103 protein-coding genes, 2 pseudogenes and 1 riboswitch (2 of these 106 cut by a window edge) are annotated in these 114,645 nt (G+C 70.5%); of the genes and pseudogenes, 44 read left to right on the top strand and 61 right to left on the bottom strand.

Annotated features, from left to right (window positions below):
- Positions 1-653, bottom strand: partial view of an ISL3 family transposase gene (locus E0E30_RS08610; protein WP_130865916.1) — the 5' portion only. It extends 655 nt beyond the left edge of the window; the window shows 653 of its 1,308 coding nt (coding positions 1-653); the start codon lies at positions 651-653; the stop codon falls past the left edge of the window.
- A gap of 209 nt (positions 654-862) precedes the next feature.
- Between E0E30_RS08610 and E0E30_RS08615 the strand changes: the two genes are divergently transcribed.
- The 5 genes from E0E30_RS08615 to E0E30_RS08640 all read left to right on the top strand — a co-directional run bounded on the left by E0E30_RS08615 (position 863) and on the right by E0E30_RS08640 (position 3,623).
- Complete coding sequence (locus E0E30_RS08615) at positions 863-1,072, top strand: hypothetical protein (RefSeq protein ID WP_130865917.1); 210 nt, start codon at positions 863-865, stop codon at positions 1,070-1,072.
- A gap of 406 nt (positions 1,073-1,478) precedes the next feature.
- Positions 1,479-1,967: a TIR domain-containing protein gene (locus E0E30_RS08625; protein WP_210115806.1), complete on the top strand. Its 489-nt coding sequence runs from the start codon at positions 1,479-1,481 to the stop codon at positions 1,965-1,967.
- Entirely contained in the window at positions 1,958-2,404 is a 447-nt protein-coding gene (locus E0E30_RS08630; RefSeq protein ID WP_210115807.1) for an HIT family protein, read from the top strand. Before E0E30_RS08625 ends, E0E30_RS08630 begins: the two co-directional genes overlap by 10 nt.
- A complete protein-coding gene (locus E0E30_RS08635; RefSeq protein ID WP_130865918.1) occupies positions 2,401-2,841 on the top strand; it encodes a hypothetical protein in 441 nt (146 codons plus the stop codon). Before E0E30_RS08630 ends, E0E30_RS08635 begins: the two co-directional genes overlap by 4 nt.
- Before the next feature lie 407 nt (positions 2,842-3,248).
- On the top strand, positions 3,249-3,623 hold the full coding sequence (locus tag E0E30_RS08640; protein ID WP_130865919.1) for a hypothetical protein: 375 nt from the start codon (positions 3,249-3,251) through the stop codon (positions 3,621-3,623).
- A gap of 3 nt (positions 3,624-3,626) precedes the next feature.
- Here the strand turns inward: E0E30_RS08640 and E0E30_RS08645 are convergent, their stop codons facing one another.
- The 6 genes from E0E30_RS08645 to murI all read right to left on the bottom strand — a co-directional run bounded on the left by E0E30_RS08645 (position 3,627) and on the right by murI (position 8,758).
- Complete coding sequence (locus E0E30_RS08645) at positions 3,627-5,024, bottom strand: DNA polymerase IV (protein WP_130865920.1); 1,398 nt, start codon at positions 5,022-5,024, stop codon at positions 3,627-3,629.
- Position 5,025: 1 nt separating this feature from the next.
- The gene (locus tag E0E30_RS08650) at positions 5,026-5,499 is read right to left on the bottom strand and encodes a dihydrofolate reductase (protein WP_130865921.1); all 474 of its coding nucleotides are present in this window, start codon (positions 5,497-5,499) and stop codon (positions 5,026-5,028) included.
- Positions 5,500-5,523: 24 nt separating this feature from the next.
- The gene (locus tag E0E30_RS08655) at positions 5,524-6,336 is read right to left on the bottom strand and encodes a thymidylate synthase (RefSeq protein WP_130865922.1); all 813 of its coding nucleotides are present in this window, start codon (positions 6,334-6,336) and stop codon (positions 5,524-5,526) included.
- 4 nt (positions 6,337-6,340) lie between these two features.
- A complete protein-coding gene (gene rdgB, locus E0E30_RS08660; RefSeq protein WP_130865923.1) occupies positions 6,341-6,952 on the bottom strand; it encodes an RdgB/HAM1 family non-canonical purine NTP pyrophosphatase in 612 nt (203 codons plus the stop codon).
- The gene (rph, locus tag E0E30_RS08665; protein ID WP_130866820.1) at positions 6,949-7,641 is read right to left on the bottom strand and encodes a ribonuclease PH; all 693 of its coding nucleotides are present in this window, start codon (positions 7,639-7,641) and stop codon (positions 6,949-6,951) included. The genes rdgB and rph overlap by 4 nt, the downstream gene beginning before the upstream one ends.
- 262 nt (positions 7,642-7,903) lie before the next feature.
- Positions 7,904-8,758, bottom strand: a complete 855-nt coding sequence (murI, locus tag E0E30_RS08670; protein ID WP_245306669.1) for a glutamate racemase — start codon at positions 8,756-8,758, stop codon at positions 7,904-7,906.
- Between the two features lie 254 nt (positions 8,759-9,012).
- Here murI and E0E30_RS08675 point away from each other — a divergent pair, with 254 nt between their 5' ends.
- From E0E30_RS08675 to E0E30_RS08685, 3 genes are all read left to right on the top strand, one after another.
- On the top strand, positions 9,013-9,306 hold the full coding sequence (locus tag E0E30_RS08675; RefSeq protein ID WP_130866822.1) for a FeoA domain-containing protein: 294 nt from the start codon (positions 9,013-9,015) through the stop codon (positions 9,304-9,306).
- 209 nt (positions 9,307-9,515) lie between these two features.
- Positions 9,516-11,402 carry a ferrous iron transporter B gene (gene feoB, locus E0E30_RS08680; RefSeq protein WP_210115880.1) on the top strand — a complete coding sequence of 629 codons (1,887 nt, stop codon included), beginning with the start codon at positions 9,516-9,518 and terminating at the stop codon, positions 11,400-11,402.
- Positions 11,403-11,412: 10 nt separating this feature from the next.
- Positions 11,413-11,985 (top strand): NifU family protein, encoded by a 573-nt coding sequence (locus E0E30_RS08685; protein WP_245306554.1) that lies wholly within the window; start codon positions 11,413-11,415, stop codon positions 11,983-11,985.
- 24 nt (positions 11,986-12,009) lie between these two features.
- On the opposite strand, the gene E0E30_RS08690 is transcribed toward E0E30_RS08685, so the two are convergent.
- Complete coding sequence (locus tag E0E30_RS08690) at positions 12,010-12,594, bottom strand: DUF2017 family protein (protein ID WP_130865925.1); 585 nt, start codon at positions 12,592-12,594, stop codon at positions 12,010-12,012.
- Positions 12,591-12,884 carry an ATP-dependent Clp protease adapter ClpS gene (gene clpS, locus E0E30_RS08695; RefSeq protein WP_210115808.1) on the bottom strand — a complete coding sequence of 98 codons (294 nt, stop codon included), beginning with the start codon at positions 12,882-12,884 and terminating at the stop codon, positions 12,591-12,593. Before clpS ends, E0E30_RS08690 begins: the two co-directional genes overlap by 4 nt.
- Positions 12,885-13,142: 258 nt before the next feature.
- Between clpS and E0E30_RS08700 the strand changes: the two genes are divergently transcribed.
- Together E0E30_RS08700 and E0E30_RS08705 are read left to right on the top strand one after the other, a co-directional pair.
- Positions 13,143-14,477 (top strand): nicotinate phosphoribosyltransferase, encoded by a 1,335-nt coding sequence (locus tag E0E30_RS08700; RefSeq protein WP_130865926.1) that lies wholly within the window; start codon positions 13,143-13,145, stop codon positions 14,475-14,477.
- A 192-nt stretch (positions 14,478-14,669) separates the two neighbouring features.
- The gene (locus tag E0E30_RS08705) at positions 14,670-14,945 is read left to right on the top strand and encodes an HU family DNA-binding protein (protein ID WP_130865927.1); all 276 of its coding nucleotides are present in this window, start codon (positions 14,670-14,672) and stop codon (positions 14,943-14,945) included.
- 72 nt (positions 14,946-15,017) lie between these two features.
- Here E0E30_RS08705 and malQ read toward each other — a convergent pair whose 3' ends face one another.
- Positions 15,018-17,132: a 4-alpha-glucanotransferase gene (malQ, locus tag E0E30_RS08710; protein WP_130865928.1), complete on the bottom strand. Its 2,115-nt coding sequence runs from the start codon at positions 17,130-17,132 to the stop codon at positions 15,018-15,020.
- Between the two features lie 85 nt (positions 17,133-17,217).
- Entirely contained in the window at positions 17,218-18,204 is a 987-nt protein-coding gene (locus E0E30_RS08715) for an RDD family protein (RefSeq protein ID WP_411913998.1), read from the bottom strand.
- Between E0E30_RS08715 and E0E30_RS08720 the strand changes: the two are divergent.
- Positions 18,203-18,439, top strand: a pseudogene (locus tag E0E30_RS08720) (DUF3039 domain-containing protein); the annotation flags it as partial. The gene E0E30_RS08715 and the pseudogene E0E30_RS08720 sit on opposite strands and share 2 nt — an antisense overlap.
- 175 nt (positions 18,440-18,614) lie before the next feature.
- On the opposite strand, the gene E0E30_RS08725 reads toward E0E30_RS08720, so the two are convergent.
- The 5 genes from E0E30_RS08725 to E0E30_RS08745 form a co-directional block, all read right to left on the bottom strand.
- A complete protein-coding gene (locus E0E30_RS08725; RefSeq protein WP_130865929.1) occupies positions 18,615-19,067 on the bottom strand; it encodes a type II 3-dehydroquinate dehydratase in 453 nt (150 codons plus the stop codon).
- Positions 19,060-20,088, bottom strand: coding sequence for a cation diffusion facilitator family transporter (locus tag E0E30_RS08730; RefSeq protein WP_130865930.1), 1,029 nt, complete (start codon positions 20,086-20,088; stop codon positions 19,060-19,062). The genes E0E30_RS08725 and E0E30_RS08730 overlap by 8 nt, the downstream gene beginning before the upstream one ends.
- A complete protein-coding gene (locus E0E30_RS08735) occupies positions 20,085-21,164 on the bottom strand; it encodes a phosphoheptose isomerase family protein (protein WP_130865931.1) in 1,080 nt (359 codons plus the stop codon). Before E0E30_RS08735 ends, E0E30_RS08730 begins: the two co-directional genes overlap by 4 nt.
- Positions 21,161-21,424 (bottom strand): Trm112 family protein, encoded by a 264-nt coding sequence (locus E0E30_RS08740; protein ID WP_130865932.1) that lies wholly within the window; start codon positions 21,422-21,424, stop codon positions 21,161-21,163. Before E0E30_RS08740 ends, E0E30_RS08735 begins: the two co-directional genes overlap by 4 nt.
- A 127-nt stretch (positions 21,425-21,551) precedes the next feature.
- Entirely contained in the window at positions 21,552-21,914 is a 363-nt protein-coding gene (locus E0E30_RS08745) for a DUF3499 domain-containing protein (RefSeq protein WP_245306555.1), read from the bottom strand.
- 111 nt (positions 21,915-22,025) lie between these two features.
- Here E0E30_RS08745 and E0E30_RS08750 point away from each other — a divergent pair, with 111 nt between their 5' ends.
- A complete protein-coding gene (locus E0E30_RS08750; RefSeq protein WP_130865934.1) occupies positions 22,026-22,451 on the top strand; it encodes a metallopeptidase family protein in 426 nt (141 codons plus the stop codon).
- A gap of 3 nt (positions 22,452-22,454) precedes the next feature.
- Here the strand turns inward: E0E30_RS08750 and E0E30_RS08755 are convergent, their stop codons facing one another.
- The 5 genes from E0E30_RS08755 to E0E30_RS08775 form a co-directional block, all read right to left on the bottom strand.
- Positions 22,455-23,789 (bottom strand): DUF5719 family protein, encoded by a 1,335-nt coding sequence (locus E0E30_RS08755; protein WP_130865935.1) that lies wholly within the window; start codon positions 23,787-23,789, stop codon positions 22,455-22,457.
- Positions 23,782-27,090 carry a glycosyltransferase family 2 protein gene (locus tag E0E30_RS08760; RefSeq protein ID WP_130865936.1) on the bottom strand — a complete coding sequence of 1,103 codons (3,309 nt, stop codon included), beginning with the start codon at positions 27,088-27,090 and terminating at the stop codon, positions 23,782-23,784. The genes E0E30_RS08755 and E0E30_RS08760 overlap by 8 nt, the downstream gene beginning before the upstream one ends.
- 182 nt (positions 27,091-27,272) lie before the next feature.
- Positions 27,273-27,530 carry a WhiB family transcriptional regulator gene (locus E0E30_RS08765; protein ID WP_130865937.1) on the bottom strand — a complete coding sequence of 86 codons (258 nt, stop codon included), beginning with the start codon at positions 27,528-27,530 and terminating at the stop codon, positions 27,273-27,275.
- Positions 27,531-27,639: 109 nt separating this feature from the next.
- Entirely contained in the window at positions 27,640-28,461 is an 822-nt protein-coding gene (locus E0E30_RS08770; protein ID WP_130865938.1) for a hypothetical protein, read from the bottom strand.
- Positions 28,458-29,534: a mannose-1-phosphate guanylyltransferase gene (locus E0E30_RS08775; protein ID WP_130865939.1), complete on the bottom strand. Its 1,077-nt coding sequence runs from the start codon at positions 29,532-29,534 to the stop codon at positions 28,458-28,460. Before E0E30_RS08775 ends, E0E30_RS08770 begins: the two co-directional genes overlap by 4 nt.
- Positions 29,535-29,647: 113 nt before the next feature.
- Here E0E30_RS08775 and E0E30_RS13490 point away from each other — a divergent pair, with 113 nt between their 5' ends.
- Positions 29,648-30,367, top strand: a complete 720-nt coding sequence (locus E0E30_RS13490; RefSeq protein ID WP_210115809.1) for a TIGR03089 family protein — start codon at positions 29,648-29,650, stop codon at positions 30,365-30,367.
- 60 nt (positions 30,368-30,427) lie between these two features.
- Here the strand turns inward: E0E30_RS13490 and E0E30_RS08785 are convergent, their stop codons facing one another.
- On the bottom strand, positions 30,428-31,453 hold the full coding sequence (locus E0E30_RS08785; RefSeq protein WP_130865940.1) for a glycosyltransferase family 2 protein: 1,026 nt from the start codon (positions 31,451-31,453) through the stop codon (positions 30,428-30,430).
- Between the two features lie 83 nt (positions 31,454-31,536).
- On the opposite strand from E0E30_RS08785, the gene E0E30_RS08790 reads away from it, so the two are divergent.
- Both E0E30_RS08790 and E0E30_RS08795 read left to right on the top strand, forming a co-directional pair.
- Positions 31,537-32,889: an LCP family protein gene (locus E0E30_RS08790; RefSeq protein WP_130865941.1), complete on the top strand. Its 1,353-nt coding sequence runs from the start codon at positions 31,537-31,539 to the stop codon at positions 32,887-32,889.
- A gap of 169 nt (positions 32,890-33,058) precedes the next feature.
- Entirely contained in the window at positions 33,059-36,157 is a 3,099-nt protein-coding gene (locus E0E30_RS08795) for a glycoside hydrolase family 2 TIM barrel-domain containing protein (RefSeq protein WP_130865942.1), read from the top strand.
- A 324-nt stretch (positions 36,158-36,481) separates the two neighbouring features.
- Here E0E30_RS08795 and purE read toward each other — a convergent pair whose 3' ends face one another.
- Genes purE through E0E30_RS08810 form a run of 3 tightly spaced genes read right to left on the bottom strand, consistent with a single transcriptional unit; the run spans position 36,482 to position 39,496 of the window.
- Positions 36,482-37,099 carry a 5-(carboxyamino)imidazole ribonucleotide mutase gene (purE, locus tag E0E30_RS08800; protein WP_130865943.1) on the bottom strand — a complete coding sequence of 206 codons (618 nt, stop codon included), beginning with the start codon at positions 37,097-37,099 and terminating at the stop codon, positions 36,482-36,484.
- Complete coding sequence (locus E0E30_RS08805) at positions 37,092-38,264, bottom strand: 5-(carboxyamino)imidazole ribonucleotide synthase (protein ID WP_130865944.1); 1,173 nt, start codon at positions 38,262-38,264, stop codon at positions 37,092-37,094. Before E0E30_RS08805 ends, purE begins: the two co-directional genes overlap by 8 nt.
- Entirely contained in the window at positions 38,261-39,496 is a 1,236-nt protein-coding gene (locus tag E0E30_RS08810) for a multidrug effflux MFS transporter (RefSeq protein WP_130865945.1), read from the bottom strand. The genes E0E30_RS08805 and E0E30_RS08810 overlap by 4 nt, the downstream gene beginning before the upstream one ends.
- 96 nt (positions 39,497-39,592) lie before the next feature.
- Between E0E30_RS08810 and E0E30_RS08815 the strand changes: the two genes are divergently transcribed.
- The 4 genes from E0E30_RS08815 to E0E30_RS08830 all read left to right on the top strand — a co-directional run bounded on the left by E0E30_RS08815 (position 39,593) and on the right by E0E30_RS08830 (position 43,401).
- Positions 39,593-40,093, top strand: a complete 501-nt coding sequence (locus E0E30_RS08815; RefSeq protein WP_130865946.1) for a PH domain-containing protein — start codon at positions 39,593-39,595, stop codon at positions 40,091-40,093.
- A 264-nt stretch (positions 40,094-40,357) separates the two neighbouring features.
- Entirely contained in the window at positions 40,358-40,612 is a 255-nt protein-coding gene (locus E0E30_RS13920) for a lactococcin 972 family bacteriocin (protein WP_411914027.1), read from the top strand.
- Positions 40,613-40,762: 150 nt separating this feature from the next.
- Positions 40,763-42,748, top strand: a complete 1,986-nt coding sequence (locus E0E30_RS08825) for a hypothetical protein (protein WP_130865948.1) — start codon at positions 40,763-40,765, stop codon at positions 42,746-42,748.
- Between the two features lie 2 nt (positions 42,749-42,750).
- The gene (locus E0E30_RS08830; protein WP_130865949.1) at positions 42,751-43,401 is read left to right on the top strand and encodes an ABC transporter ATP-binding protein; all 651 of its coding nucleotides are present in this window, start codon (positions 42,751-42,753) and stop codon (positions 43,399-43,401) included.
- Here E0E30_RS08830 and E0E30_RS08835 read toward each other — a convergent pair.
- The 3 genes from E0E30_RS08835 to E0E30_RS08845 form a co-directional block, all read right to left on the bottom strand.
- Positions 43,388-44,104, bottom strand: coding sequence for a Type 1 glutamine amidotransferase-like domain-containing protein (locus E0E30_RS08835; protein WP_130865950.1), 717 nt, complete (start codon positions 44,102-44,104; stop codon positions 43,388-43,390). The genes E0E30_RS08830 and E0E30_RS08835 overlap by 14 nt on opposite strands.
- A 134-nt stretch (positions 44,105-44,238) precedes the next feature.
- Positions 44,239-45,732, bottom strand: a complete 1,494-nt coding sequence (locus tag E0E30_RS08840; protein WP_130865951.1) for a glutamine synthetase family protein — start codon at positions 45,730-45,732, stop codon at positions 44,239-44,241.
- A 118-nt stretch (positions 45,733-45,850) separates the two neighbouring features.
- On the bottom strand, positions 45,851-46,609 hold the full coding sequence (locus tag E0E30_RS08845) for a biotin--[acetyl-CoA-carboxylase] ligase (protein ID WP_280953312.1): 759 nt from the start codon (positions 46,607-46,609) through the stop codon (positions 45,851-45,853).
- A gap of 505 nt (positions 46,610-47,114) precedes the next feature.
- On the opposite strand from E0E30_RS08845, the gene E0E30_RS08850 reads away from it, so the two are divergent.
- The 3 genes from E0E30_RS08850 to E0E30_RS08860 are packed head-to-tail and all read left to right on the top strand — an operon-like array spanning position 47,115 to position 49,557.
- Positions 47,115-48,689: an acyl-CoA carboxylase subunit beta gene (locus E0E30_RS08850; RefSeq protein WP_130865953.1), complete on the top strand. Its 1,575-nt coding sequence runs from the start codon at positions 47,115-47,117 to the stop codon at positions 48,687-48,689.
- Positions 48,690-48,694: 5 nt separating this feature from the next.
- A complete protein-coding gene (locus tag E0E30_RS08855) occupies positions 48,695-48,940 on the top strand; it encodes an acyl-CoA carboxylase subunit epsilon (protein WP_130866826.1) in 246 nt (81 codons plus the stop codon).
- A 5-nt stretch (positions 48,941-48,945) separates the two neighbouring features.
- Positions 48,946-49,557, top strand: a complete 612-nt coding sequence (locus tag E0E30_RS08860; RefSeq protein WP_130865954.1) for a Maf family protein — start codon at positions 48,946-48,948, stop codon at positions 49,555-49,557.
- A gap of 3 nt (positions 49,558-49,560) precedes the next feature.
- Here E0E30_RS08860 and E0E30_RS13650 read toward each other — a convergent pair whose 3' ends face one another.
- Positions 49,561-50,019, bottom strand: a complete 459-nt coding sequence (locus tag E0E30_RS13650; RefSeq protein WP_245306556.1) for a hypothetical protein — start codon at positions 50,017-50,019, stop codon at positions 49,561-49,563.
- A 41-nt stretch (positions 50,020-50,060) separates the two neighbouring features.
- The gene (locus E0E30_RS08870; RefSeq protein WP_130865955.1) at positions 50,061-51,278 is read right to left on the bottom strand and encodes an arginine deiminase; all 1,218 of its coding nucleotides are present in this window, start codon (positions 51,276-51,278) and stop codon (positions 50,061-50,063) included.
- A 180-nt stretch (positions 51,279-51,458) separates the two neighbouring features.
- Here E0E30_RS08870 and E0E30_RS08875 point away from each other — a divergent pair, with 180 nt between their 5' ends.
- Positions 51,459-52,169, top strand: a complete 711-nt coding sequence (locus E0E30_RS08875) for an SDR family oxidoreductase (protein WP_130865956.1) — start codon at positions 51,459-51,461, stop codon at positions 52,167-52,169.
- Positions 52,166-53,275: a winged helix DNA-binding domain-containing protein gene (locus tag E0E30_RS08880; RefSeq protein WP_130865957.1), complete on the top strand. Its 1,110-nt coding sequence runs from the start codon at positions 52,166-52,168 to the stop codon at positions 53,273-53,275. The genes E0E30_RS08875 and E0E30_RS08880 overlap by 4 nt, the downstream gene beginning before the upstream one ends.
- A 105-nt stretch (positions 53,276-53,380) precedes the next feature.
- On the opposite strand, the gene E0E30_RS08885 is transcribed toward E0E30_RS08880, so the two are convergent.
- From E0E30_RS08885 to E0E30_RS08910, 6 genes are all read right to left on the bottom strand, one after another.
- A complete protein-coding gene (locus E0E30_RS08885; RefSeq protein ID WP_130865958.1) occupies positions 53,381-54,184 on the bottom strand; it encodes a hydroxymethylpyrimidine/phosphomethylpyrimidine kinase in 804 nt (267 codons plus the stop codon).
- Between the two features lie 87 nt (positions 54,185-54,271).
- Complete coding sequence (locus E0E30_RS08890) at positions 54,272-55,141, bottom strand: ATP-binding cassette domain-containing protein (RefSeq protein ID WP_130865959.1); 870 nt, start codon at positions 55,139-55,141, stop codon at positions 54,272-54,274.
- Positions 55,138-56,145: an iron chelate uptake ABC transporter family permease subunit gene (locus E0E30_RS08895; RefSeq protein WP_130865960.1), complete on the bottom strand. Its 1,008-nt coding sequence runs from the start codon at positions 56,143-56,145 to the stop codon at positions 55,138-55,140. Before E0E30_RS08895 ends, E0E30_RS08890 begins: the two co-directional genes overlap by 4 nt.
- Positions 56,145-57,221 (bottom strand): ABC transporter permease, encoded by a 1,077-nt coding sequence (locus E0E30_RS08900; protein WP_130865961.1) that lies wholly within the window; start codon positions 57,219-57,221, stop codon positions 56,145-56,147. Before E0E30_RS08900 ends, E0E30_RS08895 begins: the two co-directional genes overlap by 1 nt.
- Positions 57,218-58,141 (bottom strand): siderophore ABC transporter substrate-binding protein, encoded by a 924-nt coding sequence (locus E0E30_RS08905; RefSeq protein ID WP_167853920.1) that lies wholly within the window; start codon positions 58,139-58,141, stop codon positions 57,218-57,220. The genes E0E30_RS08900 and E0E30_RS08905 overlap by 4 nt, the downstream gene beginning before the upstream one ends.
- Before the next feature lie 233 nt (positions 58,142-58,374).
- Positions 58,375-58,884, bottom strand: coding sequence for an NUDIX hydrolase (locus tag E0E30_RS08910; protein ID WP_130865963.1), 510 nt, complete (start codon positions 58,882-58,884; stop codon positions 58,375-58,377).
- A gap of 206 nt (positions 58,885-59,090) precedes the next feature.
- On the opposite strand from E0E30_RS08910, the gene E0E30_RS08915 reads away from it, so the two are divergent.
- Both E0E30_RS08915 and E0E30_RS08920 read left to right on the top strand, forming a co-directional pair.
- Positions 59,091-60,866, top strand: coding sequence for an acetyl/propionyl/methylcrotonyl-CoA carboxylase subunit alpha (locus E0E30_RS08915; protein ID WP_130865964.1), 1,776 nt, complete (start codon positions 59,091-59,093; stop codon positions 60,864-60,866).
- A 157-nt stretch (positions 60,867-61,023) separates the two neighbouring features.
- Positions 61,024-61,758 (top strand): hypothetical protein, encoded by a 735-nt coding sequence (locus E0E30_RS08920; RefSeq protein WP_130866828.1) that lies wholly within the window; start codon positions 61,024-61,026, stop codon positions 61,756-61,758.
- Between the two features lie 7 nt (positions 61,759-61,765).
- On the opposite strand, the gene E0E30_RS08925 is transcribed toward E0E30_RS08920, so the two are convergent.
- Complete coding sequence (locus tag E0E30_RS08925; protein WP_130865965.1) at positions 61,766-63,169, bottom strand: NAD(P)H-quinone dehydrogenase; 1,404 nt, start codon at positions 63,167-63,169, stop codon at positions 61,766-61,768.
- A gap of 103 nt (positions 63,170-63,272) precedes the next feature.
- Between E0E30_RS08925 and E0E30_RS08930 the strand changes: the two genes are divergently transcribed.
- The 5 genes from E0E30_RS08930 to E0E30_RS08950 all read left to right on the top strand — a co-directional run bounded on the left by E0E30_RS08930 (position 63,273) and on the right by E0E30_RS08950 (position 70,162).
- Positions 63,273-64,085: a purine-nucleoside phosphorylase gene (locus E0E30_RS08930; RefSeq protein ID WP_130865966.1), complete on the top strand. Its 813-nt coding sequence runs from the start codon at positions 63,273-63,275 to the stop codon at positions 64,083-64,085.
- Positions 64,086-64,120: 35 nt separating this feature from the next.
- Complete coding sequence (locus E0E30_RS08935) at positions 64,121-65,821, top strand: phospho-sugar mutase (protein WP_130865967.1); 1,701 nt, start codon at positions 64,121-64,123, stop codon at positions 65,819-65,821.
- Between the two features lie 72 nt (positions 65,822-65,893).
- Positions 65,894-67,786, top strand: a complete 1,893-nt coding sequence (locus tag E0E30_RS08940) for a DUF2207 domain-containing protein (RefSeq protein ID WP_130865968.1) — start codon at positions 65,894-65,896, stop codon at positions 67,784-67,786.
- A gap of 72 nt (positions 67,787-67,858) precedes the next feature.
- Positions 67,859-68,458, top strand: coding sequence for a uridine kinase family protein (locus tag E0E30_RS08945; protein ID WP_130865969.1), 600 nt, complete (start codon positions 67,859-67,861; stop codon positions 68,456-68,458).
- A gap of 51 nt (positions 68,459-68,509) precedes the next feature.
- The gene (locus E0E30_RS08950) at positions 68,510-70,162 is read left to right on the top strand and encodes an MFS transporter (RefSeq protein WP_245306557.1); all 1,653 of its coding nucleotides are present in this window, start codon (positions 68,510-68,512) and stop codon (positions 70,160-70,162) included.
- 190 nt (positions 70,163-70,352) lie between these two features.
- Here E0E30_RS08950 and metG read toward each other — a convergent pair whose 3' ends face one another.
- The 10 genes from metG to E0E30_RS09000 all read right to left on the bottom strand — a co-directional run bounded on the left by metG (position 70,353) and on the right by E0E30_RS09000 (position 83,233).
- The gene (gene metG, locus E0E30_RS08955) at positions 70,353-72,134 is read right to left on the bottom strand and encodes a methionine--tRNA ligase (protein WP_130865970.1); all 1,782 of its coding nucleotides are present in this window, start codon (positions 72,132-72,134) and stop codon (positions 70,353-70,355) included.
- Between the two features lie 76 nt (positions 72,135-72,210).
- Positions 72,211-73,434: a polysaccharide deacetylase family protein gene (locus E0E30_RS08960; RefSeq protein WP_130865971.1), complete on the bottom strand. Its 1,224-nt coding sequence runs from the start codon at positions 73,432-73,434 to the stop codon at positions 72,211-72,213.
- A 57-nt stretch (positions 73,435-73,491) separates the two neighbouring features.
- Positions 73,492-74,424: an RNase H family protein gene (locus E0E30_RS08965; protein WP_130865972.1), complete on the bottom strand. Its 933-nt coding sequence runs from the start codon at positions 74,422-74,424 to the stop codon at positions 73,492-73,494.
- Positions 74,421-74,819 carry a cytidine deaminase gene (locus E0E30_RS08970; protein WP_130865973.1) on the bottom strand — a complete coding sequence of 133 codons (399 nt, stop codon included), beginning with the start codon at positions 74,817-74,819 and terminating at the stop codon, positions 74,421-74,423. Before E0E30_RS08970 ends, E0E30_RS08965 begins: the two co-directional genes overlap by 4 nt.
- Position 74,820: 1 nt before the next feature.
- Entirely contained in the window at positions 74,821-76,101 is a 1,281-nt protein-coding gene (locus tag E0E30_RS08975; protein ID WP_411914028.1) for an ABC transporter permease, read from the bottom strand.
- Positions 76,102-76,199: 98 nt separating this feature from the next.
- A complete protein-coding gene (locus tag E0E30_RS08980) occupies positions 76,200-77,558 on the bottom strand; it encodes an ABC transporter permease (RefSeq protein ID WP_130865975.1) in 1,359 nt (452 codons plus the stop codon).
- Entirely contained in the window at positions 77,555-79,195 is a 1,641-nt protein-coding gene (locus tag E0E30_RS08985; RefSeq protein ID WP_411913999.1) for an ABC transporter ATP-binding protein, read from the bottom strand. Before E0E30_RS08985 ends, E0E30_RS08980 begins: the two co-directional genes overlap by 4 nt.
- A 144-nt stretch (positions 79,196-79,339) precedes the next feature.
- Complete coding sequence (locus E0E30_RS08990) at positions 79,340-80,473, bottom strand: BMP family lipoprotein (RefSeq protein ID WP_210115810.1); 1,134 nt, start codon at positions 80,471-80,473, stop codon at positions 79,340-79,342.
- Between the two features lie 133 nt (positions 80,474-80,606).
- Positions 80,607-81,824, bottom strand: a complete 1,218-nt coding sequence (locus tag E0E30_RS08995; protein ID WP_130865976.1) for a phosphotransferase — start codon at positions 81,822-81,824, stop codon at positions 80,607-80,609.
- Positions 81,821-83,233: a hemolysin family protein gene (locus E0E30_RS09000; RefSeq protein ID WP_130865977.1), complete on the bottom strand. Its 1,413-nt coding sequence runs from the start codon at positions 83,231-83,233 to the stop codon at positions 81,821-81,823. Before E0E30_RS09000 ends, E0E30_RS08995 begins: the two co-directional genes overlap by 4 nt.
- 649 nt (positions 83,234-83,882) lie before the next feature.
- Between E0E30_RS09000 and E0E30_RS09005 the strand changes: the two genes are divergently transcribed.
- Positions 83,883-84,845 carry a type IV toxin-antitoxin system AbiEi family antitoxin domain-containing protein gene (locus E0E30_RS09005; RefSeq protein ID WP_130865978.1) on the top strand — a complete coding sequence of 321 codons (963 nt, stop codon included), beginning with the start codon at positions 83,883-83,885 and terminating at the stop codon, positions 84,843-84,845.
- Here E0E30_RS09005 and E0E30_RS09010 read toward each other — a convergent pair.
- Positions 84,727-86,937: an NADP-dependent isocitrate dehydrogenase gene (locus E0E30_RS09010; protein WP_130865979.1), complete on the bottom strand. Its 2,211-nt coding sequence runs from the start codon at positions 86,935-86,937 to the stop codon at positions 84,727-84,729. The two genes, E0E30_RS09005 and E0E30_RS09010, sit on opposite strands and share 119 nt — an antisense overlap.
- 182 nt (positions 86,938-87,119) lie before the next feature.
- On the opposite strand from E0E30_RS09010, the gene purU reads away from it, so the two are divergent.
- Together purU and E0E30_RS09020 are read left to right on the top strand one after the other, a co-directional pair.
- On the top strand, positions 87,120-87,995 hold the full coding sequence (purU, locus tag E0E30_RS09015; protein WP_130865980.1) for a formyltetrahydrofolate deformylase: 876 nt from the start codon (positions 87,120-87,122) through the stop codon (positions 87,993-87,995).
- A gap of 124 nt (positions 87,996-88,119) precedes the next feature.
- Positions 88,120-89,103, top strand: coding sequence for a malate dehydrogenase (locus E0E30_RS09020; protein WP_130865981.1), 984 nt, complete (start codon positions 88,120-88,122; stop codon positions 89,101-89,103).
- A gap of 566 nt (positions 89,104-89,669) precedes the next feature.
- Here E0E30_RS09020 and E0E30_RS09025 read toward each other — a convergent pair.
- The 3 genes from E0E30_RS09025 to E0E30_RS09035 form a co-directional block, all read right to left on the bottom strand.
- Positions 89,670-89,957 (bottom strand): DUF3017 domain-containing protein, encoded by a 288-nt coding sequence (locus E0E30_RS09025; protein ID WP_210115811.1) that lies wholly within the window; start codon positions 89,955-89,957, stop codon positions 89,670-89,672.
- 8 nt (positions 89,958-89,965) lie between these two features.
- On the bottom strand, positions 89,966-90,823 hold the full coding sequence (locus E0E30_RS09030) for a bifunctional methylenetetrahydrofolate dehydrogenase/methenyltetrahydrofolate cyclohydrolase (protein ID WP_130865982.1): 858 nt from the start codon (positions 90,821-90,823) through the stop codon (positions 89,966-89,968).
- Positions 90,824-90,932: 109 nt separating this feature from the next.
- Complete coding sequence (locus E0E30_RS09035; RefSeq protein WP_245306558.1) at positions 90,933-91,856, bottom strand: hypothetical protein; 924 nt, start codon at positions 91,854-91,856, stop codon at positions 90,933-90,935.
- Positions 91,857-92,005: 149 nt separating this feature from the next.
- Here E0E30_RS09035 and E0E30_RS09040 point away from each other — a divergent pair, with 149 nt between their 5' ends.
- Both E0E30_RS09040 and E0E30_RS13925 read left to right on the top strand, forming a co-directional pair.
- On the top strand, positions 92,006-94,372 hold the full coding sequence (locus E0E30_RS09040; protein WP_130865984.1) for an LPXTG cell wall anchor domain-containing protein: 2,367 nt from the start codon (positions 92,006-92,008) through the stop codon (positions 94,370-94,372).
- 312 nt (positions 94,373-94,684) lie between these two features.
- On the top strand, positions 94,685-95,047 hold the full coding sequence (locus tag E0E30_RS13925) for a hypothetical protein (protein ID WP_130866833.1): 363 nt from the start codon (positions 94,685-94,687) through the stop codon (positions 95,045-95,047).
- 351 nt (positions 95,048-95,398) lie between these two features.
- Here the strand turns inward: E0E30_RS13925 and purH are convergent, their stop codons facing one another.
- The 6 genes and pseudogenes from purH to E0E30_RS09075 all read right to left on the bottom strand — a co-directional run.
- A complete protein-coding gene (purH, locus tag E0E30_RS09050; RefSeq protein ID WP_130865985.1) occupies positions 95,399-96,949 on the bottom strand; it encodes a bifunctional phosphoribosylaminoimidazolecarboxamide formyltransferase/IMP cyclohydrolase in 1,551 nt (516 codons plus the stop codon).
- Between the two features lie 60 nt (positions 96,950-97,009).
- Entirely contained in the window at positions 97,010-97,573 is a 564-nt protein-coding gene (gene purN, locus E0E30_RS09055) for a phosphoribosylglycinamide formyltransferase (protein ID WP_130865986.1), read from the bottom strand.
- Between the two features lie 63 nt (positions 97,574-97,636).
- A complete protein-coding gene (ribH, locus tag E0E30_RS09060) occupies positions 97,637-98,152 on the bottom strand; it encodes a 6,7-dimethyl-8-ribityllumazine synthase (protein ID WP_130865987.1) in 516 nt (171 codons plus the stop codon).
- Positions 98,149-99,402, bottom strand: coding sequence for a 3,4-dihydroxy-2-butanone-4-phosphate synthase (gene ribB, locus E0E30_RS09065; RefSeq protein ID WP_130865988.1), 1,254 nt, complete (start codon positions 99,400-99,402; stop codon positions 98,149-98,151). Before ribB ends, ribH begins: the two co-directional genes overlap by 4 nt.
- A complete protein-coding gene (locus E0E30_RS09070) occupies positions 99,399-100,049 on the bottom strand; it encodes a riboflavin synthase (RefSeq protein ID WP_130865989.1) in 651 nt (216 codons plus the stop codon). The genes ribB and E0E30_RS09070 overlap by 4 nt, the downstream gene beginning before the upstream one ends.
- A gap of 120 nt (positions 100,050-100,169) precedes the next feature.
- A pseudogene (locus E0E30_RS09075) lies at positions 100,170-100,592 on the bottom strand (transposase); the annotation flags it as partial.
- 320 nt (positions 100,593-100,912) lie between these two features.
- Here E0E30_RS09075 and E0E30_RS09080 point away from each other — a divergent pair.
- Positions 100,913-101,986, top strand: a complete 1,074-nt coding sequence (locus E0E30_RS09080; protein ID WP_167853922.1) for a M23 family metallopeptidase — start codon at positions 100,913-100,915, stop codon at positions 101,984-101,986.
- Positions 101,987-102,091: 105 nt separating this feature from the next.
- Here the strand turns inward: E0E30_RS09080 and pcrA are convergent, their stop codons facing one another.
- The gene (gene pcrA / locus E0E30_RS09085; RefSeq protein ID WP_130865991.1) at positions 102,092-104,530 is read right to left on the bottom strand and encodes a DNA helicase PcrA; all 2,439 of its coding nucleotides are present in this window, start codon (positions 104,528-104,530) and stop codon (positions 102,092-102,094) included.
- Positions 104,531-104,709: 179 nt separating this feature from the next.
- A riboswitch (SAM riboswitch) is annotated at positions 104,710-104,821 on the top strand.
- A 410-nt stretch (positions 104,822-105,231) separates the two neighbouring features.
- Between pcrA and E0E30_RS09090 the strand changes: the two genes are divergently transcribed.
- The 5 genes from E0E30_RS09090 to E0E30_RS09110 all read left to right on the top strand — a co-directional run bounded on the left by E0E30_RS09090 (position 105,232) and on the right by E0E30_RS09110 (position 109,665).
- A complete protein-coding gene (locus E0E30_RS09090) occupies positions 105,232-106,185 on the top strand; it encodes a MetQ/NlpA family ABC transporter substrate-binding protein (RefSeq protein ID WP_130865992.1) in 954 nt (317 codons plus the stop codon).
- A gap of 73 nt (positions 106,186-106,258) precedes the next feature.
- Positions 106,259-107,311, top strand: a complete 1,053-nt coding sequence (locus E0E30_RS09095) for a methionine ABC transporter ATP-binding protein (protein WP_130865993.1) — start codon at positions 106,259-106,261, stop codon at positions 107,309-107,311.
- A complete protein-coding gene (locus E0E30_RS09100) occupies positions 107,308-107,967 on the top strand; it encodes a methionine ABC transporter permease (RefSeq protein WP_130865994.1) in 660 nt (219 codons plus the stop codon). Before E0E30_RS09095 ends, E0E30_RS09100 begins: the two co-directional genes overlap by 4 nt.
- Positions 107,968-108,027: 60 nt before the next feature.
- Complete coding sequence (locus tag E0E30_RS09105; RefSeq protein ID WP_130865995.1) at positions 108,028-109,272, top strand: phospholipase D-like domain-containing protein; 1,245 nt, start codon at positions 108,028-108,030, stop codon at positions 109,270-109,272.
- A gap of 132 nt (positions 109,273-109,404) precedes the next feature.
- Positions 109,405-109,665, top strand: a complete 261-nt coding sequence (locus E0E30_RS09110; protein ID WP_130865996.1) for a GlsB/YeaQ/YmgE family stress response membrane protein — start codon at positions 109,405-109,407, stop codon at positions 109,663-109,665.
- A 147-nt stretch (positions 109,666-109,812) separates the two neighbouring features.
- Here E0E30_RS09110 and E0E30_RS09115 read toward each other — a convergent pair whose 3' ends face one another.
- Both E0E30_RS09115 and E0E30_RS09120 read right to left on the bottom strand, forming a co-directional pair.
- Complete coding sequence (locus E0E30_RS09115) at positions 109,813-110,508, bottom strand: LuxR C-terminal-related transcriptional regulator (protein ID WP_130865997.1); 696 nt, start codon at positions 110,506-110,508, stop codon at positions 109,813-109,815.
- A complete protein-coding gene (locus E0E30_RS09120; RefSeq protein ID WP_130865998.1) occupies positions 110,478-111,824 on the bottom strand; it encodes an ATP-binding protein in 1,347 nt (448 codons plus the stop codon). The genes E0E30_RS09115 and E0E30_RS09120 overlap by 31 nt, the downstream gene beginning before the upstream one ends.
- Before the next feature lie 115 nt (positions 111,825-111,939).
- Between E0E30_RS09120 and E0E30_RS09125 the strand changes: the two genes are divergently transcribed.
- Together E0E30_RS09125 and E0E30_RS09130 are read left to right on the top strand one after the other, a co-directional pair.
- Positions 111,940-112,800 (top strand): PspC domain-containing protein, encoded by an 861-nt coding sequence (locus E0E30_RS09125; RefSeq protein WP_130865999.1) that lies wholly within the window; start codon positions 111,940-111,942, stop codon positions 112,798-112,800.
- Positions 112,801-112,890: 90 nt separating this feature from the next.
- A complete protein-coding gene (locus E0E30_RS09130; protein ID WP_130866000.1) occupies positions 112,891-113,208 on the top strand; it encodes a PspC domain-containing protein in 318 nt (105 codons plus the stop codon).
- 81 nt (positions 113,209-113,289) lie between these two features.
- On the opposite strand, the gene guaA is transcribed toward E0E30_RS09130, so the two are convergent.
- Positions 113,290-114,645: the 3' portion of a glutamine-hydrolyzing GMP synthase gene (gene guaA / locus E0E30_RS09135; RefSeq protein WP_130866001.1), read on the bottom strand. It continues 198 nt past the right edge of the window; the window shows 1,356 of its 1,554 coding nt (coding positions 199-1,554); the start codon falls outside the window, past its right edge; its stop codon occupies positions 113,290-113,292.

Genomic DNA, 114,645 nt, shown 5'->3' on the forward strand with positions numbered 1-114,645 from the left:
CGGCCGGCCAGCCAGGTCTTGAACACCTTCTTGGAACGTCCCGCCACCATGTCGAGCAGCCGGGAGGCCCCGGTGCCGTCGCGAAGCGGTGTCAGGTCGATGATCACGGTGACGTACTTGTCACCACGGCTGGTGTGGCGCCACACGTGCTCGTCGACCCCGATGACCTCCACGCCCTCGAAGCGGTGCGGGTCGTCGATGAGCCGGCGGGTGCCCTCGGCCAGCACCGCATCGTTGGCGGTGGTCCAGTCCACCCCCAGACCAGCGGCGATACGGGAGACCGGCAGGTGATCGAGCACCAGGCCCTCCAGTGCCCAGGCCAGCCCTCCCCGCGACAGTTTCGCCCTGGCCTGGGCGGCCTGGTCGGTGTTCTGGCGCCACACGTGTCCGCAGCCGGTGCACCGGTACCGGCGTACCCGGATCCGGAGGATCGTGGGCCGGTGGCCCATCGGGGTATGGGCCAGCCGGCGGATCACCGTGTCACGAGGGACCCCCTGGCATCCGCACCAGTGGCACCAGTCGTCGGGGGCGACGACCCGGCAGGCCAGGACCGTCTCCTCGTCACTGATCAGCTGGCCGGTGACCTCCAGACCGAGTTCGTCGAGACGGGCGAATGTGGTCAGGTCGGGGGTGCTGAAGGTAGCGTGGTTCATGGAGGGCCTTGCGATTCACGAGGACGGGACTTAAGACACTCCGATCCTCGCGCAGGGTCCTCCCCCCACGCACCCCGGCCCCACAGGCCAACTACAGCAGACTCTCACACAGTCAAGTCACAACTACACCCTGGATCCTGAAGAGCCACTCTAGTCCTCCCTCAGGCAGTGCTCACAACTGGGCCAAGCCCAGGAAGGAGCGAGCAACCATGGCACGCACTGTGAGTCGGAGTGCCCGTACGGGCCGCTTCGTGAAGGCGGCGACGGCACGCCGGAGCCCAAGGACGACCTCCACCGAGACCGTGGGTCGGGGCACGTCGAACAAGACGACGGTCAACCGCTCCACCATCACGGGGCGGTTCGTCACCGCGTCCACCGCCCAGCGTCACCCCGACACGACCATCAGTCAGCAGGTGTGACGATGAGCAAGGTCACTTTCAAGATGACCCGTGGGTGGGAGAAGAAACTGGAGAAGTTGGTCTAGCCCGCGATGAAGGACATTGCGAACGACTACCAGTAGATGTTCGACTCGCTCGGGCGTCGGTACAAGGGTCGCCCTGTCTCGGAGATCAAGCCGGTCCTCCGGCGCGAGTGGTCTCGGATTGGCGGGTCGATCTCTGATCCTGAGTTGACCAAGTACGCGACGCACATTGGCGAAGGCACACCCATCCAGATGGGCGTCAGATAGGTGAGGTGGGGTGCAGCAGCGAGGGGAAGCGTCCGCTGCACCCCATCCCCATCGGCGGAGCTCTAGGAGTGTCGTACCCACCTGCTAGTCATGTTGGCGGGCCCTGGCAGACCGGGGCCGCGAGAAGGGAGCCCATCGTGGCCAAGTCAGTCTTCTACTCATTCCACTACGACAACGACGTGCACCGCGTCCAGTTGGTTCGTCAGATCGACGCACTCACAGGCGCACCGGAGATCACAGGGCAGAACTGGGAGGAGGTTCGGCACAAGACTGAAACTGCCGTCAAGAACTGGATCGACAAGGAGATGAACTACAAGAAGGCGGTCATCGTCCTCATCGGGCGCAAGACCGCCGAGCGTCACTACGTTCAGTATGAGATCGAACGCGCGTGGTCGATGAAGAAGCCTCTGCTGGGAGTGCGCATCCATGGGTTGGCCTCCATGAGCGACGGTGCGGACTCGCCCGGCAAGGATCCATTCACGGCGCTTGGCATCAATGGAGTGCCCGTCTTCGACCCCACGCAGAAGGACTGGTACACGTCGCGTATCGACACGAGGGCCACCTTCAATGAACTGCGCCGACAACTACCTACTTGGGCTGAGAAGGGCGTCGTCCGATGGTCCTGACCCCAGTTGACTGCCCCTTCTGCGAGATCGTCCAACGGGAGGCCCCGGACGCCCGTGAGGTCTACCGGGACGAGCACGTCATCGCATTCTTTCCGACCGAGCCCGCCGTCCTCGGCCACACCTTGATCGTCCCAAGGGAGCATGTGTCGGACATCTGGTCTGTCTCAGAGGAGACGGCGGCTCATCTCGCCACCGCAACCGTTCGGCTCGCTCTGGCGATCCGCGCGGCGGTGCACTCCGAGGGACTGAACGTCATTCAGTCCAACGGTGAAGCCGCGACTCAGACCGTCTTCCATCTTCACCTGCATCTCGTCCCACGGTGGAGCGACGACGCCATGGGACCGATCTGGCCCGAGGAGACGAACTACACCGAGACAGCCAAGGACGAGATGCAGCAGCGTATTCGAACTGCGATTCGCGAGGGGTGTGCAAGGTGAGCGATCCGACCCCGGCCACCCAACCTCCGCCCCCGAGCCCAGACGACGTACGCAAGCACCTCGAACTGATCCAGGCTGTCATCGCGCGCATGTCAGCCGCCTCTTCACAGGCCAAGGCTTGGCTTCTCCCAGTCGTGTCCGCCGCTTACGGCTACGCCCTGACCAAGCACGCTGAGTCCGTGGCTCTCCTCGGCCTTGGCGCGGTGCTCCTCTTCGGCTACATGGACCTCAACTACCTTCGCCAGGAGAAGCGCTATCGGCTGTTGCACGCCGACGTCGCGGCAGGGCAGCCTGTGCGCCCTCCTTTCTCGATGGAGCCTCCAGCGCTCCCTGCGGGCGTCTACGTATGGACGTCATGGTCCATTGCACCCTTCTACGGAGCCCTGTTGGCTGCGGGTGTGGCCATCATCGTGCGCGTCTGGTGCGTGACTCGCTGACTCCTCGGATGGATCGGGCCGGTCAGGGACGAACCATGGTTTGGGTGTGGTGAACCCTTCCCACCTGCTGTGTTGAAGCCTCAGACGGCACCCTCACCCGGCTTCCTAACTAGGGAGTATGCCGTTTCGCTGAAGAGCCACCGTGGGTTGTGTCGATGGTCATGTCCGGGCATCGGTGCCTCGTGACGCAATGTGGCACGAACTGCCGGCGAAGAGGCGTCCGGGGCTCGTGGACTCCGAGAAGTGCCACATTGCAGTCATCGGGAAGCTCAGCCCTCTGGCGAACGGCAGGGAGGACGGCAGCCCGCAAGCTCACCCCCTCCACGAGGCGTCCCGACGGACAACAATCGCGTATCGATTCGGGAGCAGGCCGTGGGTGCCGCTCACAGCCGAGTCACACTGAACTCATGACGAAGAAGTCGGCCCGCATCACCGGAATCATCATCGCCGTGCTCGTGGTCGTCGCGGCCGCGCTCATCGTCCCCAACGTCGTCCGCATCCCCCGCGAGACCGCGCCGGTCGACACGTACCAGCTCCTCGACCAGGCGACCCACCGATACAAGATCACCTTCTGCCTCGGCTCGGACGAGGCCAAGGACCTCAGGACGACGGTCCAGGAGACCCAGGACAAGGTCGTCATCTCCATCACCTATCGCCCCAGCAGCCGGGCCCGTAATGCCATCTGCCGCATCGCCCACACCGAGGTGACGCTGTCGGCGGCCATCGGATCTCGCACCGTCACCGACGGGCTCGGCAGACAGGTCCTGCCACAAGGCGCTTGATCCTCACTCCTCGACGTCCACCGGCTCCGGCGGCACCCACGCCAACGGCAGCGGCTCCGCGGGCCGCAGGGCGGCGTCGTCGGCGTCGAAACTGCGGACCCGGCCCACCGGGCTCCCGCGGAACTCGAACCGACAGGTGACGACCCCGTGGCCCGAGCCCCACACCCAGCCACGACCGAGGTCCTCGTGGACGACGTCACCCCCGGGGTACCACCGCCTCCCGTCGAAGGAGCGACGCCGTCCGAACGGCCCGGACGCCACCTCCCCGAGCTCCTGGGTGACGACCGGCTCATCGTGCACCTCGCCGTCATCGCCCACGACGAAGAGTTCCTCCTGGGCCGAGGTCGTGAAGTTCGACACACCAACCCCGAGCAGACGCACCCCCTCGCGCAGGTCAAGGCCGTCGAGCAGTCGCACCGCGGCCCGGGTGACCCGCTCGACGGAGTCGGTCGCTCCCTCCAACGTCACCGACCTGGTCCACACCGTGAAGTCGGCCATCTTGGCCTTGAGGGTGATCGTCCGGGCGAACTGGCCCGACCGCCGCAGCCGCGAGCACACCAGCCCTGCGTCCCGCTCGACGATCGCCCGGCACTCGGGGCGGTCGCGCAGGTCGTGCTCGAAGGTGTCCTCCACCGAGATCGACTTGGCGACCCTCGAGGAGACCACCGGCCGGTCGTCCTCGGCCCGCGACAGTGCCGCCAGGCCGGTTCCCCAGGACTGACCCAACTCGCGGACGAGCTCGCCCATCGACGCGGCCCGGACATCGCCGACCGTCCGCAACCCGAGCTTGTCCAACCGGGCGGCGGCCACCGGACCCACCCCGGGGATCGCCCGGGCCGGCAGGGGCGCGATGGTCTCCAGCTCGGCACCGGGCACGACGACCTCGACCTGGTCGTCGATGCCGCGTCGGGGCTTGGCCAACTCGGAGGCCACCTTGGCCATGAACTTGCTCGACCCCACCCCGACCGAGCACCCCAGCCCCTCGGTGCGGTCGCGCACCCGGCTCCGCAGCTCGGTCGCCAGGGCGTGGACCGCCTCGACATCGGCGACGTCGACGTCGGCCTGTTCGAGGTCGACGAAGGCCTCGTCCAGGCTCAACGGCTCGACGAGCGGGGACAGCTCGCGCAGGGTCGCCATGACGACCCGACTTGATTCCCGGTAGGCGCCGAACCGACCGGCCAGGAAGGCGGCGTGGGGAGCAAGGTGACGGGCCTGGGCGCTCGACATCGCCGAGTGCACCCCGAAGACCCGCGCCTCGTAGGACGCCGTCGCGACGACCCCACGCCCGCCCGTCCCGCCGACGATGACCGGTCGGCCCGCCAGGGACGGCTTGTCGCGCTGCTCCACCGAGGCGAAGAAGGCGTCCATGTCGAGGTGGAGGATCGACGCCGTCCGCCTCACCTCAACGGTCGATCCGCTCGTACCGGACGAAGTCGAACCCGGCGCGCGGCTCCCGGGTGGTCTCGCGCCAGCGCTCCGGGTCGATCGCCGGGAACCGGGCCGAGCCGTCGGGGCTCTGGTGCACCTCGGTGATGTCGAGCTCGTCACACAGGTCGAGCGCGGCGGCGTAGATCTGCGCCCCACCCGCGACGAAGCAGATCTCCTCGCCGGCCTCCCGGGCCATCTCGAGGGCACCGGCGACATCGTGGGCGACCCGCACCCCGTCGCGATGCCAGTCGGCGTCGCGGGTGCAGACGATGGCCGGCCGGCCGGGCAGGGCGCCGATCTCCTCGAAGGTCCGCCGGCCCAGGACGAGGGTGTGGCCCATCGTCACCTGCTTGAACCGACGCCAGTCCTCGGGCAGGTGCCACAGCATCCCGGACCCCGATCCGATGACGCCGTTGCTGGCGACGGCGGCGATGGCGACGACCTTCATCCTCAACTCCTGCGACGGCGATCCTCAGACCGCGATGGGGGCCTTGATGGCCGGGTACGGGTCGTACCCGGTGACCGTGATGTCGTCCAGCTCGAAGGCGTCGATCTGCCGGACCTCCGGATTGAGGACGAGTCTGGGCAGGGCGCGCGGGGCGCGCGAGAGCTGCTCGTGCACCTGGTCGAGGTGGTTGACGTAGATGTGGGCGTCACCGATGGTGTGGACGAACTCCAGCGGACGCAGCCCGGTGACTTGGGCGACGAGATGGGTGAGCAGGGCGTACGAGGCGATGTTGAACGGCACCCCGAGGAAGGTGTCGGCGCTGCGCTGGTACAGCTGGCAGCTCAGCCAGGTCGGCGCGCCGTCGGGGCCCGGCGTCACGTAGAACTGGAAGAGGGTGTGGCACGGCGGAAGCGCCATGGCGTCGACCTCGGCGACGTTCCAGGCCGAGACGATGTGCCGGCGCGACCACGGGTTCGTCCGGATCTGGTCGATGACCCTGGCGATCTGGTCGATCGTCCCGCCGTCCGGTGCTGGCCACGACCTCCACTGATGGCCGTACACCGGCCCGAGGTCGCCGTTCTCGTCGGCCCACTCGTCCCAGATGTGGATGTCGTGGTCGTGCAGCCAGCCGATGTTCGTGTCACCGCGCAGGAACCACAGCAGCTCGCCGAGGACCCCGCGGGTGTAGATCTTCTTCGTCGTCATGAGGGGGAACCCCTCGCGCAGGTCGAAGCGCATCTGGTGGCCGAAGACGCTGAGGGTTCCGGTGCCGGTGCGGTCCCCGCGCGAGTTCCCCTCCTCGAGGATCCGACGCAGCAGGTCGTGGTACTGCTTCATGGCCTCATCCCACCAGATGCCGGACGACGACGGGCACGATCGCGCGAACGGCCTGACCCCGATGGCTGATGGCGTCCTTCTCGTCGGCCGTCATCTGCGCGCTGGTGAGCTCGCCGAGTTGGGCGTCCGGGACGAACATGGGGTCGTAGCCGAAGCCGTTGGTCCCGCGGGCCTCGTCGATGATGCGCCCCTCCATGGTGGCGACCTTGGTCACCTCGGTGCCGTCGGGGTCGACGAAGGCCATGGCGCAGACGAACCGGGCCGAGCGGCGGTCGGCGGGCAGGTCGAAGGTCTGGTCGAGCAGGAGCTGGAGGTTGGTGGCGTCGTCGGCCCGCGGCCCGGACCAACGCGCCGAACGGATGCCCGGCATCCGGTTGAGGGCGTCGACCTCGATGCCCGAGTCGTCGGCCAGAGCGGGCAGCCCGGTGCGCTCGGCCGCGGCCCGGGCCTTGATGAGCGCGTTCTCGACGAAGGTACGGCCGGTCTCGGCCGGTTCGGGGTACCGAGCGACCTCGTGCAGCCCGACGACCTCGACGCTCGAGTCGGCGGCGGCGAAGGTGCGCCGCAGCTCCTCGAGCTTCTTGTGGTTGTGGGAGGCCAGGATGACGCGGCTCACAGCGACTCCCCCAGCGCCTGCTCCTGGATGGTCCTGAGCTGGGCGCAACCCTGGGCGCCGAGGTCGAGGAGGGTGTCGAGAAGGTCACGGTTGAACGGCGCCCCCTCGGCGGTGCCCTGGACCTCGATGAACTCCCCCGACCCGCTCATGACGACGTTCATGTCGGTGTCGGCGCGCGAGTCCTCCTCGTAGGCGAGGTCGAGCATGGGGGTGCCGCCGACGACGCCGACGCTGATGGCCTGGACCGACCCGGTGATGGGGTCGCCGGCCAGTGACCCGCGCCGGCGCAACCACTCGACGGCGTCGACGAGGGCGACGTAGGCGCCGGTGATCGAGGCGGTGCGGGTGCCCCCGTCGGCCTGGAGGACGTCGCAGTCGAGGACGATGGTGTTCTCGCCGAGGGCCTTCTCGTTGACGACGGCCCGCAGGCAGCGGCCGATGAGGCGGGAGATCTCGTGGGTCCGTCCACCGACCTTGCCCTTGCGCGACTCCCGCTGGGAGCGCTCGTTGGTGGCACGCGGCAGCATCTCGTACTCGGCGGTGACCCAGCCCAGGCCCGACCCCTTGCGCCAGCGCGGGACCCCTTCGGTGACCGAGGCGTTGCACAGGACGGTGGTGCGCCCGAAGGTGACGAGCACCGATCCCTCGGCCTGCTGCAACCAGCCGCGCTGGATCCTCACCTCGCGCATCTGGTCCAGGGCGCGCCCGTCGACCCGGGCTCCGGCAGTGACTGCAATGTGGCTCTCATTCACGCTCACACCCTACTTGCGGGCACTGACAGGTCTGCGCTGCCACATTGCGTCCGGTCGAGGAGGAGCCGGGAGGAAGCACAAGGACGCCGCGCAGGGATGCGCTGGAGCGTGTGCCCCGGGACTGCCGCACCGTCGCCGGCGACCGCCCGCAGCCCCTGCCCGCGAGCCCCGGACCCTCGCCCCCGAAGCCCCCGAAGCCTCAGCCCCGCACGACCGCGTGGTCCCCCAACGGCGACTCGGCCACCCCGACGCTGTGGACGTCGTGGACGAACCCCTCCATGAGCCGACGGCCGAGCCTCTCGAAGCGCTCGGCGTTGCCGGTGGTGAGGAAGTATCGGCTGGGCTCGCGGGCCTCGGTGTGGAGGATCCCCTCGCGCCGCAGGGTCGAGTAGGACGCCCGGGCACATTCCTCGGAGCTCGAGATGAGGGTCACCCCGTCGCCCAGCACGTAGCTCACCAGCCCGGCCAGCAGCGGGTAGTGGGTGCAGCCGAGGATGAGCGTGTCGCAGCCGGCCTCCTGGATCGGCGCCAAGTACTCTCGCGCCACCTGCTCCAGCTCGGGCCCCGAGGTCACCCCGTTCTCGACGAAGTCGACGAAGCGCGGGCACGCCTGGGTGGTGAGGGTGATCCCCGGCACCGCGGCGAGGGCGTCGTCGTAGGACCGGGAGCGCGCCGTCGCCTCGGTGCAGATGACCCCGATCCGACCGTTGCGGGTGGCCAGCGGTGCGCGCCTGGCGGCCGGTGTGATGACGTCGATGACCGGCACCTCGTACCTCTCCCGGGCATCCCGTAGGACCGCCGAGGAAGCGGTGTTGCACGCGATGAGGAGGGCCTTGACGCCGTGGGCGACGAGTCGGTCGAGGCACTGGAGGGCATACTCGCGCACTTGGGCGATGGTCTTCTCGCCGTAGGGCGCCCGGTCGGTGTCGCCGAGGTAGACGATGTCCTCGTTGGGCATGAGGTCGACCGCGGCCCTGGCCACTGTCAACCCGCCGAATCCCGAATCGAAGATGCCGATGGGCGCGTCGACGGACTCGTCCTCCGCCAGATCCACGGACCCGGCGATCCGTCCCCCGCCCGCACTGCTCGTCACGGCAGTCCACCCTACCGCCGGCGTCACGGGCCCCATCGTGAGCGCGTGGGGCGGCATCGACGACCATCGACACCCTTTCCGTGAGGGATTTGTCACAAAATTGACCCCGGTGGTGGAAAGTTAGGCATGCCTAAGTTATCGTGTGAGTCGTTCCGGGACGGTCCCGGACGACCATGACGAGGAGGCCGACGGTGAGCGTTGACGCTGTCGAGGCCATGCCGATCCCCGAGCGCACGCTGCACCCGGTGCCGCTCAGTCAACTGCGCGCCGGGCAGACGGGCACCATCACGAGCCTGGACGCCGCCTGCGACCCGTCGATCTGCCACCGTCTCCAGCTGCTCGGCTTCTCGGCCGGACGCGAGATCTCCAAGATCCGCCAGGCCCCGCTCGGTGGCCCCATGGTCTTCCGGGTCTGCGACGTCCACATGTGCCTGCGGCGAGCCCAGGCGGAGATGATCATGGTCACCGTCGACGATCCCGGCGAGAGCTGCCCGCTGCCGCGCCGCTGATCCGCTGGCTGCGCGCCGATCCCGACATCACTGCGACGCCCCTCGACAGCCCCGTGGCAACGCGGGCCGGACGAGTGGTCCCGTCACGCCCTCATCCACCCGCGATCCCGTCGCCCGACCTGAAACCGGTGACCATGGCCACGACCGACCTCTCCTGCCACCCGGACCCCGCAGTCGACGCCCCCGAGGGCGCCACCCGGATCGCCCTGGTGGGTTCCCCCAATGGCGGCAAGACGTCCTTGTTCAACCGCCTCACCGGGCTGCACGCCAAGACCGGCAACTACCCCGGCGTCACCGTCTCCCGCACCCAGGGCCTGGCTCGCATCGCCGGCCACGACTACGCCATCGAGGACCTCCCCGGCACCTACTCCCTGGCCCCCATCTCCCCCGACGAACAGGTCGTCATCGACGTCCTCGACGGGAAGATGGCCGGGGTCTGGGCGCCGGACGCCCTCCTCGTCGTCGCCGATGCCACCGCCCTGCGTCGCTCCCTCCTCCTGCTGGCCGAGGTGCTGCCCCGGCATCGCCCGACCGCCGTCGTCCTCACCATGACCGACGAGCTGCGACGCCGCGGCGGATCGATCGACGTCGAGGCCCTGAGCCAGGCCCTCGGCGTGCCCGTGACCTCGGTCGTCGCCAACCGTGGCATCGGCATCGGGGAGCTGCGCCACCTCATCGCCGACTGGCGCAGCTGGTCGACCCCACCACTCGACCCGCCGAGCCACCCGGAGGAACTCGCGGGCTGGGTCGACTCCGTGCTGTCCAGCGCCGGCCACCAGCCACCGACCCCGGACACCCGCACCGAGCGGATCGACCGGCTCCTGCTCCATCCGGTGTGGGGAACGATCGTCTTCTTCGTCGTCATGTTCCTCTTCTTCCAGGCCCTCTTCACCTGGGCGGCACCGGCCCAGGACGCCGTCGAGAACCTCTTCACCTGGCTCGCCGGGCTCGTCGACGAGCACGTCCCGAACCGGCTCCTGGCGGGTCTGCTGGGCGACGGGATCCTCGGCGGTGTCGGATCAGTGCTCACCTTCGTGCCCCAGATCCTCCTCATGTACCTGCTGCTGGCGCTGCTCGACGCCGTCGGCTACATGTCCCGGGCCGCCTTCCTCATGGACAAGGTCATGAGCCGCGCCGGGCTCGAGGGACGCGCCTTCGTCGCCATGCTCTCGAGCTTCGCCTGCGCCATCCCCGGGGTCATGGCCACCCGGACCATCCCCTCGTCGAAGGACCGCATCGCCACCATGCTCGGGGTGCCGTTGGCGACCTGCTCGGCCCGGCTGCCGGTGTACCTCCTGCTCGTCGGGATGCTCGTGCCGCAGTCGGCGTCGGTCGGACCCTTCACGGGTCGTGGCCTGGCGATGTTCCTGCTCTACCTGCTCGGCGCGGTCTCGGCCATGACGGCGGCCTGGGTGGTCAAGAAGATCACCGACCGGTCGGGCACCCTGCTGCCCTTCTACATGGAGATGCCGCCCTACCGCATCCCCACCCTGCGCTCGGTCGGCATCGCCATGTGGGAGCCGACGAAGGCCTTCCTTCGCAAGGCCGGCACCATCATCATGGGCGCGACGATCATCATCTGGGCGCTGACGACCTTCCCCATGCGCTCGGACGCCGCGCTCACGGCAGCCGGGGTCGACCCGACCGATGAGACGGCGGTGACGGCGTACACCATGGAGCACTCGGCCGCCGCGGCCGTCGGCCACGCGGTGGAGCCGGTCTTCCGCCCCCTCGGCTTCGACTGGCGGGTCGACGTCGCCCTCATCGGATCGTTGGCGGCCCGTGAGGTGAGCGTCTCGACCCTGGGCCAGATGGCCTCGGCCAGCGATCCGGAGGACGACGGCCAGGTGGCCCAGAAGCTCGAGAAGTGGATCTACACCGACGGCTCGCAGGTGGGCCGGAAGGTCTTCACCCCGGCGACCGAGGTCGCCTTCCTCCTCTTCTTCGCCTACGCCCTGCAGTGCATGTCGACGGTCGCCATCATGAAACGCGAGACCGGAGGATGGAAGTGGCCGTCGATCGCCTTCGGGTACATGTTCGCCCTGGCGTGGATCATGGCCTTCATCGGCCACACGGTGACCGGGTGGATCCTGTGAGGCGGCTGCCGTGACCCAGCCCATCGCCATCCACCCCGAGACGACGGCGTCGCCGCGGACCCTGCGCTGGGTCGTCTCGCACCTCACGCTGCCCTTCGCCGGGCCGGTGGCCTCGGCACCCGGACTCGACGACCTGGGCCTCACGGACGCGCGCGTGGCCGAACAGGGCGGCGAGCCCGGGACCGCGGTCGTCGAGCGGGTCGAGGCGACGGCCGACGCCGTCCTCGTCACCCTGGCGCCGGGCCGGGACTGGCGCTCCGAGGGGCCCGTGGTGCGCACCGCCCTGACGACCGCCCTGGGTCGGCTCGACGAGTGGGTCCCGGGGGCCCGGGCGCATGAACTCGGGCCCGATGACGCCCTGCGGATGTGCGCCACCGAGCTCATCGAGGGCCCCGTGGGACAGATCGCGACCGCCCACGGTGGGTCGATCGAGCTCGTCGAGGCCCACGACGGGGTGGTGAGCGTGCGGATGCACGGGGCCTGCAAGGGGTGCCCGGCCGCCGTCATCACCATGCACCAGCGCCTGGAGAACCAGCTGCGTCGCCGCGTCCCGGACCTGCGCGAGGTCGTCGAGGTCCGCTGATCCTCGTCCCGGTGCGGGGCGGCGTCAGGGCGCGGACGGATCGGGCCAGGCGACGTCGATGAGGATCTCGGTGAGCGCCCCGAGCCACTCGTGCATGTGGTGCAGGTCGGTCTCCAGGCCCTCCTGCGCGGCCTCAGCGATCTGCCTGGCGCTGATCTCGTCGATGACGCCGAGTTGGTCGGCGATGGCCACCCGCATCGTCGAGCAGGTCCGGGCCCAGCGCAGGGTCGACCTCTCGTCCATCGTCAGGGCGCCGTGGCGGAGGGTCTCGACGTCGGCGCGTAGGGCGACCAGGTCGGCTCGGAACCCCGCGAGGAGCTCGGCGTCGTGGGCGGCATGGAAGTCGGCGTTGGCCGCCGGGTCGTCGGGGAAGGCGTCGGCGAGAAGTCGGGTCGGGGAGTCGAGAGTGCCCTCGAGCTGGGCGTCCCAGGCGGCGAAGGGGTCGTCCGGCGTCCTCGGGCCCGGGTTCGGGGTGCCGGCGGCGGTGGTCGTCGTGTCGACGTCCTCGATGACGAGGGCGTATCCGTCGAGGGCTGCCTCGAGGTGGGCGAGTTCCTCGGCGTCCATGCGCAGGGCCCATCGACCCCGACGGCGTCGCTCGACGATCACCGGTCCGACCCCTCACCCCGGCCGAGGGTGGCGCGCAGCCCGTGCCGATGCATGGCCGCGACGTCGGCCTCCATCCGATCACGGGACCCGCGGGAGACGACCGCCCGACCCTCGGTGTGCACCTGCATCATGAGCTGCTGGGCCCGGGCGCGACCGTAGCCGAAGTAGGTCATGAAGACCATCGTCACGTAGCTCATGAGATTGACGGGATCGTCCCAGACGATCGTCGTCCACTCCTGCTCGGACGAGGTGGTGGGTGCAGGGCGTACCTGCGGCAGGGCCATCGGCATGGGGCCCATTCTTGCTCACGCACAGCCCGGCACCGCGAGGGTCGCCCGGGGCGACCGACACGGATCCCCGCGGAACTCCCCCTCGGCGCACGCGCGGCGGCCATCCGGCGAGTTGCGCGGTGAATCGTGGCGGTCGGGTCGGCAGGACCGCTCGACGGCACCCGCTCACCAGATGCCCCGGCACCGTCGCTGGCCCCGCGCCGGGCTATCCGGGACCGCCGCCGGGCACGCCCGTCCACGGCGGGTTAGGGTGAGGCCATGTCGACCTCACTGCTGACCGACCACTACGAGCTCACCATGGTCGAGGCGGCGATGCGCGCTGGCACCGCCTCGCGCCGCTGCGTCTTCGAGATGTTCCCCCGCCGGCTGCCGGAGGGCCGCCGCTACGGCGTCGTCGCCGGAACCGGGCGGATGCTCGAGGCCCTCGCCGAGTTCCACTTCGACCCGGACGAGGTCGACTTCCTGCGTCGCACCAAGGTCGTCGGCGAGGACATGGCCCGTTGGCTCTCCGACTACCACTTCAGCGGGACCATCAGCGGGTACGCCGAGGGCGACCTCTACTTCCCCGGCTCGCCACTGGTCACCGTTGAGGGCACCTTCGCCGAGGCCTGCGTGCTCGAGACCCTCCTGCTGAGCATCTACAACCACGACTCGGCGGTCGCCTCGGCGGCGTCCCGGATGGTCCTCATGGCCGAGGGCCGGCCGATCATCGAGATGGGGTCCCGGCGCACCCACGAGGAGGCGGCCGTCTCCGCGGCGCGGGCCGCCTGGATCGCCGGGTTCGGGCCGACCTCGAACCTCGCCGCCGGCTACCGCTACGGGGTGCCCACCTCGGGTACCGCCGCCCACGCCTTCACCCTCCTCTTCGACACCGAGGCCGACGCCTTCCGCGCCCAGCTCGAGACCTACGGGTCGGCGACGACGCTGCTGGTCGACACCTTCGACATCGAGCAGGCGGTCCGTGAGGCGGTCCGGCTCACCGACGGCCGGCTCGGGGCGGTGCGCATCGACTCGGGTGACCTCGCCATCGTCGCCCGCCAGGTCCGCGACCTCCTCGACGACCTGGGAGCCACGAGCACCAGGGTCATCGTCACCTCCGACCTCGACGAGTGGCAGATCGCCGCCCTGCGCGGCGCCCCGGTCGACGGCTACGGGGTCGGCACCTCGGTCGTCACCGGCTCGGGCGCACCGACGTGCTCGTTCGTCTACAAGCTCGTCGCACGGGCCACCGAGGACGGCCCGGACGCCCCGCTGCTTCCGGTGGCCAAGAGATCGGCGCACAAGTCGACCGTCGGCGGCCACAAGTACGCCCTGCGCCGGCTCGGCGCCGACGGCGTCGCCCAGGCCGAGATCGTCGGGGTCGGGGAACGACCCACCGGCGACGGGGACGACCGCGACCTCATCGTGCCGTTGGTCACCGAGGGCCGGATCGTCGGCTCCGAGCCGATCAGCGCCGCCCGGGAGCGTCACGCCCATGCCCTCACCGAGCTGCCGTTGTCGGGCCGACGCATCTCCCGGGGCGACCAGGCCATCCCCACTATCATGGTCCGCGGCGGCGGGGCGGACGCCGTCCTGGGCGCCTCCCTCGACTGACGCAGCGGGGCGCACCCCTCCGAGACCCCGTGCGGGGCCCGAGAGGGCCCTCAGGGAACCAAAATCACGCCCTGGTTGGCTTGTGAGGCGGGTATTTCCTTGACTGGGCCCGTGGTGACGCTACTGTCCTCAGTGTGGAACGACCGCCCAGGTCGGCCCGACACCTGTCCCTGTGACGCACTAGGAGACCCCATGACCAAGTCCGAGCTCATCAAGGCCATCGCGAAGAAGGCCTCCCTGACCGAGGCGCAGACCAACGAGGCCGTCAAGGGCCTCACCGACGTCATCACCGAGGCCCTCGCCCAGGGTGACAAGATCCAGCTCCCCGGCCTCTTCACCGCCGAGGTCGTCGAGCGTCCGGCCCGCAACGGTCGCAACCCGCGCACCGGCGAGGCGATGGAGATCCCGGCCCACAAGGCCGTGAAGATCTCGGCCTCGAGCACCCTCAAGAAGGCCGTCTCCGAGTGAGTCGGTGATCTCGAACGACGTGAGGGCCGCCCCTGATGGGGCGGCCCTCACGTCATCTCGGGACCAGCGGCCTCAGCCACGCAGCACGGCCGCCAGACGCGCCGCCCGCTCGTCCTCGAAGACGTCCTCCAGGAGGATCGGCGTGCCGTCCGGCCCGCTGAGCGGCACCCGCCAGTTGGGGTACTCGTTCTCGGTGCCGGGCAGGTTCTGGGTGCGCGGGTCGCCGACGGCGTCGGTGAGGGTGGCGTTGATGACCTTCGACGGGGTCCAGGTGAGCATCCGGTGCATGGCCAGGACGATCTGCTCGGGATCGTCCTGTTCCTCCCCCAGCGCCCCCCGCTCGCGCAGCGCGGTCAGCCAGGACTCGCGCTCGCGCCGGGCCACCTCACGCTCCTCCTCGAGGGACTCGGTGAGCAGGCCCAGGCTGTCGCGCAGGTCGACATGGTCGCCGGCCAGGTAGCCGACGGTCGGCGGCAGGTCGTGGGTCGTCACCGAGCTCATGGCGTACTCGCGCCACTGCTCGGGAGCCAGCGGGCGGCCGTCCGGCCCGACCTCGAACCACATGACCGAGGTGCCGAGGATGCCGCGATCACGCAGGAACTCGCGGACCCACGGCTCGACGGTGCCCAGGTCCTCGCCGATGACGAGGGCCCCGGCCCGGTAGGCCTCGAGGGCGACGACGCCCACCATGGCCTCGTGGTCGTAGCGGACGTAGGCACCCATCCGCGGGCCCAGGCCCTTGGGAACCCACCACAGCCGGAACAGACCCATGATGTGGTCGATCCGCACCCCTCCGGCGTGCCTCATGGCTCCGGCGACCATCTCGCGAAGCGGGGCGTAGGCCATCTCCGCCAGGACGTCGGGACGCATCGGCGGCTGGCCCCAGTCCTGGCCGGCCTGGTTGAAGGCGTCCGGGGGTGACCCGACGTGGACGTCGCGGGCGAAGAGCCGGCCGAGGATCCACGCGTCGGCCCCCGCGCCGTTGACGCCGACCGCCAGGTCGCAGACGAGACCGACCGGCATCCCGCTGTCACGGGCGGCGGCTTGGGCGGCCGACAACTGCTGGTCGGCGATCCACTGCATCCACACGTAGAGGTCGATCCGGTCGGCATGGTCACGTCGGTAGGCGGCGACCTCCTCGCTCGTGGCGTCCTGGAGGTCGGCGGGCCAGTCGCGCCAGTCGGCACCGAAGTCCTCGCTCAGGGCGCACCACGTGGCGTAGTCGACCAGACGCCGTCCCCGGGCGGCGCGGAAGGCCTCGTAGGCCATCCGTCGGGACGGCGCCAGCTCGACGTCGTGGATGAGCTCGAGGGCGGCACGCTTGGCCGCCCACGACCGATCGCGGTCGAGGACGACGTTCGGTCCCTCGTCGAGGGTCCCGTGCCGGGCGCGCTCGATGTCGGCCCGGGCCTCCTCGCCCAGGTCGTGGTACTCGGGGATGGACTCGGGGCGGATGTACAGCGGATTGAGGAAGAGCCGGCTGCTCGGCAGGTAGGGAGACGGTTCGATCGGCGCGACGACCTGCGCTGCGTGCAGTGGGTTGGTGAGGAGGTAGCCGGCCCCTTGGTACGCCGACCAGGTGCACAGGTCGGCCAGGTCGACCAGGTCACCGAGCCCCCAGGACCTGCGCGACCGGACCGAGTACAGCTGCGCGGCGTATCCCCACACCCGGCTCGACCCCATGGCGCGCGGCAGCCCGACCCAGTTGGGGGTGACGATGAGGGTCGAGGTGGCCGTCGTCCCGTCGCCGACGGTGGCGATGAGGGTGTGGTAGCCCAGCGGCAGGTCGCCGGGGACGGCGAAGGTCGCCTCGCCCGTCATGGCACCGTCGATGGGCCGGTCGGGGTTCCAGTTGTCGACCTGCCAGCACTCCCGGTCCCGACCGTCCTCGAGGTGGACCTGCAGGTGCACCCACTGCCCGGCGGGCACGTGGAGGTCGACGCGCCCCTCCGCATGCTCCCGGACGACGACGCACGGCGGCAGGGTGCGACGCCAGGGGTCGTCGCGCAGTCGCTGCAGTTCCTCGGCCGCCCGCTGCGGGGTGGAGGCGTCGACGTCGAGCTCGGCGAGCACCGCGATGACGGTCTGCTCGGCCACCTGGGTGCGCCGACCCTTCCAGTCGTAGAACTCCAGGGCGATGCCGAAATGATCCGCCAGGGCGACGAGGTTCGGGTCGGACAGGGACATGGTGGGCCTTCCTACGGTGGGGGGCTGGGTGTCGCCGGGTCGCTCGTCGTCGGGTCCGGGAGCGGACGGGCGAGGAACGGGCCGGCTACTCACGAGGGTTGTCCGCCGGGAGGTGGACCACCTGGGTGCCGGAGATGACGTCGTGCAGGGCCTGACGGCGACGTTGCCACAGCGGCATGAGGTAGCTGATCGGGGTGAGGATGAGCACGGCCTCGTTGAGCGACTCGATCATCGCCCAGGCCAGGGCACGGGCCAGGGCGCGCAGGACCGGCATCCGACGATGGTCCTGCCCGCGCCCGAGGGGCACCACGCGCAATCTCATGATGAGCTGTCCGACCGACCCGGCGCAGGCCGACAGCATGATGAACTGGTAGAGGCCCTGGGCGGCGATGTAGGCGCCGACAAGGGTCGTCATGGGATCGACGAGCCCGAACCGTTGTGCCGTGGTGATGCTCGTCGCGGTTCCCATGGAGACGCTGCCCTGCTGCATCGCCCAGTCGAGGTAGGCGTTGTAGCCGTGGACGAGGGCGGTGACCTGGGAGTTGAGGCACACGAGGACGATCGTCAGGACGAGGACGAGGTCGATGAGGGTGGCGGCGACCCGACGCCACCATCCGGCCAGCGGGACGCCGTCCTCGGTCGTGCCCCACCGCAACGTGCCCTGCCAGCCGTCCGTGGTCGGGCGCGGGTCCGACGACGCCGGCTGGGCGCGGCGCGGCGTCTGCAGCGGCGCCAGGGACTCCGGGACGTGCTGGGTGGGGGCCGAGGAGGAGTGCGCGCGACGCGGCGTCGGGGTCTCGCGGAGGTTGCGGGTCCACTGCCGGCCGTCCCAGTACCGTTGGGAGGAGCTCCCGGCCGGGTCGGGGTACCAGCCCATCGGCGGGGCGGGTCGCTCAGCGGCCCCGGACTCGGCGAACGCGGGGGTGTACCCGTCAGGTCGCCCGTCGTCGCTGTGTGGTCCGTCGTTGCTCACCGTTCCACTATCCCACGCGCGGGCGGTGCGGTCCGAACCGAACGGCCCGGGGTCGATGATCCGACGCTCCATGGTCGGCGTCCTACACTCGGGGGTCATGAGCACGTCATTGGCCCCCGGGTCCCAGACCGTCACCCAGGAGAAGGTCCAGCCGCAGTTCGAGGACGGCGACGCCGAGCGGTTCTCCCACTACGTGTCCAAGGCCAAGCTCACCGATGCCATGGTCAACGGCACCCCGGTCGTCGCCCTGTGCGGCAAGGTGTGGGTCCCCAGCCGCAATCCCGACAAGTTCCCGGTGTGCCCCCAGTGCAAAGAGATCTGGGAGTCGATGAACCCCGGGCCGTTCGGTTCGGACCGCACCGCCCGCGCGTGGGATAGTGGAACGGTGAGCAACGACGGACCACACAGCGACGACGGGCGACCTGACGGGTACACCCCCGCGTTCGCCNACCCGGCTCCCCCGCCGTCGGGTCCCGGCCGGGTGGGCTGTCAGGCCCCGCAGGGGTCGGTCACAGGCTGGCGGCGATGTGCGCCAGGGCGAGGTCGTACCCGCCCGGGCCCAGACCGGCGATCGTCCCGGTGACGTAGGCCGAGACGACGCTGTGGTGGCGGAAGGACTCCCGCTTGGCGATGTTCGACAGGTGCACCTCGACGACGACGGCGTCGATCTGGGCCACCGCGTCGGCGATGGCGATGTTGTAGTGGCTCCAGGCCGCGGGGTTGAGGACGACCGGGACGGACCCGTCGGCGGCCTCGTGCAGCCAGGCGATCATCTGGGCCTCGGAGTCGGTCTGGCGCACCTCGACCTCCAGTCCGAGCCCGCGCCCGGTCTCGACGAGGTGGTCGGCGAGCTGGGCATGGGTGGTGTGTCCGTAGATCTCGGGTTGACGCCGTCCCAGCCGCCCCAGGTTCGGTCCGTTGAGGACGAGGACCCGGGTGGGATCGGTCGCAGGGTCAGTCATGGGGGCCTCCGTCGGTGCTGGTCCGGGTCGTCGCGGGGTCGTCGGTGGTCGTCGGCCCATGCGACCCGGAGGGATCGGGACGCCGGATGTCGGGCTCCAGGTAGAGCGGGCCGACGAGCGGCTCGGCGGTGCGGACGGCGACCTCGGCGGCGTCGATGACCCTGGCGACCCGTTGGGCGGAGTCGGTGGGATCGACGGCGATCTTCGCCGCGACCATGATCGTCTCGGGCCCCAGGTGGACCGTCTTCATGTGGATGACCGAGTCGACCCCGTCTGTCCCCTCGAGGGCGGCCCGGATGGCTGCTCGTGACTCCGGGGTGGCCGACTCCCCCTCGAGCAGGGATCTCATCTCGGTGCCGAGGATGACGGCGACGACGACGAGCAGGACGCCGATGCACGCGGTGCCGATGGCGTCGAAGAGGCCGTTTCCGGTGAGGATCGTCAGGCCCACCCCGGCCAGGGCGAACACCAGACCCAGGACGGCGGCGGAGTCCTCGAGCATGACGACGGGCAGCTCGGGCGCCTTGGCCCGGCGCACGTAGGCCAGCAGCGACAGCCCGAGACGGCGTCGCTCCTCGTGGGTCTCGCGCAGGGCGACGCGCAGGCTCGTCCCCTCGGCCGCCAGGGCCGCGACGAGGATGACGGGGGGCACCCACCACCACGAGGAGGACAGCAGCTCGTCGTGCACCCCGTGCAGGGTGTCGACGGTCTTGACCCAGGCCTCGCGCAGGGCGAAGAGTCCGCCCAGGGTGAAGAGGATGATGGCCACGACGAAGGCGGACAGGTAGCGGGCACGCCCGTACCCGAACGGGTGGTCCTCGTCGGCCTGTCGGGCGGCGCTGCGGCCACCGAGCATGAGGAGCACCTGGTTGCCGGTGTCGGCGGTGGAGTGGATGGCCTCGGCGAGCATGGAGGAGGCTCCGGTGAGTGCCCACCCGGCGAACTTCGTCGCCGCGATGAGGAGGTTGGCCCCGGCCGCCGCGACGATCGCCCGTTTGGATCCCTCGTGCGCCTCGCTCATCGCAGCTCCTGACCGTCGGCGTCCGCCGCGGCGTCGAGCCTGCCCAACCCCAGGGCCAGATAGGCGGCGGTGTACCGCCCCTGGAGCAGCAGGGTGACGTACCTGGTGAGGGCGTCCGAACCGTCGTCGACGCCCATCGGCAGTCCGATGGTCCGCACCGTGACGTCGTGGCGGACGGCGGCCTCCTCGAGCCCTCGACGCCGACCGTCGACGACGCCGTCGTCCATGACGACGAGCACCGGACGGTGCTGGGGGCCGTCGAGCTCCGGATCGGCGAAGGGGTCGCGAGGCCGGACGGAGGTCATGACGGGCAACAGCTCGCTGGCGTCGGCGGACAGGGCGAGGCCACCGGTGGCCCGGCGGAAGGCCTCGGCCACCCTCCTCGAGGCCCGGGCGGCCAGCACCGACCCGCCCCAGAAGAGGGGGTCCGCATCGGCCAGCGCGCAGGCCAGGTCCTTGGCCCGGTTCGATGCCAGACCGTGATAAGGGGAAGCGTCCTCGGCGACGAGATCGGCGGCCCGCGCCACCTGCTCGGGTTGCACCTGCGGGGCGATCCCCACCCGGCCCAGCAGGGCCAGCACGACGACGGCGGCGGCCAGGGCGTCGTCCCCGTGCACCGGCACCCGGACCGCGCCACGAGCCGCTGCCGCGCGCCAGGCCGCGGACCCGGGCACCCCGGCCAGGATGATCCCGGCCCCCCGACGCGCTCCCTCGGCGAGGGCGGGGACGGCATGGGAGGGCTCGGCCACCGACGCCGGGGCGCCGCCGGAGGACTCCCCCAGGTCGATCCCGACGACGAGGTCGAGCGGACCCACCCAGGCCGGCAGGGTGGGCAGCGACCAGGCGACCAGGGGCACCGGGCAGACGGGTTCGAGGACGGCTCGGACGAGCCGGGCCTCGGGACCGACGACGACCACCCCACGGGGGGTGCCGAGCTGGTCGAGCACACCCTGGTCAGGGTCGATGCCACCGGCATCACGACGGATGCGTGCCCCGGTGCTGGCCAGACGACGGAGCAACTGTTCGGCTCCTGCGGTGAGGTCGGCGGACTCGAGCCGCGAGTCGTCGAAGCTCACCGCTGGCTCGTTCCCTCGGGCCGCTCACCGTGGCCCCCGTCGGGACGGCCGAGATCCTCCGGGGAGCGGGCGGCGTCGATGCGCAGGTCGGGGACGCCGTCACGGACGGCGAAGGCCAGCCCGCAGGAGGGGTTGGAGCACACGAGCTCGCCACGGTCGTAGTCGAGGGCGAAGGCCGCATGACAGGCCGGACAGGCGGCCACCTCGAGGAAGGCCGGGGAGAGGTCGAGGGCCTCGGGGGTCTGGGGCACATCTGGCATGGCGGGCACTCCTGACGGGTGGGAACCGATCGGCGACCAGCCTAGTGCCCATCACCGACAGGACCGCCCGTTCCGACGTGGCCGCACCAGCCGGTCACGTCCGGGCCGCCCGGAGCACGCCGTCCGCTCAGCGCTGTCCCGAGTCCGCGATGACCGACAGGTGACCGCGTCGTCCCAGGACCCGCACCGAGGAGTTGTCGACGGGAGCCGGAACCTCGTCCTCGAGCATCCCGATCTCGCGCACCGCCCGGGCCAGGGCCATGAGGTCGTCCTCATCGGGCTCGGGGGCGGCACCGTCGATCCCCGGCAGCCGGACGACCTCCCAGCCGCGCGGTGCGGTGAGCACCTCGGAATGATCGGCGCACAGGTCGTAGGCACCCGGATCACGATCGGGCGACAGCGGCCCCAGCACGGCCGAGGACTCCGCGTAGACGTAGGTCAGGGTCGCGACCGCAGGTCGGGGGCATCCGGGCCGGGAGCACTGTCTCACGGACGGCGACGTTACGCCCCTGACCCCGCACCGAGGCGGCGACTGGCCGGGCAGGACCCTCTTCGCCCTCGTCCCGGGCAGGACCCTCGTCGCCCGAACTAGGCTGGCCCCATGACGAGACGCCGGGATCGACACGGCCGCGGACCACGCGGCCCCCTGGTCCTGCCACGGGCCCATGGCGGCGTCATCGGCCGCGTCGCCCCCACCAGGGCCGAGTTCTTCGAGGACTGCGTCCGTCAGTCCACCGAGCGCGTCCTGCGCACCTGCCCCGGAGCCCTCAACCGCGTCATCATCGGCATCGAGGACGTGCCCGACGCGCCCGACTGGGCCCAGGGACGGGTCCCGCTGGCCTCCGCCCAGGACGCCGACGGACGCCGTCCCGCCCGCGTCGTCCTCTACCGACGGCCCCTCGAGTTGCGCGCCGCGAGCCGGCCCGGACTGGGGATCCTCGTCCACCGCACCCTCGTCGAACAGCTGTCGGTGCTCACCGGCCTGCCCATCGACGTCATCGATCCGCAGGAGCACGACGAGGACTGACCCTCAACCCAACTGCGGATCCACCTGGACCGCCCGGGCCCTCGTCGCGCCGATGACGGGGCTCAGCGGAACCGTCGAGGTTCCGGTCGCCGCGACGACCCCGGCCGCGACCGGCTGGTCCGAGGTCAGTCTGAGGAATCCCCCGGTGGTCAGGGCGGAGGTCCACGTCGTCCCGGCCGGGATGGTCGCGGTGACCTTCCTCGTCCCGGTGGCGGTGGTGAGGGTCCCACTCACCTGGGCGGTCGTCGACCCCGGGTTCGACACCTCGAGGGTCCCGGCCGCCGGCAGCGCCTGTTGGAGGACGGTGGCCGCATCGGTGGCGACGACCGTGGCGTAGTCCCCCTTGCGCGAGGAGACCAGTTGCGCGCCGATCTCCGACTTCGCCGAGACGGTCAGGGCCAGGGACTCCCCCGCCAGCGCCGACGACAGGTCGACGGCGATCGTCGACCGCGGTTCGACGACGATCCCGTCAGCCCCCTCGGGGGTGAAGGTGCCGCGGGTCGAGATGGCCTTGACCGAGACATCCACCCGCGCGTTCCCGGGGTTCGACAGGAGGAGCACCGAGGAGCTCGCCGAGGCGGGCACGGTCGCCAGATAGGCCGTCCGGCGGGCCGCCACCATGGGGGCGACGTCCTGACCGAACTGGCTCCACGTGCGGGCCTGGGCGACGATGCGCCCGTCGCTCGACGAGATGACGGCCGTCACCGGCGTGGTTCCGGAGTCCCACACCGACAGCGGCAGGACGCGGCTGGCGCCCGCCCCCACGACGATGCCCCGGCTGCCCTCGGCCTGCACCTCTCCCTTGGTCCCCAGCAGGGTGACGTCGACCGTCGCCGCGGAGCTGCCCGGGTTCGACACGACGATGTCGGCGCGGGAGGGGTCGGACACCGAGACCAGCCCGCCGGTGGACGGCGTCTGGCAGCTCGACCAGGAACTCTGGGCGCCACTGGTCGACGCCAAGGAGGCCGCGGGCTGCCCCTGCCCGGACCGCGACCGTACGACGACGGCGCCAGTGCCCGTCGACGTCGTCCACGGCACGGAGTGCTCGCTGGTCGACGACCCGAGATCGCCGATGTCGAGGGAGGAACTCGTCGAGCCCGCAGCCAGGGTGCCTGCAACCCGGCCGGGAGCGCACACGAGGGTCTGCGCGGCACTGATGGACCGCACCGGCGCGGTCGTCACCTCCTCGACCGGCAGGGCCGCGCCGCCCAGTCCGACGGCCAGGGCCAGGACGGCGAAGGCGCCGGCCCGGACCGTGCCGCCGACGGCTCCCCTGGGCGCCCGATGAGCCGATCCGACGGCGGACTCGGCCTCGACGGGATCGCGTCGCTCAGTCATCGTTCCCCCTAGCCCGTGCAGCGCGTCGGGGCGCCGGCGCTCGTCGTGCGGCCGTCGGCCCGGCGACGATGAGCAGGACGATCATCATCCCGACCTCGACGAGGGCGGCCCAGGTCTGGGTGGGCATCGACCAGCTCAGCCGGCCGGTGGCCGAGTCAAGGCGGTACGCCGAACCGGCCCCGGCGACACCGGCCGACTGCAGACGCCGTCCGCCGACGGTCACCTGCCACCGGTCGTCGGGGGCCTCGACGAGGACCAGGGTGCGCGACCCGGAACCCGCCGGCACCGACCCGGCGACCGGTGTCCAGGTCGATCCGGAGACGACCATCGCCCGGGACGGGTTGCCGTCCACGGTCCACACGACGGTCGTCGAGTCGGCCTTGGCCGGCGTCAACCCGGAGGCATTGCCCACCTGCCCGATGAGGTCGTCGGATGCTCCGCGCAGCCAGAGATGACCGATCCCCAACTTGCTCAACCGGTCGGCCAGATCGTCGGGGACCGCCCCCGAACCGACCGCCTGGGCCAGCTGCCCGGCGGCCGCCGCCAACGGTGCATCGGCGGAGACGAGCGGCTGTTCGCCACTTCCCCAGGACGGGTTGCGTGAGCTCACGAGGTTCCACGTCGTCGTCCCACCTTGGACGAGCACCATGAGGGTGCGGGTGTGACGGGGCGAGTCCTCGACGGCGGTGACGTAGGCCGGAAGCTTCGAACTGGCGCGGTGCAGCGGCTGGCCGGCCCCGGCGACGACCCACCACAGGCTCCCGGCCAGGACGGAGACGGCGACGACGGTGGGCAGCACCCTGCTGCTCCACCGTGCCATGAGCTGGCCGAGGGTCGGCGGCTCCTCCCCTTCCTCGGTCCCCGGCGTGTCCTCCTCGGTCTCGAGAGCCTGCAGGTTCGTGCCCTGCCAGGCGACCGCGACGAGGATGATGAGGGCTCCGCAGGCCACGAGCTGCCAGGTCTCGATCTCGGGATGCACCTGGGTGCCCCAGAGGGTGACGTACCGCCGACACGCGATCGCGGCGACCCCCAGCGAGAGCAGGCACACCCCGGCGATGACCAGGGTCCGCGAGCGGGTCCGGGCGGTGCCGCGGGCCATCCGGTCGCGCCACAGCCAGACGAGGGCCCACAGGGTCGCGAACCACAGCGGCACCATGACGAGCACCGCCACCCAGATCGGCGCGGCACCGTCGCCGACACCGATCCCGAGCAGCACCCACAGGCCGCCACGAGCCGACGTCGCCACCTTGAGCAGCGGGTCGGTCCCGGTGATGATGCGCGCCGGGGCGTCGATGAGCCTGGGCAGCCACGGCGAGACGGCCACCAGCGGCGCGACGAGGACGAGCAGCACCTGGCGCCACCTGCCACGATCGGCGACGAGGATCCCCCCGCCGACCAGGACGAGGAGCAGCCATGAGACCGGCATCACCGACATGGCGATCGTCGACCAGACCGCCAGGGCTCCGGCGCTGCGCCACGGGTCGGGGTCGTGGCGTCCGACGCGAGCCCCCCACAGGAGGTCGACGTCGATCGTCTCGGGGGCGAGCAGTCGCCATCCGTGCAGGGCGATGTGCGGCATGACCACCGCCATGAGCAGGGCCGTCACCGACCCGCGGGCCAGACCACCACCGATGACGGGCAGCAGACCCCACAGGCTCGACAGGAGGACGGTCGTCGCCCCCAGGCCCATGACCCGGCGCAGCAGCCGGTGCGCCGACATCGCCGCGACCAGCGGTGCGACGATGAGGCACAGCCGCGCGAAGATCTCGGCGCGGCCCAGACTGAGGGTCGAGCCCAGTGCGGCCAGGGCGAGCCACGGGGAGTTGGCCCCGGGCTGTCCCGGGGTCGCGGTGAGCCAGGTGTGCCAGGCCTCGCTGATCCCGCCGGGAGCCGGCGGCAGCCACCGGGAGACGACGTGCCCCGACCCGTACAGATGACGCCCGGCGACCAGACCGACGACGGTCATCGCGACGACCATGACGACATAGGGATTGACGACGCCGTGATGGTCGCGGGCGGCGAACTCGTCCCCGGTGAGCTCGTCGATCGACGTGCCGACGTCGTCTCCGCGAGCCGGCTGCAGCCGGTCGCTCAGCCCGGAGGCCAGTCCGTCGGCGATCCGCGACCAGAGTGATCGACGGGTGGGCAGCAGGCGGCGGGCGTGGTCGATGTCGTCCGGGTCGCATCCGGCGCGGAACTCCCGGATCCGTCGAGCCATCTCGACGGTCGTCGACCGCGAGGCCCACAGTGCCCAACCGGCCCGCAACTCGTCGCCGGCACGACCAGGGGCCTTGCCGAGCAGCAGGACGACGGCCCGCCCCAGGGCGACGAGGAGCAGCCACAGACTCGTGCGTCCCGGGTGCGCCGATCTGGCGGCGACCAGACGCATCCCGGCGAGGCGGTCGGCCCGGTCGGGCCGGGGCGCCAGGTTCGACTCCCGCTCCCATCCGCGCCCGACCTGACGGTGGTGCAGGGCACACGTGGGGGCGGTGCGCACGACGAAACCGGCCTCGTTGGCCCGCCACCCGAAATCGACCCCGTCACGGAAGAGCGGCAGGGCCGGGTCGAGGCCGTCGAGGCGTCGCCAGGCCTTGAGGGAGCAGAACATGCCGGCGGTCGACCCGCCGAGGACAGCGACCTGCTCGCCCTGGTGCTGGTCGATGTCGCCGGTGTCGATGACCGGCAGGATGCGCGACCCGGTCGGCGAGACGGTCTGACCCTGCTCCTCGATGAGCTCGGGATAGTTGCGCCGTGCCGGTTTGAGCAGCGTCGGGAAGAGGACGTCGGGACGCGACGGCGACGACGCCTCGGCCAGCAGGTGGGCCAGGGCGTCGGGGGTCACCTCGACGTCGTCGTGAAGGATCCACAGGTGGGTGATGTCGTCGGGCAGGGTCGGGACGACCTTCGCCAGTGCCACGCCAGGGGCGGTGTCGGCGTCCATCCCGACGAGGTCCTCGACGAGTCCTTCCCGGTGTGCCTTCGCCAACAGGGTGGGGCTGTCGTCCCGGGACCCGAGGTCGACGGCGATCGTCACCCCGGGACGCTCCCGCAACCGGGCGAGGGCGACGAGGGTCCGCGGCAGCCAGGGGTCGGCGTCGTGGACAAGCAGGACGACGGCCACGTGCTCGGCGTCGATCCGGATCGGGGGTTGCGGCACCGGACGGTGCGCCCACTCCCAGTCCTTTTCGTGGACGGGGTTCGAGGGGACGACGGGGATCGTCCAGTCGGTCAGTCCCTCGCTGGTGCGAGGGCCCGGCGACGGGACCGCCCCCTGGCCGTGGTCCTTCGGCTCGTCGTTCACTCTGGGACGCCACCTGTTCGCTCGCGGATCGTGTCGCCACCCACCGTACGGGATGAGCCGCGGTCCGGTGGGCAGGCCGACGAGTCTACCCGGGGGTTCTGGCAGACCCGGGAGAGGTGGCGTCGCTCAGGCGCGACAGTGTCAGATGCGTCGCTCAGGCGCGACGGTGTCAGATGCGTCGCTCAGGCGCGACGACGCAACCGGCGGCGCTCCATCTCGGACATGCCACCCCAGATGCCGAAACGCTCGTCGTTCTCGAGGGCATAGGCCAGGCAGGCGTCCCGCACCTCGCAGGACTCGCAGATCCGCTTGGCCTCGCGGGTCGACCCACCCTTCTCCGGGAAGAAGGCCTCCGGGTCGGTCTGGGCGCAGAGGGCGCGCTCCTGCCAGGAGAACTCCTCGGTGTCGACGCCGGTGAGCACCGTGAGGAAGTCGTTCATGGCAGAACTCCTTGGGGAAGTGGACTGCGCGGTCATCCGCACGGGGCCAAAGTTACACGACTGTGGTTCGCCGCGCGACCCTCACATGTGAACTTCCTCGCACCACGGATCAGCCCTGGCCAGGCCGCCTCCCGAGCTCCTGACCGGACCCCTCGGAGCCCCGCACGGCATGCTCGACGGCCTCCCACGGGTCCGCCCACGTCTCGGTCGCCCCTCCGGGGGCACCCTTGGCGCTTCCCCAGCCCTCCGCCGCCGCTCCCGATGCGGCGTCACCGGCCCGGGCCCAGGAGGCTCCCCGGGCGGTGTCGGCCGACCAGACCGCCGGCACCTCCACGTCGGCCGAGGGCTCCTCCCCCGATCCCGGCTCGACCGGCGCCACCTCGGCCGCACCCGACTCGACGCCCGGTGTGGACGCCGGGTCGCCGACCGTTCCCGTCCCGACGGCGGCCGGCTCGGGCTGGGGCCCGGCCCCCGCCTCCTCGGCCTCACCCGACGAGGCCCGACTCACCATGGTGAGGCTGACGATGGCGACGACCTTGACCCCGACGGCCAGCAGCGAACCCACCAGGCCCAGTCCGACCCCCAGCGCCCCTCCCGGGGCGTGGACGAGGGCCAGGAAGGCCAGGACGAGGTCGAAGGTGGCACCGACGGCGACCACCCAGGCTGCGACCCGCGCCACCAGCCGCGCCCGTGGGCTCGGCGGGGCCTGGAGCCGACACCACAGCACCGCGGCGACGAGGACGATGAGCGGGGCCAGCCCCAGGGACCCGCCCGAGAGTCGCCGGGCCGTCTCGAAGAGACTGGCGTGGTCGTGTCCCAGTGACCAGCACAGGTCGACGAGGAAGACCACTGTGAACCCGGCGCACAGGACGGTCATGGCCCAGGCGATGGGTTCGCGAGCCTGCTTGAGCCGCGACATCATCGGACTCATGCGTATCTCCCCCCGAGCTGCTCGGCCACCAGGGCGACGAGCTGCTTGACCTTCTGGCTGTCCGACAGGGGCACGACGAGGGTGGCGCGATCCGTCGTCACGACGGCCATCCCGTGCAGTCCGGCGACGGCCAGGACGGCGTCCTCCCGTCGGTTGATGAGGAGGTTCCCATCGGCGTCCAGACTCGCGGTGAGCCCGGTGACGTGGTTGCCGTGGCCGTCGTCGGGAAGGTGTGGCGCCAGCGACTCGAAGGAACCGACGTCGTACCACTGGATGTCGAGGGGCACCGCGACGACGTGGCACGAGGTGCGGCCCTGGGACACCGGCTCCATGACGGCGAAGTCGACCGAGATCTTCTCCAGCTGCGGGTACACCCGTGCCAAGCTGGCCGGGTCGGCGACGAGCTCGTCGACCTTCGCACGGGTGGCAGGACGCAGGGCCGACAGCACGTCGAGCAGAGTGCTGGCACGCCACACGAACATGCCGGAGTTCCACCAGTAGTCACCGGACTCGAAGTACTGCCGGGCCAGTGCCGGCCCGGGCTTCTCGACGAACTCGGCGACCTCGCAGGCTCCGTGCCCCTCGGGCACCGGTGCCCCGCGATGGAGGTAGCCGAAGCCGGTGTTCGGCTCGGTGGGGATGACGCCGAAGGTCACCAGCGCCGTCGGATCGGTCTCGGCGAGGGCGAACCCACGGTCGAGGGCGGCACGGAAGTCGCGCACCGGCCGGATGACGTGATCGGCCGTGACGGTGGCGACGACTGCCTGTGGATCCTTGGCCGCGATGACCCCTGCCGGCCAGGCGACGGCATTGAGGGAGTCGCGCCCGACGGGCTCGCCGAGGATGTTCTCGGCGGGGATCTCGGGCAGGAGGGCGGCGACCGTGTCGGCGTAGGCGGCACCGGTGCACACGAGGATGTTCTCGTCAGGGACCAGCCCCTGGACGCGCTCGTAGGACATCCGCAGCAGACTCACCCCGTCGATGAGTTCGAGCAGCTGCTTGGGCTCGCCCTGCCTCGACAGGGGCCACAGCCGAGTTCCGGATCCGCCGGCGATGATGAGCACGTGTCGCATGGATTCAGGCTAACGACCGGCTGTGACAGTTCTCGCGCCGCCGTGCCGCGCAGGGACCTATGGGCGGGACGGTGTGCCGGGCCCGGCACGATCCCGCAGGGCATGATGGGCCCATGATGCCGTCCCTGCCTGGCTCCTCCCGCCCCGGCCCGACGCCCGACGCCCGCTCACTCACCGACGCGATGAGGTCCCGTTCGGCCGACCCTCGCCCACTGCTCACCTGGGTGCACGGACCCGACCGGGTCGAGCTGTCCGGGACGACGACGATGACCTGGGTCGCCAAGACCGTCCAGCTCCTCGCCGACGAGGGCGTCGTCGCACCGGCGAGGATCGGGCTGCCGGTGCTCGGGGACCGCCCGGGACACTGGGTCGGTGCGGTCTGGCTCCTGTCGTGCTGGTGGGCGGGCTGGACCCCGGTGCTGGCCACCGACGCCCGCGTCGACCCCGGCACGCTCGACGTCGTCGTCACCGGCCCCGATGACGCCGCCGGCCGGGCCGCACCGACCGCGCTGTTCGTCCAGTGCTCCCTCGACGCCCTCGGTCGGCCCTGCGCCCATCCGGCCCCCGGCGCCCTCGACCACGCCGACTGTCTCGCCATGCCCGACGCCCTGCCGCCGGCCGGGCCGACCGGCGAACCGTGGTGGGCGCCAGGGGCCGTGGGCCCGTCACCCATCGCCGATCGGGTGCTCCTCGACCGCCCCGCCCCTGCCGTCGTCGCCGGCACGCTGGCCGGATGCCTGCTCGGTGGCGGGTCGCTGGTCCTGCTCGACGGGCCCGCGGACGGCTCGGTCTACGATCTGGCCCGCGCCGAGGGGGCGCGGCGTCCGGGCTGAGCGGGTCGGGCCAGCGTCAGGAGGCACCGGTCCGGAGGGACCGGTCAGGACTGTCCGGAGTCAGGACGGATCGGCGGCGTGGGGATGCAGTCCGACGAGGAACCCGGCACCCCAACACATGTGCATGACCGACAGGACGAGCGGCAACCGTGCGCGCACCGGCGTCGGCATGGGTCGGCGCATCGACGCCGCCCCGGCGATCATCGCGACACCGTAGCCGACCGGGACGAGGAAGCCACCGAGCAGCCGGCTGGCGCGTCCGGTGACGACGCTGCGCGCGGCCCCCGCCGTCCCCAGGACCACACCGGTCGCGCAGGCCGCGACCGTGGCCGGGGCGACGAGGTATCGCAGGCTCACCGAGTCGTGGTGGTGGCGCATGACCTCGCGACGCCACTGGCCGGTGCGGAAGAACTGCCGGCCGAGGGCACCGACGCTCGAGCGGGGCCGGTAGACGACCCGCAGCCGCGGGCTGAACCACACCGTGTGCCCCGCCCGACGCAACCGGTAGTTGAGCTCCCAGTCCTGGGCCCGGTCGAAGGTGGGGTCGAACCCGCCGACCTCCTCGAGGGCGGCCTTGCGGAAGACACCGAGGAAGACCGTGTCGGCCGGTCCCTCGGGAGAGTCACCGAGGTGGAAGGACGCCCCACCGAGCCCCAGCCTCGAGGTGTAGGCGACGGCGACGGCCTGCTCGAACGGCGTCTCCCCCTTGGCGTCCATGATCCCGCCGACGTTGGCCGCCCCGGTCCGCTCGAGGAGCTCGACCGCCGTGCCGATGTAGTCGGGGCCGAGCTCGCCGTGGGCGTCGACCCGCACGACGATGTCGAACCGGCTCGCCGCGACACCGAGGTTGAGGGCCCGCGGCGTCGTGCCGGCCGGATTCGGGACGACGGTGATCCGCGGATCCCGTTCGGCCAGCTCGGCGGCGATCTGCTCGGAACGATCGGTGCCCGGGGCGACGACGAGGATGATCTCGAGCTCCCCGGGGTAGCCCTGGTTGACGATTCCGGCGACCGACTGGGCCAGGTACCGCTCCTCGTCGCGCACCGGCATGATGACGCTGACCGGAGGGGCGATGTGACGGACCATGGCCGCCATTGTGCCAGTTCTGCCGATGAGCCCCCGCTCGTGGCACCCGGGTCGGTCATGGGAACGACGGCTACGGTGGGCCCATGCCGAATCGACGACCGGACCCGTCCAGTCCCCGACAGGACAAGCACAGGCCCCGCGACGAGAAGTCGCGCCAGGCCGACTTCGACTGGCTCTACGGCGGGTCGTCCCCCTCAGCGGCCGGGTCCGGGCGCGCCGGTGGGCATGACGACCAGCCCTCGCGGCGACCCTCCGGCCGGGACGAGGCGGTCCACGACCGGGGTCGGGGAGAGTCCCGGGAGGTCGGTTCGGCCGGGGCTCTCAGGTCGGGGCGGCAGTCCGTGCGATCCTCGGGACGGACGGACGGTGGGCGGGCCGCCGTCGGCGCACCGCCGGGGAGGTCGGGCCGGGCGGCGTCCGCCCCGCCCCGTCCACCACACGACGACCGCCGTCCCACCCGCCGACCCGGCGGCGCGCCACGTCGTCGGAGGCGCTGGCCGCGGGTCGTCCTCACCCTCCTCGTCGCCTGGGTCGTCTGGCTGCTCGTCGTCCCGCTCATCGCGTTGACCCGGTCGCAGACCGTGGCCGACACCCCGTCGGGTGACCGCCCGTCCAGCCAACCGGGGACCGCCGTCCTCCTCGTCGGCACCGACCGCCGGGACAACCTCACCGCCCAGCAGCAGAAGCAACTCGGCACCGGCACCGAAACCGGGTCACGCACCGACACCATGCTCATCCTCTACAAGCCTCCGTCGGGCCGGTCACTGCTCATCTCGCTGCCCCGCGACTCCTACCTGCCCATCCCGGGACACGGCCACAACAAGCTCAACGCCGCCTACGCCATCGGCGGGGCACCGCTGCTGGTGCAGACCGTCGAGCAGAACACCGGCATCCGGCTCGACGGGTACATGGAGATCGGGTTCGACGGGTTCGTCAACATGGTCGACGCCGTCGGCGGGGTCGACATCTGCCTCGACAAGGCCATGAAGGACAAGGACTCGCACACCGATCTGCCCGCCGGCTGCCAGAACCTCGACGGGATCAAGGCCCTGGGCTACGTCAGGATGCGCAAGGCCGATCCGCTGGGTGACCTGGGCCGGGTCAAGAGGCAGCAGCAGGTGGCCTCCCAGGTGGCCAAGAAGGCGGCGTCCCCGTGGACCTTCATCAATCCGGTGCGGTACTGGAAGGTCATCAACGCCGGTGCGACGGCGGTGCGCCGAGGCGATGACACGTCCTTGGCGACCTCGGTCACGACCCTGCGGGGGCTCATGGCGGTGACGGGATCGAACGGGGTCAAGCTCACGGTGCCCATCTCGAACGCCGATGCGACGACCGCCGCCGGTTCGTCGGTGCTGTGGAACACCACGAAGGCCGCGCAGATGTTCGACATGATCCGCACCGGGGACACCTCGAAGGCCGACCAGTTCGTCAAGTAGGCCCGACCGGTCCCCGCTGGAGGCGGTGTCCGCTCGCCTCCACGCCGTGGTGGCCTGCGCCGGTCCCCACGGAGGTTGCCTGGGCAACCGTGCAGCAGCGGGGCCGTGAACGTGCACATCGTTCGCGCCCACCTGCCGAGGAACGGCCGGGCGGCCCTAGGATCTCCCCATGCCCGACGTCGCGCTCACCGACCCCGACCTCACGAATCTCCAGCCGTGGAGCGGCCCCGTCCCACCCCGCGCCCACCTGACGAGCGACGCACCGGTCCTCGACCTGTCCGGAGTGTGGCAGTTCCGGTGGGTCCGGGGCCTCCACGAGGCCACCGAGGGGTTCCAGGAGCCACATTTCGACCCCTCCGGTTTCGACGAGATCGAGGTCCCGTCCTGCTGGCAGATGGTCGACCCGGGAGGGGAGGCTCCCTACGGGCAGCCCGCGTATCTCAACGTCACCTTCCCCATCGCCCTGCCCCGCCCCGACGAGCCGGTGAGCGTGCCGACCGAGAACCCCACCGGTGAGTACCGGCGCACCTTCGACCTGCCCGAGGGGTTCCTCGACGATGGGGTCGAGCGGGTGCTGCTGCGCTTCGAGGGGGTCGACTCGTTCGCCCGGGTGTGGGTCAACGGGGTCGAACTGGGCTGGACAAAGGGATCCCGCCTCACCAGCGAGTTCGACGCCACGTCGGCCCTGCACCCCGGCACGAACCTCCTGGCCGTGCGGGTGTCCCAGTGGTCCGACGCCACCTTCCTCGAGGACCAGGACATGTGGTGGGTCTCGGGGATCTTCCGCCGCGTGAGCCTGCTGGCGCGCCCCGTCGGCGGCATCGACGACCTCTTCGTCCACGCCGACTACGACGAGAAGACCGGCGCCGGGACGCTTCGGGTCGATCTCACAAGCTCGCCCTCCGCCGATATCCACCTCACCGATTCCTCCCCCATCGGTACCTCTCCCACCGGCACCGACGCCGCCGATGTCCCTGCCACCGGAACCGCGGCGGATCATCGACCGCAATGTGGCACGATTCGCATCCCCGAGCTCGGGATCGAGGCCCCCACCGACGAGATCTGCCACATTGCGTCCGTCGAGCCGTGGACCGCCGAGAGCCCGCGGCTCTACGACGCCACCGTCTCCACCCCCGCCGAGACCGTGAGCCTGCGGATCGGGTTCCGAACCGTGCGGGTCGAGGACGGCGTCATCAGCGTCAACGGCGACAAGATCGTCCTGCGCGGGGTGAACCGGCACGAATGGCATCCGCGCACCGGACGCACCCTCGACGAGGCGACGATGCGCGCCGACCTCGATCTCATGAAGTCCCACAACATCAATGCCGTCCGCACCTCCCATTACCCGCCCGACGCACGGTTCCTCGACCTGTGCGACGAGTACGGGGTGTGGGTGCTGCTCGAGAACGACCTGGAGACCCACGGTTTCGAGGTCGAGGGCTGGGCGGGCAATCCCTTGGGCGACCCGCGCTGGTACGACTGCCTCGACAACCGGATCCGTCGCACCGTCGAGCGCGACAAGAACCACCCCTGCATCATCGGCTGGTCCATGGGCAACGAGTCGTTCACCGGTGGGGGCGTCCGGCGGATGAATGACTGGGTCAAGGACCGTGATCCCGACCGGTTCACCCACTACGAGGGTGACAAGGAGCACGCCATCGCCGATGTGTGGAGCGAGATGTATCCCGCGGTCGAGCGCGTCCGGGCCATCCGCGACCGCGACCCGCTGCCGGACTCGCTCGTCCACGTCGGCGAGCCCGGGCCCTTCCCCCAGGTCGGGCGCGAGCGTGGGATCCCCTTCCTCATGTGCGAGTTCGGGCACGCCATGGGCAACGGCCCGGGCGAGCTGTCCGACTACCTCGCCGTCGGGTTCGACCCCGACCGCACCGGCGACCGGATGCACGGCGGGTTCATCTGGGAATGGATCGACCAGGGCATCGAGGTCGACCGGGACGGGCAGCGGTACTTCGCCTACGGCGGCGACTTCGGCGAGCCGCTCCACGACGGCAACTTCATCTGCGACGGGCTGCTCCTGCCCGACCGCACCCCCTCCCCGGGGCTGGTCGAGTACGCCGCACAGATCGCCCCGGCACGGCTGGGGGGACGGGTCGAGGGCGACGGCGTCCTCGTCGAGGTGACGAACCGTCGCGACATCACCTGTCTGGGTGACCTGAGGTTCAGGTGGGAGCTCGGAGGCACCGGCAGCGACCTCGAGGTGCCACGGCTCGAGCCGGGCGACACCGCGTCGGTCCGGATCCCTCTCACGGACCTGGCGGACGGCCTCGAGGACGCAATGTGGCTCCACCTCGTCGCCGAGGCTGCCATCGACCGCCCCGGAGTGCCGGCGGGCCACATTGCAGCCAGGGGCGAGGTGGACCTGTCGCCCCTTCGCGGCACCGCGACAGAGGTGCAGGCGGTTGCGACAACCCACCCACCACGCCGGGTCCGATCCGGCTTCGAGGTCGGGGCTGCTCGCTTCGACCGCTGCGGCCAGCTCACCGCCCTCGGCGACATCACCATCGGCAGCCCGGTCATCGACCTCTACCGTGCCCCCATCGACAACGACTCGTCCCCGTTGGCGGCCTTCGGCATCCTCGACCCGCAGCACCGGGCCGGGCTGCATCGGATGGTCACCCAGCCGGTGGAGGTCGAGCTCGTCGACGACACCCTCGTCGTCCGCACCCGGACCTGGGCCGCGGCGGCCTCCCGACGGATGGACGCGACGTGGCGCTGGACCGATCGCGACGGCGGGGCGCACCTCGACCTGCACGTCGAGCCGGTCGGCAGGTGGGACCTCATGCTCCCCCGCATCGGCGTGACGATGAGCCTGCCGACCGACCTGCGCTCGGTGCGCTGGCTGGGGCTCGGCCCGGGCGAGTCGTACCGCGACTCGTCGGCCGGAGTGTGGCACGACTGGTTCGACGCCGACGTCTCCGAGCTCCAGACCCCCTACGTGCGCCCCCAGGAGAACGGCGCCCGGATGGACCTGTCGGTCCTCGAGCTGCGCGGCGAGCAGGGCCTCCGGATCGACGCCGAGCGCACCGCGGACGGGTCACTGCCCGGCTTCGCCTACCGACCCTGGACGAGCGCGGCGATGGCGGCGGCTCGGCACACCGTCGACCTCGTGCCCGACGATGTGCTGTGGCTCACCCTCGACCTGGCCGGCGGGCCGGTCGGGGTGAGCTCCTGCGGCCCGCAGCCGATGCTCGAGCACCGGCTCTACGCCCATCCGGTCGACCTGTCGTTGACCTTCACCCCGTTGTCCTGACCGGGCCACGACGCGGTCGCGGCGGTCGCAGCATCCCCGTTGCGACCGCGGTGACCGCAATGTGGCACGAGCGTGACGCGGACAGCGCCATCGAGGTCCGCGCGGCCGTCCTGTGCCACATTGCAGTCAGCGTGGGCTGGCGCCCGGGGCAGTCAGCGTGGGCTGGCGCCCGGGGCAGTCATCGTGGGCTGACGCCCGGGGCAGTCATCGTGGGATGACGCCCGGGGCGGCCATGGTGGGCTGGCGCCCCGAGTGGTCGCGGTGGGCTGGCGCCCGGGGCAGTCCTGGTCGGCTCAAGCCCGACTCGGCTCACCCCAGGGGCGATCAGACGCGCGAGTGCTCCCGGACGACGGCCCCCTTCGCCGTCGCACGGTCACGCAGCTGGGCCTGGTAGTCGAGCATCCTCCCGGTGAGGTCGGCGTCCCCCGAGGCCAGGATGCGCACGGCGAGCAGTCCGGCGTTCTTCGCGTTGCCGACCCCGACCGTGGCGACCGGAACCCCGCCGGGCATCTGGACGATGGACAGCAACGAGTCCATCCCGTCCAGGTGGGCCAGCGGCACGGGCACCCCGATGACCGGCAGCGGGGTGAGGGCCGCGAGCATCCCGGGCAGGTGGGCCGCCCCACCGGCCCCGGCGATGATGACCTCGATCCCCCGTTCGTGGGCGGCCCGCCCGAAGGCGACCATTTCCTCGGGCATCCGGTGGGCCGAGACGACGTCGGCCTCGAAGGGCACGCCGAACTCGGTGAGCACCTCGGCGGCGGGCTGCATCGTCGGCCAGTCCGAGTCGGACCCCATGACGATGGAGACCCTCGCCCCGACCTCGGGCCGGCCGGCCGACCGGCGTGCCCTCCCGCTCGCAGCCTTCCCGCGCCGGGGCGAGCCCGACCGCGAGGTCCTCGTCTGGGTCTCGGCGTCCTTCGTCGTGTCCTTGTCAGGCATCGTGGTCTCCCATGAGGTATCCGGCGGCATGTCGGGCGCGTCGGGCGACCTGCTCGACGTCGTCCCCCAGGCAGGTCACGTGACCCACCTTGCGACCGGGCCGCACCTGCTTGCCGTAGAGCTCGACGCGCAGGCCCGGGTCCCGGGCGAAGCAGTGTTGCAGGGCCCCGGTGAGGTCGGTCTCCGACCCTCCCAGGACGTTGGCCATGACGACGACCGGCGCGGTGAGCGAGGGGTCGCCCAGCGGAAGGTCGAGAACCGCCCGCAGATGGTTCTCGAACTGACTCGTCGAGGCCCCGTCGATGGTCCAGTGGCCGGTGTTGTGCGGCCTCATCGCCAGCTCGTTGACGACGACCGACCCGTCGGCACGCTCCATGAGCTCGACGGCCAGCACCCCGACGACGCCGAGCCGACCGGCGATGTCCAGGGCCATGGCCTGAATCTGCGTCTGCCGCTCCTCGGACATCCCCGGGGCCGGGGTGATCGTCTCGACGCAGATCCCGTCACGCTGGATCGACTCGCTCACCGGGTAGGCGACGCCCTGGCCGGATGGCGAGCGCACGACGAGGGCGGACAGCTCACGGGTGAAGTCGACGTACTCCTCGGCGAGGATGCGGATCGGCTGGCTGCCGTCGGCCAGCCCACCCATGGCCTCGAAGGGCTCGGCGACCTCGTCGGGTCCGTCGACCTTCCACACCCCCTTGCCGTCGTACCCGCCGCGAGAGGTCTTGGCGATGACCGGCCAGCCGTGGTCGCGCGCGAAGAGGACGAGGTGTTCGGGGCTGGCGCACACCTGCCACGCGGGGTTGGGGAACCCCTCGCGAGCCATGAACTCACGCATGACGACCTTGTCCTGGGCGTGAACCTGGGCCTCGGCTCCCGGGCGCACCGCGACCCCGAGGTCCTCGATCTGCCGCACCAGGTCAGTGGGTACGTGCTCGTGGTCGAAGGTGACGGCGTCGCACCCGCGGGCGAACCGCAGGACGGCGTCGTGGTCGAGGTGCGACCCGATGACGACGTCGTTCATGACCTGGGCGGCTGACTCATCGGGTGCGGTGGCCAGCAGTCGGGTGTGGATCCCCAGCCCGATGGAGGCCTGGTGCATCATGCGGGCCAGCTGCCCGCCGCCGATGATTCCGATCGTGTACGACGTCACCCGACTCATCGTAGTGGCCGGGGCGCCCGTGCCACGGTGACGAGCAGGATCAGGGCCACGGACGCGCAGCTGACCATGACGATGCCCATGGACACGGCGTGGTCGGCCCCGATCCCGACGAGCGGTGACACGAGCCCGGCCATGGCGAACTGGGTCGCACCCATGACCCCCGACCCGGCCCCGGCGACGTCGCGGACCTCCTCGGCGCCCAGTGCGGTGGCGTTGCCGGAGGCCAGTCCGAAGCAGGTGACGACGACGGCGAGCATGGGCAGGACGACGGCCAGGGACGGGCGCAGCAGCGCGGACGCCAGCAGCACCGCGGCGGCAGCGACCATGACGACGAGGCTGAGCAGGAGGATGCGACGGGGCGAGAACCGCTCGACCAACCGCATGTTGACCATCGAGGCCACGGCGATGAGGCCGGAGTTGCAGGCGAAGACGACCGCGTACACCCCCGACGACAGCCCGAACTGCCCCTCGAGGACGTACGGCGAGGCCGAGATGTACGAGAAGAGCACCCTGAAGGTGGCCGCGAAGACGGCGGTGAGCCCGACGAAGGCACGACGTCGGCAGGCCGTGACGATTCCGCGCCACAGGGCCCTCATGCCGCCGCCGGAGCGGGCGTGTGTCGGCAGGGTCTCGGGGACGACGACGATCGCCGCGACGAGCATGGCCAGGTTGAAGACCGACAGGACGACGAAGATCCCCCGCCACCCGATCGCCGGGCCGAGCAGGCCACCGAGCACCGAGGCGAGGATCGGACAGACGCCCTGGATCGCCATCATGAGTGAGAAGGCGCGAGCTGCGGCCCGGCCCGACTCGCGATCGGAGATGACGGCTCGCGAGCACACGACCCCGACGCCGCCCGCCGCCCCCATGACCAGCCGCACCGCGATGAGCGCCCACACCGAGCTCACCAGGGCAGCCGTCACCGATGACGCCAGGAAGGCCGCCGCCCCGACGATGAGCACCGGACGGCGTCCCCGGGCGTCGGAGACCGGTCCCACGAGCAGCTGTCCCACCCCCATGCCGATGAGGAAGGCGGTGAGGGTGAGCTGGGTCATCGACGCCGTCGTGTGCAGATCGGCGGTGAGCTGGACGAAGGTCGGCAGGTGCATGTCGGTGCCCAGGGGCCCGGCCGCAGAGAGCAGGGCCAGGGCGACGAGCAGTCCGGTGCCGATTCCGCGGCCTCCCGTCGTCGTCCCGACATCGCGGGTTCCCGGGTCGATCTCCTCGCTCATGTCCACCTTCCTCGCACCACGGTGGCGCCGGCTCATGCTACGTCTGCTACGTCGCCGACAGCGGGCGTTGTCCCGGCGTCTGGAACACTGGGATCCATGGGGTTGTCGAAGTCACTGCTTGGCGCCGAGGAGCACGAGCTCGTCCACACCCGCACCCACGGCAAGGCGCTCGTCGTGCCGGTGCTCGTCCTGCTCGTCACGGTTGCGGCGGCCGGTGTCGCCCTGGGGTTCATGCCTCCGCGATGGTCTCCGGCCGGGGTGTGGGCGGTCGTCGTCGTGGCCGTGGCCCTCGTCCTGTTCGGGACGGTCCTGCCGTGGCTGCGCTGGTTGACGACGACCTACACCATCACCGATCGCCGGATCATCACCCGTCGCGGCATCATCACGCGCCGCGGGCACGACCTGCCGCTGTCGCGGATCAACGACGTCACGTACGAGCGTGACCTGCTCGACCGGATGCTCGGCTGCGGCACCCTCGTCCTCACGACGGCGGCCGAGGACCCGGTCACCCTGCCCGACATCCCGCGGGTGGAGCAGGTGCACCTGCTCATGACCGAGGTGCTCTTCGGGGCGGAGACGGGACGACACGAGGACTGACGGCGCCATCACCGCCACATCATCCTGACGGACGTGGGGCCCAAGGCACCCACCACCAGGAATGGTGAATATCGCGTAACTTTTGGGTGAACATTGTCCGAAGCACCTTGCCCCCAATGCATCCTATGCTTGAAAATCATCTTGCGGCCGCCCCGAGTAGTTCTTGACCACTGTCCAGAGAAGGAAAGAGGGAGAGACACCATGACCTTCAAGAGAATAACAGTCTCCACCGTCGCCGGAATCTCCTTGGTTCTGTGCACCTCAATGACCGCATTCGCGGACACAACCGCCGCAGGAGGTGGCCTGTGGAGCTATGGGACGACAGCCGGCGGCACACAAGTCTATTCGAATTACCTCCACCCGCTGAGATACCATCATTCGAGCACCGTCAACTATTGGGGCGAATCCTCCTGCCATGAGGCGACTCGAACACATTGGTCGCGTGACTCTCAGCGTGCCGACCCGGCCGCCGGCCACACCGACAACGCCTATTGGGGTCTGGACCACTGCGGGTCCTGACTGCCGCACGGCGACCCACCACCCGCTGTTCACTTCGTGGATCGCTGAAGATCGATCATTGAGGCGCGTAGGCCGCTGACCACCACCCGCGGACGAAGCTACCTCACGACTCAGGGAGAGGCACCCATGACCCGCCGACTCGCAGCATTGATGCTAGCTCTGACGTGGGTCGTGGGTGCGCTCCTGTCGTGGCAGGTCCTCGCCGAGACGACGCGATCCGACCCACTCACTGCGACGGTTCACGTGCGGGTCGGCGGGTGGAGCGGAGCGGATCCGGCAAGGCTGTACGACGACCTCGACACCTGGGCACGCGCCCACCACGCGACGATCGCCCGCGTCACCCCCGACATGTCACGGGGCCGGCGCGGCGGACGAGACCTCTATCTGAGTGCGCATGACCCGTCAGCACCGATCCTTCCCGGCTCCCGATACCAATTTGCCCACACACTCCCGACCCGCATCAAACCACTCTCCGAAGCTGCCCTGCTCGGCCCCAATGGCGAGTGGGTGCTCTTCGGACATGCCGATGAACGCTCACTGTGTCAGTTCTTCGCCGACCACGGGGCGCGGACCCTCGTCACTCACCTCGACCCCGCACCGGTACTCACGCCATACTCCACGGGCGCCCGCGCCGTGAACGTCACGGCCATTCTCGTCGTCATGTCAACCGCGATCGCCGTCACCGTCCTGAATTCGCGTCGTCAGGGAGTGCAACGATTGCACGGCTGGTCGACCTCGTCGATCCTGTGGTCCCAGGTGAGGCCGGCCATGGTGACCTGGGCGGCGAGCGGGGTCCTCAGCCTCAGCGCCACGATGACGTGGCTGGCTCTGGTGCACTCGGGTGGCGCAACACGGTTCGCGGTGCAGACCACCGTCTTCGCCACGATTCTCCTCACGGCTGGACTGGCGACGCACCTCATCACCCTTGCCCTCATCAGCGGCACCCGCATTCTCGACGTGCTCAAGGGTCGACTCCCTGCCGGGTACATCGTCACAGCCTCCTATGTCATGCGATGCCTGGCAGTTGCCACGGCCCTGGCCTTGGGGTCGCAGGTCATCGTGCTCAGCCTGGACGTGCAGCACCTGGACGAGAGCCAGGCGCCATTGCAGTCGCTGGGGAAGGCATCGGTCATCACCTTCGGCAATGCCTTCGACCAAGCCAGTCTGGAATCAGCACTTCATCACCAGGACGAGTGGATGAAGCACCTCGACCAGCTCGGCCTGCTCCTCGTGGCTCATCGGGACGACCAGCAGATCCTGCCCGGGCACCCCATCGTCGTCGTCAACACCACCTATCTTCGTCGGTACCCGCTTCCGGGCCACGAAGTGCCCGCCGGGGGCGTCATCGTCGCCCTGCCAGCCGCCCTGTGGGCCGACCGGGCCGCCATCACCTCGACCGTCATCTCCGGGCTCGATCATCTCCTGCCCCCATCGGGCACGCCACGCCCGCTCGAGGTGCCCGATGGGCGCACCGTCTTCACACTCAGCCCGCCGCCGACCACCTCCTCGTCCGATGTGTCCTCCGCCATGATCCGGGACGCCGTCGTCGTCGCCGTCCCCAACGGAACCCTCGGAAGCTACGCCAGCCTTCGTCGTCAAGAAGCCCTGGTCACCGACCCGGATGCAGCCCGACGTGACCTCGCCACCCGCCCGCAGGTGGCCGCCCATGTCCAGAGCATCGTGCCGGCGGCGATCCATGCCCGTGAGCTCGCCGACGAGACACGTGCCGAACGTGACGACATCGCCCTGGCCGACGTCGTCGCGTGGGGGGTCGTCGTCATCTCCGGCATCGCTGCGACCTCCACCCACATCGCTCGCCACCGCATGCGCACGTTCGTTCGCACCATCAGTGGCTGGCCGATGACCGCGACGCACCGAGGTCTTCTCATCGTCGAGTCGGTGCTCCTCATGGTGATCGTCGGCTGGCTCCCCGTCGTGGCGGCCGTCAAGGCCCGACATCGTGCCCAGGAACTCGAGATGGCCGGGTTGCCGACCCCGACGGCGTCGACCCCCTTGGTGAGCGGTCTCGACCTCATCCCGGTGCTGGCTCTCGTCCTCCTCACGACCGGTGGGTTCGCGCTCACCCTCGCCATTGTCCATCGCTCCGCCATTCGTACCGCACACCGAGGGATGTGACCATGCTCGTCATCGACCAGCTCACCAAGTCGTTCGGGCCACGCACCCTGTGGTCGGGCATCGACGCCACCATCGCGGACGGCTCCGTTGTCGGTATCGTCGGCCCATCCGGATCGGGCAAGTCGACCTTGCTGGACTGCATCGGGCTCCTGGAGCAACCGACGTCGGGGTCGATACGGTTCGACGACATCTGCCTGACCACGACCTCGGCGCGACGGCGCCGGGCCCTGCGAGCACGAGTGCTGGGCTACGTCTTCCAGAACTACGCCCTCATGGAGGACGCGACCGTCGCCTCCAACCTCGCCGTCGCCGCGCCCCATCACGGTCGCGGGCGCGCGGACCGCGCCTTGATCGCCTCGGCCCTGGAGGCGGTCGGGCTACCAGGACGTCAGCGAACACCGGTGTCGGTCCTGTCGGGCGGAGAACAACAGCGGGTGGCTGTCGCCAGACTCCTCGTCCGCTCCCCGCGACTCATCCTCGCCGACGAACCCACCGGAGCGCTCGACCCGAGCAACGGGCAGGTCGTCCTCGATCACCTCACGGCAATGGCGGCGAACGGCGCGACAGTCGTCATCGCCACTCACGACCCATCCGCGCGCGAGAGGTGTGACGAACTCATCGACCTCGCCCCCGCCCCGCTCACAGCACGGTGACCGGCAGCTCCTCGCGCAGCACTCCGGACGACGTCGGCTCCATCGACGGGCTGACGAAGCTCACGGTCCGGCCGGGTTCCTCGGCGACGGCGTCGACGAAGGTGCCATCGACGAAGTGGGCGGCAGCCCCGTCGTCGGCGGCATAGCCGGCAGGCAGAACGCCGCCGGACACCGCCTGGGCATAGACCGGGGCTCGCTCAGACTCACCGTCGAAGTGCGGGCAGAAGGACCCGTCGAGCAGGCCGAGCCCGCCTCGCCAGGCGCGCAACGGGCCGAAGGCATCGGTGACGCAGCCGCTGAACCAGCAGGAAGCCCCCGCCGAGATACCACCGAGGACGACTCCCTCGTCGCGAGTGGCCATCCGACGCAGCGCGGTGTCGACCCCGTGCATCCGCCACAGGGCCATGAGGTTGACCGTCGACCCGCCACCGACGAGGACCACGTCGGCCTCGGGGAGCCGGGTGACCGACTCGGCCGCGCCCTGCCACAGGGTGAGCACCATGGTCCGTGCTCCCAGGGCGGAATAGGCGGCGAGGAACCGGTTGACGTAGACCGGGTCGTCGGCGGCCGCCGTCGGGGCGAAGCACACCAGCGGCGAGGACTTTCCCGACAGGTCGAGCAGATGGCGGTCGAGGGCCGTCGGCGCGCCATGGCCCGACATCGAGAATCCGCCGCCGCCCATGGCGAGGATGTGGGTGGTCATGACCCCAGCTTAGGGGTCCTGGGCCTCCGGCGGGCCGGGTCGGGGACAGTCGAGCACCCCGGCCCACCACGCCGCAGGTGCCGGGCACACCGGACGGAGTGGTCCGGGCACGAGCAGCCCGCGACGAACCCGCGTCAGCCGCAGTGAAGGAACCTCGTGACGACCTCGGTGAGGGCGGTCGGGTCGGCGTCGAGGCGCGCGGCCAGGCCCTCGTCCGCGAAGGCCTCGAGGGCCGCAGCCTGGGCGTCGATGAGCCCGGGCGGGAAGACCCCTCCCTCCTCGAAGGTCGCCCGACCCTCACGCAGCGCCCGCGCCGACTCGACGCACGAGCCGGGCAGCTGGGCCAGGTCGGTGCGCGCCGAGGCGTCCCCGACGACGTGGAGTTTCTCGGCCAGGTCGAGGGCATCGGGCCTGGTGAGGCCGTCGAGGGCCGCCATCGTCATGGCCGCCAGGAGCAGGTGCGGATGGGCCGAGCCGTCCCCCGACCGCAGCTCGACGGTCTGTGGATCGGTGCCGCCGGCCGCGGGGTCGTCGACGACGACCGGTTCGGCGGGGTTGTCGACGTGCATCATCGAGTCGTCGACGCCGTCCCACCCCAGCGGCACCCGCACCAGGGCCGAGCGGTTGCGCTTGCCCCAACAGATCGACGTCGGCGCCTCCTGGTGCGGCACCAGGCGCAGGTAGGAGGTCGGCACCGTGTTGCCGAAGGCGGTGAGGGCCGGTGCGGCGGCGAGATACCCGGCGATGAGACGCCGGGTATCGTCGCTCAGACCGTTATCGGCGACGAGGAGGTTGACGCCGTCGCGCACGAGGCGACTGTGGACGTGCATCCCCGACCCGGCCTGCCCGACCAACAACTTGGGCGCGAAGGTCACCAGGGCGCCGTGGCGCTGGGCGACCCGGCGCAGGATCCACTTGCCGAGGACGATCTGGTCGGCCGCCTCGGCCACGGGCACCGGCAGGTACTCGATCTCGTGCTGCGACCACACGGTGCCGTCGACTTGGTACGACCCCACCTCCGCGTGGCCGTACTTGACGTGTCCGCCGATCCGGGCGATGAGGGAGAGCGCCTCTCGGCGGATCTGCGCCCCCTTGGCGAAGGGCTCGGACTCGTGGTACCCCCGCTGGTCCACCGCCGGGTACTGGCCGTCGTCGGGGGTGGCGACGTAGTACTCGAGTTCACCAAGGGCCTCCAGGTGGGCCCCGGTCCGCTCCCGCAGCAGGGCGTCGGCGCGCCCCAGGACGGTCGTCGGGGCCGACTCGAGGAGGTTGCCGTCGGCGTCGTGGAAGGCGCACAGGAGGTCGAGGGTGGGCTCGGTGGCGAAGGGATCGAGGAAGGCGGTCGACAGCCGCGGGACGACGTAGACGTCGGAGGACGTCGCCGAGACGAACCCGAAGAGGCTCGAGCCGTCCACCCGCTCCCCCATGGTGAGGATCCGCTCGAGGTGGCGTCGGTCGGCCGGGGCGAAGGACAGGGTCTTGAGGCGTCCGTCACCGGCCACGTAGCGCAGGTCGACGAGACGGACCTCGTGGTCGGCCATCCACTCGACGATGTCGGAGCGGGTGAACTCGTCGGGGGACTTGCCGATGTCGCGAACCAAGGGGCTGGCCATGAGGGCGTCGGTCATCATTCACCTCGTCGTCGGACCCGTCCACGTCGACGGGTGGTGCCCCCATCGTCGCACGGGGTCGGGCCGAGCGCGGTGCCGGTTGTTCCGCCCTTCGGGAAGGGTGGCCGGCTCGTCCTCAGCGCGGTCGCAGGTGGGTGACGTCGGCCGCCGCGAAGGTCCGCAGGCCCTCGTCGGTCCGCACGACGATGGCGCCGGTGTCGTCGACGTCGACGCCGACCCCGTCGACGACCGTCCGTCCGTCGATCGACTCCCCGCCGACGGTCTGCGTGTCGAAAGTGAGGCGTACCGGCTGGCCGAGGGTGTCGCACCGGTCCCGGTACGCCCCGGCGGCGGTGCCGGTGCTCGCCCACTGCTGCAGGTAGCGGTCGAGGTGGCGCAGCAGGGCGGCGATGAGAGCGTCCTTGTCCTCGGACAGACCGCACAGGTGCAGGGACGTCGCGGTGGGCACCGGCAGTTCGTCGCGTCCCATCGACACGTTGAGGCCGATGCCCAGGACGGCGTGGGTCCCGGCCGGCCCGGCGACCCGCTCGCAGAGGATGCCGCAGACCTTGCCGCCGTGGTCCCGGCCGAGGTCGATGAGGACGTCGTTGGGCCACTTGAGGGTGACCCTGGAACGCTCGGCCCCGGTGGCCTCCTCGATGGCCGCGGCAACCGACAGGCCACAGATGAGGGACAGCCAACCCCACTCCTCGGCCGGGCGGTCGGCCGGGACGAGTGCCGAGAGGGCCACCGCGGTGCCCGGGACGTCCTGCCAGCGCCGTTCGAACCGCCCTCGGCCGCCGTCCTGATGGTCGGCGATGAGTACCCGCGGCAGAGTGCCGCCGAGGTGGACGAACTCGGCCATGTCGCTGTTGGTCGAGACCGTCGAGTCGATGCAGGTCACCCCGCCGGACCCCGGTCGGGTGAAGAGAGTGTCGGGGGCGAGGTCGCTGATGCGTCGGGAATCGGGCGGTGGGGTCGTGGGCACCGGCCCAGCCTACGGGCTCGGTGCCGAGCCGCCTCACCACCGGACCGAGGACGCACCCGCCTGACCCGGCCCGCGGCCACCTGCGCCCCGTGACCCCCTGCGCCCCGTGACCCCCCGTGCTCTGGGGCCACCCCCGACAGCCGACTCCCGACGACTCAGGAATGCCCACTCCCCATGACCGCAATGTGGCACGCGAGGATCTTGCGACGCCCGAGGACCCCACCTCGATGGTTCCTGCGCCACATTGCGGTCACGGGAACTGGCGCCGCGGTCCCGATGTCCACGCCGGGGACGGGGCTGGACCCCCGACTCCGAGCCCCCATCCCCACCACGGACACCGACATCTGCGTCCCGGCGCCCAATTGCCATCTCAGCGGCCCAGCACCCCCGGCCGAACGGATAGTCTCGGCTCATGGAGATCGACATCCACACGACGGCCGGCAAGATCGCCGACCTGGGACGACGTATCGACGAGGCGGTCAATGCGGCTCCCGCCGCCGCGGTGGAGAAGCACCGCGCCAAGGGCAAGATGACGGCCCGGGAGAGGGTGCTGCGACTCCTCGACGAGGGCACCTTCGCCGAGCTGGACGAGTTCGCCCGGCACAGGTCGACGAACTTCGGCATGGATCACAACCGCCCGTACACCGACGGCGTCGTCACCGGCGTGGGCGCCATCCACGGCCGCCCGGTGTGTGTCTTCAGCCAGGATGCGACGATCTTCGGCGGTTCCCTGGGCGAGGTCTACGGCGAGAAGATCTGCAAGGTCATCGACTTCGCCGTCAAGACCGGTTGCCCGCTCATCGGCATCAACGACGGCGGCGGCGCACGTATCCAGGAGGGCGTGGCCTCCCTGGCCATGTACGGCGAGATCTTCCGCCGCAACACCCGGGCCTCCGGCGTCATCCCGCAGATCTCCGTCATCATGGGCGCGGCAGCCGGCGGCCACGTGTACTCCCCCGCCCTCACCGACTTCATCGTCATGGTCGACCAGACCTCGCAGATGTTCATCACCGGGCCGGCCGTCGTCAAGTCGGTCACCGGCGAGGACGTGTCCCTCGAGGAACTCGGTGGGGCCCGCACCCACTCCCAGGTCTCCGGCAACTCGCACTACCTGGCGGCCAACGAGGAGGACGCCCTCGAGTACGTCCGCGACCTGCTGAGCTACCTGCCGCAGAACAACCTCGAGGACCCGCCGGTCTACGACGAGGAGGACGCCGACCTCACCATCACCGACCGCGACCGCGAGCTCGACGTCCTCATCCCCGACGAGTCGAACCAGCCCTACGACATGCACGAGGTCATCACCACCGTGCTCGACGAGGACACCTTCCTCGAGGTCCACGAGCTCTTCGCCCCGAACATCCTCTGCGGCTTCGGACGCATCGAGGGTCGGGCGATCGGCATCGTCGCCAACCAGCCGCTCGTCAATGCCGGCACCCTCGACATCGACGCCGCCGAGAAGGCGTCCCGGTTCGTGCGCACCTGCGACTGCTTCAACATCCCGGTGCTCACCTTCGTCGACACCCCCGGGTTCCTGCCCGGGGTCCAGCAGGAGCATCGGGGCATCATCCGGCGCGGGGCCAAACTCATCTACGCCTACGCCGAGGCCACCGTGCCGGTGCTCACCGTCGTCACCCGCAAGGCCTACGGCGGCGCGTACATCGTCATGGGATCCAAGCACCTGGGCGCCGACATCAACCTGGCCTGGCCGACCGCCCAGATCGCCGTCATGGGCGCCGACGGGGCGGTGAGCATCCTCCACCGCAAGGACCTGGCCCGCGCCGAGGACCCCACCGCCCTGCGCGCCAAGCTCGTCGACGAGTACGAGACGACCCTGTCGAACCCGTACCAGGCCGCCGAGCGCGGCTGGGTCGACCTCGTCATCCACCCGCACGAGACCCGCGAGTCGGTCATCCGGACGCTGCGGCTGCTGCGCTCCAAGCGCGAGGTGCTGCCGCCCAAGAAGCACGGGAACATCCCGCTGTGACCGCCATGGACACGCAGCCGACGGAAGCCGGGGTGGACGCCGCCCCGGCCGTCCAGATCGTCAAGGGCCACCTGTCCGACGAGGAGCTCGGGGCGCTCGTCGCCGTGCTGGCCGCCGTCACCCAGCCTGTCGGGGCTCCGCACGCCCCCGACAGCGTCATCGCCTTCGGGTGGAAGTCCTACTGGCGTCCCATCCGCGAGATCTTCATGCCGGGCCAGGCCGCCTGGCGTGGGTCGCTGAGACGGTACTGAGGGCCATGGCGCATCGCTTCGTCCTGGCCTCGAAGTCACCGGCCCGGTTGGCGCAGTTGCGGGCGGCCGGGATCGACCCGCAGGTCATCGCCTCGGACGTCGACGAGACGCCGCTGCCCGACGAACCGGCCGCCGACCTCACGGCACGGCTGGCACGGCTCAAGGCCGAGGCGGTGCTGGAGCGGATCTGCCTCGACCGACCGACTGTCCTCGTCGCCTGCGACTCGGTGCTCGACCTCGACGGCCGGGTGCTCGGCAAACCGTTGACGCCGGAGCGCGCGATCCGCTGGTGGTACCGGATGCGCGGTCGCAGCGGGGTCCTCGTCACCGGGCACCACATCGTCGTCCACGACGAGCGCGGCACCCGCAGTTCGACTCGGGTGGGCACGACGATCCTCACCTTCGCCGATCTCACCGACGCCGAGATCGCCGCCTACGCGGCCACCGGGGAGCCCGAGAAGGTGGCCGGGGCGTTCACCCTGGACGGTCTCGGGGCCCCGTTCATCACGCGTATCGTGGGCGACCCGCACAATGTCACCGGGATCTCGCTGCCGCTGGTGCGTCAGACCCTGCTCGACCTCGACGTGCCCTGGCAGGACCTCTGGACGCGGGCCTGATGCTCAGCCGACCGGCCCTGTCCGCAGGGTGAGGGCAGCCGTCTCCACCGAGGCCGTGTACGCACCGGTCCACCCGTGCCCCGAGAAGACCAGCGAGGAGTTGGCGTCAGCGGTCACGGTGAACCCCGCCGCGGCCAGATGGGTGCGCAGGAACCGGTAGGTCGCCTCACCCTGGGCGGGGTCGATGACGACGGTGACGTTGTTGGGGTTGTCGACGCTGTAGGTGATGTCGAGCCCGGCGGGCAGCGGGAAGTCGGCCGGGCCGTGCTCGAATCCCCGCGACGACAAGGTGGCGTGGGTCGTGTCGTGGCTCGTGGTCGCGACGGTCGCCGGGACGGACGGGCTCGGCGTCGTCATGGCGGACGGTGCCGACCCGGAACAGCCGGTGAGGGCCAGGCCCCCGGCCACCACCATGACGACGAGGCCGTGAAGGCCCGGACGAGGGCGGCGTCGATCGGTCACGGGGCGAGCCTACCGGCCCGGGACCAACCTCCCTGACCGGCTCAGCCCTCCAGCGGCTCGCGGAGGATCGGGCACGACATGCACCGCGGACCACCACGCCCCGACCCCAGTTCGGCGCCGGAGATCGTCAGCACCTCGACCCCGGCCTCCTCGAGGCGCCGGTTCGTCTCCGTGTTGCGGTTGTAGGCGACGACGACCCGCGGCGCCACCGCCAGGGTGTTGTTGCCGTCGTCCCACTGCTCCCGCTCGGCGGTGACCGGGTCGAGCCCGGTGTCGATGACCTTCATGCGGTCGATGCCCATGGCCGCTGCCGCCGCGGCGAGGAAGGGTTGCGGGGCCCCGACGCGGATGTCGTCCCCCTCGGCGGTGACCGGCAGCGCCCGGAGGGAGTCGGCGATCTGCGGGTACATGACGACCGAGTCGACGTCGACCATGGTGCACACGGTGTCGAGGTGCATCGTCGCGCGGCGCTGGTGGATCGGCACGACGAGCACGGTGTGGGCGACGCCGAGCCCCAGCGCGGTGCGGGCGATCCGCTCGGCGCCGGCCGGCGAGGTGCGCTCGCCCACGCCGACGGCCATGACCCCGGCGGCCAGGTGCATGACGTCGCCGCCCTCGAGCTTCTCCTGACGCCAGCTGTGACACTGCTCGAACCCGGCGAACCGGGGATGGAAGGTGTAGATGAGCTCGGTGAGCTGGGTCTCGCGGCGTCGGGCCGGCATGGTGAGCGAGGTGACGGCCGGGTGGTCCCCGATCCACACGCTCGAGTCGCGGGTGAACAGGAGGTTGGGCAGCGGGTCGATGACGAACTCCTCGGGGGCCAGCAGGGCGGTGACGAGCGAGTTCGGTGCCGCCGGTTCGAGCCCGGCCAGCTCGGTGGCCGAGAGCCCGGCGACGAGGGCCTCGGCCAGGGCATCACTCGACAGCTCCGACATCCTCGCCTGGAGGTAGGCCTTGAGGGAGTCGCCGTAGCGCAGGTCGCACAGGGTGTCGTCGAGGGCCTGCCGGCGCGCCTCGGGCAGCTCGAGGGTCTCGACGAGCAGGTCGCGCAGGAGGAGCACCTCGACCCCGCGTTCGGTGAGCAGCTCGGCGAAGTGGTCGTGGTCGCGCTGGGCCTGGTCGACCCAGGGCAGACCGTCGAAGAGGAGGGCGTCGGAATTGCGCGGGGTGAGACGCCGCAGCTCGTCACCCGGGCGGTGCAGCATGACCGTGCGCAGCCGGCCCACCTCGGAACGAACCTCACCTGAACTCTGTGTCATGACCGTGCTCCTGGATCGCGGAGTTTTCGATCACGATACGGCCGGGGACGGACGATTCTCCGCCAAAGGGGGCACGACGTCACAGAACTTCGCGGTCCTGCCGTCTGGGGGAAGGACCGGACGGGGACCGGGTGTCGGGGCACGCCGGAACTGTCCTCGCCCGCCCGTATCGTTCCTGCCATGACCGACACGACACCTGCCCGCCCCTCCGTCCTCGTCACCGGCGCCTCCCGCGGCATCGGCCGGGCCATCGCCCTGGAGCTCGGCCGCGACCACCACGTCATCGTCGGCGGCACGACACGCCGGGGGGTCGACGCCGTCGTCGCGCAGCTGCCCGACGCCGAACCCTTCGTCGCCGATCTGTCCGACGCCGAGGAGACCGCGGCCGCCGCCGACGGGATCACCCGACTCGACGCCCTCGTCCACAGCGCCGGGGTCGGCAACCGGTCCCCCGGCGAGGTCGCTCTGGCCCCACGCGAGGAGTGGCGCCGGGTGCTCGAGCTCAACGTCGTCGCGGTGGCCGACCTCACCCGGCTGCTCCTGCCCCTGCTGCGCGAGGCCCACGGCGACGTCGTCATGATCAATTCGGGCTCGGGCTTCAATCGTCCCGGCCCGGGCGGGGGCATCTACGCCGCCTCGAAGTACGCCCTGCGTGCCCTCACCCATGCCCTGCGCGAGGAGGAGCGCGGGGTGGTCCGGGTGACGTCGATCCACCCGGGGCGGGTCGACACCGACATGCAGGTCGACCTCCAGGCCCGGATGGGTCGGCCCTACGTCGCCGAGGAGCACCTGCGTCCCGAGTCGGTGGCGGCGACCGTCCGGCTGGCTCTGGAGGCCAGCCGGGAGGCCATGATCGAGGAGCTGTCGATCCGGCCGGTGTTCAAGGCATGAGTGGAGGCACGCGGGTCGGGGTCCACGATCTCTCCGACCCGACGACGGTGTCCCTGCTGCGGATGGTCGGGCTGGGGCTGGGCACGGGGGCCACGAGCCCGGCCGGGGAGGTGGCCGCAACCCTGCCCGAGGAGGTCTCGCGGATCGGGGCGCTGCAGTCCCAGGACTGGCGCGGAGCCCTGCACACCCTGGCCCTGCGCACGGCCGCCCGCTCGATCGGCGAGGCGACCGCCGCCTTCGACACCGACCTCGTGCGCACCTGGCCGATGCGGGGCACGCTGCACACGGTCGCCCGCTCCGACCTGCCCTGGCTGCTGGCCCTCACCTCGCCCCGGATGTTCGCCCAGGCGGCCCGACGACGCGCACAGCTGGGGATCGACGACACCCTCCTCGACCGCGCCAGAGGTCTTGCCCGCGAGGCCCTGGCCGAGCGGCCCCGTGGGCGCGACGAACTCGTCGGCCTGTGGGCCGCCGACGGGGTCATCGACGGCGTCCCGCAACGGGGGTACCACCTCGTCATGACCCTGTGTCACGACGGACTCATGGCCCTGGGGCCGGTCGTCGACGGCGCGCAGCTCCTCGTGCCCCTCGACCTGCCCCTGCCACTCGACCGAGCCCTGCCACCCGACCCTGCGACGACGTTCTGTCTGCGGTACTTCACCAGCCACGGACCGGCCACGATGGACGACCTCGTGCGCTGGTGCGGGCTCACGAAGTCGGTGCTCGGCCCGGCGGCCCGGCGTCTGCGGGAGGACGGCGTCCTGGCGACGACGACGGTCGCGGGTCGTGACCTGTGGCACGGGGCCGACCTCGCCCAGGTGAGCCAGGAGGCGCTCGACGCCTGCCGGACCATGGTCCTGGCCAGTGGTTTCGAGGAACTCGTCCTGGGCTACCGGGACCGCACCTGCACCGTCCCCCCGTCCGACGAGGCACGCATCTGCCCGGGGAACAACGGGATGTTCAAGCACACCGTCATCGAGAACGGCCGGGTCATCGGCACCTGGACCAGGCCGGGCGGACGTGACCCGGTGCCCGACTGGTTCGTCCGGCCGAGCCGGGCCCTGACGCGACGCTTCGACGCCGCCTGCGCCCGGATGCCCGTCTGAGCGGCGCCCCACGGTCGGCGCAATCCGGTCGGCGCAATCCGGTCGGCGCAAACCGGACGCGGCCGACGGGCGCCGCGGGCGGGCCCGCCAGGACGGGCCACCCGGTCAGGCCTGGTAGCAGCCCTGGTAGGCGTAGTCGAAGGGCGCCTTGCCGTGCATCCGGTGCTCGATGGCCGAGACGACGACGTTCTTGGCGGTCCGGCAGGCGTCGAGCGGGGTCGCACCCTTGGCAAGCTCCGCAGTGACGGCGGCCGCCAGGGTGCACCCGGCACCGGAGACCCGCTCCTGCCCGACAGCGGGCACCTCGAGCACCTCGAGGGTGCTGCCGTCGTAGAAGACGTCGAGGGCGGTACCGGTGTCCAGCAGGGTTCCGGCCTTGGCCAGGACGACCGGGACACCCTGGTCGTGGATGCGCTTGGCGGCGTCCTTGAGGGCCTCGACCGAGGTGATCTCGTCGACCCCGGCGAGGGTCTGGGTCTCGAAGAGGTTCGGCGTGATGACGTCGGCCAGCGGCAGCACCTGCGCACGCAGGGCGTTGTCGGTGTCGAGGGCGGCGCCGGGCTCCTGGCCCTTGCAGATGAGGACGGGGTCGAGGACGACCTTGTCGAAGCGGTACTCACGCAGGGCGTCGGCGACGACGCCGATCGTCGTCGGGGTGCCGAGCATGCCGATCTTCACGGCGTCGATGTGGCTGTGGACGCCGACGGAGGCCTCGATCTGGTCGTGGATGACCTGCGGGTCGACCGGCACGAAGCGGTGGCCGAAGCCGTTGTTCGGGTCGAAGGAGACGATGCACGTCAACGCCGTGCACCCGTACACCCCGAGCTGGTGGAAGGTCTTGATGTCGGTCTGGGCCCCGGCTCCGCCGGTGGCCTCCGAGCCTGCAATGGCCAGTGCAATCTTCGTCACCGGGCCATTGTCCACCCCCGGACGGGCGCGGCGCATCGGATCGCCCCCGTCGAGCGACTCGTCTTTCCGCCCTTTCCGCCCGCCGGTTCAGGCCGTGCGCTCCGGCCTGCCCTCGCCGACCAGCACCTCGCCCACACGCGCCGCGTAGTAGGCAGCCACCGGCAACCCGGCCACCTCGTCGACCGGGATCCTCATGTCGTAGAGCATCGCGAGGTGGTCGGGGTCCATGACCTGGCGCGGTGTCCCCTGCCAGCGCACCCGGCCGTCCCTCATGCCGACCATGTGGTCCGACCAGGCCGCGGCGATGTTGACGTCATGGATGACACAGACCACCGTCCTGCCCTCGTCGGCCAGATCACGGGCCACCGCCATGACCTGCACCATGTGCGTGAGGTCGAGGTTGTTGAGGGGCTCGTCGAGCAGGACGAACCGGGTGTCCTGGGCCAGGACCATGGCGATCCGCACGAGCTGACGCTGCCCACCCGACAACTCCGTCATGCGGCGTCCGGCCAGGTCGGCCACCCCGACCCGGTCGAGGGCGGCCTCGACGAGCTCACGGTCGACCGTGCCGGGATGCCCGCGGTGGTGCGGGAACCGCCCGAACGAGACGAGCTCACGGACGGTGAGCCCACCCTCGACCGGGGAGGACTGGCGCAGCACCGCCAGACTCCTGGCGATCCTCCGCGAGTCGGTCCGGTGGACGTCGAGCCCGTCGACCCACACCTCACCGGCTGCCGGGCGGATGAGTCGGGACAGGACGGCCAGGAGGGTCGACTTGCCCGCCCCGTTGGGGCCGATGAGGCTCACCAGACCACCGTCGAGATCGAGGTCGACGTCGGCCAGGACGAGCTGGGACCCGTAGGAGTGGCTCACCGACCGTGCGTGCAGTCCCGGGCCCCGGGGGTCGCAGGACGCGGCGTCGGCGTGGTGCGAGCGGGTGAGCGGCGAGATGGTCATGACCGATCCTTTCCGGACAGCAGGAGGACGAGGAAGACGACGCCACCGGCGAGTTCGATGACGACCGACAGGGATGCCTCGAGCGAGATCGTCCGCAGCACCCACTGGCCACCGACCAGGGCGATGACGCCGAGCAGGACGGCGGCCGGCAGGGCGGCTCCGTGGCGGCGTCCCACCAGGGCGTAGGCGGCGTTCGACACGACGAGACCGAAGAAGGCGACCGGTCCGACGAGGGCCGTCGACACGGACATGAGGACGGCGCAGACGACGAGGACGGCGATGGTCATCCGGTCATGGTCGACACCGAGTCCGACGGCGTCGTCACGTCCCAGGAGCATGACGTCGAGTCGGTGTCGCCACGCCACGAGAGCTGTCAGGCAGGCCGTGACGACGACGGCGGCGACCGTCAGGAGGCGGGCGTCGACGGCGGTGAAGGAGGCGAACATCGCCTGCTGCACCGACAGATGACTCGTGGGGTCCATGATCCGCACGAGGTACCCCTGACCCGACCGGACGACCGCGGCCACGACGAGACCGATGAGCAGCAGGAGGTCGAGCGGCACCCGCCAACGCACCATGAGCCAGCCGTAGAGGCCGCAGGTGATGGCCACCATGGCGGCCCCCGACAGCGCCGCCTGACCGACGACGCCGAGGCTCGACTGCCCGGAGACGAGGATGATCGCGGTGCGCACGAGCAGGTGGATGGCGTCCATCCCGAGCAGGGACGGGGTGAGGATGCGGTTGGCGGTGATCGTCTGGAAGGTCACCGTGGAGGCCCCTACCGCGGCGGCGACGAGCACCATGGCGCCGACCTGGCGGGCCGCGTGGTCGAGGGTGAAGGAGAACAGTCGGGTCCCCGGTTCGCCGCGGACGAGGTCGCCCAGGAGCAGCGCCAGGAGCGCGGCCGCCAGGAGGGACAGGCCCAGCAGCACCAGGGTCGTCTGGGGGACGACGGGCCGGGTGGGCTGGCGGACCGCGACCGGTTCGGACAGGACGGACGCCATCACGCCCTCCCCCGCGCCGGCGCCGCGAGACGTCCCAGGGCCACGAGGAGGACGCCGCCACCGACGATCCCCATGACCGTGCCCACCGGGACCTCGCCGACGCCGTGGAATCCCCGCCCCAGAAGGCCATTCGTCAGTGCCGGCAGCACTCGCCCGAGGACGTCGCAGCCGACGACCATGGCGGCCCCGCAGCAGGCGACCCACCCGACGGTGCGACGGGTGTCGTCACCCAGGAGGAGCCGGACGAGGTTGGGCACGACGAGCCCGAGGAAGGGCAGCGCACCGACGGTGACGACGACGACGGCGCTGACCACCGAGACGACCCCCATGCCCAGGGCCATGATCCGGGCGTGGGACAGGCCGAGGTTCGTCGTGACGTCCGATCCCAGGCCGGCGATGGTGAACCGGTCTGCGGCCAGCCAGGCGACGACGCACGGGACCCCGACGATCCACAACAGCTCGTAGCGACCGGCGATGACGGCCGAGAGGTCGCCGGTCATCCACGTGCCGAGCATCTGCATGAGGTCGGTGTTCATGGCGACCAGGGCGGCGACCGAGTCGATGACGCCGGCGAGCATCATCCCCACCAGGGGCACCATGAGGACCCCCCTGGTCCGCACCAGGCTGATGACCCCGAGGAAGAGGGCGGTCCCGGTCAGGGCGGCCAGCGTCGCCACGAGCATCCGCCCCATGACGGGCAGCCCCGGGGCGAGGACCATGGCCAGCACCAGCCCGAGCCCGGCCGACTGGGTCGTCCCGGTCGTCGTCGGCTCGACGAAGCGGTTGGCCGTGAGCACCTGCATGATCTGTCCGCACAGCGCCATCGACGCGCCAGCGAGCAGGGCCGCCGCCGTTCTCGGCAGTCGGGAGTCGAGCAGGACGACCCACTGGTTGGCGGTGAGTCGACCGGAGACGAGGTCGGACAGCGGCACGTCCGCGGCCCCGACGAGGACGCTCACTGTGGTGAGGGCCACCAGCGTGCCGATGGCGACCGCCCAGGAGCCGCGGACCGGACCGATGGTGCGTCGCGCCGGGGCCATCGCCGTGGGGTGGGACGTGCGCGTCACGACGCTCACGCCCGCTCGACCGCCTTCGCGATGTCGTCGATCATGAGACCCATCGTCGTCAGACCACCGCCGACGAGGTACCAGGAGGGTCCGTCGAGATAGCCGATGCGCCCCTGCCTGGCGGCCTTCGTGGCGGCGATGATCGTGTTGTCGAGCACCTTGGCGGCCGGCTGGGCGTCGGCCTGACCGATGGCCCGGTCGCGGTCGAGGACGAGGATCGTCGTCGGGTCGAGCTGGGCGACCGCCTCCATCGACATCGGAGTGCCGTGGCGTCCGCCGGAGGCGCCGGAGGCCTTGAGGGCGGGGGTGAGGCCCAGCTCGTTGAAGATGAGGTCGAACCGCGACCCGGCGCCGAAGGCCGAGAGCTTGCCACCGGAGACCATGAGGACGAGGGTCGGCCCCGCGGTCGACGCCTTCGCGCGCACCGCGGCGACCTTGCTGTCGATCGTGGCGAGAGCCTTGGTCGCAGCGTCACCGGCCCCGTAGAGATCGGCCAGGCGGGTGACGATCTGCCGGTTGTGGGCGATCGTGCCCTTGGACCCGTCGACCTGGGTGTCGATGAGCTGCGCACCGATCTTGGCCAGCTCCGACTTCTTGTCCTCCTGTCGGCCCCCGTAGCAGATGACGTCGGGCTGGGCCGAGGCGACCTTGTCGATGTCGACGTCCTTGAGCCCGCCGACGTTGACGATCGAGCTCGAGGTGTAGGCCTTGGCCAGGGCCGGCGGCAGCGCCTTCCTCGTGAGCCCGACCACGGCGTCGGCCCGGCCCAGGGCGGCCAGGGTGTCGGCGGCGGCGAACTCGAGGACCACGGCGCGCTTGGTCGAGGGGCTGGGGGTGGACCCGGCACTCGTCGTCCGGCCGCAGCCGACCAGTGGGGCGACGGCCAGGGCGGTCGCGGTGGCGAGGAAGGATCGTCGACTGAAGGACATGTCGTTCCTGACGTCATGGTCCGCGTCGGCGTGGGATCGGGTCGGCGGGGCCGCCATCATTTACGCAACGCGAACGTGCTCATAATTGGACAGCGATGAAATTAGCATAGGCTTACCTAAGTTTCACCTCACGGCGTCCACATGAGCGTGCGACAGCGGCCCAGCGGTGGGCCGCGCACGGACACACGCACCACGAGCCGGAGCGCGCGACCGGCACACTCGCACCGTCGTCCTCAGCGGCCGGTGGTCGGTACCCCACGCTCGGTCATGAAGGGCTCGCCGGCCGGCGCCAGGGCGGCTGCCACGGTCCGGGCGTGCTGATCGCCCATCGGCATCGGCGGCAGGGCGTCGACCGGGAACCATCCCACGGCACTCGACTCGTCGTCGCCGACCTCGGGCTCGCCGCCGACCCACCGGCAGACGAAGGCATGATCGAGGAACTGGCAGCGGTCCCCGTTGGGATAGGTCATCGCGGGCCCGGCGTTGAGCCCGAGGAACCGCTCGACCTCGATGTCGACGCCGGCCTCCTCCCTGGCCTCGCGCACGACGGTGCGGTCGGGGCACTCCCCCGGTTCGACGATGCCGCAGATCGGGGTCCAGACACCGGTGTCGGACCGCCGCACCATGAGCAGCTCGCGGCGCTCCTCGGGGCCACGCAGGACGACGCCGATCGCCCCGGACAGCCACAGCAGGTCGTGGCCGACGGTGCGGCGCAGGGACGTGATGAACTCCGGTGTCGGCATGACCCCACCCTAGTGAGGCTGCGGCCCGGCCAGCGTCCGGTCCTGCGCCACCCTGTCCGCACCCCATGACCGCAATGTGGCACCGGATCCGCCCCGACCCGAGTTCGCGACGTTCACACCCCGACTTGCGCCACATTGCCGTCACCCAGCCCATAGACTGATCGGGCAGGGGACCAACCCGCGACATTCCGGGAGATGGAGGCATGGTGGCCAGGACCATTCGACGCGTGCTCATCGCGAACCGGGGCGAGATCGCGGTGCGGGTGATCCGCGCCGCCAAGGACTGCGGGATCACCTCGGTCGCCGTCTACGCCGACTCCGATTCCGAGAGCCTCTTCGTCAAGCTCGCGGACGAGGCCTACGCGCTCAACGGCACGACCCCCGCCCAGACCTACCTCGACGTCGAGAAGATCCTCGACATCGCTCGTCGCGCCGAGGTCGACGCGATCCATCCCGGCTACGGATTCCTCTCCGAGAACGCCGACTTCGCCCAGGCCGTCATCGACGCCGGCATCATCTGGGTGGGGCCGCCGCCGGAGGCCATCCGATCCCTCGGCGACAAGGTGCAGGCCCGCCACATCGCCCAGAAGGTCGGCGCTCCCCTCGTCCCCGGCACCCCCGATCCCGTGGCCGACGCCGACGAGGTCGTCGCCTTCGCCCGAGAGCACGGCCTGCCCATCGCCATCAAGGCTGCCTTCGGCGGTGGCGGACGAGGCCTCAAGGTGGCCCGGCGGATGGACGAGGTCGCCGAGCTCTACGAGTCGGCGGTCCGCGAGGCCGTCACCGCGTTCGGGCGCGGCGAGTGCTTCGTCGAGCGCTACCTCGACCGCCCGCGCCACGTCGAGACCCAGTGTGTCGCCGACCAGTACGGCGTCGTCCAGATCATCTCGACCCGCGACTGCTCCCTCCAGCGGCGCCACCAGAAGCTCGTCGAGGAGGCCCCGGCCCCGTTCCTCAGCCAGGAGCAGATCGATCGGCTCTACTCCTCCTCCAAGGCCATCCTCAAGGAGGCCGGATACGTCGGCGCGGGCACCTGTGAGTTCCTTGTGGGCCAGGACGGCACGATCAGCTTCCTCGAGGTCAACACCCGGCTCCAGGTGGAGCACCCGGTGTCCGAGGAGGTCGCCGGCGTCGACCTCGTGCGGCTCATGTTCCACGTCGCGCAGGGCGGTCACCTCGAGGACCGTGACCCGCAGCTGCGTGGGCACTCCATCGAGTTCCGGATCAACGCCGAGGACCCCGGACTGGGCTTCATGCCCGCCCCGGGCACCCTCACCGCCTGGCTGCCGCCGACGGGCCCCGGAGTGCGGGTCGACGAGGGCTACCACGCCGGCATGACGGTGCCGGGAGCCTTCGACTCGCTCATCGGCAAGCTCATCGTCACCGGCGCCGACCGCGCGCAGGCCATCGAGCGTGCCCGCCGCGCCCTCGACGAGATGGTCATCGAGGGCATGCCCACCGTCATCCCCTTCGACCGGGTCGTCGTCCGCGAGCCGGCCTTCACCGCCGAGGACGGCACCTTCGGCGTCTTCACCGACTGGATCGAGACCGATTTCCGCAACGAGATCGACTCCTACACCGGAGATCTGGGCAACCCCGAGGAGACCGACCCCCCGCGCACGGTCGTCGTCGAGGTCAACGGCAAGCGGGTCGAGGTGCGCCTGCCCGCCTCCCTCCAGGCCCCGCGGCAGGGGTCGACGACCCGCTCGAAGCGGCCGACGAAGCGCTCCCGGGGTGGGCATCGGCCCGCCCAGCCGTCCGGCAACGCCCTGGCCAGCCCCATGCAGGGCACCATCGTCAAGGTGAGCGTCGTCGAGGGCGAGGAGGTCTCCGAGGGAGACCAGATCGTCGTTCTCGAGGCCATGAAGATGGAGCAGCCCCTGGTCGCGCACCGGGCCGGCATCATCCGCAACCTCATCGCCGAGCCGGGCACGACTGTCGCCTCCGGCGAGGTCATCTGCGAGATCACCGACCCGTCCTGACCCAGCGCACCCCTGCTCGCGGACCCGGGGTCCTCGAGCAGGGTCCGCGGAGGCCCGCCCGTCCCTCGATCCTGTGATGTCCCTGTGTCATCGCTCCGATCGCTGACCGCGAGTTGAGGCCCCTCCCCCCGGGCGGCATAGTGGTTTCATGCCGTTCATGTTGGGCCAGTTCCTCATCCTCGCACTCTTCGTGCTGGGGGCAGTGACGACCTTCTCGGCCCTGTCCCGATCCCAGCACCAGGCACGCGCCCTCGAGGCCGAGCGGGCGAAGGCGATCGAGGCCCAGGTGAACCGCATCCGGGGGGCCGCGGAGGACGACGTCACCTCCTTCGGCGAGGCGCTGCGCCAGCTGGACCTCGAGGTGGCGGGCTCGGAGCTGTCCGACGAGGCCCGTCAGGACTGGTCGCACGCCCTGGACTGCTACGACCGCGCCAAGACCCTGCTGGCCCAGGACAAGGGCACCGGCCAGGTGACCCTCGTCACCGAGGCCCTCGAGGAGGGACGCCACGCCATCGCCTGTGTCAAGGCGCGGGCGGCTGGCCAGCCGGTGCCGCAGATGCGTCCCCCGTGCTTCTTCGACCCGGCCCACGGCCCCTCGACCACCGACATCATGTGGGCCCCCGACGGCGGCGTCGCCCGCAAGGTGCCGGCGTGCCAGGCCGACGCCACCCGTGTCCAGCAGGGCCGCTCGCCGTGGATCCGGACCGTCGCCGTCAACGGCAGCCAGGTGCCGTACTGGCAGGCGGGTCAGGACTACGCCCCGTGGATCCAGGGCTACTCCCGCCGCTACGAGACGAATCCGGTCGTCACCGGCCTGGCCATCGGCGGGTTGGGGGCGCTGGGGCTGGGACTCTTCGGGGCACTCTTCGACGACGGCCCATTCGGCCCCTGATCCGGCCTCAGTCCCCGTCGCGGGAGATGAGCGCCTCGAGGCGTCGCGCCGCCTCCGACATCGACCCCGACATCGACGGGTAGACGGTGAAGTCGTGCTGGAAGGCGTCGACCGGGATCCGCTCGGCCACCGCGATGGACACCGGGTGGATGAGCTCGGAGGCCCGGGGAGCCACGACGACCCCACCGATGATGTTGCCGGTGGCGGGTCGGCAGAAGAGCTTGACGAAACCGTCGCGCACTCCCTGCATCTTGGCCCGCGGATTGGTCGCCAGCGGCATCGTCACGACCCGAGCCGGCACCTTGCCGGCGTCGACGGCCCGCTGGGTGACGCCGACCGTGGCGATCTCGGGGGCGGTGAAGACGTTGGAGGCGACCAATCGCAGGTCGAGCGGCTGGACGGCCTGACCCAGGGCGTGCCACACGGCGATCCGGCCCTGCATGGCGGCCACCGAGGCCAGGGCGAACACCCCGGTGCAGTCACCGGCGGCGTACACCCCCGGAGCGCTCGTGCGCGACACCCGGTCGACGAGGACGTGGCCGCGATCACCCAGGGCCACCCCGGCGTTCTCCAGTCCCAGGCCGGTGGTGTTCGGCGTCGAGCCGACCGCCATGAGGCAGTGCGACCCGGTGACGGTGCGTCCGTCCTCGAGGCCGACGACGACCTCGTCACCGTGCCGGGTGGCCGAGACCGCCCTGGACCGCGAGAGGATCGTCATGCCCCTCGACTCGAAGACGGCCTGGAGGACGGCTCCGGCGTCGGCGTCCTCCCCCGGGAGCACCTGGTCGCGGGAGGAGACGAGGGTGACCCGGCAGCCGAGGGCGTCGTAGGCGGAGGCGAACTCGGCCCCGGTGACGCCCGAACCGACGACGACGAGGTGCTCGGGCAGCTCGGTGAGTCCGTAGAGCTGCTTCCAGTTGAGGATCCGCTCCCCGTCGCAGCGGGCCGCCGGCAGCTCGCGCGGCGTGGTGCCGGTGGCCACGAGGACGAGGTCGGCGGCGAACACCCCCGACTCGGCCCCGGTGACCCGCACGGTGCGGGCGTCGACGAGCTCCCCGCGGCCCTGGACGAGCCGGACCCCCAGGGCCTGCAGCCGCTCGGTGATGTCCCGCGACTGGGCCCGGGCGAGGTCGAGGACCCGCCGGTTGACGACCTCGAGATCGACCTCGAAGGCCTCGGCGGGGTCGGCCCCGGCACCACGCGCGCGGATACCCAGCTCGCAGGCACTGCGCATGGTCGACATGACCTCGGCGGTCGCGATGAGGGTCTTCGACGGCACGCAGTCGGTGAGGACCGCCGAACCGCCCGGCCCGACCTCCTCGACGAGGGTCACGTCCACCCCGTAGGTCGCCGCGACGAGGGCGGCCTCGTAGCCGCCGGGTCCACCACCGATGATCACCATTGACGTCACGGGGGCATTGTGTCAGATCGACCGCCCTGCCCACAGCTTCTCGGGGGCGGGCAACTGCTCCCCGAAACCTGGCCACGTTCGCCGTACCTCTACAGTGGCACCCATGACCGATGAGCTGCTCACCGACCCCGTCCAGGCCGCCAGGACGGCCGCCGCCACCATCACCGACCGCACCGGTGTCGACCACGCCGACGTCGCCCTCGTCCTCGGCTCGGGCTGGTCGAGTGGCGCCACCCGACTCGGCGAGGTGCTGTCGACCGTTCCGCTCGAGCAGATCCCCGGGTTCAGCGCCCCCGTCGTCGCCGGTCACGGTGGCGACCTCCTCGTCATCCGGTTGGCCTCCGGGAGGACCGCCCTGGTCCTCACCGGACGGACGCACCTGTACGAGGGCCGCGGTGTCGCCCCGGTGGTCCACGGCGTGCGCACCGTCGCCGCCCTGGGGGTCACGACGCTCGTCCTCACCAACGGCTGCGGCGGCCTGGACCGACGCTGGGGCCCGGGCACCGTCGTCGCCATCCGCGACCACATCAACCTCACCGGCACGACGCCCCTGGTCGGGCCGACCTTCATCGACATGTCGACGACGTGGACGCCCGCTCTCCTCGACCTCGTCCACCGGATCGACCCCGAGATCCCCACCGGGGTGTACGCCCAGTTCCACGGGCCCGCCTACGAGACCCCCGCCGAGGTGCGGATGGCCGGCGTCATGGGTGCCGATCTCGTCGGGATGTCGACCGCCCTGGAGGCCATCGCTGCCCGCGAGGCCGGTCTCGACCTGCTCGGCCTGTCCCTGGTGACCAACCATGCGGCCGGCGTGAGCCCCGACCCCCTCGACCATGCCGAGGTCATCGCCGCCGGGAAGGCGGCCGCGCCGCGACTGGCCGATCTGCTCTCCCGCATCGTCGCGGCCCTGTGAGCCGACCCACACCCCACCCCGAAAGGACCACCCACATGCCCCCGAGCCCCACCCCGTCCCCGAACCCTGCGCGGGCACTGAACCCTGCCAGGATCACCGAGGTCGAACGCTGGCTCGCCCAGGATCCGGACGAGGCCACCCGGGCCGAGCTGTCGACCCTCCTCGAGCGGGCCCGGGCCGGAGAGGAGGAGGCGGTGGACGCCATCGAGGCCGCCTTCGCCGGCCCGCTCACCTTCGGCACCGCCGGCCTGCGCGCCGCTCTCGGCCCCGGACCGGCGCGGATGAACCGGGTCGTCGTCCAGCAGGCAGCCGCCGGGTTCGCCGCCTGGCTGCGCGAGCACGGCCACGAGTCCGGCTCGGTCGTCATCGGTTTCGACGCCCGCCACAACTCCGACGTCTTCGCCCGCGACACGGCCGAGATCATGGCCGGAGCCGGGTTCCACGCCCTCCTGGCCGATTCCCCCGTCCCCACCCCGGTCACCGCCTTCGGGATCGGCCACCACGGGGCCATCGCCGGGGTCATGGTCACGGCCTCGCACAACCCGCCGGCCGACAACGGCTACAAGGTGTACCTGGGCGACGGTTCGCAGATCGTGCCACCCACCGACACCGAGATCGCCGCGCACATCGCCACCGTCGCCCAGCAGCCGGTGAGCCTCATCCCCCGGGGCGACGACATCGAACTCATCGGCGACGAGCTCATCGACGCCTACGTCGCCCGGGCGGCCGAGCTCGCCGGGCAGGTGCCTCACGACGTCACCTGGGTGTACACCGCCATGCACGGGGTGGGGACGCGGGTCGTCCGGCGTCTCGTCGAGCGGGCCGGACTGCCCGATTTCGTCGGCGTCGCCGAGCAGCTCGACCCCGACCCCGACTTCCCCACCGTCTCCTTCCCCAACCCGGAGGAGCCCGGGGCCCTCGACCTGGCCCTCGACCTGGCCCGCCGGAAGGACGCCGATGTCATCATCGCCTCCGACCCCGACGCCGACCGCTGCGCAATGGCCGCCGTCATCGACGGCCAGTGGCGCATGCTCACCGGCGACGAGCTCGGCACCCTCCTGGGTGACGACGCCCTGCGTCGCGGGGTGCACGGCGTCTACGCCAACTCCATCGTCTCCTCGACGGCCCTGGCGACCCTGGCGAGGGCCGCGGGGCAGGAACACCGGACGACGCTCACCGGGTTCAAGTGGATCGGCCGGGTCCCCGGGCTCGTCTTCGGCTACGAGGAGGCCATCGGCTACTGCTGCGACCCCTCGCACGTCCCCGACAAGGACGGCATCACCGCCCTGGCGACGATCCTCCAGCTCGTCGGCAGGCTGCGGTCCGAGGGCCGGACGGTCGCCGACCGGCTCGACGACATCTGGCGCACCCACGGACTGCACCGCACCTCGCAACTGGCGGTGCGGGTCACCGACATGTCGATCATCTCGGGCGCCATGGACCGACTGCGCGCCGAGCCACCGGCGCAGCTGCTGGGCCAGCCGGTGACGGTGCGCGACCTGCTGGCCGCCGACAACGGCTCCGGGCTGCCCCCGCAGAACGCCATCGAGCTCAGCGGCGAACACGTGCACGTCGTCGCCCGCCCCTCGGGCACCGAGCCGAAGCTCAAGGTGTACCTCGAGGTGCGTGCCAGCGCCGAGGAATCATCCGAGGACCTGGCTGGCACGAAGACACGCCTGGACGACGAGATGGTGACCCTGCGCCAGGAGCTGGCGACCGCTCTGGGACTCGGCTGATCCCGGATTCGACCCGGAGGCGCCACCGAGCCGGGCAGGAGGTCGTGGACCCCTGCCCGGTAGCCTTTCTCCATGAGATCGTCCTTCCCCCTTCCCCGGCCCAGGCGTCGGTCCCGGCAGGCCGGCGGCACGCGTGACCATCGTCGCCGGCTCGCCGGACTGCTGGCCCTGCTGGTCACGCTCATCTGTCTCGTCCCGGCGACTGCCGCCCGGGCCGACGACAAGACCCCCAGCGAATGGCGGATCAAGGAGTACGTCGTCAAGGCCGACGTCGACCGGGACGGGGACGCGAACGTCACCGTGGACATGGCCTTCGACTTCGCCAACCACTCCAGGCACGGCCCGTACCTCACCTTCACCGAGCGTCAGGGACTCACCGACGATCCCGACCACTGGCGCCGGCTGTCGTTCACCGGCTTCCGGGCGACGAGCTCGACCGGCGCCGACGCCACCGTCAAGACCGAGCGCAACGAGGGCGCGGTCCTCGTGCGGCTGGGACGCAACGGACGGACCTTCACCGGGGTCCAGCGGTACACCCTCACCTTCACCGTCCACGGACTCATCTCGCTCAACAACGAGAAGAGCCACCTCGACGAGGTGAACTGGAGGGTCTTCGACAACTTCGACGTCCCCATGGACGCCGTCAAGGTCACCCTCACCGGGCCTGCCGACGCCACCCGCACCGCCTGCTACACCAGCGGCCGGACCTGCTCGGCGTCCGCCGACGGCCGGACCATCACCTACTCGGTGGGTTCGGTCGCCCGGCACAAGCCCGTCCAGATCGTCGCCGGGTACCCCGCAGGAACGTTCACCTCGAAGGCGGCCCCGACCCTCACCAAGCGGTACCACCTGGGCAACACCTTCGGTCTGTCGGCGGCCACCGGAGCCGGCACCGTGGGAACGGGGCTGCTCGCCGTCCTCGCCGTGTTGTGGAGCCTTCGTCGCATGGGCCGGGACGAGGAGTTCGCCGGGGTCGCACCGGGCGTCGTCCCGCCGGAGGGCCAACGCACCACCCGACGCCGCGTCCGGGAACCCGAGGTGGCCGTCTCCTTCCGCCCGCCTCAGGGCATGTCCCCGGCGGAGGCCGGTGTCATCGTCGACGGCTCGGCCGACAACGGCGACGTCACCGCGGGAATCCTCGATCTGGCCGTGCGCGGCCACCTCGTCATCACGCCGGTCGGCCAGGACCGCAAGGGCCGCACCGAGGACTGGGAGTTCACCCGGCGTCCCGAGTGCACCGAACCGCTCCGGCCGTGGGAGTCCGAACTGCTCGACGCGTTCTTCGAGTCCGGCTCGAGCCAGTCGACCGCCCATCTGCGCAAGACCAAGGACCTCGACATCCTCGGCCCGACGCGCACGCGCCTCGACGCCCTCACCCACGAACGGGGCTGGTACAAGCGGCAGCCGTCGATGCTGCGCGCCCTCTCGGTGTTTCGTGCGGTGGGGGTCCTGGCCCTGGCCGCGATCGTCACCGTCGCCTGCGCCCTCGCGGGCTGGGGACTGGTGGCCGTCCCCATCGTCCTGGGGGCCCTCGTGTACGCCGCCCTCGCCGTTCTTCGCTCCCCCGGCCGCACCGCCCTGGGCACGGCCGCCAACGACCAGGTGAGGTCGTTCCGCAAGTACCTCACGACGGCCGAGGCCGACCAGATCAGGTTCGAGGAGGGGATCGACGTCTTCAGCCGGTACCTGCCCTGGGCGGTCATCTTCGGCGTCACCGAGCGGTGGGTCAAGGTGTTCCAGGACCTCCAGGCGCGCGGCGTCTACGAGCCCGACTACAGCTGGTACGGCGGCTACTGGACCGGCTACGCCATGGGCGACCTCGGTGGATTCGCCTCGTCGATGGACACCATGACCTCGGCCATGACCTCATCCCTCGAGTCGGCGGCGACCTCGTCGACGAGCAGCTCGGGATCCGGTTTCTCCGGGGGCGGCGGCTTCGGCGGGGGTGGCGGCGGAGGCTGGTGATCCGGCCCCCGAGCCGCGCCCCGGGGCGCGGGGCGCACTGCCGGTCCGGCCCGACCGCTAGACTCTCCCGCCGTGGCGCGCACCATCATCCTTCTGGCCGGACCGTCCGGGTCGGGCAAGTCACGGCTCGTCCGCACGACCTCGCTGCCGCAACTGCGGCTCGATGACTTCTACCGGGACGGTTCGGAGCCCGGACTGCCCCGCCAGCACGGACGGATCGACTGGGACGACGTGCGCACCTGGAACCTCGGGGCGGCGGTCGAGGCCCTGCACACCCTGGCCACCACCGGTCGGGCCGTGACACCGCGATACGACCTGTCCCGGTCCCGGGCCGACGGCACCCACGTCGTCGACCTCGGGCAGGCCAGGGCCCTCGTCGCCGAGGGGATCTTCGCCACCGACCTGCTCGCCCCCTGCCGTGACGCCGGCCTCGACGTCGTCCCGATCTGGCTCGACCGACCCCGCGAGGTGAACTTCGCACGGCGTCTGGTCCGCGACCTGCGCCAGCACCGGAAGGCTCCGTCGGTCCTCGTCCGACGGGGACTCGAGCTACGGGCCCGCGAGCCGAGCCTGCGATCGCGGGCGGTCGCCCTGGGATTCCGGCCGATGAGCATGGGGACGGCCACCCGGGTCGCGCTCGAGGCGATGGGTACCGATCAACCATTTGGATGATGTGGAGGCCCACCGGCGGCCCGTAGCGTCGGGAGTGTCGAAAGGACCGTCGTGACACACTCGCCCTCCACCCCGACCGTCGGGGTTCCCTTTCCCGGCCGCTGGAAGGCCTTGGCCGTGCTGGCCGCCGGGCTGTCGATGATCATCCTCGACGGGACGATCGTCGGGGTCGCCCTGCCGACGATGATCGGGTCGCTGCACCTGGACCTCACCGACGCGCAGTGGGTCAACGCCCTCTACAACGTCATCTTCGCGGCGCTGCTGCTGGGCGCCGGACGCCTCGGCGACCGCATCGGGCGTCGGACCACCTTCGCGGTCGGGGTCGTGCTCTTCGTCGCCGGGTCGCTCCTGGCTGCGCTCGCCGCCGGTGCCGGGACCCTCATCGGGGCGCGGGCCGTCCAGGGTGTCGGTGGGGCACTCGTCCTGCCGGCCACGCTGTCGAGCGTCAATTCCCTGTTCCAGGGACGTGACCGCGCCGCGGCCTTCGGCATCTGGGGGGCCGTCATGAGCGGGATGGCAGCCCTCGGCCCGCTGGCCGGTGGGCTGCTCACCCAGTACGCGTCATGGCGATGGATCTTCTGGGTCAACCTGCCGCTGGGGGCACTCGTCCTGGCAGGCATCGCGGCCTGGGTGCCCCAGACCAAGGGGCGCGCGGCCCTCAAGGGGGTCGATGTCGACGGCCTGCTCACCTCGGCGATCGGGTTCGGGCTCATCGTCTTCGGGCTCATCGAGGCCACCTCCCTGGGCTGGTGGCATCGCACCGGTGAGCTGTCGGTGGGTGCGCTGTCATGGCCGTCGAGCTGGACCCTGTCGCCGGTGCCGGTGGCGATCGGCCTGGGAGCGGTCTTCGTCGTGCTGTTCGTCCTGTGGGAGGGGCATCGGGCGAGGGTGGGGCGGGACGCCCTGCTCGACCTCACGCTCTTCCGGGTCTCGACCTTCACCTGGGGCAATGTCACCGCCGCGACGGTGGCGATCGGTGAGTTCTCACTCATGTTCACCCTGCCGCTCTTCCTCGTCAACGCCCGTGGGCTGTCGACGGTCGTCACCGGCTTCGTCCTGGCCGGGATGGCCCTGGGCGCCTTCATGTCGGGGGCATCGGCCCGGCACCTGGCCGCGCGGATCGGCGCCGCCGGCGTGGTCGTGCTCGGCCTGGGGCTGGAGGTGCTCGGGGTCGGCGCCCTGGCCGGGGTCGTCGCGGCACGGTGGTCACTGTGGGCCCTCATCGCGGCGCTGGTCGTGTACGGCGTCGGTCTCGGCCTGGCCAGCGCCCAGCTGACGAGCACGGTGCTCCACGACATCCCCGAGGACCTGTCGGGCGCCGGATCGGCGACCCAGTCGACCTTCCGTCAGCTCGGCTCGGCGGTGGGTTCGGCCATCGCCGGGTCCGCCCTGGCGGCGGCGATGACGACGTCCCTGCCGCGTGCCCTCGATGCCGTCGGGCACCTACCGGCGGCGGTGGCCGACCAACTCGTCTCGGGCACGAAGAGCTCGGCCGGGTCACTCATCCTTGCGCTGCGCGACGGCGGCGCCAGCTCGGGGATGGGCCGTCAGCTCGGGCCCCAGTACCGCGCGGTGCTCGATGCCCTGGAATCCGGGTTCGCCCATGCCTCGGCCTGGTCCATCGCGGCTTCGGCGGCCTTCCTCGTCCTCGGTCTCGTCGGGTCGCTCATGGTCCTGCGGGCGGACCGCCGGGCGCGAGCCTGAGACCCGGCACCCGAGCCGTCGTGCTGCAATGTGGCACTTCTCGGCTGGGCGGCGCCCGTCACGGACGCCCGACGCCCTCCCGCGCCACATTGCAGTCACCGGGGGCGTGCCGACAGCCGACCGTGCAGGGGTGCAGACGGCCGGCAGCGGGCGAGTGCGTGCGAGCCGGACCCGAATCGACCGGTTCGGCTCAGTCCTGACTGATGGGCGCCCAGGCCGGACCGGTCTGGGCCAGTTCGGGGTCGAGCTTGCGGAAGATCGGTGAGGGCTTGGCCAGCGGGCGTCCCACCTCCACCTCGACGCGACCCCACCTGGCCTGCTCGGAGGCGTAGTCACCCTGGAGCACCGGGTACCCCTCGTCCACCTCGACCAGCTGCGGCTGGGCCGCCCAGACACCGTCGCCACCGAGCGCCTCCCACACCTTCTGGGCGGCATGCGGCATGAACGGGGTGAGCATGGTGTTGCAGTCGCTGACGACCTGCAGGGCCACGTGCAGCACCGTGTCGCGGCGGTCCGGGTCGTCCTTGAGCTTCCACGGTTCCTGGGCGCTGATGTAGGCGTTCGCCAGGCCGACGATCCTCATGACCTCGGTGATGGCGGCCTTGAACCGAGCGTGCTCGAGCGACCCACCGACCTCGTCGAAGGCGGCTGCCGAGGCCTCGAGCAGGTCGCGGTCGGCGTCGGTGAGATCGTGCGCCTGTGGGATGGCGCCGACGTTCTTGTGAGCCATCGAGATCGACCGGTTGACGAGGTTGCCCCATTCATTGGCGAGCTCGAAGTTCACCCGGCGCACGAACTCGTCCCAGGTGAAGTCGGTGTCCTGGTTCTCGGGCCCGGCGACGGCGATGAAGTAGCGCAGGGCGTCGGGCCCGAAGTCGCGCAGGAAGTCGCCGACGAAGATTGTCGCCCCGCGCGAGTTCGACACCTTCGAGCCGCTCATGGTGAGGAACTCGCTGGAGACGATCTCGGTGGGAAGGTCGAGCACACCGATCTCCTCGGACGGCTCGCCGCCCTTGTCGCCCTGACCATTGACCCCCAGGAGGATCCCGGGCCAGATGACCGAGTGGAAGACGATGTTGTCCTTGCCCATGAAGTAGTACGACAGCGCCTCGGGATCCTGCCAGAAGTCCTTCCATGCCTCCGGATCGCCGCTGCGTCGGGCCCACTCGATCGACGCCGAGAGGTACCCGATGACGGCGTCGAACCACACGTAGATCGACTTCATGGGATTGTCCTGCCAGCCTTCGACCGGCACCCGGATGCCCCAGTCGAGGTCGCGGGTGATGGCTCTCGGCCGCAGTTCCTCGAGGAGGTTGTGGGAGAACTTGAGGACATTGGGACGCCAGTCGGTGCGGGTGTCGATCCACGTCGTCAGCGACTGGGCCAGGGCGGGCAGGTCGAGGAAGAAGTGCTCGGTGGTGCGGAACTGCGGAGTTGCGCCGGTCGTCTTCGACCTCGGATCGATGAGGTCGGCCGGGTCGAGCTGGCGGCCGCAGTTGTCGCACTGGTCGCCGCGGGCGTCGTCATAGCCGCACACCGGGCAGGTGCCCTCGATGTAGCGGTCCGGCAGGGTGCGACCGGTGGACGGCTCGAAGGCGCCCATCTCGGACTGCTTGACGAGGTACCCGTTCCTGTACAGGGTGCGGAAGATCTCCTGGGTGACCTCGGCGTGGTTCTCGGTCATCGTTGAGGTGTAGAGGTCGTACGACAGCCCGAGGCCCTGGAGGTCGGAGGCGATGATCCGGTGGTACTTCTCGGCGCACTGCTGGGCCGTCAGCCCCTCCTGATCGGCCTTGACCGAGATGGCGGTGCCGTGGCAGTCCGAGCCGGAGACCATGAGGACCCGGTGCCCCGACATGCGCATGAAGCGGGCGAAGACGTCGGAGGGGACACCGAATCCGGAGACATGGCCGATGTGTCGGGGCCCATTGGCATAGGGCCACGCGACGGCGGCGAGAACGTTGGCACACATGGGTCCGAGTCTATCGACCACAGCGGCGGCCTCATGACAGGGTCAGCCCGCTGCGACCTCCCGATCCGCCCTGCGCTCACAGGTGCCGCCGGCCCCACCGCGGCAGCCGGTGCCGATGGTCGAACACCGCCTCGACGTCGAAGAAGTCGCGGTAGATCTGCGGCGTGTGCCTCATGCCGTAGCCGTCGACGTGGAGGCGGCTCTGGACGAGGAACCCCCGCTCGGGGTGTCGCACGACGGCGGTACGGTCCGACACGTCGCAGATGACGTCGAAGCCGGCGTCCAGGATGACCTTCATGATCGGGCCCGCAGGATCGGCCATCGCCCCGAACGGGGTGATGTACAGCTTCGTGGGGCCGAGGAGGTCACCGGCCTCACGCAGCCACTTCGCCGTGTCGTCGGCCACCCACCGAGGCGTCATCGTCGTGGATCCCAGGTCGATGTGACCGTAGGAGTGGCTGGCGAAGGTCCACCCTCGACGCTTCATGAGGGCGATGACCGGTCTGGCGGCGGCCTGTTGTGCGGCTCGGTCGTGTTCGTGGCGGTCGGTCCGGTAACCGAGCACTCCCTCGTACCCGGTGAGGGCCAGAGTGCCCGCCGCCCCGCCCAGACTGAACTCGGGGTGGCGGCGCAGGTACTGGTCCAGGTGGCTGACAATGCAGTTCGTGGGGTCCTCGAGGGCCCGACCGGTCCGCGGGTCGGTGCCGACGCACGAGAGATGCCCGGTGCGGTCGACGACGATGCGGTCCATGAACCCCTTGCCGAGAAGGAACCGGTTGAAGCTGAGGTCGTCGATCGACAGGACGAGTGGCCGATGTCCCCGGGGGACGCGCAGGTCCGGGTTGGGCACGACCGAACGACCGTCACGCACGAAGCAGTCGGCCAGATCGACGAGGATGTACCGTCGGGCGCGCAGATGGTCGAGCAGCCGGAGCACCTCGTCCTTGGTGAGGTACCAGTCGTCGAAGTCCTGCCCCTCCCGGGACGCGAAGGCCACCTCGGGGAACGGGATCATCTGGTGGAGGAAGAGGTGCTGGACGGTACCTGTGAACCGTTCGAGGGTCACGCCGTCCCAGTGCCGACGCACCGGTTCCCAGTCGTCCGCCGTGGGAACCGACGAGCTGGGTGACGCCGTCGCCGACCGGGATCCCCTCGCCGAGGGACTGGTGCGGCGCTCGGGCCTCCCGGCTCCCTCGCCCGGCGACCCACCGCCTCCGGGCGCGACCTCGGCGCATCCGGCCAACGGGATCGTCGCGGCACCGGCGAGGAGCGCCCGCCTCGACATCGGACGCGGTTCCATGTCAGGTCACCTCCATTCGGTGACGGGACGCTGGACGTCAGATGTCGAATATCTGAATCATCGGTATGTCCCGCCCTCGCGAACGAGGGTACCCTGATGGAACAACAGCCTCCAACCGCCCTGACGTCGTCCCCACACGGAGACCCGCAACGCGATCCGAGCCCCTGACCTCGACCTCCACCGGAGGATGACGGCGTCGTCGGACAGCCGGAGGAGCCCCAGGATCTCGATGCCGACCCTCCTGGGGAGTTCGGTCGCGTCGAACTCGGCGAGCATCCGACCCTTGGTCCACATTCTTCCACTGGCCCCGTGCTCGACGAACCCGTCATCGAGCAACTCGAGATATGCAGCGCGTCGAGCAGCCGGATCGGGGTCGACGAGTCGACGCTCGAGTCGGACCAGTTCGGCGGTGAGGACCTGGTCGGGGCTGGCGGGAGTCTCGGGCAGGTCGAAGAGTTCGGACTGGGCGGGCTCGGCCCGCTCGGGCTCACCCCGGGGCGCAGCCCGGGGAGAGTCGTCGACGGCGTCCGACCCGCCCATGCCGGGGCCCCGATCGACCGGCGTGCCGTCCCGGAAAGCGGTCGCTGCGGCGCGGGCCCGCGTGTCGGCAGCCTCGTTCAAGGCGTGTCCGGCGTGGCCCTTGACCCACTCGAAGGAGACCTTCCGACCACGCAGCTGGCCGTCGATCTGCTCGAGCAGGTCGCGGTTGAGCACCGGCTTGCCGTCGGCCTTGCGCCACCCCTTGCGCTTCCACCCCGGCAGCCACTTGGTGCAGCAGTTGATGGCGTACTGGGAGTCGCACAGGATCGTCAGGGGCTCGTCGAGGTCGGCGGTCGAGCGCAGCAGGTCGAGGACCGCCATGAGCTCGCCCATGTTGTTCGTCCCGCGCGGCCATCCGCCGGCCGCCCAACGGTGGTCATCGACGTACCAGGCCCAGCCCGCCGGCCCCGGGTTGTCGAGGCTCGACCCGTCAGCCGCCGCGACGATCATGACGTCGTCCTCTCGATGTCGGAGACGTCGAAGGCCTGCGGAAGCACCTCGTCCATGGTCCGCACCCCCAGTGGGGTGCGCACCAGCAGATCCGGGCCACCGTGCTCCCACAACAGCTGGCGACACCGACCACACGGCATGATCGGCTCCCCCTGCTCATTGACGCAGGTGAAGGCGACGAGCCGCCCACCCCCTGCTGCAATGTGGTCGCTGATGACGCCGCACTCGGCGCACAGGGTCACCCCGTACCCGGCATTCTCCACATTGCATCCGCTGACGATCCGCCCGTCGTCGACGAGGGCCGCCGCCCCCACCCGGTAGTGCGAGTAGGGGACGTAGGCGCGCGCCGTCATGGCCAGGGCGACGTCGTGCAGTCTCTGCCAGTCGACGTCCATCTCAGTCCTTGATGAAGGGGGTGCCGTCGGCCGCCGGAGCCCGGACCTTGCCGACGAGTCCGGCGACCGCGACGATCGTCGCGACATAGGGCAGCAGGAGGAGGAACTGGCTCGGCATCGGGGTGCCCAGCGGTCCGAGCTCGGTGGCCAGCTGCGTGACGAAACTGAAGAACAGCGCCATGACAGCAGCCAGGCCCGGCTTCCAGCGACCCATGATGAGGGCCGCCAGGGCGATGAAGCCGTTGCCCACGGTGATGTCCTTGGAGAAGGACCCCACGGTGCCGATGGTGAAGTAGGCGCCACCCAGACCGGCGAAGACACCGCCGACGAGCACCGCCGACCACCTCGTCGCCGTCACCGAGATGCCGACGGTGTCGGCCGCCTCGGGGTGCTCCCCCACGGACCGGACGCGCAGCCCCCAGCGGGTGCGCCACAGCAGGAACCACACGAGCGGGATGCACAGGAAGCCGATGTACACGAGGATCGTCTGGTCGAAGAGGATCGGCCCGAGGAAGGGAATCCGCGACAGCCCGGGCAGGGCGATGGGCTCCATGATCGGCGCGGAGTTGAACTTCTCGGCCTCCGGCGACAGCAGCTGATTGAAGAGGAAGCCCGTGAGGCCGGTGGCGAAGAGGTTGACGACGACGCCCATGACGACCTCGTCGACGAGGTACTTGATGGTGAACACCGCGAGCAGGGCGGCCATGAGGATCGCCGCGATGACGGCCGCGACGAGCGCGGCGGTGATCGAGTGGGTCACCGACCCGACGAGCGCCGCGGCGAAGGCCGCGGTGAGCATCTCCCCCTCGATGGCGACGTTGACGACACCGGACCGCTCGCACATGACGCCGCACAGGGCACCGAGCACCAGCGGCGTGGCCAGGGAGATGGTGCCCTGGAACTGGCTGGACACCTGGAAGGGCAGGCTGGCGCCGGCCGCGGCCCAGGTGAGGAAGCCGACGATGACGGCCAGCCCGGCGAGAATGCCCCCGGTGGTCGAGAAGGCCTTGCGAGACCTGCCGAGGAAGAACAGTGCGGCCCCGGCGGCGCAGGCCAGCCCGCTGGCGAGGACGACCGGGAACCCGGGCAGCGAGAGGGTGCCCAGGCTCTGGGTGGCCAGGGCGTCGGCGAACGAGAAGTGCGCGGTGCCGTGGGTGCGCGTCACCAGCCACAGCAGGATGACCGCCATGATGCCGATGAGCACCGAGGTGGAGATGCGGTGGGTGCGGGCCTCGCGGGACTCGACGTGGGCCAGTTCGATCTCGGCGGGGTCGGACGTCATGGAGCCGACCGTCTCGGCGGGGGTCGCGCCCGGTTCGGGAACGGCCAGCCCGGCCTGGTCGGGGTCGGTCGTCGTCGGACGAGGAATCCTGGGAGTCGTCATGCCAGTGCTCCTGTGTGCGGGGTGGTCGGGGCGGTCGCGCTGGCGGAACCTCGACGCCGGTCACGGCGGGTTCGCAGGAACGGCAGGATCGTCTTGACGAGCATCGGCGCCGCCACGAACATGACGATGACCGCCTGGATGACGCTCACGAGGTCGAGGGAGGTCTGGGCCAGGGCCTGCATGCGCAGGCCGCCTTGGTTCATGGCGCCCCAGAAGAGGCCGGCCAGGACGATCCCGAAGGGATTGGATCGACCGAGCAGGGCCACGGTGATGGCGTCGAACCCGATGGTGCCCACCAGGCCGATGGACAACTGGGTGGGCGTCGCCCCGGAGATCGGGCCGAGGGCCACCTCGACGCCGGCCAGACCGGCCAGACCGCCGGAGATGATCATCGTCGTCGCGACGATCGTGCCGGTGTGCATGCCGGCGGTCGCCGAGGCGTGCGGATTGGTGCCGACCGCCTTGATCTGGAAACCCAGTCGGGTGCGCTCGAGGAGCCACCACGTCGCCGCCGCGACGAGCAGGGCCAGGAAGAACCCCAGGTGCAGCTGCGACCCGGCCAGCCGCGGGAAGGTCGCGTTCCAGTCGACCACCGGGGCGATGGGATCGGTCCGTCCGGGCATCTGGAAGGCCTTCGTCGTCAGCAGCCAGGCCAAGGACCCGCTGGCGATGTAGTTGAGCATGATGGTGACGATGACCTCGTTGGCCCCGGCGCGGGCCTTGAGGACGCCGGCGATCCCGCCCCAGACGGCTCCGCCGACGAACCCGGCGATGACCGCCAGGGTGAGGTGGAGCACCAGGGGCAGGGCGTGGAAGTTGAACCCGACCCAGGCCGCCAGGGTCGCCCCGGCGATGGCCTGACCCTGGCCGCCGATGTTGAACAGGCCGGCCTTGAAGCCCAGGCCGATGGCCAGACCGGCGCAGATGAGCGGGGCCGCCTGGGCCGTCGTCGCCGTGATCGCCGTCCACGACCCGAAGGCCCCCTCGAAGAGGGCGACGTAGGCGGCGGAGATCTTCGACCACGAGTCGGTGAGGGCGTCCGGCCGGGAGAAGAGGTAGCTCCATTCCTTGCCGATCGTCGGGTCCGAGACGACCATGATGATCGCCGAGACGACGAAGGCCAGGACGAAGGCGCCGAGGGTCACCCAGACCTCGTTCCATGGGAAGCCGAGGCGGGCACGCTGTTCCTGGAGGGCGGCGGCCTCGTGGGTGCGCACGGGGGTGGTGGGGTCGTCGGTCACGGCCTTCTCGGGCTGCGTCTCCGGAGCCTTCTCAGGCTGGGCCTCCGGAGCCTTCTCAGGCTGCGTCTCCGGAGCCTTCTCAGGCTGGGCGCCAGGGGTGGGGACGCCGGTCATCGCTGTGCCTCCTTCGTGTGGTCCCGGGCTGCCGGCCCGTCATCGGGTTGCGCCACGGCCGCCCGGGCCTCCTCGACACCGAACCCGGCCATCATGAGACCAAGGACGTCGCGCGGGGTACCGGCCGGGACGATCCCGACGATCCGACCTCGGTACATGACGGCTATGCGATCGGCGAGGGCCTCGATCTCATCGAGTTCGGTCGAGACGATGAGGACGGCGGTGCCCTTGTCCCGCTCGGCGACGATGCGCCTGTGCAGGAACTCGATGGCGCCGACGTCGACCCCGCGGGTCGGCTGGGAGGCGACGAGCACGCTCAGCGGGCGGGACAGCTCGCGGGCCAGGACGACCTTCTGCTGGTTGCCGCCGGACAGGGAGGCCACCGGAAGGTCGATCGAGGGAGTGCGGATGTCGAACTCCTCGACGCGGTCACGGGCGTTCCTCCGGATCCGCGCGAGTTGGAGGTTCCCGCGCCGGGTGTACTGGCCGACGTGGTTGAGGACGAGGTTCTCGGCCACGGTGAACGCCCCGACGAAGCCGTCGCGCTGTCGGTCCTCGGGGACGAACCCCAGGCCGGCCTCGATGGTCCGGGCCGGGGCGATGCCGGTGGTCTCGTGGTCGTCGATGCGGACCGTGCCCCGGCTCGGCGCCATGGTGCCGAGGAGTGCCTGGGACAGTTCGGTCTGACCATTGCCCTGGACACCGGCGATGCAGAGGATCTCGCCACCCCTGACCTCGAAGGAGACGTCGTCGACGACGACGGCGCCGGTGTCGTCGGCCACGGTGAGGTGCTCCACCTGGAGGCGGGGCTTGGTGACCTGTGGCTCGTCCTTGTCGACGACGAGCTGGACGGCACGGCCCACCATCATCTCGGCGAGCTCCCCCTCCGACTCGTCCGGCCTGGCCTGACCGACGATCCGCCCACGACGCACCACGGTGATGTCGTCGGCGATGGCCTTGACCTCACGCAGCTTGTGGGTGATGAAGACGATCGCCCGACCCTCGTCGCGCAGGGCCTTCATGACCTCCATGAGCTCGTCGATCTCCTGGGGGGTGAGCACGGCGGTGGGCTCGTCGAAGATGAGGTACTTGGCGTCGTTGGCCAGCGACTTGAGGATCTCGACCCGCTGCTGGACGCCGACCGGCAGGTTCTCGACGACCGAGTCGGGGTCGACCTTGAGGTGGTAGCGGTCGGACAACTGCCGCACCTTGCGCCGGGCCCGCCCCATCGACAGGACACCGGCCGTGGACTCCTCGCGGCCGAGGATGATGTTCTCGGCGACCGTGAAGACGTCGACGAGCATGAAGTGCTGGTGGACCATGCCGATGCCGGCTGCCATGGCCTGCTTCGGGTTGGCGAAGTGCTGCTCGACGCCGTCGATGTACACCGCACCCTCATCGGACTCGAGCAGCCCGTAGAGGATGTTCATGAGGGTCGACTTGCCGGCGCCGTTCTCCCCGAGCAGGCAGTGGATCCGGCCCGGCACGACGTCGAGGTCGATGTGGTCGTTGGCGGTGAGGGTGCCGAAGCGCTTGGTGATGCCGCGCAGGGACAGGCCCTTCTCGGCCGGCGGCGCGCTCATCTCGTCTGCGATGGGCGCCTGGCCCGGGGCGGCCTCGTCGGGAGCAGTGGACATGGGCTGATCCTTCCACGTCGGGAGCCATCGGCTCCCCTCAGGCCACGGCGCGCCGACAGCCCCGGCCGGGGTCGTCGGCGCGCCGTGAGGGATGATTCCGAATCCGTCGGCCCCCGGTCAGCGAACCGGGGACCGACACGACGATCACTTCGGCTGGGCCGTCGAGGTGATGGTGATCTTGCCGGAGGCGATGTCGGACTCGATGGTCTTGAGGTCGGCCTTGACGTCGGCCGGGACCTTCGAGTCGAACTCGTGGAACGGCGAGATGCCGGTGCCCTTGTCCTTGAGGGAGCCGACGTACGGGGTGTTCGAGAAGGACCCGTCCTTGGCGGCCTTGATGGCGTCGTACACGGCGACGTCCATGCCCTTGTAGACGCTGGTGATGATGTTGCTGCAGTAGGTCGGCTGGGTGTTACACCCGTCGGCGTCCACCCAGATGGCGTTGGCCTTGCCGTTGCTCGACTTGACGACCTGGAGGGCACCGTTGCCGGCGTTGCCGGCGACCGGGAAGATGATGTCGGCGCCCTGGTTGATGAGCGTCTGGGCGGTGGTCTTGCCGCCGGCGACGTTCTGGAACGGGTTGGGCTGCGGGACGAACTGGCCGTCCTGCTTCTTCGCGTCCCAGCCGAGCACCTGGACCGACTTCTTCTTCTGCTGGTTGTAGTACTCGACGCCCTGGGCGAAGCCGTCCATGAAGATCGTCACGGTGGGGATCTTCATGCCGCCGTAGGTGCCGACCTTGCCGGTCTTGGTGAGAGCGGCAGCCAGGTAGCCGGCCTCGAAGGAGGACTGGGCGGTGTTGAACACCAGCGGCTTGAGGTTCGACGGGGCGTTCTGCGGCTGGTCGTCGACGATGGCGAACTTCACGTCGGGATTGGCCTTGGCCGTGGCGACGGTGGCGTTCTCGAGGAGGAAGCCGACGGCGACGACGATGTTGCACTTGGCGTCGACCATCGACTTGAGGTTGACGGCATAGTCCTTGTCGTCCTTGGACTCGACCTTGGCCGAGTCGATCTTGAGGTCGGCGACGGCCTTCTCGAGGCCGGCCAGGGAGGTCTGGTTGAAGGACTTGTCGGTGAAGCCGGCGGAGTCGGAGACCATGCAGGCCTTGAAGGAACCGTTGGCGGCGCCGGCACCGCTGGACGACGACATGGCGCTCGACGTCGAGCTGGCCGAGGCCGAGGACGCGGTGTCATTGCCCGGCGCCTGGGCGCAGGCCGACAGGGACAGGGCCAGCGCCGACATGATGGCCGGGATGGCGAGATACTTCTTGTTCACGAACTGCCTCCTGGAGCAGGTCGACACGGTGGAGGGGGCGCCCGCAGGAAGGGGCTCCTCCATCGGGCCCACAAACTGTAACGCGCTCGTGGCCTGTAGGACACCTTGGGGCCGCCCACGAAGGCGGTGTGTCTCACCTGACCTGGTCGACGAGGGCCTGGGCGCCGTCGATCAGATGTCGGGTCGACTCTTGCCAGTCCGGGTCCTGACAACGGTACGGGCCGGTCGCCAAGGAGATGAGCACGGCCGCCGCCCGCAGTCGCAGCTCCACCGGGTCGACCCGCTCGTCGAAGACCGGGACCCACTGCGCCAGCAGGGAGTGCACCCGCGCCGCCTGGCTGGGGTCCATGTGCTGCACCGACGACAGGTGCGCCACGAGGCAGGCCAGATCATCGGCCCGGCGGCCGGGGCCGACGGTGTCGATGTCGAGCAGCCCGACGATCCTGCCGTGCCCGACGTGCAGCTGCCCCTCGTGGAAGTCCCCGTGGGTCGGCTCCCGGCCCGAGTCGATCCCGTCCAGACCGGCCTCGATGGCCCCCGCCAGCCCGGTGAGACGGTCGCCCTCATCGGGCAGGGTCGACGCGACGATGGACGCGTAGTGGCTCACCGACGCCGACCACGGGGCGCGGCGCGGCAGGTCGGCGACCTGCGCCGGCATGGCGTCGAGCAGGTCGATGAGGTCATCGGCCGTGCACGGCGGCTCGGGGTCGAAGACGGCCTCCGACAGCGGAACCCCCGGCCGCTCGGACAGGACGACGAGCCCGTCCGGTCGCGACCCCGCGACGTCGGGCACCGGCAGTCCGGCACGAGCCAGCAGGAGGTGGCGTTCGACGATGTCGTCGAGGGCCCTGGGCCGCACGACCTTGATGTAGAAGGCGACACGGGGGCGTCTCACCTGGACGCGCAGGACGGCGCGGCGTCGGGGCCGGTAGCCGATCATCGACACGGTGAGGCCGGACGGACCCAGCGGCCGCCCGACGGCGTCGATCCGGGTGAGGAACTCCGCCAGCCGGTCGGGATAGGTCGCGGTCGGCAGGGCGGGCAGGTCGGGGTCGTCCGGGTAGAGCCACACCGCGACCCGGCGATCCCCGTCGGCGAAGATCTGTGCGGCGGCGTCGGCGGTCGCCGGGCCGGCCACGCGGGCAGAGACACCGAGCAGTTCGGTGCGCTGTCCGTAGGGCCAGTCGACGCGGGCGCGGTAGGTGGCGGTCGTCGACTGACCGGGGTTGGCGTCGACATGGGAGATCCGCCATGACGCCAGACGTCCCCCGGCGTGGTCGATGGCCGCCTCGAGCAGTCCACCCACGGCCGAGGTCGTCAGCAGCACCGAGCCGTCCGGATCGGCCGTCATGGGGCGGCTCCGGCGGGGCTGCCGGGGTGGGGTTCCTGACCCTGGCGGGCGGTCACCGCCGGCACCTGCCCCACCATGGCGGCTCCGTCGAGTCGACGCAGTCGCAACCAGGCCGCGCGCCGTCCGTCCAGCTCGATGACGGTCAGTTCGACATTGGGCTCGTCGACGGCGTCCTCGTCCTCGGGGGCGTCGACCGCCTCGAGGTGACGGCGGATCTGCGCGCCCTTCGTGGGCACCTCACCGGTCTGGGCCATGAAGTACCCGGCGACGGTGTCGTAGGGACCCTCGGGCAGGATGAGTCCGACCTTGTCGGCGAACTCCTCGAGCGTCATGAGGCCGTCGATGTCACGCAGCCGGGCGTGCATGGCGTCCGAGGGTTCGACGGTGTCGTACTCGTCGGTGATGTCGCCGACGATCTCCTCGACGATGTCCTCGAGGGTGACGATGCCGGCGGTGCCGCCGTACTCGTCGAGGACGATGGCCAGGTGGGACCGGGCCCGGCGCATCTCGGTCATGGCTCGCAGCACCTTGACCGAATCGGGCAGGGAGAGGACGGGGCGCACCAACTGGGCGACCTTGGCGTGACGCTCGGCCGGGTCGAGGTCGAGGAGGTCACGGACGTGGACGAAGCCGAGGATGTGATCGGCCGTGCCCTCGGTCACCGGATAGCGCGAGTGTGATCCGTCGCGGACCACCTGGGCGGCCTGGGATGCGGTGAGGTCCCCGGCGAGGAAGTCGACCTCGGTGCGCGGAACCATGACCTCGCGCAGTGACTTCTGGCCGGCGTCGAAGACGTCGTCGAGGATGTGACGTTCCTCGTCACCGAGGGTGACCGAGGCGGACACCATGGAACGGAGCTCCTCATCGGTGACCTCCTCGCGGGCTGCGTGCGGGTCGCCGCCGAGGATACGCACGAGGAAGTCCGTGGAGACGCCGAGGAACCAGATGATCGGGCGGAAGGCCGAGGCGATCCCGTTGACCAGGGGGCCCAGGGCCAGCGCGAAGGACTCGGCTCGCTGCATGGCCAGGCGCTTGGAGGTGAGCTCCCCCAGGACGATCGAGAAGTACGAGATGACGATCGTGATGAGCACGAGGGAGAGGGTGCTGGCCAGGCCTGACGACATGCCGTGACGCACGAAGACCGGGGCCAGGTGGGTCGACAGGGTCGCGGCTCCGAAGGCTGCCGAGAGGAAGCCGGACAGGGTCACGCCGATCTGGACCGCCGAGAGGAAGCGGTTGGGGTTGCTCGTGAGCTTCTCGATGGCCCGCCCCCGGCTGCCCCGGGACGCGATGAGCTGCTTGACCTGGGTCTCGCGCAGGCTGACCAGGGAGATCTCGGCGGCCGCGAAGACTCCCCCGATGAGGATGAAGACGAGGACCAGGAGGATGTTCGTCGTGACCTCAGACATGCCTCACCCCCGGTCGGTCCGGGGCGGTACTGTCACCCTCCGCGTCGTCGTGGTGTCGAGCCGTTCTCACAGATCCCAGCGTAGGGACTGCTGGCCACCCTCTCCAAGACGTCGTGTGCCGGACCTCCCCCGCCGGCAGGCCACGGACCCTCTCGCGGTTCACCGTCGCCTCATCACCGGCGCCCCTCCTGACGCAATGTGGCACGGTTGGCCCCCGGCACCCTGATCCCGCCATCCTCCGACCGTCTCGTGCCACATTGCGTCCCGATGACGGCAGGGCCGGGTCCCCCTCAGGCCCTGCTCATCTGGCTCCCTGGCCCAGCCTGTCGGCCGGGTGGGGGCGCGGGTCCGGCGCTGGACGGCTCGGCCACCCGAACGCAATGTGGCACCGGCCGGAGCCCGGGCCGGGTGTGGATCACTCCCGGGCGGATCTGCGCCACATTGCCACCGGGCGACGGTGCGACCGCGAGCATCGCCGAGGACGGTGCGACACCACCGGCACCCGACCACAACCACTGGAGTCGCGGTCCCGCCGGGCACCTGTCCCGGGTACCTGCTGTCCACAGGCACGTGCGCAGCATCGTCGCCTGTTGTCCACAGTTCTCCACCCGAGTGCCGGAAAACGTGGAACGCCCCGATAACTGTGGACATGGAGATCCTTGAACTGCTGCATCCCGACGACCGCCGAGGCGGCGTCGTCACGACCCGCGCCCTCCGGTCCGCCGGACTGTCCCACCTCAGCATTCGCCGGCTCACCCGCCACGGCACGCTCGCTCGCATTCGACGCGGCTGGTACGCCCTTCCCGGCGCCGACGACGAGGTCGTCGCGGCCGTTCGCCGGGGCGGCGTCATGTCATGCTGCTCGGCGCTGGCCTTCCACGGCGTGTGGGTGGCGGACGATCACCATCACCTTCGCACGTCGCGGCACGCCACCGAGCGGCTGGGGCGCCACAGCTGCTGTCGGACACGCCGGCGTCCCGCCCCCGCCAGAGCCGTCGACGACGTCGACACCGCCCTCGAGCTGGCCATGGACTGCCTCGGTGACGAGGAGCTGCTCGTCGTCATGGACTCGCTCGTCGACAAGCACCTTCTGTCGCGAGAGGAGATCGAACACCTCGCCACCCGTCACCGCCGCCGCGTCACCGGGCTGTGTCACCGCATGGGGCCGGCGCAGTCGGGGTTGGAGACGATGGTCCGCTTCCGTCTCGAACCCCTGGCGCGATCCGTCACCGCCCAGGTGCCGTTCGCCGGCATCGGACGGGTCGACCTTCTCGTCGACGGGTGGCTCGTCGTCGAGTGCGACGGTCGGCGGTGGCACGACTCGACCGCGTGGCAGTCCGACCGCACCCGGGACCGTCGTCTGGCAGCGCTCGGCGCCCAGGTCGTCCGGCTGAGCCACGACGACATCCGATGGCGGTGGGACGCCGTCCTCGACGACCTCCGGGCGATCCTCGCCCGGGGCCCGTCCACGGGGCCCCGGCGCCACGCTCGACTCAGAGTGCCTCGATCAAGGAGTTCAGGGTCGAGCTCGGCCGCATCGCCTGCTCGGCGAGGTCCTCGTCAGGGTGGTAGTAGCCACCCAGGTCGACCGGCTCCCCCTGGACGCCGTTGAGTTCGCCGAGGATCTGGCCCTCGCGCGCCGCCAACTCTCCGGCGACGTCCGAGAAGCGGTCGGCCAGGTCGGCGTCGTCCGTCTGACGCGCCAGCTCCTGGGCCCAGTACCGGGCCAGCCAGTAGTGCGACCCACGGTTGTCGATCTGCCCGAGCCTGCGTGCCGGGGACCTGTCGTTCTCGAGGAAGGACCCGATGGCGGCGTCGAGAGTGCTCGCCAACACCCTGGCCTTGGTGCCCTCGGTCGTGTTCGAGATGTGCTCGAGGCAGGCCCCCAGCGCGCAGAACTCGCCGAGGGAGTCCCATCGCAGGTAGTCCTCCGCGAGGAACTGGGCGACGTGCTTGGGCGCCGACCCACCGGCTCCGGTCTCGAAGAGGCCACCACCGGCCAGCAGGGGCACGATCGACAGCATCTTGGCGCTCGTCCCGACCTCGAGGATCGGGAAGAGGTCGGTGAGGTAGTCACGCAGGACGTTGCCGGTCACCGAGATGGTGTCCTGACCCTGGCGGATGCGCTCCAGGGTGAATCTCATGGCGTCGACCGGGGCGAGGACGCGGATGTCCAGCCCGTCGGTGTCGTGGTCGGCGAGGTAGCGTTGCACCTTCTCGATGACGAGACGGTCGTGGGCCCGCTCGGCGTCGAGCCAGAACACCGCCGGGGTGCTCGACAGGCGCGCCCGCTCGACGGCCAGTCGAACCCAGTCGCGCACCGGGACGTCCTTGACGCGGCTCATCCGCCAGATGTCGCCGGCCTCCACCCGCTGCTCGACGAGGACCTCGTCGCCGGCGACGACCTGCACCCGGCCGGAGGCCGGGACGACGAAGGTCGTCGGGTGCGATCCGTACTCCTCGGCCTTCTGGGCCATGAGCCCGACATTGGGGACGTCACCCATCGTCGCCTGGTCGAAGGCACCGTGCTCGCGGCAGTCGTCCATGATCGCGGCGTACATCGTCGCGTAGCACCGGTCGGGGATGACGGCGAGGGTCTCCTGACGCTCGCCCCGGGCGTTCCACATGCAGCCGGCGTCGCGCACGACGGTCGGCATCGAGGCATCGATGATGACGTTGTTGCCGGCATGCAGGTTGGTGATCCCCTTGTCGGAGTCGACCATGGCCAGGTCGGCGCGCTCGGCCAAGGTGCGGTCGATGGCGGCGCGGATCGGCCCGGCGACGGCGGCGTCCATGGAGTCCAGACGAGCCAGCAGGTCGCCCAGGCCCAAGTCCGGGTCCACGCCGGCGGCGTCGAGGAACTCGCCGAACTCCTCGAAGACCGGGGCGAAGAAGGTCCGAACGGCATGCCCGAAGAGGACCGGGTCGGACACCTTCATCATCGTCGCCTTGAGGTGCAGCGACCACAGCAGACCCTCGTCCTTCGCGGTGGCCAGGGTGGCGTCGTAGAAGCGGTCGAGCGCAGCGACCGACATGAATGTCGCGTCGACGATCTCGCCACCCTCGGTGGTGAGCCCCGACTTGAGCACGGTGCGGACGCCGTCGTCCCCCACGTGGACGATGTCGAGGGTCCGCCCGTCAGAGACGAAGGACTCCTCATGCCCGTAGAAGTCACCCTGGTCCATGTGCGCGACGCGGGCCCTCGCCGTCGGCGCCCACGGACGCATGGCCTGCGGATGGGCCTTGGCGAAGGCCTTGACGGCCGCTGGCGCCCGACGATCGGAGTTGCCCTGCCGTAGCACCGGGTTGACGGCCGAGCCGAGCACCGCCGAGTACTTCGCGGCGACCTCTCGCTCCTCCTCGGTCGACGGCGACTCCGGGAAGGACGGGATGTCGTAGCCCTGACCCTGCAGCTCGGCGATCGCCGCCTTGAGCTGCGGGACGGAGGCCGAGATGTTCGGCAGCTTGATGATGTTGGCCTCGGGGGAACCGGTGAGCTGGCCGAGGGCGGCAAGGTTGTCGGGCACACGGTCGTCCTCGTCGAGCCGCTCGGGGAACTGGGCGAGGATGCGTCCGGCCAGCGAGATGTCGGAGGTGACCACCTCGATGCCGCTGCCGTCGAGGAACCCCTCGACGATGGGCAGCAGCGAGTAGGAGGCCAAGGCGGGGGCCTCGTCGATCTTGGTCCAGACGATGGTGGGCATTCACGAACTCCTGTGGTCGATCGGCGCCCCGGTCCGGGCGCTGAGGTCAGGCTACCGGAGCGCGAGGACTTGCTCCTCCCCTCGAGACGCCGGACCCCGACGCTGCCGTCCGGGTCCGAGGACGGCGTCCACGACGTGCACACCGGCCGCGGGCCCCATGACCTGCGCCTATCCTGCGCTCCATGACCGCTCCCGACGCGCCTTCGACGACCACCGATGACGAGCTCGTCGTCACCTGGACCTGCCCCGACCGACCCGGTATCGTCCACGCCGTGACCGGGGCCTGCGTCGGAGCGGGCGGGAACCTCACCGAACTGCAACAGTTCTCCAGCGACGACACCGGCCGGTTCTTCATGCGACTCCAGGTGCGCGGGATGACCTCGGCGCAGGACCTCACCGCCGCGGTCTCGGGCATCGCCCCGGCCTTCGGGGCGTCGGTCCACGTCGATCGGCTCCACCGGCCGGTCCGCACCCTGCTCCTGGCATCGAAGGCCTCGCATTGCGTCTCGCACCTCCTGTTCAACCGGGACGCCGGGCGACTGCCGATCGACGTCGTCGGCGTCATGGCCAACCACCCCGACCTGGCCGACCTCGCCGCCTTCCACGGCGTCCCCTTCTCGTGGCAGGCGGTGACCAAGGATTCCAAGGCGGAGTTCGAGCAGGCCGTGCTCGACGTCGTCGACCGGGAGCAGGTCGAACTCGTCGTCCTGGCCCGGTACATGCAGATCCTCTCTCCGCGGATGTGCGAGGCCCTGTCCGGTCGGTGCATCAACATCCACCACTCGTTCCTGCCCGGCTTCAAGGGCGCCAATCCGTACCGGCAGGCCCATGAGCGCGGCGTCAAGCTCATCGGGGCGACGGCCCACTTCGTCACGGGGGACCTCGACGAGGGCCCGATCATCGAGCAGAACGTCCAGCGGGTCGACCACTCCCGCACCGTCGCGCAGCTCACCGCAGTCGGCCAGGACACCGAGTCGATGACCCTGGCCGAGGCCGTGCGACTGTTCTGCGAACACCGGACCTTCATCGACGGTCGACGCACCGTCGTCTTCCGCTGAGACGCCCTTGTGGCGGCGCAGCGGGCGCTCGGCCCCGCTATGCCGGGGTCCGCGCGCCCGGCTCGCCGCTGCCGAGTAGAGTCGGTGACAACCACGTGTCATCGATGACTCCAAGGAGAGGTCCATGAGCACCACCCCCGTCAAGATCGCCGTCACCGGCGCCGCCGGCCAGATCTGCTACAGCCTGCTGTTCCGTATCGCCAGCGGCTCGCTGCTGGGCGACACCCCCATCGAGCTTCGTCTGCTCGAGATCACCCCGGCCCTCAAGGCCCTCGAGGGTGTCGTCATGGAGCTGGACGACTGCGCCTTCGGCAACCTCGTCAACATCGAGATCGGCGACGACCCGAAGAAGGTCTTCGACGGCGTCAACGCCGCCTTCCTCGTCGGCGCCATGCCCCGCAAGGCCGGCATGGAGCGTTCCGACCTGCTCACGAAGAACGGCGCCATCTTCACCGCCCAGGGCAAGGCCCTCAATGACGTCGCCGCCGACGACGTCAAGGTCCTCGTCACCGGAAACCCGGCGAACACCAACGCCCTCATCGCAGCCACCAACGCGGTCGACATCCCCAACGACCACTTCGCCGCCCTCACCCGTCTCGACCACAACCGCGCCAAGACGCAGCTGGCCCGCAAGGTCGGCGTCGGGGTCACCGAGATCTCGCACATGACGATCTGGGGCAACCACTCCTCCACCCAGTACCCGGACCTCTTCCACGCCGAGGTCGGCGGCAAGAAGGCCTCCGAGCTGGTCGACGAGGCCTGGATCGAGAACGACTTCATCCCGACCGTCGCCAAGCGCGGTGCGGCCATCATCGAGGCCCGCGGGGCCTCCTCGGCGGCCTCCGCGGCCAACGCCACCGTCGAGTGTATGCGCGACTGGCTCACCAGCACCCCGAAGGGTGACTGGGTCTCCATGGCCATCCCGTCGGACGGCTCCTACGGTGTGCCGGAGGGTCTCATCTCGTCCTTCCCTGTCACCATCACCGATGGCAAGGTCGAGATCGTCCAGGGTCTGGAGATCGACGACTTCTCGCGCGCCAAGATCGACGCCTCCGCCAAGGAGCTCTCCGACGAGCGTGACGCCGTCAAGGAACTCGGCCTCATCTGATCCCGAACCTCGACTGTGGGGAGCGGCCTGCGCCGCTCCCCACAGTTCGTTTCCGGGCGGGCAGCAGCGACCCGCGCCACCGCAGCCACATCGGCGCGGCACGTGCCCTGGATGCCCAGCTCCGAGGACCTCAGCCCCCATGACTGCAATCCGATTGACTGCAATGTGGCGCAGGAGGGCTCGGATGACGCCCGGACCGGGCGGATCCGACAGTTCGTGCCACATTGCGGTCACGCGGGCGGCGCGCCGATCCTGGCCCGAGGCGCCCCGTGGCACATCCCAGGCCCGGGCCCCTGACATCGACGCCAGCATGACCGCCACCGATCGCCCAGTTCCGCTCCACACGTCCCCCGCCCCGATGGACGCAATGTGGCGCACGATGGCTCGTGGCACGTCAGGCGTTCGCACATCGCCCGTGTTCTGCCACATTGCGTTCGAGAGGCGAGCCGATGTGGGTGAGCTGCAGGGGGGAACCGAAGAGGCGTGGCCCCACACCGGGCGACACCTTCGGGCCACCCGACGAGGGACCCATCGAGCCCACCGGCGCCGCGGGCTCTCCGAAGCTCTCAGTGGGACGGCGGGACGACGAGCACGAGGCCGGTCATGACCAGGCCGAGCCCCAGCAGGACGGTGCAGTCCACCCACCGACGCCTCACGACGAGCAGTCCGGCCATCCGCGCCGGAAGGACCAGCCTCAACAGACCGGCCAGGAGGACGGAGCAGGCGAAGGCCATCGACCCGCGCCGCCAGTGACCGGTCGCGATGATGCCCGCCGACACGGCCACCCCGACCAGACACACCACCAGAGCCCACGGTGAGGCGATGCGTTGCGGCGCCTCCCGCACCCTGGCCATGGCATGACTCATCCGGCGGACCCCTGCTCGGCCCGGTCGACGACGTTCGACAGCAACACGGCTCGGGTCATCGGTCCGACCCCACCGGGGTTGGGCGACACCCACGCCGCCTTCTCCCACACGTCGGCGGCGAAGTCGCCGAGGATCCTGCCTTCCGGTGACCGCGAGACGCCCACGTCGACGAGCACGGCCCCCTCCTTGATCATGCTGGCGTCGATGAGCCCCGGCCGCCCGGCGGCACCGATGACGATGTCGGCCCGGCGGGTGTGCGCGGCAAGATCTCGGGTGCCGGTGTGGCACAGGGTCACGGTGCAGTTCTCCGCCCGCCGCGTCAGCAGGAGCCCCAGCGGACGGCCCACCGTCGTCCCCCGCCCGACGATGCACACCTCGGCCCCCGGCAGCTCGACCCCGTGCCGGGTGAGCAGTTCGACGATCCCGCGCGGGGTGCACGGCAGCGGTCCGGGCTCGTTGAGGACCAGCCGTCCCAGGGAGCTCGGGGTGAGGCCGTCGGCGTCCTTGTCGGGGTCGATGAGCCCGAGCGCCCAGTTGGTGTCGATGTGCCGGGGCAGCGGCAGCTGGACGATGTACCCGGTGCACGCCGGGTTCTCGTTGAGTTCACGGATCCGTGCCTCGAGGTCCGCCGCGCTGATGTCGGCAGGCAGGTCGACCCTGATCGACTCGATCCCGACCTGGGCGCAGTCCCGGTGCTTGCCGCCGACGTACTGGTGGGACGCCGGATCATCCCCGACGAGCACGGTCCCCAGGCCCGGGACGACGCCGCGCTCACGTAGCGCCGTCACCCGCTGAGCCAGCTCCGCCTTGATCGCCGCCGCCGTGGCCTTGCCATCGAGCCTCTGGGCCGTCATGAGTCCTCCTCGTCCCGTTCGCGGTCTCGTCCTCGCCCCATCCTTCCACGGGTCGGCCGGCGCCGCGGCCGCACGCGCCCGCTGTCCGCGCCAGTGGGTGGTTCGACCCTCAGGCCGTCGCCTCGACCGCGGCGAGGACCTCCTCCACCCCGTGGTCGTCGAGGACCGTCGGCAGACACAACAACCCGCTCGGCCATGGTGCGGCGAGGTGCTGAGGTCGGTCCCAGTGGATCGGCCCGACGTGCCCACGTCGGAAGAGTTCGTCGGCCGTCCGGTCGGCGTCGGGCAGACGCACGACGAGCGGGCAGCTCGCACCGGGGTTGACGACGTCCACCCCGCTCAACGCGTCCTCCAGCAGATCGCGTGTCCGGCGCACCCGTCCGACGAATCCGGCCAGGTCGAAGTCACGCCACGCCTCGATGGCCAGCGGATGGGGCCGGACGGGACGCCACAGTTCGTCGGCCAGGTCCTCGACCGCCTCGAAGGTCGCCACACCGGGGCGCTCGAGGAACTCCCGCCGGGCCGTCGTGAGTGCGTCGTCGGTCGGGCGACGATCTCCCGGGACGGCGTCGATCCCGCGGACCCAGGCGATCTCCGGCAGCGGCAGCAGTTTGCGTGTGCTCACGACCTCGATCCCACCGCGCCACGACCTGCTGCCCGACACCGCCGACGCATCGACGTCAGCCAGGAACGAGTGGGTCCGGTCGACGACGACCGGCATCCCCCGACCCTCGGCCCATTCGAGCACACGGCGCAACCCGGGACTCGGACATATCCCGTACGTCTCACAGACCATGACGACCGTCCGCTCCCCAGCTTCCTCACAGGCTGTGAGCGTCTGCTCCAGAGCCCCCGGATCCATGAGCAGATCACTGTCGAAACCCACCCTCCGCACACGGAAGCCCTCGAGCTCCCAGGGGGTGACCATCGTCTGACAAGCGTGGACCGGGACGATGACACCGTCGCAACCGTTGTCACGCAGCCGGGCGGCGACCAGACCGAGAGCCTGCCGCCCGAGCGCCACGAGGGTCACGTCCACACAGGATTCGAACAGCCCTTCCATGGGTCCCACAGCCTCCTTTTCCGATCAACCTGCATGGTCACAACGTTTTCACCACGACTTCACCCAGCGTTCATTCTCGTACCGCTGAAATTACGGAGCCCGAGCGTAGAACCAGTGCCATGCACAAGACGCATCACCCCCTGACGCGGGCCGTCGGGGCAGCAGCCGCCGCAGGCCTCATGGCCTTCGGCCTCGCTGCGCCCGCGACCCACGCTGCGCCCGCCCCCGCATCCCCGGCCAAGTCCAACCACACGACCATCACCACCACCGGCCTCAAGCCCGGTGACATCAAGCACGTGTGGCTCATCATCCTCGAGAACAAGTCCTACGACGCGACGTTCTCCGGCCTCAACCAGAACTCGTACCTGTGGAAGACCCTGCCCAAGCAGGGCGCCCTGCTGACGAAGTACTACGGCACCGGCCACTACTCGCAGGACAACTACACCGCGATGGTGTCGGGCCAGTCCGCCTCCTACGACCTCCAGGAGGACTGCGACGTCGCGAACACCGACCTCGGCTCGGCGGCGTCGATCATCAAGACCCACTCCGGCACGAAGTTCGGTCGCACCGACGACTACGGTCAGGTCATGTCCCTGGCCGGCGCCAATGCCGAGGACGGCAAGAACGGCTGCACCTACCCCAAGGAGGTGCCGACTCTCTTCAATCAGTTCGATGCCGCCGGCGTCACCTGGAAGGGCTACGCCCAGGACCTCGGCAACCAGGCCGGTCGTGAGGACGGCCTCGGTGGTGCGCCGGGCACCCGCGACAACGACCCGACCCACAACCCCAAGACGATGAAGCCGTCCGATGCCGACAAGGCCGCCGGCATCACCTCGTACACCGGGGCCCAGCCCAACGACCAGTACGTCGCCAAGCACTTCCCCTTCCCGTGGTTCCACTCGATCATCGGTGACGACAACACCGGCAAGGACGCCCTCACCACCCCGGCGCAGGGCGGCACCGACACCGACGCCGACCACATCGCCAACCTCGACAGCTCGACCAAGGGTCTGCTCGCCGACTTGGCCAAGCCCGCCGACCAGGTGCCCGCCTTCAACTGGATCACGCCGAACAACTGCTCCGATGCGCACGACGCGACGTGCAAGGGCAACAACATGTCCGGACTGTTCAAGGACAACGGTGAGCCCGACTACTCGCTGCCGCTGACCACCCCGCCGAAGAACCACACCGGCGGCCTCTACGCCTCCGACCTGTGGCTGCGGTACTACATCCCGCTCATCGAGAAGTCGGCGGCCTTCAAGGACGGCGGTCTCATCGACATCACCTTCGACGAGGCCAACCCGCCCTTCACCAACATGAGCTTCAACAACGCCACCGACGCCACCGACGTCGCCCAGAAGGCCGCGAAGAACGAGCTCTACCACTACGCCTCCCCGTCGGTCACCGAGCTCGCCGAGGGCTACAAGCAGTACGCCCCGGGCCAGTTCCCCCAGCCCTCGAAGATGGCGAAGAACTACATCTACGCCGACGCCGCCGGTCAGAACATCAACGGCAAGAACGTCGACTGGGAGCCGACCGGCCCCAACTCGACCCTCGAGACCGACAAGTACGGCAACCAGCTCTACCCGGGCCCCGGCGACAACGGCTACATCACCCGTCCGCCGTCCTGCGAGCAGGACACCGACCTCGTCAACGCCGACGCCAGCAACTGCGTCAAGGGCGCCAAGAACACCGGTGCCGACTACGGGTACGGCAAGGCGAAGACCCTCAAGGCCTCGGCCGATGCCGGTTCGAACGTCGTCAAGGCCGCCGTCACCACCGCCGACCTCGGCCGCAAGGTCACGGGCGCCGGGATCCCTGACGGAGCCTACGTCGGCACCGTCGTCAACGCCGGCCCGAACATGGTCGCCGCCGCCTCCGACCCGGTGACGAACGCCTCGTTCACCCTCGTCGACGCCAAGAACCAGCCGCTCAAGGCGACCGCCGCCGTGACCAGCGTCACCCTCTCGGCGACCGGCGTCCCCGGGCACCTGGCCGACGGGCAGTCCCCGCTGGCCACCTTCGACGCCCAGGACGCCACCCCCGGCGGCGGCATCACCGGCTCGGTTCTCATCTCCCCGTACATCAAGCCGGGGACGGTCTCGTCGACGAACTACAACCACTACTCGTGGCTGCGCACCATGGAGGACATCTTCCAGGTGACCAACGGCAAGAACACCACCGCCCTGCCGGCCGGCACGGTCTCCGGTGGACTGGACGGACTGGGTCACCTCGGCTACGCCGCCCAGGCCGGGCTCATGCCGTTCGGCACGGACATCTTCAACAATGTCCCCGCCGGTGACGACACCCACCCGACCCATCCGACTCACCCCACCCACCCGACTCACCCCACCCATCCGGCCAAGCCGGGCAAGCCGGGGCTGCCGAGCACGGGCGCCGAGGGTGATCCGTCGATGACGATCCCTGCCCTGAGCGTCGTCGTCCTCGCCGGAGCCGGACTGCTGGCCCGACGCCGCCTCCACTGACCGTTGGCACCCGGTCCCCATCGCGTCCCCGGAGCCCCGAGCGGGCTCCGGGGACGACCCCTGCAAGGAGCTCCCGTGAAACGCACCCGCATCCTGTCCACCCTCGCTCTGCCGGCGGCCGCCGTCATCGCACTGTCCGCCTGCTCGGGCTCGGGGTCCTCCACCATGGCGTCCCCGTCCTCGGCGACGTCGTCGACGCTGGCACCGGCGCAGCAGCTCGACTCCCAGTCGCTGCCGAGTTTCCTGCCCCGCACGACACCCGGCGGGCTGGCGACCGGTACCGCGAAGCAACCGGCGATCTCGTACCAAGGGGTGCCGGTCAAGGTGGTCCTCGACCAGGGCGCCGCGGTCAAGGTCAACGTCCTGGGCCCGGTGACGCCACCGGGCACGAAGGCGGGCGCCGAGGCTGCCGACTGCTCGTGGACGATCGAGTTCTCCGGGGCGACGAAGTCGATCCCCCTGTCGGCGGCCCAGCTCAACATCCAGGACGGGACCGGTGCGTTCCACAAGCTCACGGCGGTGAGTGGGACGACGATCCCCACGTCGATTCCCGCCGGCAGGACGGTGCGGTTGTCCGTGCACTCGGTCGTGCCCTCGGGTGAGGGCATGGTGCGCTGGGCGCCCGACGGCACCCACGTCGTCGCCATGTGGGACTACATCGCCGAACTCGACTGAGGTCGGTCCGGCCTCGACCATGAGGGAGGCGGGGTGGCGGCCACCCCGCCTCCTTGGCATCACCGCCTGCCTCGCATCCTCGCCTCCTGCGCCACCCAGCCCCGTCGCATCCCCGGCGTCCGCAATGTGGCGCACCCTGCGTCAGATCGGCCCCGGAGCGCGCCCGTCGACCATGTCTTGCCACATTGCAGCCGCCGGGGGCAGCGGACGGAGGACGGCGGGCGGAGGACGGCGGACGGGAGGACGGCGGGCGTCCGGCAGTCACGGCCTACAGTCACGGTCGTGGTGCGGCCTCCCCGGCCGGGACCGCCGAGGCCGCACCGTGGCCCCGATCAGCCCCGAACCTCGGCCTCAGTGGAAGAAGTGGCGGGTCCCGGTGAAGTACAGGGCGACGCCTGCCTTCCGGCACACCTCGATCGTCTCCTCGTCGCGGATCGACCCTCCCGGCTCGACGATCGCCCGCACCCCGGCGTCGACGAGGACCTGCGGCCCGTCCCCGAAGGGGAAGAAGGCGTCGGAGGCCGCCACCGACCCGGCGGCCCGGTCCCCGGCACGCTCCACCGCCAGCCGGCACGAGTCGACCCGGTTCACCTGACCCATGCCGACGCCGACCGAGGCGCCGTCGTGGGCCAGCAGGATGGCATTCGACTTCACCGACCGGCACGCCTTCCAGGCGAAGGCGAGGTCGGCGAGCGTCGTCTCGTCGACGGCCTCCCCCGCAGCCAAGGTCCAGGCGGACGGATCGTCCCCCTTGCCCTGGAAGACGTCGGCCTCCATCCACAGCAGGCCGCCGTCGATCTGCCGCAGTTCGACGCCGCCCGCACCGGGGGCGGGACATTCGAGCAGGCGGATGTTCTTCTTGCCGGAGAGCACCTCGATCGCGCCCTCCTCGTACCCGGGAGCGACGACGACCTCGGTGAAGATGTCCTTGACCTGCTGCGCCATGGCCACGCTCACCGGCCGATTCGTCGCGATGACGCCGCCGAAGGCCGAGAGGGAGTCGCAGGCGTGGGCCTTGCGGTGGGCCTCGGCGATGTCGGCGCCGACCGCGATGCCACACGGATTCGAGTGCTTGATGATCGCCACACAGGGCTCGTCGAAGTCGTGGGCCGCCCGCCGCGCGGAGTTCGTGTCGACGTAGTTGTTGTAGCTCATGGCCTTGCCGTGCAGCTGCCTGGCCCCGGCGAGTCCGGGCTCCCCGTCGCCCAGGTACACCGCTGCCGCCTGGTGGGAGTTCTCGCCGTAGCGGAGCTTCTCCTTGAGCTGCCCGGTGGTCCCGACGAAGGAGGGGACTCCGTCGACGGCGACCCCCTCCTGGGCTCCGAACCACGAGGCCACCGCGACGTCGTAGGCGGCCGTGTGGGCGAAGGCCCGTGCCGCAAGCACCCGGCGTTCGGCCTCGGTGTACCCGCCGTCGGCCAGGGCCTGCACCAGCCCGGGGTACTGGTCCGGGGAGGTGATGATCGCGACACTGGCATGGTTCTTGGCGGCGGCGCGGACCATCGAGGGCCCGCCGATGTCGATCTTCTCGATGCAGTCGTCGAACCCGGCTCCGGAGGCGACCGTCTCGGCGAAGGGGTAGAGATTGCACACGACGAGGTCGAAGGGCTCGACGCCGAGTTCGGCGAGCTGGTCGCGGTGCGAAGCGAGCCGGCGGTCGGCGAGGATGCCGGCGTGCACCCGGGGATGGAGGGTCTTGACGCGCCCGTCAAGGCACTCCGGGAACCCGGTGAGGATGCTCACCTCGGTCACCGTCAGCCCGGTTGCGGCGAGGACCTTGGCGGTCGAGCCGGTGGAGACGACGTCCACCCCGGCTCGGGCGAGCGCGGCGGCCAGGTCTTCCAGCCCGGTCTTGTCGAAGACGGACACGAGGGCCCGACGGATGGGTTGACGATCCACGATGTACCTTTCGCTCGGTCGACGCCGCCGACCCGGCGGGCCGGCCGCAGGAATGAGGGCGGATCAGGACTGCGACAGGTCACGCACCACCTGGACGAGCAGTTCGCGCTCGGCGACCTTGATCCGTTCGTGCAGGGTCTCGACGGTGTCGTCATCAAGGACCCGGACGGCCCGCTGGTCGATGATCCGGCCGGTGTCGACGCCGGCGTCGACCATGAAGATCGTCGTCCCGGTGACCTTCACACCGTGGGCCAGGGCGTCCCGTGGCCCGTGGACGCCAGGGAAGGAGGGCAGCAGGGCCGGGTGCGAGTTGATGGTCCGGCCGCCGAAGCGCGCCAGGAAGGCCGGTCCGAGGATCTTCATGAACCCGGCACAGACGACGAGATCGGGCTCGAAGGAGGCGACGTCGTCGGCCAGGCGCTCGTCCCAGGCAGCGCGGTCGTCACCCTTGACGAGGGGTTCGACGAAGGTGGGGACGCCGGCCCGCCGCGCCCGATCGAGGCCGAGGGCGTCGGGCACCTCGGACCCGACCGCGACGATGTCGACGTCGGTGCCGGTGAAGGAGTCGAGCAGCGACTGCAGGAGGGTCCCGGCACCCGACACGAGGACGACGACACGATAGGTCACGGCGTCACTCTATCCGGCGTGAGCCGCGTCGGCCCTCGAGTCCATGAGCCGCACCGGACGCCCTCAGCATCCGACCTCTCTGAGCGCCTGCCAGGTGGCCACCGCCGCCAGGGCGGCCTCGTACCCCTTGTCCTCGGTCGATCCGGGGAACCCGGCGCGGGCGAGGGCCTGGTCCTCGTCGTCGCAGGTGAGGACCCCGAACCCGATGGGGATCCCGGTCGTCACCGCGACCCGGGTGAGGCCCTGGGTGGCGGCGTCGCAGACGTAGTCGAAGTGTGGGGTCCCGCCACGGATGACCACCCCCAGGGCGACGAGCACGTCGACCATCATCGAGGTGGCGAGCCGGGAACAGGCGACCGGGAGCTCGAAGGTGCCGGGCACCCGGACGACCCGGGGGGCCTCGACGCCGACCTCGGCCAGCCCGCGCAGCGCGCCGTCGAGAAGACCGTCCATGACGACCGAGTGCCACTGGGAGGCGACGACGGCCGCCTTGAGGGGTCTGCCACCGATCCCGACGACGTGTCCCAGCCCGGACAGGTCGGGGGCGGAGGTTCCGGTGTGGTGAGTGGTCCGGCTCATGCGATGGTCTCCTCGATCTCGTCGGGAAGGGTGAGCCGGTGGCCCATCCGGTCACGCTTGGTGCGCAGGTAGTCGATGTCCTCGGGACGGACCCGTACCTGCAACGGGACCGGTTGGACGCTCACTCCCCCGGCTCGCAGGGCGTCCACCTTGTCCGGGTTGTTGGTGAGCAGGCGGACACGGTCGATCCCCTGGTCGGCGAGGATGGCGACGGCGGCGCCGTACTCGCGGGCGTCGACCGGCAGCCCCAGGCTGGTCTGGGCGTCGACGGTGTCGAGCCCGCCGTCCTGGGCGTGGTAGGCGGCGATCTTGTCGAGCAGCCCGACGCCACGACCCTCCTGACCACGCAGGAGGATGACCGCGCCGCCGCGGTGGGAGACGAGTTCCATCGCCGCGGCGAGTTGCTCGCCGCAGTCGCAGCGCAGGGAGCCGAGGGCGTCCCCGGTGAGGCACTCCGAGTGGACGCGCACCCACGGCGCGCCGTCATCGGGCAGCGGGCCCCGCTCGGGGACGAGGAGGACGTGCTCGGCGCCGGTGAGGTGATCGAGGTACCCGGTCATGGCGAATCGGCCGTGTCGGGTGGGCAGCGACGCCGTCGCGGTGGCGCTCACCCGGCTGCGTGAGATGGCGGGCTCGAGGACGACCTCGTGGCGACGCCGCCACCGTGCCAGGTCGGCGATGGTGATGACGTCGAGGGCCTCGGCCTCACCGAGGGCGAGGACGTCAGGGCTACGGGCGCAGGTGCCGTCGTCGTGGACGATCTCGCCGATGAGTCCGACCGGTTGCAGGCCGGCCAGGCGGGTGAGGTCGACCGCGGCCTCGGTGTGTCCGGGCCGCTCGAGGACACCGCCGTCGCGGGCTCGCAGGGGCAGCACGTGTCCGGGGCGGACGAGGCCGGCCGGCGTCGTGGCGGGGTCGGCCAGGGCGCGAGCGGTGGCGGCCCGTTCGACCGCGCTGATGCCGGTGGTCGAGGCGGCGGCGTCGACCGAGACGGTGTAGCGGGTGCGCAGCGGGTCGGTGCTGGCCGGCCACATGAGCGGCAGGTCGAGGGCATCGGCCCGGGCCTCGGTCATCGGCGCACACAGGTAGCCGGAGGTGTGCCGCACCATCCAGCCGACCCAGCGGGGGCTGGCCAGTTCAGCGGCGAGGATGGCGTCGCCCTCGTTCTCGCGGTCCTCGTCGTCGAGGACGAGGACCGGGCGGCCGGCCCGCAGTTGGGCCAGGGCGTGTTCGATGGTGGCGAAGGTCATCTGTGGTCTCCCTCATCGGCTGGGGTGGGTTGGTCGGCGGGGATGGCGCCGTGGAGGCTGAGGTTCTCGACGTACTTGGCCAGGACGTCGACCTCGAGGTTGACCGGGTCGCCGACCTCGAGGCTTCCCAGGACGGTCTCGCGCAGGGTGGTCGGGATGAGGCCGACCTCGAACCACGGCTCGGCTCCGGGGGCCGCGACAGCCGTGACGGTGAGCGAGACCCCGTCGACCGCGATCGACCCCTTCTCGGCCACGTAGCGTGCCAGGTGCGCCGGGAGGGTGAACCGAACGGTGCTCCATCGCTGCGCCGGGGTGATGGCGGCGATGCGACCGGTGCCGTCGACGTGGCCCTGGACGATGTGGCCGTTGAGGCGCCCGCTGGCCGGGACGGCACGCTCGAGATTGACCGGGTCGCCGGGTTCGAGGCGGCCCAGGCAGGTGCGGGCGAAGGTCTCGGGCATGACGTCGAAGGTGAGGTCGTCCCCGTCGATCCCGGTGACGGTGAGGCAGGCGCCGTCCACGGCCACCGACTGCCCCAATGTGGCACCTTTCGACACGTCAGGGCATCTCAGGCGCATGACGCCTCCGTTGGTGTCACATTGCAGCAAGCGGACGTGCCCGATCTCCTCGATGATTCCGGTGAACATGGTCCTCACTCCTCGTGGTGGGTGGACGGGTGGTCGGCGGTGGGCGGTTCCGCAGCGGCGCAGGCGGCGGGGGGTTCGGCGGGGTCAGCGGTCGCTGGGGGTTCCACGGGACCGGCGGCNCCGCGAGACCGTGGAGCGGGAGATGCCGGTGTCGTTGCCCAGGGCGCGCACCAGCTGGTCGACCTTGCGGGTGGACACGCCGTCGATCCAGGCAGTGGCGATCACGGCGTACAGGGCCTTGTCGACCCTCCTGCGTGGGGACAGTAGGGACGGGAAGAACGACCCCTCCCTCAGCTTGGGGATCGCAAGGTCCACCTCGCCGGCTGGAGTGGCCAGCGTCTTGGAGCGCGTCCCGTTGCGGCGGGTCGTGCGCTCCGGGGTGCGCTCGTGCGGGGCCGCGCCGATCCTCGCGGTCGCCTCGGCGTTGATCAGGTCCTGCAGCCCCGCCTGCAGCATCCGTCGGAACACGTCCGAATGAGCGAGGTCGGGATCGGCCAGGACTTCCTGAATCAGCGCGGACAGGGCAGACTGGTTGTGGGTCATCGTGAGATCACTTCTTTGCTTCTTGCCGGAAACAACAGGTCCTCCCACGATGACCCCTCTACGTCAACGCCGACGAGGGACCCGCAGGAAGTGACACCACACTAAGAGACGCACCCATCCAGCCGCTCGGACCCCGGTCGCGCAGGCATTCCGGTGGCCGAGAAGCCCGCCATCACCGGGTTTGTGAGACCAATCTGAGAGATGCTACGGTTTTCCTCAGCAAGATCGTCGGAGGCCCGTCCACGTCGGACATGACTGTTCGGGCCCCCACCACGGGCCCGGGAATGGACCCGGCTCGCGCCCGGCCGACAAGGAGTCATGTGAGCACTGCACGGACACGTCGCGGTACCCGTCCTGTCGTCGACCCCGTCGAGGGTGAGGACCCAGCCCCCTTTGCCGACAGCCGGCACACGCGCGTCCACGTGCGACGCGGACTGGCCGGGCTCGTCGTCGGCACCCTCGGTCTGCTGTCGGTGGGCGGGGTCTGGCTGGCCAGCGCCGCCGACTCGACGACGACCGATGCCCACTCCGTGGCCGTCGACACCACTCGACCCGACACGTCGAAGGCCGTCCCGGACACCACGAGCGTGCAGCCGGGCACCCGCAGCGACACCGGCGCCGCGACGAACCCCACCGCCAGGACCAAGGACGGCGGCCTGGCCGCCCTCGACGGACGGGGCTCGACCGTCTCGCGCAATGCCATCCGCACCGAGCTCGACCAGGCGATGAGCCGTTCCCTGACCTCCCAGCGCACCTCCTCACTGGCCACCTCGGGCACGAAGATCATCGACAGCGCCGCCACGGTGACCGAACGGGTGCGTGCCGACGAACTCAATGCCTCCATCGCCAAGGTCAAGGCGAACGCCGCGAAGATCGCCGCCGAGAAGAAGGCGGCCGAGGCCAAGCTCGTCGCGCAGGCGAAGACCGCCGGCATCTCGATCACCAGCGGCAACCTCCAGGCCATCGTCTCCGACGGTGGCGGCACGACGCCGATCGCGCCGGGTTCGTACACCCTGGGTTCCTACTGGGGTGAGTACGGCGTCTGGGCCCGTTGGCACACCGGCGAGGACTTCGTCTCGCCCTGCGGCACCCCGGTGCGGGCGGTCGCGGCCGGCGTCGTCGGGCAGCCGACCGGTGGATCGTGGGCCGGCAACCATGTCATCATCCACCACGCGAATGGCGGGTCCACCCTGTCGGCCCACCTCTCGTCGATCGTCGTGAGCCCCGGTGCCACCGTCAAGGCCGGCCAGCTCATCGGGTACGTCGGTGAGACCGGCCGGGCATTCGGCTGCCACCTCCACTTCGAGTACTATCCGGCAGGGACGACCCCCGGAGACGTCTACTCGACCCAGGACCCACTGGTGTTCCTCAGGTCCCTCGGCGTCAAGCCCTGAGTCGACCCAACCGTCAAGGCCTGAGTCGGCCCAGCCGCCAGGCTCGACATCCCATGGTCCCGAGGCCCCCCGCTACCGAATTGGCACGGGGGGCTTCGTCCTGTCTCACAGCTTCTCGACCGGCGCGAACTTGAGGGCGAGCCGCTTGAGCCCCACCGAGCCGAAGTCGACGTCGGCCTTGGCGTCGGCCCCGACGCCGGAGGTGGCGACCACCGTCCCCAGCCCCCACTTGGTGTGGAGCACCTTGTCACCGGGCTCGACCGAGATGACCGGACCCCGAGGGGCCTGACCCGGTCCCCGTCCCGACCCGAACGAGGGCGTCCGATCGAGGGAGCGGCGGGCCTCGCGGCTGCGGTCCTGGGCCTGGGTCGACCACCCGGCCACCTCGGCCACCCGTTCCCAGGTGAGCAGGCGGCCCGGGATCTCCTCGATGAACCGACTGGCCGGGTTGTACTGCGGCTGCCCCCACAGGGTGCGCACGGTGGCCCGGGAGAGGAAGAGCTGCTTGCGTGCCCGGGTGATGCCGACGTACGCCAGCCGACGTTCCTCGGCGAGTTCGCGGGGATCGGCCATGGCCCTCATGTGCGGGAAGATCCCGTCCTCGAAGCCGGTGATGAACACCGTGTCGAACTCCAGTCCCTTGGCGGTGTGCAGGGTCATGAGGGTGACGACGCCGTCCCCCTCGGTGGGGATCTGGTCGGAATCGGCCACCAGGGCGATCTGCTCGAGGAAGGCCGGCAGGGAGTCGTCGGCCTCGAGGACGAGGTCGTCCTCCGCACCCACCTCGTCGGGCTCCAGGTCGGCACTGTGCACCCGGGCCACGAACTCCTGGGCCACCGAGACGAGTTCGACGAGGTTCTCCAGTCGGGTCTCGTCCTGGGGATCCTTGGAGTTCTCGAGCTCGCCGATGTAGCCGGACTCCTTGAGGATGCTCGCGGCGATCTCGTCGGCCCTGGCCCCGTGGGCCACCATGGCGCGGTGCTGGGCCAGGAGCTGCCCGAAGGCCCGGATCTGGTTGACCGACCGTGCCGCCAGTCCGTCGACCTCGTCGACGCGGTCGATGGCCTCGCTGAAGGGGATGCGCCGGGCGGTGGCGAAGAGTTCGAGGGCGGCCTCGGCACGGGCACCGATGCCCCGCTTGGGGACGTTGAGGATGCGCCTCAGCGACACGTCGTCGGCGGGGTTGGCGATGGCACGCAGGTAACTCACGGCGTCACGCACCTCCTTGCGCTCGTAGAAGCGCACTCCCCCGACGACCCGGTACGGCAACCCGGTGCGGATGAAGACGTCCTCGAAGGCCCGGGACTGGGCATTGGTGCGGTAGAAGACGGCGACCTCCCCGTACCGGGTCTGCCCCGCGTCGACGAGTTCGTCGATCCGGCGGGCGACCCACGAGGCCTCGTCGTGCTCGGTGTCGGCGACGTAGCCGACGATCTTGGCGCCGTCACCCTGATCGGTCCACAGGTTCTTGGCCGGCCGGTCGGCGTTGCCCTTGATGAGGGCGTTGGCTGCCGAGAGGATCGTCTGGGTCGACCGGTAGTTCTGCTCGAGGAGGATCGTCCGGGCTCCGGGGAAGTCGGACTCGAAGTCGAGGATGTTGCGGATCGTCGCCCCACGGAAGGCGTAGATCGACTGGTCGGAGTCGCCGACGACCATGAGTTCGGGGGGATCGACGTGCGGCCCCGTCCCGCCCGACCGCTCCGCCTCCCGTTCCGCGCCGCACAGGGCCCGGATGAACTGGTACTGGGCGGTGTTGGTGTCCTGGTACTCGTCGACGAGGACGTGCCGGAACCGGCGCCGGTACTGCTCGCGCAGATCCGGGAAGTCCCGCAACAGGGTGACGGTCGACATGATGAGGTCGTCGAAGTCGAGGGCGTTGGCCGCGCGCAGCCGGCGCTGGTACTCGTCGTAGAGCTCGGCGAAGGTGCGGTCGTTGCCGGTCGACGCCGCGGCGGCGGCCCGTGCTGGATCGACGAGTTCGTTCTTCTGGTTCGAGATCCAGTTCATGACGGTGCGCGGGGCGAACTTCTTGGGGTCGAGGTTGGCGTCGCGGGTGACGAGGGAGACGAGTCTCTTGGCGTCGGTGTCGTCGTAGATGGAGAAGGTCCGCGACAGGCCGAGCCGGTCGGCGTCCGAGCGGAGGATGCGCACCGCGGCCGAGTGGAAGGTCGAGACCCACATGGCACGGGCCCGGTTGCCGACGAGGTCGACGACGCGGCCCTTCATCTCGGCGGCGGCCTTGTTGGTGAAGGTGATCGCCAGGATCGACCCGGGATGGACCCCGCGAACGGTCACCAGATGGGCGATCCGACGGGTGAGGACGCGGGTCTTGCCCGACCCGGCCCCGGCGACGACGAGGACCGGCGACCCGGCATGGAGCACGGCCTCGCGCTGCGGCTCGTTGAGGTCGGCCAGCAGGTCGGCGGCCCCACCCTGGCGCCTGGGGGCGTCGCCGGACAGGTCGGTCGGCAGCACCCCCGGCTCGGTCGATCGACCGGAGGTCGGGCGCACGGTGAAGTACGAGAAGAGGTCGGGCTCAGTCATGGCGGCCCCAGCCTACGGCCCTGCCGCTCGGGTACGCCTCCCCGGCGCCCCGGGCCCGGCCTCGCACCGATCCCCCGGACCGGCGAATGGTCTCGGTCAGCGACGTCACATCTCACGGTTCGGACATGGGTGGCGTCGAGAATTGACACCTGGCCGCCCTGCCGCCTAGCTTGAGGGCAGGTCTTGAGACCCGGCGTCAAGCCACGGCTTGCCGGGCGGCAACCCCTCGCGTCCCGTCGGGTGCCCCGTGTGACGACCCGGTCGCGCCACGAGGTGCGACAAGAGCGACGGCGCACCACGCGCCCGACACCACAGGAGCAGGAACCATGGCAGCGGCCCACAGCCACCTCGCAGACGCCGACCAGCGCGCCCTCGAGATGCCCGCCATGATGTGCTGCCCCCGAATGTCCGGCACCTGCTGATCGACCCCTGCCGATCCGCGGACCTGCCCCCGAGCAGGACCGTCACCCGCGCAGCGACACCGATCCAGCAGGACCATCGACCCGCTGACCCCCTGTCGTCGTGACGAGCTGTCCCGCCCGTCCCGACGACCCGGGAGTCGCCGACAGCAGCTCCACCCGCCAGCGGGATCCTCGGAGCACACCCCCCTCGATCCCGGACGTCGGCGACACCCGTCCCACCTCCGGACCGTCCCCCACCCCACGTCCACACCCGATCACCAGCCCATCAGGAGCACCCCCATGAGCACCCAGAATCCCACCGACGGCACCCCCCAGGCCCTCCCCGAGCACCCGCAGCGCGGATCCCGCAAGGGTCTGGTCATCGGCGCCGTCATCGTCGTCCTGGCCATCGTGGCCGGGGTCATCGGTTGGGCCGTCACCCGCAAGTCGGACGCCCAGGCGACGACGACGGTGAAGATCGGCACCACCGAGGCCGGCGCGTCCTTCTGGCCGATCTTCAAGAAGAAGGCCGCCGAGCAGGGCATCACCATCGAGGTCGTGAGCTTCAACGACTACAACCAGCCCAACCGTGCGCTCTCCCAGAAGCAGATCGACCTCAACTACTTCCAGCACATCTTCTTCCTGGCCAACTACGACCACGAGAACAAGGACACCCTCATCCCGCTCGACTCGACCTATGTCGTCCCGCTCGGTCTGTACTCGAAGAAGCACACCTCGGTGAGCCAGATCCCCCAGGGTGGCAAGATCGCCATCCCCAATGACGCCACCAACCAGGGACGGGCCCTGCTCGTCCTCCAGTCGGCCGGCCTGCTCACCCTGCGCAACGGCGGCAGCGCCCTGTCGACCCCGTCCGACATCGACACCGCCAAGTCCAAGGTCACCGTCACGCCCGTGGATGCGGCCCAGACGGTCACCGCCCTGCCCTCGGTCGACGGAGCGGTCATCAACAACGGCTTCGCCCGCGACGCCAACATCGACCCCTCGTCGGCCCTCTACGCGGACTCCGCGAAGAGCAGCACGGTCGACCCGTACATCAACATCTTCGCCGCCCGCGCCGCCGACAAGAACAATGCCACCTACCTCAAGGTGACGAAGATCTGGCACGATGAGGAGGTCGAGAAGGCCGTCCTGGCCGACTCGAAGAACTCCGCCGTCATCGTCCAGGGTCGCAGCCGGGCCGATCTGCAGAAGATCAGCGACAACCTGCAGGCCGAGCTCGCCAAGAAGGGCTGACCACCGATCCGGGTGCCCGTCCCGCGGGGCGGGCACCTCGCTGCGTCCCAGCCCCCGGCACAAGAAGGTTCCCATGGCCGATCCACACATCCGTCTCGAGCACGTCTCCAAGGTCTTCCAGACCAGGTCCGGGCCCGTCCAGGCCCTCGACGACGTGAGCCTCGTCGTCGACCGCGGCTCGATCGGCGCGGTCATCGGGCACTCGGGGGCGGGCAAGTCGACCCTGGTGCGGCTCATCAACGGTCTGGAGCACCCCACCAGCGGCACGGTCGTCGTCGACGGGACGGACATCTCTCACCTGCCCGAGAAGGCCCTGCGCCCGCTGCGCTCGGACATCGGGATGATCTTCCAGCAGTTCAACCTCTTCGGCTCGCGGACCATCTACGACAACGTCGCCTACCCGCTCAAACTCGCCGGCTGGAGCCGCGCGCAGGAGCGGGCCAGGGTCACCGAGCTGCTCAATTTCGTCGGTCTCACCGACAAGGCCTGGGTGCATCCCGACCAGCTCTCCGGCGGTCAGAAGCAGCGGGTCGGCATCGCCCGTGCCCTGGCCACCCGGCCCTCGATCCTCCTGGCCGACGAGTCCACCTCGGCCCTCGACCCGGAGACGACGGCCGACGTCCTGTCGCTGCTGCGGCGGGTCAACGACGACCTCGGGGTGACCATCGTCGTCATCACCCACGAGATGGAGGTCGTCCGCTCGATCGCCGAGCGGGTGTGGGTCCTCGAGGAGGGTCACCTCGTCGAGACCGGGACGGCCCGCGAGGTCTTCGCCCACCCGCGGTCCGAGACGACCCGACGGTTCCTCTCCACGATCATCGGACAGCATCCCAGCCCCGAACAGGCCGCGCGTCTGCAGGCCCAGTACCCCGACGCGACCCTCGTCGACATCACCTCGGTCGACGACACGGCCTTCGGTCTGGCCCTGGCCGAGCTCGGGCGCGAGGACAGGGTGAGCTTCCGGATCGTCCACGGCGGCGTCATCGAGGTGCGGGACGGTTCGGTCGGCAACTACACCGTGGCCCTGTCCGGGCCACCCGAGGACGTGGCCGACGCCGCCCGACGGCTGGCCCTCGTCTCCAGCGAGTCGCGGGCGGCACTGGCGGATCGACAGGAGCAGCGATGACCGACTGGAACTACCTCAGGCCGATCTTCATCCAGTCCATCGGCGAGACCCTCTTCATGGCCCTGGTCACCCTCCTCGTCGGCGGGATCTGCGGCCTGGTCCTCGGGGTCTTCCTCTACGCCACCCGACGCGGCGGGGTGCTGGCCAACCGGACCGTCAACCTCGTCCTCAACGTCATCGTCAACATCGTGCGGCCCATCCCGTTCATCATCTTCATGACGGCCATCGCGCCGCTCACCCTCGAGGTCATCGGGACGACGATCGGCGTCCGGGCGGCCACCTTCCCGCTGTGCATCGCGGCGACCTTCGCCATGAGCCGCATCGTCGAGCAGAACCTCGTCACCGTCGACCCCGGCGTCGTCGAGGCGGCCCGTGCCATGGGCGCCGGGCCGTGGCGCATCCTCTTCGACGTCGTCGCCCGTGAGGCCCTGGGGCCCCTCATCCTCGGCTACACCTACGTCCTCATCGCCATCGTCGACATGACGGCCATCGCCGGGGCCATCGGTGGCGGCGGACTGGGTCAGTTCGCCATCACCTACGGCTACCAGCGGTTCAACTGGACGGTGACGGCCGTCGCGGTGGTGACGATCATCGTCCTCGTGCAGTGCGCGCAGTTCCTGGGGAACTGGTTGGCGAGGAAGGCGTTGCGTCGGTAGAGCGTCGGAGACGTACATGGCGACGGCGCCGGCGGGGCTCGCCCCCACTAGGGTTGTTCCATGAGTTTGCGCGATCGGGTACGGACCGCCGTCCACTGGACCACCGTGACCGTCGTCGCCGCCCAACTCGCGACGGCCGGCGCGCTGGTCGCCTACGACGTCGCGCAGCGCAAGCACCGCAAGATCAGACGATTCCCGACCAGCCCGGTCGAGCCGACCACCGCCGGCGAGGACGAGTTCACCGTCTACACCTTCGGCGAGGACCTCTACGAGGCCATGCTCGCCGACATCGCCGCGGCGACCGGCACCATCTACCTCGAGACCTTCATCTGGAAGGGCGACGAGATGGGCAGGAGGTTCCGCTCGGCCCTCGTCGACGCCGCCGCTCGCGGGGTGGCCGTCCACGCCATGTGGGACGGATTCGCCAACCTCGTCGTCGACCCGCGCTTCTACCGTCATCTCGACGGGGTCCATGTGCGCGTCCACCCCGTCATCCCGGCAGGGCTGCCGAGCATCCGCAACATGGGACGCGACCATCGCAAGCTGCTCGTCATCGACTCGACGGTGGCCTATGTCGGTGGGTACAACATCGGAACCCTCTACGCCGACCGCTGGCGGGACACCCACGCACGCATCACCGGGCCCACCGTCGGGGAGCTCGAGAACGCCTTCGTCGACCACTGGAACCAGCGGCCCGTCGGGGCTTTCGGACGCCACGACCGGGTCGAGCTGCCCCAGCCCACCCAGCGCACCTGGGAGTCCGACGTCATCGTCCATCGCAACACACCGCGGCTGTCGATGTACCCCATCCGCAACATGTACCTCGAGGCCATCGACCGTGCCGCCGAGCGCATCTGGCTCACCCAGGCGTATCTCATTCCCGATGACGACCTGCTGGACTCCCTGGACCAGGCGGCGCGTCGCGGCGTGGACGTGCGCATCATCGTGCCCGCCCGGTCGAACCACGTCCTGGCCGACTGGCTGAGCCGCGGATACTACGACCGGCTGCTGAGCTGCGGGATCCGCCTCTTCCTCTACCAGAACGCCATGGTGCACGCCAAGACGGGCACCATCGACGGGATCTGGTCGACGATCGGCACTGCGAACCTCGACCGCCTCTCGCTCCAGGGGAACTACGAGATCAACGTCGAGGTGACCGCCGAGAACGTGGCCCGGCGCATGGAGCAGATCTTCCGGGTCGATCTGGAGAACTGCGTCGAACTCGACGCCGAGCGTTGGGGATCACGTTCGCGCTTGGCGAAGTTCACCGAGACGCTGTTGTCCCCTTGGAGACCTTTTTTCTGAGCTGTCGATCCTTGTGAACATGCGGTTCAATGATACCCATTCGCCCTCGATGAAAAGTCTGTGACGTCCCGTTCGGGACGAGTTTCCTCATTTTCCTGACGGATCGATCCCCCGTGCCCTATCGTTGAGGACATGGGAATTCTTGCATGGATCATTCTCGGACTGCTGGCCGGCGCGATCGCGAAGGCCATCCTGCCCGGCCGCCAGGGAGGTGGGTGGATCGCCACCCTCATCCTCGGTGTCGTCGGTGCCCTGCTCGGCGGGTTCATCGGCAACGCCGTCTTCGGTGGCGGACTCTCCAGCTTCTGGAGCATCCGCACCTGGCTGCTCGCCATCGTCGGGTCCCTCATCGTCCTCGTCGTGTGGGGATTCATCACGAAGCGACGCGCCTGACCACCACACCCCCACATCCGAGGAGCCCCGACCAGTCCAGGTCGGGGCTCCTCGTCGTCGGTACCGCCTGTCGTCGGGCCTGTCGGAGGAGCGCCGGTCGGTGGCCCACCGGGTGAGCTCGTCGCCGGTGCTCCGGACGTGGCCGACTCAGATGAGGCGCCGGTCGGTGGCCCACCGGGTGAGCTCGTGTCGGTTCGACAGCTGCAGCTTCCGCAGGACGTTGGACACGTGCGTCTCGACCGTCTTGATCGAGATGAAGAGCTCCTTGGCGACCTCCTTGTACGCATATCCCCGGGCGATGAGCCGCATGACCTCCTTCTCCCGGGGCGAGAGACGGTCGAGGTCCTCGTCGATGGAGGCGGTGTCGATGGAGCGCGAGAAGGCGTCGAGGACGAACCCGGCCAGCCGTGGCGAGAAGACGGCGTCGTCCCCGGCGACCGTGTCGATGGCGTCGAGCAGGTCGGCCGGGGAGATCGACTTCGTCACGTACCCGCGCGCCCCTGCCCGGATGACGCCGATGACGTCCTCGGCGGCGTCGGAGACCGACAGGGCCAGGAATCTCGTCGACCGGTCGAGCCCGGCGGCGGCGCATCGGGTGATGACCTGCGCACCTCCCCCGCCGGGCAGGTGGACGTCGAGGAGGACGACCTGTGGGCGGGTGCTCACGACGGCGTCGACCGACGAGTCGACGTCCCACCCCTGACCGACGACGACCACCCGGTCCGGGTGTGCCCTCATCTCGCCGGCGACCCCGGCTCGGAACATCTCGTGGTCGTCGACGAGGACGACCCTCACCGGTGTGTGCGCAGTGCTCACGGCGTCATCTCCAATCGGATCTCGCATCCGGCGCCCGGCGAGGTGCGCACCTGGGCGCGACCTCCGTGGCGTTCCACCCGCTCGATGATCGAGCGTCTCAGACCCATCCTGTCATCGGCCACCCGCAGCGGGTCGAAGCCGACCCCGCGGTCACGGACGAAGATCTCGACGTTCCCGTCGTCGACCTCGGCGTAGACGTCGATCCGGTCGGCGCCCGAATGCTTCGCGGCGTTGAGCACCGCCTCCGCGGCGGCCTGGACGAGAGCCCCGAGGTGCTCGTCCAGCCGGATGTCACCGACCTGGACGAGGTCGACGGGGACGCCACGCTCGGCCTCGATACGCTCGACCTCGTCCGCCAGGGCCGCTGCCAGGGTCGACGGGGCCACCTGGATCGATCCGTCGAACGCCCCGTAGGCCCGCCCCTCGGCGTTCCCGTAGAGCCACTGCCGCAGCTCCCGCTCCTGCCGACGTGCCAGGGTGGCGACGGCACGCGGATCATCGGCCTGACGTTGGATGAGGGCCAGGGTCTGCAGCACCGAGTCGTGCAGGTGGGCGGCCATGTCGGCCCTTGCGTCGGCGACGGCGCGCTCCCGGTCGGCCTGGCGCAGCCTCATCCGGGCCGCCCGCAGCCACGGTGCGGCGACGAGGGCCACGCCGGCCAGGACGAGGGCGGCCATGAGCAACATCGTCGACCACTGGCCCGCGCCGACCTGGGACGCGGCCACGAGGGAGATGGCGGTGCCGACCAGGGCCATGCCCGTCCCGACCCTCACCACCCCGTGCCAGCGTCGGCGCTCGACACCCGCCCCGTCCGACCCGGTGGCGCTGGAGTCGTCGGCCTGGCGCCACACCAGGGCGACTCCCCCGGCAGCCAGGGCGATCGGCCAGAACCACCGGGAGTTCATCCCCACGCCGATGGACTGGATCGCCATGACGGCCAGCCCACCGACGAGGACGACACCCAGGGTGGCCGCCGCCCGGCTGCGGGCCGGCGTCGTCGTCCTGCTCGGGCGCAGCCCGGCGCGGGTGGCCGCCTCCAGTCCCATGCTCGTGTCAGCGCCCTGCCGTGGCAGCACCACCCACAGGACCCCGTAGAGCAGGACCCCGACGAGATCGAAGGGAACAAGCATGACGAAGCCGAGGCGGACCACCCAGACCGGCACCCGCAGCTGGGGGGCGATGCCGGCGGCGACCCCGCCGATCCAACCCGACCCGGGATCGCGGGAGGCTCGCCGGACCGGCTGCTCGTCGCCGGGAGCCCGGCCCGGCACGCGGGCACGCCGCGGGTCCGCCGGGGGCGTCGGCCCCAGCGGTCCGGTGTCGTTCGCGCGCGCGTCGTCCATGATGGATCAACACTGACACCGGCCGGCTCCCCGATCCAGTTCGGGGGCACGAATCGGGACCATCTCAGGGTCGTCCCCGATGGCGCGCCGGTGAGCCTCGGGGCAGCATGGAGCCATGCCTAGCCACCCCATCGACGCCAGGCCCTCGGTCTGGAGACTGACGCGCAGTGATGACCGCGTCATCGCCGGCGTGTGCTCGGCCCTGGCCCGTCGATGGGACGTCGACCCTCTCCTCGCCCGATGTCTGGCGGTCCTGCTGGCCCTGTCCGGCGGATTCGGCGTCGTCCTCTACCTGGCCGGTTGGGCCTTCCTCCCCGACGCGCGGTCGGCCTCCTTCATGAGCCAACGGTTCCCGACGACCGACGCCTGGTCCGACCGACGGCGCACCGTCGTCGTCCTCGTCGCAGCCCTGCTGGCCCCCATCGCGCTGAGCCCCGTCGCCCCGCTGGGTCTGGGCCCGGTCGTCGTCCTGGCTCTGCTGGTCTGGCTCGCCCGATCCGCACACCGGCCCGGCCGACGCCGTCGCATCGTCACGGCCGTCGTCCTCGTGGGGCTGGTCGCCGCCGCCGGGGCCGCGGCGTCGATCTGGCCGACCGTCGACCGCGCGGCGACGACGACGTGGACCACCCACTCGGACATCCCGCCGCGCGGACTGCGCCTCGTCGGCAACGACGCGACGCTCGACCTGGGCCGGCTCGATCTCACCGAGGACACCCGGACCTCCGTGAGCGTCGTCGGCGGTGACCTGCGCATCGTCGTCCCCCAGGACTGCACGCTGGTGCTCGACTACTCCCTCCAGGGCGGGGACCTCATCGGCCCCGACGGCACGCGCGTCGCCGAGGGCATGTCCCGCGGCCGGTGGTCCTCCCCCGGGTCCTCCTCGACAGGGTCGACGTCGTCGACCAGTTCCCGAGCCAGGACCCTCACCGTCGAGCTGCACGCGACCGGAGGTGACGTCACCCTGGTCCAACCCTGACTCGCGGAACCACATCCACCACCAACCCGTCCCAGTCCACGTACCTGCAGTCACAGGAGCTCCCCAGGAGCCCGAGGAAAGGTGATCATCATGACCAAGCTCACCCGGCCCAAGGAAGGCCGCATCATCGGAGGCGTCTGCCAGGGCATCGCCAATGCCGTCGACGTCGACGTCACCATCGTCCGCATCGCCATGGCGGCACTGGTCCTCATCGCGGGGGCCGGACCGCTCATCTACATCGCCGCGTGGATCATCATCCCCGACGAGTCGAAGGACTCCAGCCTCGCCGAGGACGCCGTCCGCGGCGCCTGGAACAGCTGGGAGAACCGGAAGCGGACGTCGACCCCCACCCAGCCGACGACCTCGACCCAGCAGGGTCCGACCTTCAACCCGTACGACGAGAACTGAGGTCACCACACGGGTCGTCCGGTGACGACGGGGCGGGGCACGCCATCTGCGTGCCCCGCCCCTCCTGTCCCCGGTGGGCCGTCACTCCCACTCGACGGTCGCCGGCGGCTTGCTCGTGATGTCGAGGACGACCCGATTGATCTGCGGGCAGGAGTTCGTGATCCGCGTCGAGATCCGCTCGAGGACCTCGAACGGCACACGCGCCCAGTCCGCGGTCATGGCGTCCTCGCTCGTCACCGGGCGCAGGACGATGGGTGACCCGTAGGTGCGGCCGTCCCCCTGGACACCGACCGAGTGGACGTCGGCCAGGAGCACCACCGGGCACTGCCACACCTTGCGGTCCAGACCGGCCCTCGTCATCTCCTCGCGGGCGATGGCGTCGGCGGTGCGCAGCACCTCGAGCCGGTCGCGGGTCACCTCGCCGATGATCCGGATGCCCAGGCCCGGTCCGGGGAAGGGCTGACGCCACACCATCGACTCGGGCAGGCCCAGCTCGAGGCCGACGGCGCGCACCTCGTCCTTGAAGAGGGTGCGCAGGGGCTCGACGAGAGCGAACCGGAGGTCCTCGGGCAGGCCGCCGACATTGTGGTGGCTCTTGATGTTGGCGGCGCCGTCTCCCCCACCGGACTCGACGACGTCGGGGTAGAGGGTGCCCTGGACGAGGAAGTCGATGGGCTGGTCGTCGTTGAGGCGTCGGGCGACGTCCTCGAAGGTGCGGATGAACTCCCGTCCGATGATCTTGCGCTTGGTCTCGGGCTCGGTGACCCCGGCCAGGGCGGTGAGGAATCGCTCGGACTCGTCGGCGACGACGAGCTCGGCCCCGGTCACCTCGACGAAGTCCTTCTTGACCTGGTCGGCCTCGCCCTGACGCAGCAACCCGTGGTCGACGAAGACACAGGTGAGCTGGTCCCCGACGGCCCGCTGGACGAGGGCCGCGGCCACGGCGGAGTCGACCCCTCCCGAGAGGGCACAGAGGACCCGCCGATCCCCCACCTCGGCACGGATGCGACTGATCTGGTCACCGACGATGGACGACGCCGTCCAGTCGGGTCGGCAGCCGGCGATGTCGAGGAGGAAGTGCTCCAGGACGGTCTGGCCCGACTCGGAGTGGAGCACCTCGGGATGCCACTGGACGCCGACGAGCTTGCGGTCCCTGTCCTCGAAGGCCGCGACCGGGGCGCCAGCGGTCCGGGCCAGGACGGTGAATCCCTCGGGGGCCCGGGCCACCGAGTCGCCGTGGCTCATCCACACGCTGATGGTGTGGGGAATCCGCGACAGCAACTGGCCGGGCGCGGTGATGCACAGGCTGGTACGCCCGTACTCGGACGTGCCGGTGTGGGCGACCTGCCCGCCGAGAGCCTGGGCCATGAGCTGGAAGCCGTAGCAGATGCCCATGACCGGAACGCCGGCCTGGAAGATCGTCGGGTCGATCGTCGG

It is taken from the genome of Acidipropionibacterium timonense (assembly GCF_900605005.1).
GTDB lineage: Bacteria > Actinomycetota > Actinomycetes > Propionibacteriales > Propionibacteriaceae > Cutibacterium > Cutibacterium timonense.

Excerpts from the sequence above, each read along its gene's own strand:
- E0E30_RS08930 (WP_130865966.1), top strand. The coding sequence starts at position 63,273 with ATGACCGATGAGCTGCTCACCGACCCCGTCCAGGCCGCCAGGACGGCC.
- E0E30_RS09120 (WP_130865998.1), bottom strand. The coding sequence starts at position 111,824 with ATGGACGACGCGCGCGCGAACGACACCGGACCGCTGGGGCCGACGCCC.
- E0E30_RS08630 (WP_210115807.1), top strand. The coding sequence starts at position 1,958 with ATGGTCCTGACCCCAGTTGACTGCCCCTTCTGCGAGATCGTCCAACGG.
- E0E30_RS09025 (WP_210115811.1), bottom strand. The coding sequence starts at position 89,957 with ATGGCCAGGGTGCGGGAGGCGCCGCAACGCATCGCCTCACCGTGGGCT.
- E0E30_RS08775 (WP_130865939.1), bottom strand. The coding sequence starts at position 29,534 with ATGCGACACGTGCTCATCATCGCCGGCGGATCCGGAACTCGGCTGTGG.
- E0E30_RS09070 (WP_130865989.1), bottom strand. The coding sequence starts at position 100,049 with ATGTTCACCGGAATCATCGAGGAGATCGGGCACGTCCGCTTGCTGCAA.
- ribB (WP_130865988.1), bottom strand. The coding sequence starts at position 99,402 with ATGACCTTCGCCACCATCGAACACGCCCTGGCCCAACTGCGGGCCGGC.
- E0E30_RS09005 (WP_130865978.1), top strand. The coding sequence starts at position 83,883 with ATGGAGATCCTTGAACTGCTGCATCCCGACGACCGCCGAGGCGGCGTC.
- E0E30_RS08895 (WP_130865960.1), bottom strand. The coding sequence starts at position 56,145 with ATGGCGTCCGTCCTGTCCGAACCGGTCGCGGTCCGCCAGCCCACCCGG.
- E0E30_RS08830 (WP_130865949.1), top strand. The coding sequence starts at position 42,751 with ATGCTCGTCATCGACCAGCTCACCAAGTCGTTCGGGCCACGCACCCTG.
- E0E30_RS08835 (WP_130865950.1), bottom strand. The coding sequence starts at position 44,104 with ATGACCACCCACATCCTCGCCATGGGCGGCGGCGGATTCTCGATGTCG.
- E0E30_RS09095 (WP_130865993.1), top strand. The coding sequence starts at position 106,259 with ATGGCCGATCCACACATCCGTCTCGAGCACGTCTCCAAGGTCTTCCAG.
- E0E30_RS08650 (WP_130865921.1), bottom strand. The coding sequence starts at position 5,499 with ATGAAGGTCGTCGCCATCGCCGCCGTCGCCAGCAACGGCGTCATCGGA.
- E0E30_RS13920 (WP_411914027.1), top strand. The coding sequence starts at position 40,358 with ATGACCGCATTCGCGGACACAACCGCCGCAGGAGGTGGCCTGTGGAGC.
- E0E30_RS09040 (WP_130865984.1), top strand. The coding sequence starts at position 92,006 with ATGCACAAGACGCATCACCCCCTGACGCGGGCCGTCGGGGCAGCAGCC.
- E0E30_RS08975 (WP_411914028.1), bottom strand. The coding sequence starts at position 76,101 with ATGACGTCCGACCCCGCCGAGATCGAACTGGCCCACGTCGAGTCCCGC.
- E0E30_RS09105 (WP_130865995.1), top strand. The coding sequence starts at position 108,028 with ATGAGTTTGCGCGATCGGGTACGGACCGCCGTCCACTGGACCACCGTG.
- E0E30_RS09125 (WP_130865999.1), top strand. The coding sequence starts at position 111,940 with ATGCCTAGCCACCCCATCGACGCCAGGCCCTCGGTCTGGAGACTGACG.
- E0E30_RS08880 (WP_130865957.1), top strand. The coding sequence starts at position 52,166 with ATGAGTGGAGGCACGCGGGTCGGGGTCCACGATCTCTCCGACCCGACG.
- E0E30_RS08905 (WP_167853920.1), bottom strand. The coding sequence starts at position 58,141 with ATGTCCTTCAGTCGACGATCCTTCCTCGCCACCGCGACCGCCCTGGCC.
- E0E30_RS09030 (WP_130865982.1), bottom strand. The coding sequence starts at position 90,823 with ATGACGGCCCAGAGGCTCGATGGCAAGGCCACGGCGGCGGCGATCAAG.
- E0E30_RS08965 (WP_130865972.1), bottom strand. The coding sequence starts at position 74,424 with ATGATCGTCGCGGCGGCTGACGGGTCGAGCCTCGACAACCCGGGGCCG.
- E0E30_RS09110 (WP_130865996.1), top strand. The coding sequence starts at position 109,405 with ATGGGAATTCTTGCATGGATCATTCTCGGACTGCTGGCCGGCGCGATC.
- E0E30_RS08815 (WP_130865946.1), top strand. The coding sequence starts at position 39,593 with ATGGGGTTGTCGAAGTCACTGCTTGGCGCCGAGGAGCACGAGCTCGTC.
- pcrA (WP_130865991.1), bottom strand. The coding sequence starts at position 104,530 with ATGACTGAGCCCGACCTCTTCTCGTACTTCACCGTGCGCCCGACCTCC.
- E0E30_RS08850 (WP_130865953.1), top strand. The coding sequence starts at position 47,115 with ATGGAGATCGACATCCACACGACGGCCGGCAAGATCGCCGACCTGGGA.
- E0E30_RS08910 (WP_130865963.1), bottom strand. The coding sequence starts at position 58,884 with ATGCCGACACCGGAGTTCATCACGTCCCTGCGCCGCACCGTCGGCCAC.
- E0E30_RS08985 (WP_411913999.1), bottom strand. The coding sequence starts at position 79,195 with ATGTCCACTGCTCCCGACGAGGCCGCCCCGGGCCAGGCGCCCATCGCA.
- metG (WP_130865970.1), bottom strand. The coding sequence starts at position 72,134 with ATGTGTGCCAACGTTCTCGCCGCCGTCGCGTGGCCCTATGCCAATGGG.
- E0E30_RS08980 (WP_130865975.1), bottom strand. The coding sequence starts at position 77,558 with ATGACCGGCGTCCCCACCCCTGGCGCCCAGCCTGAGAAGGCTCCGGAG.
- E0E30_RS08675 (WP_130866822.1), top strand. The coding sequence starts at position 9,013 with ATGCCGATCCCCGAGCGCACGCTGCACCCGGTGCCGCTCAGTCAACTG.
- E0E30_RS09115 (WP_130865997.1), bottom strand. The coding sequence starts at position 110,508 with ATGCGAGATCCGATTGGAGATGACGCCGTGAGCACTGCGCACACACCG.
- E0E30_RS08870 (WP_130865955.1), bottom strand. The coding sequence starts at position 51,278 with ATGACACAGAGTTCAGGTGAGGTTCGTTCCGAGGTGGGCCGGCTGCGC.
- E0E30_RS08795 (WP_130865942.1), top strand. The coding sequence starts at position 33,059 with ATGCCCGACGTCGCGCTCACCGACCCCGACCTCACGAATCTCCAGCCG.
- E0E30_RS09100 (WP_130865994.1), top strand. The coding sequence starts at position 107,308 with ATGACCGACTGGAACTACCTCAGGCCGATCTTCATCCAGTCCATCGGC.
- E0E30_RS08840 (WP_130865951.1), bottom strand. The coding sequence starts at position 45,732 with ATGACCGACGCCCTCATGGCCAGCCCCTTGGTTCGCGACATCGGCAAG.
- E0E30_RS08705 (WP_130865927.1), top strand. The coding sequence starts at position 14,670 with ATGACCAAGTCCGAGCTCATCAAGGCCATCGCGAAGAAGGCCTCCCTG.
- E0E30_RS09020 (WP_130865981.1), top strand. The coding sequence starts at position 88,120 with ATGAGCACCACCCCCGTCAAGATCGCCGTCACCGGCGCCGCCGGCCAG.
- clpS (WP_210115808.1), bottom strand. The coding sequence starts at position 12,884 with ATGCCGATGGCCCTGCCGCAGGTACGCCCTGCACCCACCACCTCGTCC.
- E0E30_RS08805 (WP_130865944.1), bottom strand. The coding sequence starts at position 38,264 with ATGAGTCGGGTGACGTCGTACACGATCGGAATCATCGGCGGCGGGCAG.
- E0E30_RS08730 (WP_130865930.1), bottom strand. The coding sequence starts at position 20,088 with ATGAGCGAGGCGCACGAGGGATCCAAACGGGCGATCGTCGCGGCGGCC.
- E0E30_RS08960 (WP_130865971.1), bottom strand. The coding sequence starts at position 73,434 with ATGGAACCGCGTCCGATGTCGAGGCGGGCGCTCCTCGCCGGTGCCGCG.
- E0E30_RS08765 (WP_130865937.1), bottom strand. The coding sequence starts at position 27,530 with ATGAACGACTTCCTCACGGTGCTCACCGGCGTCGACACCGAGGAGTTC.
- E0E30_RS08725 (WP_130865929.1), bottom strand. The coding sequence starts at position 19,067 with ATGACTGACCCTGCGACCGATCCCACCCGGGTCCTCGTCCTCAACGGA.
- E0E30_RS08770 (WP_130865938.1), bottom strand. The coding sequence starts at position 28,461 with ATGAGTCCGATGATGTCGCGGCTCAAGCAGGCTCGCGAACCCATCGCC.
- E0E30_RS08785 (WP_130865940.1), bottom strand. The coding sequence starts at position 31,453 with ATGGTCCGTCACATCGCCCCTCCGGTCAGCGTCATCATGCCGGTGCGC.
- E0E30_RS08920 (WP_130866828.1), top strand. The coding sequence starts at position 61,024 with ATGTTGGGCCAGTTCCTCATCCTCGCACTCTTCGTGCTGGGGGCAGTG.
- E0E30_RS08755 (WP_130865935.1), bottom strand. The coding sequence starts at position 23,789 with ATGACTGAGCGACGCGATCCCGTCGAGGCCGAGTCCGCCGTCGGATCG.
- purE (WP_130865943.1), bottom strand. The coding sequence starts at position 37,099 with ATGCCTGACAAGGACACGACGAAGGACGCCGAGACCCAGACGAGGACC.
- E0E30_RS08655 (WP_130865922.1), bottom strand. The coding sequence starts at position 6,336 with ATGAAGCAGTACCACGACCTGCTGCGTCGGATCCTCGAGGAGGGGAAC.
- E0E30_RS08750 (WP_130865934.1), top strand. The coding sequence starts at position 22,026 with ATGACGAGACGCCGGGATCGACACGGCCGCGGACCACGCGGCCCCCTG.
- E0E30_RS08860 (WP_130865954.1), top strand. The coding sequence starts at position 48,946 with ATGGCGCATCGCTTCGTCCTGGCCTCGAAGTCACCGGCCCGGTTGGCG.
- E0E30_RS08615 (WP_130865917.1), top strand. The coding sequence starts at position 863 with ATGGCACGCACTGTGAGTCGGAGTGCCCGTACGGGCCGCTTCGTGAAG.
- E0E30_RS08995 (WP_130865976.1), bottom strand. The coding sequence starts at position 81,824 with ATGACGGCCGATCCGGACGGCTCGGTGCTGCTGACGACCTCGGCCGTG.
- E0E30_RS09000 (WP_130865977.1), bottom strand. The coding sequence starts at position 83,233 with ATGTCTGAGGTCACGACGAACATCCTCCTGGTCCTCGTCTTCATCCTC.
- rph (WP_130866820.1), bottom strand. The coding sequence starts at position 7,641 with ATGCGCGAGGTGAGGATCCAGCGCGGCTGGTTGCAGCAGGCCGAGGGA.
- E0E30_RS08855 (WP_130866826.1), top strand. The coding sequence starts at position 48,695 with ATGGACACGCAGCCGACGGAAGCCGGGGTGGACGCCGCCCCGGCCGTC.
- E0E30_RS09010 (WP_130865979.1), bottom strand. The coding sequence starts at position 86,937 with ATGCCCACCATCGTCTGGACCAAGATCGACGAGGCCCCCGCCTTGGCC.
- purU (WP_130865980.1), top strand. The coding sequence starts at position 87,120 with ATGACCGCTCCCGACGCGCCTTCGACGACCACCGATGACGAGCTCGTC.
- E0E30_RS09130 (WP_130866000.1), top strand. The coding sequence starts at position 112,891 with ATGACCAAGCTCACCCGGCCCAAGGAAGGCCGCATCATCGGAGGCGTC.
- E0E30_RS08740 (WP_130865932.1), bottom strand. The coding sequence starts at position 21,424 with ATGCCAGATGTGCCCCAGACCCCCGAGGCCCTCGACCTCTCCCCGGCC.
- E0E30_RS08940 (WP_130865968.1), top strand. The coding sequence starts at position 65,894 with ATGAGATCGTCCTTCCCCCTTCCCCGGCCCAGGCGTCGGTCCCGGCAG.
- E0E30_RS08825 (WP_130865948.1), top strand. The coding sequence starts at position 40,763 with ATGCTAGCTCTGACGTGGGTCGTGGGTGCGCTCCTGTCGTGGCAGGTC.
- E0E30_RS08640 (WP_130865919.1), top strand. The coding sequence starts at position 3,249 with ATGACGAAGAAGTCGGCCCGCATCACCGGAATCATCATCGCCGTGCTC.
- E0E30_RS09090 (WP_130865992.1), top strand. The coding sequence starts at position 105,232 with ATGAGCACCCAGAATCCCACCGACGGCACCCCCCAGGCCCTCCCCGAG.
- E0E30_RS08875 (WP_130865956.1), top strand. The coding sequence starts at position 51,459 with ATGACCGACACGACACCTGCCCGCCCCTCCGTCCTCGTCACCGGCGCC.
- E0E30_RS08700 (WP_130865926.1), top strand. The coding sequence starts at position 13,143 with ATGTCGACCTCACTGCTGACCGACCACTACGAGCTCACCATGGTCGAG.
- E0E30_RS08790 (WP_130865941.1), top strand. The coding sequence starts at position 31,537 with ATGCCGAATCGACGACCGGACCCGTCCAGTCCCCGACAGGACAAGCAC.
- E0E30_RS08970 (WP_130865973.1), bottom strand. The coding sequence starts at position 74,819 with ATGGACGTCGACTGGCAGAGACTGCACGACGTCGCCCTGGCCATGACG.
- malQ (WP_130865928.1), bottom strand. The coding sequence starts at position 17,132 with ATGTCCCTGTCCGACCCGAACCTCGTCGCCCTGGCGGATCATTTCGGC.
- E0E30_RS08890 (WP_130865959.1), bottom strand. The coding sequence starts at position 55,141 with ATGACCATCTCGCCGCTCACCCGCTCGCACCACGCCGACGCCGCGTCC.
- ribH (WP_130865987.1), bottom strand. The coding sequence starts at position 98,152 with ATGAGCCGGACCACTCACCACACCGGAACCTCCGCCCCCGACCTGTCC.
- E0E30_RS08935 (WP_130865967.1), top strand. The coding sequence starts at position 64,121 with ATGCCCCCGAGCCCCACCCCGTCCCCGAACCCTGCGCGGGCACTGAAC.
- E0E30_RS08715 (WP_411913998.1), bottom strand. The coding sequence starts at position 18,204 with ATGACCCCCGAGTGTAGGACGCCGACCATGGAGCGTCGGATCATCGAC.
- E0E30_RS08810 (WP_130865945.1), bottom strand. The coding sequence starts at position 39,496 with ATGAGCGAGGAGATCGACCCGGGAACCCGCGATGTCGGGACGACGACG.
- E0E30_RS13490 (WP_210115809.1), top strand. The coding sequence starts at position 29,648 with ATGATGCCGTCCCTGCCTGGCTCCTCCCGCCCCGGCCCGACGCCCGAC.